This is a genomic window from Pseudomonas sp. MWU347 (genome assembly GCF_017947305.1).
Classification (GTDB): Bacteria; Pseudomonadota; Gammaproteobacteria; order Pseudomonadales; family Pseudomonadaceae; genus Aquipseudomonas; species Aquipseudomonas putida_A.
The window spans coordinates 230,687-343,464 of the sequence record NZ_JAFGZB010000001.1; the positions used below are offsets into that span (position 1 = coordinate 230,687).

Genomic DNA, 112,778 nt, shown 5'->3' on the forward strand with positions numbered 1-112,778 from the left:
CTTCGATGGTGTTCAGCGGAATCGCGTATTGATCCTCGCCGCACTGCACCATCAGCGCGCGGTTGACCGACACGGTGAACGGCAGACGAATGCGAAAATGCACGCCCTGCCCCGGCACCGAGTCGATGCTCATGGTGCCGCCGAGCTGACGGACTTCTTCGTGAACCACGTCCATGCCGACGCCGCGTCCGGAAATCTGGGTGATCTTTTCCGCCGTGGAGAACCCCGGCTGCAGGATGAATTGCAGCACGTCGCGGTCGCTGATCTCGGCGTCCGGTGCCAGCAGGCCGCGCTTGATTGCCTTGCGCCGCACCGCGTCCAGCGGCACCCCAGCGCCATCGTCGCGAATATCGAAAACGATGTCGCCACCCTCGCGGGTCAGGTCGAGGGTGATCGTGCCCTGCGCCGGTTTGCCCGCCGCCAGCCGCACTTCGGCCGACTCCAGGCCATGGTCGACGGCGTTGCGCAGCATGTGCTCCAGCGGCGCGGCCATGCGCTCCAGCACGTTGCGATCCATTTCGCCTTCGGCGTTGCCGATGATGAACGCGACGTCCTTGTTCAGCTCTTCGGCGACCTGCCGCACGATGCGTTTCAGGCGCGGCAGCATGCGTTCGAATGGCACCATGCGCGTGCGCATCAGGCCTTCCTGCAATTCGGTATTGATCCGCCCCTGTTGCTGCAACAGGTTCTCGGCGTCGTGGTTACGGCGGTCGAGGGTTTCCTTGAGATCGAGCAGGTCGGAGGCGGATTCGAACAGCGCCCGCGACAGTTGCTGCAACTGCGAATGACGGTCCATTTCCAGCGGGTCGAATTCTTCGTAACCGAGGCGTTCGGCATCGACTTGCTGACGGCTGAGAATCCGCCCCTGGGTTTCGGTGTCGAGTCGGCGCAACTGATCGCGCATGCGTTCGATGGTGGTTTCCATCTCGTTCAGCGCGGTTTGCGCATCGCTGACTTGCTGCTCGATACGGCCACGGAAAATCGAGGTTTCGCCGGCCAGATTGACCAAGTCATCGAGCAGTTCGGCGGAGACCTTGACCATGTCCGCACCGGCATCAACGGCGGGCGCCGCAGGCTCGGTCTTGGCCGGAATCGGCAACGGCGGCGGTGTGTCCGGAGTCGCCGGGTGGCTGAAATTCTGGATCGCATTGATCAGCCGATCCGCCGGCGGGCATGGCTGCCCGGCGCGCACGCCATCAAGCATCTGCGCCAACCGGTCATGCCCGCGCTGCACCAGCGCGAACAGTTCGGCGGACGGTTGCAGCACGCCGGTGGCGAGGCTTTCGTAAAGGTATTCGAGCTCATGGGCGAGGTCGCCGATCGGGCCGATCTCGACCATCCGCGCGCCGCCCTTGAGGGTGTGCAGATCGCGCAGCAGGGTTTCCACTTCCTGCCGATTGCCCGGCTCGGCCTGCCAGCGCAGCAACGCCGCGCCGGAGCTTTCGATGATGTCGAAACCTTCTTCGAGGAAGATTTCCAACAGTTCCGGATCATGCGCCGCGCTGTCGGGTACAGCCGTCGGCTGTGCCGCTTCGGCACTGCCGGACTGGCCCTGACGGAAATGGCGGATCGCTTCGATCAGGTCTTGCGCCGGGGTCAGTGGCTGATGGTTGTGCAACTGTTCAAGCAACTGGGCCAAGCGGTCGTGGCTCTTGTGCAGCAAGCGTCCGAGCAGCTCACTGTAGCTGTGGCGACGATCCACCAGACCTTCGTAGAGACTTTCCAGCTCATGGGCCAGATCGCCGATGGCATCGACCTCGGCCATCCGCGCGCCACCCTTGAGGGTGTGCAGATCGCGCTGCAACGACGACAGCGGCGCAGCGTTGTCCGGGTCGCTCACCCAACGCTGCAAGGCCTGACCGGCACTGTCGAGAATATCCACCGCTTCTTCGAGGAAGATTTCAACGATCTCGTCGTCGGGTGCGGTCTCGGCATTGGCGTGAGCGAGTTCGGCGGTCGCGGCGCCCAGTTCGCTGATGCTCAAGGTCCTGCTGCCGTCGCTGCGAATCAGCCCCATCGCTGCCGGGTCGAGGCTTTCATCGAGCAGTTCGTGCAGGGCGCGAATGCGCTGCGGCTGTGGGGTGATTTCCTGGCCGGCGGCCAGTTCGTCGAGCATGTTGATCAGCGCTTCGTGAGCGTTCTGCGCTTCGTGGAAAAACCTGTCGCTGACCGCCAGGCTGCTTTCTTCGACGGCGCCATAGAGGTCGAGCAAGGCTTCGCAGAGCACGTCCACCGGCAGCAGATCGGCGAGGTGTGCGCCTTCGCCCAGAGTAGTGAGTTCGTCCAGCAGCGCGCTGAGTTCCTGGCGCTCGCCGGGGTGTTGCTGCCAGCGTTGCAACAGGCTTTCGGCGTCGAGCAGGATGTCCATGCCTTGAGCGAGGAAGTTGTTGATCAGTTGCGGATCGCGCTTGATCCGCAGGCCGGTGTTCGGCGCGTTGAGGATCGCCTCCAGGCGTTCGGCCAGCAGCGTTTCGGTGCGTTTGATCAGCGACTGCGCACCGACAATCGGTGCCAGCGGATCGTGCTTGAGCTGGCGCAGACCGACGCGGAACAGGCCTTCGGCTTCAAGGAGCAATTCCACTTCATCGAGATCCAGCGGCAACTGATGCGCCTTGAACTCGCGCGCCAGTTTATCCAGCGGCGCGGCCAGTTCGGCAATCGGCAACACGCCGGCCATCGAGGCACTGCCCTTGAGCGTGTGCAAGGCGCGCTGCAATTCGTCGCTGGCCGGCAGCGGCACATGCTCGGCAGCCTGATCGAGGAAGCGGTTGAGGCTGGCGAGGTGGGTCTCGGCTTCGTTGCGAAAGATCTCCAGCAACAGCGGATCGAGGGCCGCCACGTCGTCGACGTCTTCGGCTGCCAGCGGCTCGACACCTTTGGCCAGCGCATGCGCACGGGCCGCCAGTTGATCGACATCGCTGCGCTGACGCTGGCGGTGCGTGGCAAATTCGCTGATCAGTTCCGGCAGCAGCAACACCGTGTCGGTGAGCAACTGCTGCACCTGCGCGCCGGGTTCTACGCTGTGTTCCAGCACGCGGTTGAGCAGGTTTTCCACCGCCCAGGCCAGCTCGCCAAGGATCAGCGCACGAACCATGCGCCCGCTGCCCTTCAAGGTGTGAAAGGCCCGACGCAGTTCGGTCAGTGCGGCGCGATCATGGGTGTCGGCCGTCCAGCGCGGCAGGTATTCGTGCAGAACCTCGAGCACCTCGTCGGTCTCTTCGAGGAACACTTCGCGCAGTTCATCGTCCACCGGTTCTTCATCGACCGGCGGCGGCATCAGGCTGCCGGGGGTGATCAAGGCCGGCGGATTGACCGCCGACACCGGGCTGGCCAGCACATCGGCCAGCGACTGCACGGTCTCGGGGTCATCCAGCGCTTGCAGATCCTGCATCACCAGCGCTTCGCTGGGGCTGAGCACATCATCAAGCAGCGGCACGTGCGGCTCATGTGGAAAGAAACCCAGGCTGGCCAGGCTCTTTTGTGCGACGTCCAGCAGTTGTTCATTCGGCGCTTGTGGGTCGTTGCTCAAGCGTTCGAGGCAATACTCGAGGCTGGTGATGACGTCGGCGAGATGATCCAGTTGCTGCCAGCCCGGCTCGTGCGGATCGAGCAGCAAATGCTCGCGAATGAAGCTGTTGCAGGCTTCGACCAGACTCGCCGCCCGGCTCAACGGAATCATCGCCAGCGCACCGCGCACCTGGGTCAGCAGTTCCGGCAACGGTTGCAGTTGCTGGCGATCCCAGTCGGCGTCGATGTAATCGACGATCATGTCCTTGGCCTGTTGCAGGCAGATGCGTGCTTCCTTGATCACGATCTGATGAATCTGCGTCAGGTCAGTGGTCGGCAGGCGCGCGTCTTCGGGGCTTTCCGGCTCTACGGTGCCGACCATCCCGGCGAGGTTGGCTTCGACGTAGAGCAGCGCACCGGCAACGTCCATCAGCGTCGCGTCATTCGGTTCGCGCTGGCCCTGGGCGAGGCTGAGCACCACCGCCAGTTGATCGATGATGACTTTGCGCGGCTGGCCGAAACCGAGCACCGCGAGGGTGTCGGCGATCTGCCGCAACGGCGCCAGCAGGCTCTCCAGATCGGAGGTGTGCTGACGGTCGCTGCGCACGAACAGGTCGAGGCGTTCCTTGACCCGCACCAACTCTTCGCACAGCGCCGCCAGCACCGAGCGCATCGCATCGCGGTCGGGACCGGCCAGGCGCGCGCGTTCTTCGTCGACCATCGCGCTGTCGGGCAACGCGTCGTCCAGGGAGTAGCGTTCTTTCATGGTCAGCATCTGCCCGGTGGGATGTTCGGCTTTGGCAATATAGAACAGCAGGCTTTTCAGCAGCTCCGGCGGGGGCGGCTGATTGAGGCCGCGCGGGCCTTGTTCGAGCAGGCGCTTGAGTTCCTTGTCGGCGTCCTTGAACAGGCTGCGCAGCGCCGGGCTGTTGGCGATGGCGCCTTCGCGCATGCCTTCGACCAGCGCGGAAGCGACCTGCCACAGCGGGCTCAGGGGCGCATCGGCGCTGAGCGTTTCGAGGCGCTGGAAAACTTTCGCCAGGTATTCGAGGTGGGTCTGGTCATCCTGCTCGCGCAGCAACCCGACCAGCGCCATTTGCAGCATCTGACGCAACTTGCGCAGCACGTTGGGCCAGTCGGCCGGCTCCAGCGCGGCCAAGGCTTCTGCGCTCAACGGCGACACGTCCGGCAAGGGCGGGCTGAACAGGCTGGTTTCCGAGAGCAGGCTATCGCCGCGCGCACTGCGCAGGTCGTTGATCAGCGGCAGCACCACCAGCGGCAAGTCGCGGCGGGCGCTCTGCACCCGATCGAGGTAGATCGGCAATTGCCCAAGGGCTTGCAGCAGCAGGTGCAGGGCTTCGTCGCGATGGGCGACGCGCCCGTGCTGCAAGGCTTCGACCAGATGCTCCATCTCTTCGGCCAGCAACGCGGCGCCGTAGAACTCGACCATCTGCAAACTGCCGTGCACCTGATGAATATAGGCCAGGCACTCATCCAGCCCCGGCGTGGCCTGCGGGTCATCGAGCACGGTTTCAATCGCCTGATGCGCCTGTTTCAGCGTTTCGGCAATTTCACCCTTGACCCATTCGAGGGCCACGTAGTCGTGCCGGTCACCCATAACCACTCCACTCACGCCTTATCCGTCGCGGACGCCGACGGCAAGGTGAAACCGGATACCGAACGGCGCAGCTGACTGGCCATTTTCGCCAGGTTGCCGATGCTCTCGGCGGTGGCGGTGGAGCCGGACGAGGTCTGCGTGGTGATCTGCTGGATCACGTTCATCGTCAGCGAGATTTGCCCGGCCGACGAGGTCTGCTGCTGCGCCGCGTTGGAGATACTCTGGATCAGCGCGGCGAGGGTTTTCGATACGCCTTCGATTTCTTCCAGGGCCACACCGGCATCCTGCGCCAGTCGCGCGCCGCGCACCACTTCGGTGGTGGTCTGTTCCATGGAAATCACCGCTTCGTTGGTGTCGGTCTGAATCGCCCGCACCAGGGTTTCGATCTGCCGGGTGGCGGCGGACGAACGTTCGGCCAGTCGCTGTACTTCGTCGGCAACCACGGCAAAGCCGCGCCCGGCGTCCCCGGCCATCGAGGCCTGAATCGCCGCGTTGAGCGCGAGGATGTTGGTCTGGTCGGCAATGTCGTCGATCAGGCTGACGATGTCGCCGATTTCCTGCGACGACTCGCCCAGACGCTTGATGCGTTTGGCGGTGTCCTGAATCTGTTCGCGGATGTTGTCCATGCCGTGGATGGTGTTGTGCACCACCTCGTTGCCCTTGTTGGCGATTTCCACCGAACGCTCGGCCACCGCCGAGGATTCAGCGGCGTTGGCCGAGACCTGATCGATCGACTGGGCCATATCGCTGATCGCGGTCGAGGCTTCGGAAATCTGCTGCGCCTGATGTTCCGAGGCTTGCGCCAGGTGCATGGCGGTGGCCTGGGTTTCCTGCACGGCGGCGGCGACTTGGCCGGCGGTGAGGTTGATCGTCGCGACCAGATCGCGCAGTTGATCGACCGAGTAGTTGATCGAATCGGCGATGGTTCCGGTGAAGTCTTCGGTCACCGAGGCGGTCACCGTCAGGTCACCGTCGGCGAGGTCTTCGATCTCGTCGAGCAGGCGCATGATCGCGTTCTGGTTGCGCTCGTTCTTCTCGGCGGTCTCGCGCAACTGGCGGTTGGTTTCACGAACCATGACCATGCCGATCAGGATGATCGAGGCCAGCGCCAGCAAGCCCAGCACATAACCGCCGATGGTGTCGGTGTTACGCCCGCCGGCAAGATTTTCGAAACCGCTGGCGAGGTGCGAGGCCTCGTCGAGCAGGGTCTGCGACAGGCTGAAAATGTTGCTCGCCGATTCACGGACCTTGAACAGTTCTGGCGAGGTTTCGAGGATTTCATCCACCGAGCCGGAGACGAACTGGAACAGCTCGGAAATTTCACTCAGGCGCGCACGGGCATCGCGGTCTTCGACCTGGCTGATTTTCAGGGTCGGGTTGCCCTGCAGCATGCCGTTGAGCACCTGACCGAAACGGGTGGCATCGCGGCCAAACGCATCGGCGGCCTGCTGCGAATTTTCGTCGCCGGCCAGCACGGTGTTGACCGCACCGAGGATGCGCTCGGCCAGCAGCGATTGGCGTTGGGCCATCGCCACCTGCGCTGCCGGCGCGCCGCGCTGCAGGAGGATCTCGACGACTTTTTCGTATTCGATCTGCAACTGCGGCACGGTTTCAGCCAGGGTCGCGGCGACCTGATGCAGCGAGAGCACGGTCTGCTCGCTGGAGAGAATCGCGTCGGTGTTTTTCAGCAGGCGTTCCCAATCCAGCTGCACCGCGCGCATTTCCGGGCGCACGGTGGCCGGCGCGGGCGGCAGGCCGGTGGCCGGGTCGCCCTTCTTCAGGTAACCCCAGCGCTGGGCAAAATCGTTGCGCGCATCGCTCAGCAGCTTGAACGCTGCCGACTTCCCGGCAGCCGCCTCGGTGGCGTTCTTGGCGATGCGTTGCGACAGCACGCGCAGCTCACCGGCGTGGCCGATGTACTGCTTGTCGTAGTTGGCCTGGGTGTTGAGGTAGGCGAAGTTGGCGAACAGCAGCATGATGAACACGATCAGTGCGATGAACAGCACGATGATCTGCGAGCGACTGCGCGACCCTTCCGCCGATTTGCCTGTTTTTGCCTTTGTCATCGGTCCTCGCCTATGAAACCTGCCACGGTCCACTGTGGGATTTGTGGTGAGGGGATTTATCCCCGATGGGTCGCGCAGCGGCCCCAACACTGAGTTGTATCTGGCACATCGCGAATGCAGGTTTTGGGTTGGCTTAGCCAACCATCGGGGATAAATCCCCTCGCCACAAACCCCCACCCCATAGATATCTGGTGCTTCGGCTATATCGCGACGCTCATGAACACCGGCGATTTGGCCAGCGCAAACAGGCTGAACACCCGCCAGTTCTGCTCACGCCGGAAATAGCCTTTGACGAACTCGGCCTTGGAACCCTGGCGTTTGCTGATCGAGATCGGTTCGAAGCTGTCCTGCTCGAAGTGCTGCAGACCGAACACCTCATCCACCAGCAACCCGGCGAACACATCGTTGTGCTCCACCACCAACACACGCCGCTGCTTGCGCAGCGGCGACAGCTCGTGACCGAAGAATCCGCACAGGTCCATGATCGGCAGCAAGCGCCCACGCAGGTTAGCCACCCCTTTGACCCACGGCTTGACCCCGGGCAACTGAGTGCAGCGCGGTTCGTGCAGCACTTCGCTGACTTCGCCCATCGGCGTCACGTACCAATGCTCGCCGAGGCGAAAACCGATGCCGCTCCAGCGATCCTGACGGCCGGGCTGCGACGGCAGGTCCGCCGCCAGCAGACGGCAGCGCTGGTCGATCTGCCACAGCAGCTCGAACGCGGTCAGCGACTGGTTCATGGCCGCGCGATCAACCGGCCAGCACGTTGTTCAGGGTCTTGATCAGCATGTCTTCTTCGACCGGTTTGGTCAGGTAATCCTTCGCGCCCTGGCGCGTGCCCCAGACCTTGTCGGTTTCCTGATCCTTGGTGGTGATGATGATCACCGGGATGTGGCTGGTCTCGGCATCCTTGGTCAGTTGCCGGGTGGCCTGGAAGCCGTTGAGGCCGGGCATGACGATGTCCATCAGCACGGCGTCAGGCTTTTCCTGACGGGCCAGGGCCACGCCGTCGGCGCCGTTTTCGGCCTTGAGCACTTCATGGCCGTGCTTTTCCAGCATGCCGGTGAGTTTGTACATTTCAGTCGGCGAATCATCGACGATCAGGATACGTGCCATGGTCTTCCCCATTTTTCTTGTCGACACCCGGCCCGCTGGCCGAGCGTCACTGTACGTGTCTTACTGCGGCAAAACGGCGGCGAAGCCCGGAACATGGGCCTGAATCGCGTCGAGCAGTTCTTCCTTGCTGAAAGGCTTGGTCAAAAATTGATCAGAACCGACAATCCGCCCCTTGGCCTTGTCGAACAGCCCGTCACGCGACGACAGCATGATCACCGGCGTGGCCTTGAACGCACTGTTGTTCTTGATTAAAGCGCAGGTCTGATAACCATCCAGACGCGGCATCATGATGTCGACAAAAATGATCCCGGGGTGGTGGTCGGCGATCTTCGCCAAAGCGTCGAAGCCATCGATCGCCGTGATGACTTCGCAGCCCACATTTTTCAACAGCGTTTCGGCGGTGCGACGAATCGTTTTCGAGTCATCGATCACCATGACCTTCAAGGCGCTGGACTGCTGTTCCATAAGAGGGCTCTACCGTCGCCTTTGCGAATCAAATTGTCCGTTTTGCGATGAGTAATGGCTGGAAACCCTTGATGCTCAAGGGCCAGCACGCTATGCCAGCCTTTTTAGCACAGTCTCCAGATGCAATCTATCGACGGGTTTTTCCTTGACCGAAAACCCTGCCAGCGCCACTCTGGCGGCACTTTTTCAATACCGATCCGGTAGCCAATTTTCGAGGAAAACCCAATGAGCGTTCGCGTCGGGATTGTCATGGACCCTATCGCCAGCATTTCCTATAAAAAGGATAGCTCGCTGGCCATGCTGCTGGCCGCGCAGAAACGTGGCTGGGAACTGTTCTACATGGAGCAGCGCGACCTGTATCAGGCCGAAGGTCAGGCCCGGGCGCGCATGAAGCCGCTGAAAGTCTTCGCCAACCCGGAAAAATGGTTCGAACTGGACGCCGAGCAGGACAACCTGCTGAGCGACCTCGACGTGATCCTGATGCGCAAGGATCCGCCGTTCGACATGGAGTTCGTCTACTCCACCTATTTGCTGGAACAGGCCGAAACCGCTGGCGTGCTGGTGGTCAACAAGCCGCAGAGCCTGCGCGACTGCAACGAAAAACTGTTCGCCACGCTGTTCCCGCAGTGCACCCCGCCGACCATCGTCAGCCGCCGCGCCGATGTGCTGCGTGAATTCGCCGCCAAGCATGGCGACGTAATCCTCAAGCCGCTGGACGGCATGGGTGGCACTTCGATTTTCCGTCACCGCGCCGGCGACCCGAACCTGTCGGTGATTCTGGAAACCCTGACCGCCCTCGGCAATCAGCAGATCATGGGCCAGGCCTACCTGCCGGCAATCAAGGACGGCGACAAACGCATCCTGATGATCGACGGCGAGCCGGTGGATTACTGCCTGGCGCGAATTCCGGCTCAAGGCGAAACCCGTGGCAACCTCGCGGCCGGTGGTCGTGGCGAAGCGCGGCCGCTGACCGACAAGGATCGCTGGATTGCCGCCCAGGTCGGCCCGACCCTGCGCGAGAAAGGTCTGCTGTTCGTCGGTCTGGACGTGATCGGCGAAAACCTCACCGAAATCAACGTCACCAGCCCGACCTGCATCCGCGAGATCGACAATGCTTTCGGTACCGACATCGGCGGCATGCTGATGGATGCCATCGACAAGAAGCTGCAAGCCGCCGGCAAAAAGCCGCAAGCTTGACGTGTGTCACATGCAGCTTGTCGCTTGAAGCGTGAAGCCCAAGGCGCGAAACCAACATTGCGTTATCATGCGCAGCCTCTGAAAAACGCGATGTTGGTTTTCTTGTCATGACCCTCCCGTCCGATCTGCCCGCAGAACTCGCCCACCGTGGCGTGCGCCCGGCCGATCGCCTCGGATTTACCCTGTTTCTCGCGGCGCTGATTCATTTGGCGCTGCTGCTCGGTGTCGGCTTTACCATGGTCGAGCCCAAGCAGATCAGTAAAACCCTGGAAATCACCCTTGCCACCTTCAAGAGCGAAACCAAGCCGAAAAAGGCTGATTTCCTCGCTCAGGAAAACCAGGAAGGCAGCGGCACCCTCGACAAGAAGGCGATCCCCAAGACCACCGAGGTCGCGCCGTTCCAGGACAATCAGGTCAAGAAGGTCACCCCGCCCCCGGCCGCCAAACCGGAAGTGCGCGAAGCCGCGCCCAAGGCTGCGGTGACCACGGTGGCGCCGAAACAGCAAAAGGCGCCGACCAAGAAAGAAGAAACCAGGACCGAGACCAAACCTGCGGTCAACGCGCCGACGTTCGACAGCTCGCAGCTGTCCAGCGACATCGCCAGCCTCGAAGCGGAACTGGCCAACGAACAACAGTTGTACGCCAAGCGCCCGCGGATTCACCGCTTGAGCGCCGCCTCGACCATGCGCGACAAGGGCGCCTGGTACAAGGATGACTGGCGCAAGAAGGTCGAGCGCATCGGCAACCTCAATTACCCGGAAGAAGCGCGGCGCAAGCAGATTTACGGCAACCTGCGCCTGATGGTCTCGATCAACCGCGACGGCTCGCTGTATGAAGTGCTGGTGCTCGAGTCCTCCGGCCAGCCGTTACTGGATCAGGCGGCGCAGCGCATCGTCCGGCTGGCGGCACCGTTTGCACCGTTTACCGGCGACCTGTCGGATATCGACCGACTGGAAATCATCCGCACCTGGAAGTTTGCCCGGGGCGACAAGCTTTCCAGCAACTGACCGCCGGCATACAGGTTTTTTGTGGTGAGGGGATTTATCCCCGATCGGCTGCGAAGCAGTCGCAAAACCAGCATGCGCGGTATGTCAGGCATATCACGTCAATGGATTCAGGGCCGCTTCGCGCCCCATCGGGGATAAATCCCCTCACCACAAAGGTTCAGCTTCAACAATGGATCTGCGTTGTTCTCTGATCGTCAGCTTGTCAGTTTGCCCCTACGACGCCACACTATCGCTCATGAAAAACGTCAGCCCCAGCTACCTCAAGCATCACTTCCTGATCGCCATGCCACACATGGCCGACCCGAACTTTGCCCATACCTTGACCTACATCGTCGAGCACACGGCCAATGGCGCCATGGGGCTGGTGGTCAATCGACCGCAAGAGCTGAATCTGGCTGACATCCTCGAGCAATTGCGCCCGGACATCGATCCGCCAGCGCTGTGCCAGCATGTGCCGATCTTCATTGGTGGCCCGGTGCAGACCGATCGCGGTTTCGTCCTGCACCCGGCGGGCAAGACCTTTCAGGCCACCGTCGAGCTGGACGGTGATCTGGCGCTGTCCACCTCCCAGGACGTGCTGTTCGCCATCGCCGACGGCGTAGGCCCGGCGAAAAGCGTGATTGCCCTCGGTTATGCCGGTTGGGAAGCCGGGCAACTGGAGGCCGAGCTGGCCGACAACGCCTGGCTGACCTGCCCGTACGACGCCGACATCCTGTTCAACACCAGCAGCGAACTGCGTCTGGAAGCGGCGGCACGGCATCTGGGGGTCAACCTCAGCCTGCTGACCAGCCAGGCGGGGCACGCCTGATGGCCCTGCGCCTGATTCTCGGCTTCGACTACGGCACCAAACAGATCGGCGTTGCGGTCGGCCAGGTGATCACCGGCCAGGCCCGCGAGCTGTGCACCCTGAAAGCGCAGAACGGCGTGCCCGACTGGAATCAGGTCGAAGCGCTGTTCAAGGAATGGAAACCCGACGCCGTGGTGGTCGGCCTGCCGCTGAACATGGACGGCACGCCCAGCGAGATGTGCCTGCGCGCGGAGAAATTCGCCCGCCGTCTCAATGGCCGTTTCAATGTGCCCTTCTATACCCACGACGAACGCCTGACCACCTTTGAAGCCAAGGGTGAACGACTGGTGCGCGGCGGGCAGAAAGGCAGTTACCGCGACAACCCGGTGGATGCCATCGCCGCCGCTCTGCTGCTACAGGGCTGGCTCGATGAAAACACTGCATTGTTTGAATCCTGACAAGCGCTTCGGCGCTTTTCTTTTGGTTATAAACCCAGCCACGTCCGGCAGGACGCGGCTCGGAATCACGAAGGAGCAACCATGAGCCTGCCCAATCCCGCCGATCTGATCAGCCAGATGGCGACCCGCCTCAAGGCGCACCTTGCACAGCGTGATATCAGCGAACCGCGTTACATCGGCATCCGCACTGGCGGCATCTGGGTCGCGCAGGCCTTGCTCAAGGAATTGGCCAGCGACGCGCCATTGGGCACGCTGGATGTTTCCTTCTACCGCGACGACTTCAGCCAGAACGGCCTGCACCCGCAAGTGCGCCCCTCGGCCCTGCCCTTCGAGATCGAAGGCCAGCATCTGGTGCTGATCGATGACGTATTGATGAGCGGCCGGACCATCCGCGCCGCCATGAACGAACTGTTCGACTACGGCCGCCCGGCCAGCGTGACCCTGGTCTGCCTGCTCGACCTGGACGCCGGCGAGCTGCCGATCCGCCCGAACGTGGTCGGCGCGACGCTGTCGCTGGCCGCCAATGAGCGGGTCAAGCTGTCCGGCCCGGAGCCGCTGACGCTCGAACTGCAAGACCTGAATTCCTAACCCGCCCTTATTGAGAGTCCCCCTCGCGATGACGCCTCTAGATACCAAGCGCCCGCTGCAGCTCAATGATCAGGGCCAGCTGCGCCACTTCCTCTCGCTCGATGGCCTGCGCCGCGAGTTGCTGACGGAAATCCTCGACACTGCCGACTCGTTCCTCGAAGTCGGTGCCCGGGCGGTGAAGAAGGTCCCGTTGCTGCGCGGCAAGACCGTGTGCAACGTGTTCTTCGAAAACTCCACCCGCACCCGCACCACCTTCGAACTGGCGGCCCAGCGGCTGTCGGCGGACGTGATCACCCTGAACGTGTCGACCTCGTCGGCCAGCAAAGGTGAAACCCTGCTCGACACCCTGCGCAACCTCGAAGCGATGGCCGCCGACATGTTCGTGGTGCGCCACGGTGACTCCGGCGCCGCACACTTCATCGCCGAACACGTCTGCCCGCAGGTGGCAATCATCAACGGCGGCGACGGCCGTCACGCGCACCCGACCCAAGGCATGCTCGACATGCTCACCATCCGTCGGCACAAGGGCGGTTTCGAAAACCTCTCGGTGGCGATCGTCGGCGACATCCTGCACTCGCGGGTGGCGCGTTCGAACATGCTCGCCCTGAAGACCCTCGGTTGCCCGGACATCCGCGTGATCGCGCCGAAGACTCTGCTGCCGATCGGCATCGAGCAGTACGGCGTCAAGGTCTACACCGACATGAACGAAGGCCTGAAGGACGTCGACGTGGTGATCATGCTGCGCCTGCAGCGTGAGCGCATGACCGGCGGCCTGCTGCCGAGCGAAGGCGAGTTCTACCGCCTGTTCGGCCTGACGACTGCGCGTCTGGCCGGGGCCAAGCCCGATTGCATCGTCATGCACCCGGGGCCGATCAACCGTGGGGTAGAGATCGAGTCGGCGGTGGCCGACGGCCCGCATTCGGTGATCCTCAATCAAGTCACCTACGGCATCGCCATCCGCATGGCCGTGCTGTCGATGGCCATGAGCGGGCAAACAGCGCAACGTCAATTCGAGCAGGAGAACGCCCAGTGAAGCTCAGCATTCTCGGCGCCCGCGTCATCGATCCAAGCAGCGGCCTGGATCAAATCACCGACATTCACGTTGAAGCCTGCAAGATCGTCGCCCTCGGCGCCGCACCGGCCGGTTTCACCGCTGTGGAAACCATCGACGCCAGCGGTCTGGTTGCAGCACCGGGCCTGGTCGACCTTAACGTGGCTCTGCGCGAGCCGGGCTACAGCCGCAAAGGCAGCATCGCCAGCGAAACCCGCGCAGCGGCGGCTGGCGGCGTGACCAGCCTGTGCTGCCCACCGAAGACCAAACCGGTGCTCGACACTTCGGCCGTGGCCGAACTGATCCTCGACCGCGCCCGCGAGGCCGGCAACACCAAGGTGTTCCCGATTGGCGCACTGAGCAAAGGCCTGGACGGCGAGCAACTGGCCGAACTGGTGGCGCTGCGCGACGCCGGTTGTGTGGCGTTCGGCAACGGTCTGGAGAGTTTCCGCAACACCCGCACCCTGTGCCGGGCATTGGAATACGCGGCGACCTTCGACCTGACAGTGATTTTCAATTCGCAGGATCACGATCTGGCGGATGGCGGTCTGGCCCATGAAGGCGCGGTCGCCAGTTTCCTCGGTCTGCCGGGGATTCCGGAAACCGCTGAGACCGTGGCTCTGGCTCGCGATTTGCTGCTGGTCGAGCAGACTGGCGTGCGCGCGCACTTCAGCCAACTGACCAGCGCGCGCGGCGTGGCCCTGATCGCCCAGGCGCAGGCCCGTGGCTTGAAGGTGACGGCGGATGTCGCGCTGTATCAGTTGATCCTCACCGATGAAGCGCTGATCGACTTCAGCAGCCTGTATCACGTGCAACCGCCGCTGCGCACCCGCGCCGACCGCGACGGCCTGCGTGAAGCGGTGAAGTCCGGGGTGATTTCGGCGATCTCCAGCCATCACCAGCCGCAAGAACGCGACGCCAAACTGGCACCGTTCGGCGCGACCGAGCCGGGCATCAGCAGTGTGGAGTTGCTGCTGCCGCTGGCGATGACGCTGGTTGAGGATGGTTTGCTGGATCTGCCGACCCTGCTGGCGCGCCTGAGTGCCGGGCCTGCGGATGCACTGCGTCTGCCGGCGGGGAAACTGGCGGTGGGCGGTGCGGCGGATATCGTGCTGTTCGACCCGAAAGCGTCCACCGTGGCCGGTGAAGGCTGGCTGTCGAAGGGCGAGAACTGCCCGTTCCTTGGGCACACCCTGCCGGGTGTGGTGCGCTATACGCTGGTGGACGGGCGGATCAGCCACCAGGCGTAACCGGCTGCTGAGGGACATTGTGGCGAGGGGATTTATCCCCGATGGGCTGCGCAGCAGCCCTCAATCTACAACCGCGGTGATTCAGTTCCTCCGCGGTTGAATGTTTTAGGGCCGCTACGCGCCCCATCGGGGATAAATCCCCTCGCCACAGGTTACTGAAAAGCGCCGCGATTCTGCGCGTTACGCACCGAGACCTGATCATTCAGTGTCCAGAAGTCATACAGCACACCAATAAAGAACAACCCGCCGGTCAGCAGATACAGCAACCCGCTGATCCACTTGCCCTGGTACATCCGGTGCACGCCGAAAACGCCCAGGAACGTCAGCAGAATCCACGCCACGTTATATTCGATCGGCCCTGCGGTGAAACGCAGATCCGCCTCGCGATCCATTGCCGGGATCAGGAACACGTCGATCAGCCAGCCAATGCCCAGCAGACCGAAGGTGAAGAACCAGATCGTCCCGGTCACCGGCTTGCCGTAATAGAAGCGGTGAGCGCCGGTGAAACCAAAAATCCACAGCAGATACCCGATGATTTTGCTGTGCGTATCCTGCGGTGCAGCAACCTGCTGATAGCGGTTCATGAAGACCTCGATTCACTCGATAGATAAATTTTCTTTAATTCTTTGTGACTTTTTTACATGTAGCCGACGTACGGCAAATGTTACCGTGTCGTCCGTCAAAGCCTTATAGCACCGGACTTCTGTCCGACAATTGCGTCCGTTTGCCGCTTGTTTGGTTCCGTTGCCCTCCGATGGAATCGACCAACGGCCTCGGAAGGGACAAAAAAGCTGTTATAAAGTTGCGCGCTAACACATAAGAGCCACGCCTAATGCGACCATTTTTCAAGACATGGCTAACTATTTGCCTATTAATGCCACTGGCCGCCCACGCCACCAATCGTGAGCAACGTCTTCCCAACGTTAACGGTTTCACCCCTAAATCCCATGCTTCGGCTCCTTCGAGCAAGAGCAGCAAACAAACGAAACACACCACGCTCGCCAGCAAGAATCACGGCAAGCTGGTGCCACCGATGGCCAACAAGGAAAGCAGCAACGTCCTGAGCCGTGCGGTGAACGTCCTCGGTACTCCCTACCGTTGGGGCGGCAGCAGCCCAAGTAAAGGCTTCGACTGCAGCGGGCTGGTGAAATATGCGTTCAACGACGCCACGTTCGACCTGCCACGCACCTCCAACGCGATGGCCAGCGGGCATGGCGAAAAAGTCGAACGCAAGGATCTGAAGCCGGGCGACCTGATTTTCTTCAACATCAAGAGCCGTCGGGTCAACCACGTTGCCATCTACCTGGGCAACGACCGCTTCATCCACGCACCACGCCGTGGCAAAGCGGTGAGCATCGATACGCTGAACAAGCCGTACTGGGAACAGCATTACGTGGTTGCCAAGCGTGTGCTGCCGAAAGAACCGGCTGGCAAACAGATGCGCGTGGTTCAGCGCTGAGTCGACTGATCCGGAATCTGCTCAAGCAGTACTGACCCCTTCGCGAGCAAGCCCGCTCCCACATTGGAATGCATTCGAATGTGGGAGCGGGCTTGCTCGCGAAGAGGCCAGTGAAAGCAACACAAGCCTCTCTTAAAAATTATCCGGCGTACGCGCCTTTTCCCGCGCATGCTCGCGGCTGATCAAGCCCTTGGTCACCAGCTCCTTCAGGCACATGTCGAGTGTCTGCATCCCCAACGACCCGCCGGTCTGAATCGCCGAATACATTTGCGCCACCTTGTCCTCGCGGATCAGGTTCCGGATCGCCGATGTTCCCAGCATGATCTCGTGGGCTGCCACCCGCCCGCCGCCGATCTTCTTGATCAGCGTCTGCGACACCACCGCCAGCAATGACTCGGACAGCATCGAACGCACCATGGACTTCTCGTCGCCCGGGAACACATCGACAACACGGTCGATGGTCTTGGCGGCGGACGTCGTGTGCAGCGTGCCGAACACCAGATGCCCGGTCTCAGCGGCAGTCAGTGCGAGGCGAATGGTTTCCAGGTCGCGCATCTCGCCAACCAGAATCACGTCCGGGTCTTCGCGCAGTGCCGAGCGCAGCGCCGTGGCAAAGCTGCGGGTATCGCGATGGACTTCGCGCTGATTGATCAGGCACTTGCGCGATTCGTGGACGAATTCGATCGGGTCTTCGATGGTGAGGATATGGTGATGGCGATGGGTATTGAGGTAATCGATCATCGCCGCCAACGTGGTGGATTTGCCGGAGCCGGTCGGCCCGGTCACCAGCACCAGCCCGCGCGGGGCATCGGTGATCTTGCGAAAGACATCGCCCATGCCGAGGTCTTCCATGCTCAGCACTTTCGAGGGAATGGTGCGAAACACCGCGCCGGCGCCCCGGTTCTGATTGAACGCATTGACCCGAAAGCGCGCCACGCCGGGGACTTCGAACGAGAAATCCGTTTCCAGGTGTTTCTCGAAGTCGACCCGCTGGGTGTCGTTCATGATGTCGTAGATCAATTCGTGCACTTGTTTGTGATCCAGCGCCGGCAGATTGATCCGCCGCACATCGCCATCGACGCGGATCATCGGCGGCAGACCGGCCGACAGGTGCAGGTCGGAAGCGCCCTGTTTGGCGCTGAACGCCAGCAGTTCAGTGATATCCATAGCGTCCCTCAATTCCAGTAGAATGCCGCGAACCTTCAGACCGCCGGCGCCTCTTGATGTCCACGATAGCAGACAACATCCAACTGGTTAGTTCGCGCATCCAGGCTGCCACCGCAGCGGCCGGGCGCAGTGAAAACAGCGTGCAGTTGCTGGCGGTCAGCAAGACCAAACCCGCACAAGACCTGCGTGAAGCCCATGCCGCCGGCCTGCGTGACTTCGGTGAGAATTATCTGCAGGAAGCCTTGGGCAAACAGCTCGAACTGGCCGACCTGCCCTTGATCTGGCACTTCATCGGCCCCATTCAATCGAACAAGACTCGCGCCATCGCCGAGCATTTCGACTGGGTGCACTCCGTGGATCGCCTGAAAATCGCCCAACGCCTGTCCGAGCAGCGCCCGACCGAGCTGCCGCCGCTGAACATATGCATTCAGGTCAACGTCAGTGGTGAAGCCAGCAAGTCCGGCTGCACCCCGGCCGACCTGCCGGCGCTGGCCGAAGCCATCAGCGCCCTGCCCCGGCTGAAACTGCGCGGGCTGATGGCGATTCCCGAGCCGACCGAAGATCGCGCCGAACAAGATGCCGCTTTTGCTGCCGTGCAACGTTTGCAGGCCAGCCTGAATCTGCCGCTCGACACACTTTCCATGGGTATGAGCCACGACCTCGAGTCGGCCATCGCCCAAGGCGCCACCTGGGTGCGGATCGGTACCGCCCTGTTTGGCGCCAGAGATTACGGTCAGCAATGACCGACAGCCATCTGAAAAAGGACCTGACATGAGCAACACACGCATTGCCTTTATCGGTGCCGGCAACATGGCCGCCAGCCTGATCGGCGGCCTGCGGGCCAAGGGTCTGCAAGCCAGCCACATCCGCGCCAGCGATCCGGGCGAAGAGACCCGCCAACGCGTCAGCGCCGAACACGGCATCGAAACCTTCGCCGATAACGCCCAGGCCATCGACGGCGTCGACGTGATCGTACTGGCGGTCAAGCCACAGGCGATGAAAGCCGTGTGCGAAGCCATCCGCCCAAGTCTGAAACCGCAGCAACTGGTGGTGTCGATCGCCGCCGGCATCACTTGCGCGAGCATGACCGCATGGCTCGGCGAGCAGCCGATCGTGCGCTGCATGCCGAACACCCCGGCACTGCTGCGCCAGGGCGTCAGCGGCCTGTACGCCACCAGCGAAGTGACCGCCGAACAGCGTCAGCAGGCTGAAGAGCTGCTGTCCGCCGTGGGTATCGCGCTGTGGCTGGACGAAGAGCAGCAACTCGATGCGGTGACCGCCGTCTCCGGTTCCGGCCCGGCGTACTTCTTCCTGCTGATCGAAGCGATGACCGCCGCTGGCGTCAAACTCGGCCTGCCAAAGGAAATCGCCGAGCAACTGACCCTGCAAACGGCTCTGGGCGCCGCGCACATGGCGGTATCCAGCGATGTCGACGCTGCCGAGCTGCGCCGCCGCGTGACCTCGCCAAATGGCACCACAGAGGCCGCGATCAAATCATTCCAGGCTAACGGCTTCGAAGCCCTGGTAGAAAAAGCACTCGGCACCGCCGCGCACCGCTCGGCCGAAATGGCCGAACAACTGGGCAAATAAGGAGCCTTACATGATTGGATTGAACACCGCAGCGGTTTACGTGCTGCAAACCCTCGGCAGTCTGTACCTGCTGATCGTGCTGTTGCGCTTCGTCCTGCAACTGGTGCGCGCAAACTTCTACAACCCGCTGTGCCAGTTCGTGGTCAAGGCTACCCAGCCACTGCTCAAGCCACTGCGCCGGATCATCCCGAGCATCTTCGGCCTCGACATGTCTTCGCTGGTGCTGGCGATTCTGGTGCAACTGGCCCTGATGGCCCTGACCCTGCTGCTGACCTACGGCACCACCGGCAACCCGCTACAACTGTTCATCTGGTCGATCATCGGCGTCACCGCGCTGTTCCTGAAGATTTTCTTCTTCGCCCTGATCATCAGCGTGATCCTGTCGTGGGTCGCCCCGGGCAGCCACAACCCGGGCGCTGAACTGGTGAACCAGATCTGCGAGCCGGCGCTGGCACCGTTCCGCAAGATTCTGCCGAACCTCGGCGGTCTGGACCTGTCGCCGATTTTCGCCTTCCTGGCGCTGAAGCTGATCGACATGCTGGTGATCAACAATCTGGCGGCAATGACCATGATGCCGGAAATCCTGCGCCTGCTGATGTGAGTTGGTTTCGCTGGGACGGCGACGATCTGATCCTCGAATGTCATCTGCAACCGGCAGCCCGCAGCGATGATTTCGCCGGGCTGCACGGTGACCGCCTGAAGATCCGCCTCACCGCGCCGCCGGTCGAGGGCAAGGCCAATGCGTATCTGATGGGCTTTCTGGCCAAGGCGTTTGGGGTTTCCAAGAGCCAGGTCAACTTGCTCAGCGGCGAGTTGAACCGGCAGAAACGGGTGAAGATCTGTGCGCCGAAGAAGCTGCCGGAGTTGCCTGATCTGACGCGTCCAGCCTGACCCACCGAGTCGCTCCATTCGCGAGCAAGCCCGCTCCCACAGGAGATCGCATTCCCCTGTGGGAGCGGGCTTGCTCGCGAATGGCCGCGCCTCGGTCCAAAGCGAACAAACAGGCCCGATCGTTGCTTGCCGCTAACTCCCATGCTCTTTAGACTTACGCCTCATTTCAACGAGAGCAGGGTCGATGCCAGCTGCCTTTCCCCCCGATTCTGTTGGTCTGGTGACGCCGCAAACGGCGCACTTCAGTGAACCTCTGGCTCTGGCCTGTGGCCGTTCGCTGCCCGCCTACGACCTGATCTACGAAACCTACGGCACGCTGAACGCACAGGCGAGCAACGCCGTGCTGATCTGCCACGCCTTGTCTGGTCATCATCACGCTGCCGGCTATCACAGCCCCGACGACCGCAAGCCCGGTTGGTGGGACAGCTGCATCGGCCCCGGCAAACCGATCGACACCAATAAGTTCTTCGTGGTCAGCCTGAACAATCTGGGCGGCTGCAACGGCTCCACCGGCCCGAGCAGTATCAACCCGGAGACCGGCAAGCCGTTCGGCGCCGATTTCCCGGTGCTCACCGTCGAAGACTGGGTGCACAGTCAGGCGCGTCTGGCTGACTTGCTCGGCATTCGTCAGTTTGCCGCAGTGATCGGCGGCAGCCTGGGCGGCATGCAGGCGCTGCAGTGGACCATCACCTACCCGGATCGCGTGCGCCACTGCCTGGCCATCGCCTCGGCCCCCAAGCTGTCGGCGCAGAACATCGCCTTCAACGAAGTGGCGCGCCAGGCGATCCTTACCGACCCGGAATTCCACGGCGGTTCGTTCCAGGAACAGGGGGTGATTCCCAAGCGCGGGCTGATGCTGGCGCGGATGGTCGGGCACATCACCTACCTGTCCGACGACTCGATGGGCGAGAAATTCGGCCGCGGCCTGAAGAGCGAAAAGCTCAACTACGACTTCCACAGCGTCGAGTTCCAGGTCGAAAGCTACCTGCGCTATCAGGGTGAAGAATTCTCCGGGCGTTTCGATGCCAACACTTACCTGTTGATGACCAAGGCACTGGACTACTTCGATCCGGCGGCGAACTTCGACGATAACCTGGCGAAAACTTTCGAAAACGCCACCGCCAAGTTCTGCGTGATGTCGTTCACCACCGACTGGCGCTTCTCCCCGGCCCGCTCGCGGGAGCTGGTGGACGCGCTGATGGCGGCACGCAAAGACGTCAGCTATCTGGAAATCGACGCGCCACAGGGCCACGACGCCTTCCTGATTCCGATCCCGCGCTATCTGCAGGCGTTCGGCAATTACATGAACCGAATTACGGTGTGAACAAGCCATGAGAGCTGATCTGGAAATCATCCAGGAATGGATCCCCGCCGGCAGCCGCGTGCTCGACCTCGGTTGCGGCGACGGCGAATTGCTGACCTGGCTGCGCGACAACAAGAACGTCACCGGTTATGGCCTGGAAAACGACGCCGATAACATCGCCGAGTGCGTGGCCAAGGGCATCAACGTCATCGAGCAGGACCTGGACAAGGGACTGGGCAACTTCGCCAGCAACAGTTTCGACATCGTCGTCATGACCCAGGCCCTGCAAGCCGTGCACTACCCGGACAAGATCCTCGACGAGATGCTGCGGGTCGGTCGTCAGTGCATCATCACCTTCCCCAACTTCGGGCACTGGCGCTGCCGCTGGTACCTGGCGAGCAAGGGCCGGATGCCGGTGTCGGAATTTCTGCCGTACACCTGGTACAACACGCCGAACATTCACTTCTGCACCTTCGAAGACTTTGAAGAACTTTGTCGCGAACGTGATGCGAAGGTCATTGATCGGCTTGCCGTGGATCAACAGCACCGCCACGGGTGGGCCAGTAAGCTATGGCCTAATCTGTTAGGTGAGATTGGTATCTACCGCGTCAGCAGCCCGGTGCTTGCAGATCATCGGGTCGCGGTCTGAACCACGACATTTCGAGGAGAACGATCATGGGTCGCTTGATTACTGTGCTATTGGCCGCCTGCCTGAGTCTGTCGGCGGTGGCCGCCGATGCCATCAAGGGCGAACGCAAGGAAGTGTTCGGTGACGTTACCGTGCACTACAACACCTTCAACTCGACCTTCCTGACACCCGACATCGCCAAAGCAGCCGAGCTGATCCGCAGCAAGAACCAGGGCGTGATCAATGTCTCGGTGATCAAGGACGGCAAACCGCTGATCGCCAACGTCACCGGCACGGTCAAAGACCTGACCAGCCAGAGCGTGCCGCTGAACTTCCGCCAGGTCACCGAACAGGGCGCGATCTACTACATCGCCCAGTACCCGGTGGAGCAGCAGGAAACCCGCACCTTTGAAATCAAGGTGCAGAACGGTGACAAGATCAACACCATCAACTTCAACCAAGAACTCTTTCCCGGCGAATGATGAACCTCACGCAACTCGTACTGGCCAGCCATAACGCCGGCAAACTCAAGGAACTCCAGGCCATGCTCGGCGACTCGGTGCAACTGCGCTCGATCGGCGAATGGAGCAAGGTCGAACCGGAGGAAACCGGTCTGTCGTTCGTCGAGAACGCGATCCTCAAGGCGCGCAATGCCGCGCGCATCTCCGGCCTGCCGGCGCTGGCCGACGACTCGGGTCTGGCGGTGGATTTCCTCGGCGGTGCACCGGGCATCTACTCGGCGCGCTATGCCGACGGCAAGGGCGATGCGGCGAACAACGCCAAACTGCTCGAGGCCCTCAAAGACGTGCCGCAAGCCGAGCGCGGCGCGCAGTTCGTCTGCGTGCTGGCACTGGTGCGGCATGCCGATGATCCGCTGCCGATTCTCTGCGAAGGCCTGTGGCACGGGCGCATCCTGACCGCCGCCAGCGGCGAGCACGGTTTCGGCTACGACCCGCTGTTCTGGGTGCCGGAGCGAGACGTGTCCAGCGCCGAACTGAGCCCGGCCGACAAGAACCAGATCAGCCACCGCGCCCGTGCAATGGATCTGCTGCGCCAGCGTCTGGGCCTGAAATGACCCACAGCCACCCCGCGTCGTCGCTGATCATCGGCGGCGCCGCCTCTTCGCCTCGGGCGCCGCTGCCTGCACTGCCGCCTCTGGCGTTGTACATCCACATTCCGTGGTGTGTGCGCAAATGCCCGTATTGCGATTTCAACTCGCACACCGCCAGCCCGGTGCTGCCAGAAGAGGAATACGTCGACGCGTTGCTGGCCGATCTCGATCAGGACCTGCACGCGGTGTATGGCCGTGAAATCAGTTCGATCTTCTTCGGTGGCGGTACGCCGAGCCTGTTCAGCGCGCAAGCCCTCGGGCGCTTGCTCAAAGGCGTCGAGCAGCGCATCCCGTTCGCCCACGACATCGAGATCACCCTGGAAGCCAATCCCGGCACCTTCGAGCAAGAGAAGTTCGTTGCGTACCGCAAGCTGGGGATCAATCGCCTGTCGATCGGCATTCAGAGCTTCCAGCAGCAGAAACTCGAAGCCCTCGGGCGCATCCATAACGGCGACGAAGCGGTGCGCGCGGCAGGTATGGCGCGTCAGGCCGGGTTCGATAACTTCAACCTCGACTTGATGCACGGCCTGCCCGATCAGTCGCTGGACGATGCCTTGAGCGACCTGCGTCAGGCCATCGAACTGAAACCGACGCACATCTCCTGGTATCAGCTGACACTGGAGCCGAACACGGTGTTCTGGAACCAGCCGCCGGTGCTGCCGGAAGACGATACGCTGTGGGACATTCAGGAAGCCGGACAAGCGCTGCTGGCCGCGCACGGTTACGCGCAATACGAAGTCTCGGCCTATGCCCAGCCCGGGCGGCCGGCGCGGCACAACCTCAATTACTGGAGTTTCGGCGACTTCATCGGCATCGGTGCTGGCGCCCACGGCAAGCTCAGTCATCCGGACGGGCGCATCGTCCGCACCTGGAAGACACGCCTGCCGAAGGACTATCTCAACCCGGCCAAGAGTTTCCAGGCCGGCGAGAAAGCCCTGAGCAATGACGAGATGCCGTTCGAGTTCCTGATGAACGCCCTGCGCCTGACTGCCGGGGTGGAATCACGCCTGTATCCCGAACGCACCGGCCTGCCGCTGGAAAGTCTCGCCGAGCACCGCCGCGAGGCCGAACAAAGTGGCCTGATGCAGGTCGAACCGTCACGTCTGGCGGCCACCGAGCGCGGACAACTGTTTCTCAACGACTTGCTGCAGAAATTTCTGAGCTGAACCCCACGGCCGCCCTAAGGAAAACCGCATGGATTTGATACTCGATCTGCTCGCCACCGTGTCCCGCTGGAGCCGCAGCAACCTCTCGGAAATCGCCCTGGCCCTGGTGGGCTGCCTGCTGGTGCTGTTCGGCGCCGACTTCAAGGGCTGGGTCGAACAACGCCTTGGCAGCATCGCCGGCGCCTTGCGCGTACCGCTGATGGCCCTGCTGTGCGTAATCGGCAGCGGCGCCGCGCTGATCTACGCCACGCCGTGGGTGGTCAAGGGCCTGAGCCAGTTCAACAACTACAGCCTGGCGCCGGTGCTGCTGGTGGTGCTGGTGCTTATCGGCGTCGTCGCTGACCGCCGCTGATTTTCAGCCATCACCAAAAACAACTGTGGGAGCGGGCTTGCTCGCGAAGGCGTCGTATCAGTCAACATCAACGTTGAATGATTCACCGCTTTCGCGAGCAAGCCCGCTCCCACAGTTGATCGCAATGACAGGGAAGTTCATGAGCAAAAAAAATTTGGACGAGACAAGCAAATTTCTCAGCTTCGTATTGCGCCACGAACCTCAGGCGATCGGTCTGACGCTGGACTCTGAAGGCTGGGCAAATATCGAAGAACTGATCAACGGTGCTGCGCGTGACGGTCGCAAACTGGATCGCGAACTGATTGAAGCGGTCGTGACAAGTAGCGACAAGAAGCGCTTCTCGATTTCCGAGGACGGCCAACTGATTCGTGCGGTTCAGGGCCACTCAACGAAAAGCGTGGATTTGCAGTTCGAGCAGAAACAGCCACCGCAAACGCTGTATCACGGCACAGCGACGCGCTTTCTTGAGTCAATCAAAGAACAAGGCCTGATCCCGGGATCACGCCATCACGTGCACCTTTCCCAAGACATCGACACCGCTTCGGCCGTCGGGCAGCGCTATGGCACCGTGGTGATTCTGAAAGTCGCCGCACGGCAGATGGAAGAACAGGGTTTGAAGTTCTATCAGGCCGAAAACGGCGTTTGGCTGACAGAACAGGTGCCGGCGCGCTTTCTCTCCACCGTGTAATTGCTGAGCACACAAAACAACTGTGGGAGCGGGCTTGCTCGCGAAGGCGTCGTATCAGTCAACATCAACGTTGAATGAATCACCGCTTTCGCGAGCAAGCCCGCTCCCACATTGGGTTTTGCGTGATGCTCAGGAGATTTTCTCGAACTTCAGATCCCACACGCCATGCCCAAGACGTTCGCCGCGGCGTTCGAACTTGGTGATCGGCCGTTCGGCCGGGCGTGGTACGCATTTGCCGTCTTCGGCGAGGTTGCGGTAGCCCGGGGCGACGTTCATCACTTCCAGCATGTACTCGGCGTACGGCTCCCAGTCGGTGGCCATGTGCAGGATGCCGCCAACCTTCAGCTTGCTGCGCACCAGTTCGGCGAAGGACGCCTGAACGATACGACGCTTGTGGTGACGGCTCTTGTGCCATGGATCCGGGAAGAACAGCATCAGGCGATCGAGGCTGTTGTCTGCGATGCAGCGGTTGAGCACTTCAATCGCGTCGCAATCGTAGACCCGCAGGTTGGTCAGGCCCTGAGTCAGCACGCCATTGAGCAGCGCGCCGACACCCGGACGGTGCACTTCCACACCGATGAAGTCCTGATCCGGTGCCGCCGCGGCCATTTCCAGCAGCGAGTGGCCCATGCCGAAACCGATCTCCAGCGAGCGCGGTGCCGAACGGCCGAACACCTGATCGTAATCCACCGGCGCGTCGGCCAGCGGCAGCACGTACAGCGGCGCGCCCTGATCCAGACCACGTTGCTGGCCTTCGGTCATGCGCCCGGCGCGCATCACGAAGCTCTTGATGCGGCGGTGTTGGCGCTCGTCGCCCTCTTCCGTCTGGATAGGCGTGTCGTTCGATTCAGTCATCAATGGCTCTTACTTGATCAGACCATCCAGCGGCGAAGAGGCGCTGGCATAGAGTTTTTTCGGCATGCGGCCGGCGAGGTAGGCCAAGCGGCCTGCGACGATCGCGTGTTGCATGGCTTGGGCCATCATCAGCGGTTGCTGAGCATGAGCGATGGCCGAGTTCATCAGCACCGCGTCACAGCCCAGTTCCATGGCGATGGTGGCGTCGGAAGCAGTACCGACACCGGCATCCACCAGCACCGGAATTTTCGCTTCTTCGAGGATGATCTGCAGGTTGTACGGGTTGCAGATCCCCAATCCGGAACCGATCAGACCGGCCAGCGGCATGACCGCGATGCAGCCGATTTCCGCCAGTTGGCGAGCGATGATCGGGTCATCACTGGTGTAAACCATCACGTCAAAGCCTTCCTTGACCAGCGTTTCGGCGGCCTTGAGGGTTTCGATCACGTTGGGGAACAGGGTTTTCTGGTCGGCCAGCACTTCCAGCTTCACCAGGTTGTGACCATCGAGCAACTCACGGGCCAGGCGGCAAGTGCGCACGGCCTCGATAGCGTCGTAGCAACCGGCGGTGTTCGGCAGGAAGGTGTAGCGATCCGGCGACAGCACTTCGAGCAGGTTCGGCTCGCCTTCGATCTGGCCGAGGTTGGTACGGCGCACGGCGAAGGTGACGATCTCGGCACCCGAGGCTTCGATGGCCTGACGGGTTTCTTCCATGTCACGGTACTTGCCGGTACCGACCAGCAAACGCGACTGGTAAGTACGACCGGCCAGAACAAAAGGCTTGTCGCTGCGAACGATGCTCATGGGGAATCCTCTTTAGGGGTGAGGGTCTTGCAGAATTCTGTGCCCTTGCGGGCCGGCGATCAGCCGCCGCCGATGGCGTGCACCACTTCGACGTTGTCGCCGTCGTTCAGGATGGTGTCGGCATGCTGGCTGCGCGGGACGATATCCAGATTGAGTTCGACTGCCACCCGGCGACCGGTCAGGTCCATACGGGCAATCAGGGCCGCAACGGTTTCACCGTCGGGCAGTTCAAGGGATTCGCCGTTCAACTGAATGCGCATGCGCCTGGCCGCCATCATTTTTAGGGGGTGGCATTCTAGCCCGATCATGACCTAAAGGTCAGCACCAAGCGTCAAGCGGTTTACTGCAGGCGCCAGGCGGCAAGTCCAAGACACAGCCAGCCAACCAGAAACGCCAGACCGCCGAACGGGGTGATGATGCCGAGCTTGCTGATGCCGGTGGTGGTCAGCACATACAGACTGCCCGAGAACAACAGGATGCCGACGGCGAACGAGATACCAGCCCAGGCCACCAATCGTCCCTGAATCTGCGTGGCCAGCAGCGCAACGCCGAACAGCGCCAGCGTGTGCACCAGTTGATAGGTCACGCCGGTGTGGAAAATCGCCAGATACTCGGGGGTCAGGCGGCTCTTCAGGCCATGAGCGGCGAAGGCGCCAAGGCCCACACCGGTAAAACCAAAGAAAGCGGCCAGCATCAGAAAGCCACGCAGCATGTGGAACTCCAGTCAGACTCGTTCGGCAGGGTCTGTATAATGGCCCGCTCTATCGGTTCGGCCAAGCCATCTCTATGCTGCGTTCACTTTTGCGTCGTCTCACGAAGGCCCTGCTCTGGTTCGCGGGCGGCAGTGTATTGCTGGTGTTGCTGTTTCGCTTCGTGCCACCGCCGGGCACGGCGCTGATGGTCGAGCGCAAGATCGAATCCTGGGTCGACGGCGAGCCGATTGACCTGCAGCGCACCTGGAAACCGTGGGACGAGATTTCCGACGACCTCAAGGTCGCGGTCATGGCCGGCGAAGATCAGAAGTTTCCCGAGCACTGGGGTTTTGACTTCGGCGCGATTCAGGCTGCGCTGGCCCACAACGAACTCGGCGGTTCGATTCGCGGTGCCAGCACCTTGAGCCAACAAGTGTCGAAGAACCTGTTTCTGTGGTCCGGTCGCAGCTATCTGCGCAAAGGCCTGGAAGCATGGTTTACCGCACTGATCGAGGTGTTGTGGCCCAAGCAGCGGATTCTTGAGGTTTACCTGAACAGCGTCGAGTGGGATGACGGGGTGTTTGGTGCCGAAGCCGCAGCACGTCATCACTTTGGTGTGAGCGCCAAGTCACTGTCGCGGCAGCAGGCGAGTTATCTGGCGGCGGTGCTGCCTAACCCGCGAGTGTGGAGCGCCAGCCATCCGACAGCGTATGTGTCGCGCCGGGCCGGGTGGATTCGGCAGCAGATGAGCCAGCTGGGTGGGACCAGTTACCTGCTGGGGCTTGATGATTCGCGCCGGGCGCCTTGGGCCGAATAACCACATTCAATCATTCAGACACCATCAATCACTGTGGGAGCGGGCTTGCTCGCGAAGGCGGTGGGTCAGCCAGCATTGTCGGTGACTGACACGACGCCTTCGCGAGCAAGCCCGCTCCCACAGGGATTTGTGTTGAAACAGAAATGAAAACGCCCCGATCATCGCTGATCGGGGCGTTTTTGTTTGCCTGAGCGCCGGTTATGCGGCGATCGACAATTTGAGCTTGTTCATCGCGCTCTTCTCGAGCTGACGGATCCGCTCGGCCGATACGTTGTACTTCTGCGCCAGGTCGTGCAGCGTGGCTTTCTCTTCTGCCAGCCAGCGCTGGTAGAGGATGTCGCGGCTACGTTCGTCCAGCACTTCCAGCGCTTCGTGCAGGTTGTGGTTGGAGTTGTCGCTCCAGTCGGCATCTTCCAGTTGACGCGCCGGGTCGTACCGGTGGTCTTCCAGGTAGTTGGCCGGCGACTGAAAAGCGCTGTCGTCGTCAGCTTCTGCAGCCGGGTCGAAGGCCATGTCATGGCCAGTCAGGCGACTTTCCATCTCGCGCACTTCACGTGGTTCGACGCCAAGGCTTTCCGCCACACGGTGGACTTCCTCGTTGTTCAGCCACGCCAGACGTTTCTTCTGGCTGCGCAGGTTGAAGAACAGCTTGCGCTGCGCCTTGGTGGTCGCGACCTTCACAATGCGCCAGTTGCGCAGGATGAACTCGTGAATTTCCGCCTTGATCCAGTGCACGGCGAACGACACCAGACGCACACCCATTTCCGGGTTGAAGCGTTTTACCGCCTTCATCAAGCCGACGTTACCTTCCTGGATCAGGTCAGCCTGAGCCAGACCGTAGCCGGAATAGCTACGGGCAATGTGTACGACAAATCGCAGGTGGGCGAGCACCATCTGCCGAGCCGCCCCCAAATCCTGCTCATAGTAGAGACTCTCGGCCAGTTCACGCTCCTGCTCCGGCGTCAGCAATGGAATGCTGTTGACGGTGTGCACATAGGCTTCCAGGTTCGCACCCGGAACCAACGCGTACGCAGGTTGCAAAGAATTGGTCATGCGAAAAAACCTCCCACTTACATACTCGTGCCTCTCGGCACTGCGAAAAATTGACCGGGAATTCAAGTACAAGTTCCCAAAAAAACCGCAAGGTCAATCACGCGCAAAAAAGATTCTACTTCGGCGCCAGCTCCCTGAGATGACGTGCGACTGCAATCCATGCACCGATATAACCCAACAGCACCGCGCCAAGCAAGAGCGACAGACCGTCGGCAACTGGCACTCCGGCCAGCGCGAAATCACTGCCGTACAAGCCGGCCAGTCCAACCACCGCGTCGTTCAGCCAGTTGAGGCCGAACGCCAGCACTCCCCAGGACAGAACCCCCGCACCGAAGCCATACAACGCGCCCATATAAAGGAAGGGGCGACGCACATAACTGTCAGTGCCGCCGACGAGTTTAATCACTTCTATCTCTGTGCGGCGGTTTTCAATATGAAGACGAATGGTATTGCCTATCACCAAAAGTAATGCAGAAACCAAAAGCACCGTCAGACCGAAGACAAAACGGTCACCGAGCTTGAGGATGGCGGCCAGACGCTCGACCCAGACTAGATCAAGTTGCGCCTGTTGTACCTTCGGCAGCTCGGAAAGTTTTTGTCTTAATGCTTCCAGAGTCGGCTTGTCGACCTCGTTCGGGGTCACCAGCACCACGCCCGGCAGCGGGTTCTCCGGCAGCTCGCGCAGGGCTTCGCCCAGACCGGACTGCTGCTGGAACTCTTCCAGCGCCTGATCACGGCCGACATATTCGGCATCAGCGACGCCGGGCATGCCTTTGATCTGCTCGCGCAGCGATTCACCCTGCGCGGGCGTGGCGTCCAGTTGCAGGTACAGCGAAATCTGCGCCGCACGCTGCCACGAACCACCGAGACGCTCGACGTTGTTGATCAGCAGCGACAGGCCCATCGGCAAGCTCAACGCCACGGCCATCACCATGCAGGTAAAGAAGCTGCCGATCGGCTGCTTGCCGAGGCGCCGCAGGCTGTCGAGCAGGCTGGCGCGGTGACTTTCGATCCACGAGCGCAACAGCGTGGAAAAGTCCGGACCGTCGTCATCGTCGTGTTTTTTCTTCTTTGGCGGTTGCGGGTCGGCGGCCTTCGGGGCCACGCGCTCGGAAACCTTCGGACTGCGTGTCGCACTCATACGCCGGCCTCCCCGTCGCCGATCAGTCGGCCGCGTTGCAGGGTCAGCATACGGTGCCGCATGCGCGCAATCAGCGCCAGGTCGTGACTGGCGATCAGCACGCTGGTGCCCAGCCGGTTGATGTCTTCGAACACGCCCATGATCTCGGCCGCCAGGCGCGGGTCGAGGTTACCGGTCGGTTCGTCCGCCAGCAGCAGGGCCGGACGGTGGACGATGGCGCGGGCGATGCCGACGCGCTGTTGCTGACCGGTGGACAGATCGCCCGGGTACAAATCGGTTTTATCCGACAACGCCACGCGCTCCAGCGCCGAATCGACGCGCTTGGCGATTTCGGCCTTGGACAAGCCGAGAATTTGCAGCGGCAGCGCGACGTTGTTGAACACCGTGCGATCGAACAGCAACTGGTGATTCTGGAACACCACGCCGATCTGCCGACGCAGGAACGGGATCTGTGCGTTGCTGATGGTGCTCAGATCCTGCCCGGCCAGCAGCAGTTTGCCGCTGGTCGGACGCTCCATCGCCAGCAACAGGCGCAACAGCGTGGATTTACCGGCACCGGAGTGGCCGGTGACAAACAGAAACTCGCCACGACGCACTCGAAAGCTCAGCTCATGCAAGCCGACGTGACCGTTCGGGTAGCGTTTACCGACCTGTTCGAAACGAATCATGAACGCTCCCGCTCGGCAAACAGTGCCTGGACAAAGGGTTCGGCTTCAAAGGTACGCAGATCGTCGATGCCTTCACCGACGCCGATGTAGCGGATCGGCAGGCCAAACTGCTTGGCCAGGGCAAAAATCACCCCGCCCTTGGCGGTACCGTCCAGCTTGGTCAGCGCCAGGCCAGTCAGTTCGACGGTCTGGTTGAATTGCTTGGCCTGGTTGATCGCGTTCTGACCGGTGCCGGCATCAAGTACCAGCAGCACTTCGTGCGGTGCGTCGGCGTCGAGCTTGCCGATCACCCGGCGAACTTTCTTCAGCTCTTCCATCAGGTTGTCTTTGGTGTGCAGACGACCGGCGGTGTCGGCGATCAACACGTCGATGCCACGGGCCTTGGCGGCCTGCACGGCGTCGAAGATCACCGAAGCAGAGTCGGCACCGGTGTGCTGGGCAATCACCGGGATCTTGTTGCGCTCGCCCCAGACCTGCAGCTGCTCAACGGCAGCGGCGCGGAAGGTGTCACCGGCGGCGAGCATGACTTTCTTGCCTTCCAGTTGCAGCTTCTTCGCCAGCTTGCCAATGGTGGTGGTCTTGCCGGCGCCATTGACGCCGACCACCAGAATCACGAACGGCTTGTTCTGCGAGGCAATTTTCAGCGGCTGCTCGACCGGCTTGAGCATCGCCGCCAGCTCGGCCTGCAACGACTTGTACAGCGCGTCGGCGTCAGCCAACTCTTTGCGTGCAACCTTCTGAGTCAGGCGCTGGATGATCTGCGTGGTGGCTTCGACACCGACGTCGGCGGTCAGCAGACGGGTTTCCAGCTCATCGAGCAAATCGTCATCAATGGTTTTACGGCCGAGAAACAGGCTGGCCATGCCCTCGCCGATGCTGGCGCTGGTTTTCGACAGGCCTTGCTTGAGGCGGGCGAAGAAGCCGACTTTGGTTTCTTCGCTGCGCGGGGCTTCCACTGGCGTTTCAGCAACCACTTCTACCGGCACCACCGGAGCAGCGACGACAGGTGCAGGTGCAGGTGCAGGTGCAGGTGCAGGTGCAGGTGCAGGTGCAGGTGCAGGTGCAGGTGCAGGTGCAGGTGCAGGTGCAGGTGCAGGCTCGGGCTGCTGAGCGACCGGCGCAACAGGGGCGACGACCACCGGGGTCACTGGCTCGGGAACAGCCGGCGCAGGCTCGACAACCGGCTCAACCACTGGCGCCGGAGCGACTTCAGGGACGAACGCGGCAGGTGCAGGAATCGGCGGCGTCACATGCGGCGCGGCCTCTTCGACCAAGGCCACCGGTTCTTCCGCCACCGGCAAGGTCAGCCACGGCTCGGCCGCCGGAGTCAGTGGCAGCTCGGCCGCCACCGGGGTTTCAGATTCTGGCTCGGGTTCGACCGGTTGCAGCACCGGCTCGGCAATCGGCAGCACGATCGGCGCCGGCTCTTCTTCTATAGCAGGCGCTGGCGTCGGAGCCGGTTCAGGAATCGCGGGCGGCTGTTCGACGACGGGTTCCTGCGGTTTCTTACGCAGCCATCCGAACAGGCTTTTCTTCTCGCCAGCCGCAGCTGGGGTCTTCTTGTCGTCGTTGGAACCAAACATGGAGGACGGCTATCTCACGGTAGCGACGCGCCATAAGGGCGCCCCGGCAAATAAATATTCGATGCAGAACAGACTGTGTTTCATCCAGCTTGTTCACGCGCAACATTTTGTCGAGGCGCCAGCGGCACCCCAAAGATTCGTATTAACGAAGGACTAAACCGGCAAAATCGGCGAAAAAGCGAAGTCTAGTCGATAAACCGCAGCTTTCTGCCGCCAACCTATACAACCGCATCAGGCCTGAAAACCTGATAGGCGTGGTCGCCGGTAAAACGGATCAGTATCCTAGCACCCTCTCGCCCGCCGACGCTAAGACCAAGCGGGCAGCCCAACAGGTTAAAAAACGAATGAATGCTCTAGCCCGCCGCGCTGCAGGCCTGCTGCTCAGCACAGTCTGCCTGCCCCTTTCGGCCCTGGCGGCCGACCCGCAACCGACCCACGAATTCACCCTCGACAACGGTCTGAAGGTCGTCGTGCGCGAAGACCATCGCGCGCCGGTGGTGGTGTCGCAGGTCTGGTACAAGGTCGGTTCCAGCTACGAAACCCCGGGCCAGACCGGCCTGTCCCACGCGCTTGAGCACATGATGTTCAAGGGCAGCGAGAAAGTCGGCCCCGGCGAAGCCTCGTTGATCCTGCGCGATCTGGGCGCCGAAGAAAACGCGTTCACCAGCGACGATTTTACCGCGTATTACCAGGTGCTGGCCCGCGACCGTTTGGGCGTGGCCTTCGAACTGGAAGCCGACCGCATGGCCAATCTGCGCCTGCCGGCTGACGAGTTCGCCAAGGAAATCGAAGTCATCAAGGAAGAGCGTCGCCTGCGCACTGACGATAAGCCGATGTCCAAGGCTTACGAGCGTTACAAGGCTATGGCTTACCCGGCCAGCGGCTACCACACACCGACCATCGGCTGGATGGCGGACCTGGACCGGATGAAGGTCGAAGAGCTGCGCCACTGGTATCAGTCCTGGTATGTGCCAAACAACGCCACGCTGGTAGTGGTCGGCGACGTCACCCCCGATGAAGTGAAGACCCTCGCCCAACGCTACTTCGGGCCGATTGCCAAGCGCGACGTGCCACCGGCGAAGAAACCACTGGAACTGGCCGAACCCGGTGAGCGCCAGATCACCCTGCATGTGCAGACCCAACTTCCCAGCCTGATGCTCGGCTTTAACGTGCCAAGCATTGCCACTGCTGAAGACAAGCGCTCGGTCAACGCCCTGCGCCTGATCTCGGCGCTGCTCGACGGCGGTTACAGCGGGCGCATCCCGACGCAACTGGAGCGCGGTGAAGAGTTGGTCTCGGGCGGTTCGTCGAGCTACGACGCCTACACCCGTGGCGACAGCCTGTTCACCCTGTCGGCGACGCCGAACACGCAGAAGAAAAAGACCATGGCGCAAGCTGAAGCCGGTCTGTGGAAACTGCTGGAACAGCTGAAAACCACCGCACCGTCCGCCGAAGAACTGGAGCGCGTGCGGGCGCAAGTGATCGCCGGCCTGGTGTTCGAACGTGATTCGATCACCAGTCAGGCCACCGCCATCGGCCAACTGGAAACGGTCGGGCTGTCGTGGAAGTTGATGGACACCGAACTCGCCGATCTGGAAAGCGTGACCCCGCAAGACATCCAGAACGCCGCCAAGCTGTATTTCACCCGCGAACGTCTCAGCGTCGCCCATGTCCTGCCACTGGAGACGACTCATGAGTGAGCGCAAATCCCCACGCCTGTTGCTTGGTCTGATCGCCATTGCAGTGATCGGCTCCGCCGCGTTCTATCTGATGCCCGGTGTCAAAACCGACGCCAGCGAAGCACTGGACAACGCCAAGACCAGCCAGAAGCTGCAATCGCTGGCCGAACTCGACGGCAAGGCCCCGGCCAGCCGCAAGCTCGACGTGCAGGCCTGGAACACCGCCGAAGGCGCCAAGGTGCTGTTCGTCGAAGCCCATGAGCTGCCGATGTTCGACATGCGCCTGATCTTCGCCGCCGGCAGCAGTCAGGACGGCAATGCACCGGGCCTGGCAGTCCTGACCAACGCCATGCTCAACGAAGGCGTGGCCGGCAAAGACGTCGGCGCCATCGCCCAAGGCTTCGAAGGCCTCGGTGCGGATTTCGGCAACGGCGCCTACAAGGACATGGCGCTGGCTTCGCTGCGCAGTCTGAGCGCCGCCGACCAGCGCGAGCCGGCGCTGAAGCTGTTCTCCGAAGTGGTGGGCAAACCGACCTTTCCGGCCGATTCCTTTGCGCGCATCAAGAACCAGATGCTCGCCGGATTCGAGTACCAGAAACAGAATCCCGGCAAACTCGCCAGCCTTGAGCTGATGAAGCTTTTGTACGGCGATCACCCATACGCGCACTCCAGTGACGGCAACCCGCAGAGCGTGCCGAAGATCACTCTGGCGCAACTGCGTGAATTCCACGCCAAGGCCTACGCGGCCGGCAACGTGGTGATCGCACTGGTCGGTGACCTGTCGCGCGCCGAGGCCGAGGCGATTGCCAATCAGGTCTCCGGCGCCCTGCCCAAAGGCCCGGCGCTGGCGAAAATCGCCCAGCCGCAGGAACCGAAAGCCAGCGTCAATCACATCGAGTTCCCGTCCAAGCAGACCAACCTGCTGCTCGCACAGCTGGGCATCGACCGTGACGATCCGGATTACGCGGCGCTGTCGATGGGCAATCAGATCCTCGGTGGCGGCGGTTTCGGCACCCGCCTGATGAGCGAAGTGCGCGAGAAGCGTGGCCTGACCTACGGCGTGTACTCGGGTTTCAGCCCGATGCAGGCTCGCGGCCCGTTCATGATCAACCTGCAAACCCGCGCGGAAATGAGCGAAGGCACGCTGAAACTGGTGCAGGACGTGCTCGCCGATTATCTGAAGACCGGCCCGACCCAGAAAGAACTCGACGACGCCAAGCGCGAGCTGGCCGGCAGCTTCCCGCTGTCCACCGCAAGCAACGCCGATATCGTCGGCCAACTGGGCGCCATGGGCTTCTATAATCTGCCGTTGAGCTATCTGGATGACTTCATGCGTCAGTCCCAGAGCCTGACTGTCGAGCAGGTCAAAGACGCGATGAACAAACACCTGAGCACGGACAAACTGGTCATCGTCAGCGCTGGCCCGACCGTGCCGCAAAAGCCGTTACCGGCCCCATCTGATAAACCCGCCGAGCAACCGCTCGGGGTTCCGGAGCATTAATGGCTACTCGTCCTAAAAAACCTGCGCAGAACGTCCACAACGGTGTGAACCAGCTGCGCATCATCGGCGGCGAATGGCGCAGCCGCAAACTGAGCTTCCCCGATGCACCGGGCCTGCGCCCGACACCGGACCGCGTGCGCGAAACCCTGTTCAACTGGCTCGCGCCGTATGTGGCCGGGGCCAAGGTGCTGGACCCGTTCGCCGGCAGCGGCGCGCTGTTTCTTGAAGCACTGTCGCGTGGCGCAGCCATGGGTCAGGCGCTGGATGCCAGCCACGTAGCGGTATCGAGCCTGAAGGAACACCTCGGCACCCTGCGCTGCACCAACGGCCAGGTGCAGACCGCCGACGCGCTGCGTTATCTGGAAACCCAGGTCGCCACGCCGTTCGACCTCGTGTTCCTCGATCCGCCGTTCAACCAGAACCTGCTGCCGGCCGTTTGCGCCCTGCTGGAAGAGCGCCAATGGCTGGCGCCGGATTCGTGGATCTACACTGAAAGCGAGACCGCGCCTTCGACGCTGGGCCTGCCGGGCAACTGGCGCCTGCACCGCGAGCAGAAATCCGGGCGGGTGTACTACGCGTTGTGGCAACGTATGGCCGTTAACTGAACGTATTGAACAACCCTGTGGCGAGGGAGCTTGCTCCCGCTGGACTGCGCAGCAGTCCCCAAAAAGGGCCGCTTCGCGCCCCAGCGGGAGCAAGCTCCCTCGCCACAAAAGGTGTGTGCCCTCTGGAAACTGAACGTTTCACCCCCGCCTTCGGCCTCGGCAATCCGCACCTGCAAACCTTGTGGGGGCCGCTGTGGCGCAAAACCGTCCACCTTGATCGCGAGCGTGAACGCCTGTGGCTGGACGACGGGGATTTCCTCGATCTCGACTGGCATGGCCCGCACAGCGCCGAGGCGCCGCTAGTGCTGGTATTGCACGGGCTGACCGGTTCTTCCAATTCGCCCTACGTCGCCGGAATTCAGGCCGCCCTCGCCGCGCAAGGCTGGGCCAGCGTCGCGCTGAACTGGCGCGGTTGCTCCGGCGAACCCAACCTGCTGCCGCGCAGTTACCACTCCGGCGCCAGCGAAGACCTCGCCGAAGCCATCAGACACCTGCGCGCCAAGCGCCCGCTGGCGCCGCTGTATGCGGTCGGTTATTCCCTCGGCGGCAATGTGTTGCTCAAGCATCTGGGCGAGACCGGCAGCGACAGCGGCGTGCTCGGTGCAGTGGCGGTGTCGGTGCCGTTTCGTCTTGATCAGTGTGCAGACCGCATTGGCAAGGGATTTTCCAAGGTTTATCAGGCGCACTTCATGCGCGAGATGGTCGCCTACATCAAGAACAAGCAACGCCAGTTCCAGCATGACGGACGCGAGGATGGCCTGGCGGCTCTGGCGGCGCTCGGCTCGCTGGAGAACATGCGCACCTTCTGGGACTTCGATGGCCGGGTCACCGCGCCGCTGCACGGCTTTACCGATGCCGAGGATTACTATCGCCGGGCGTCGAGTCGCTACTTTCTCGGCGAAATCCGCACCCCGACCCTGATCATTCAGGCCGCTGACGATCCGTTCGTGTTCCCCCACAGCTTGCCGACGGCCGAAGAGCTGTCCGCCAGCACCCGGTTCGAGCTGCAGGCCAAGGGTGGGCATGTCGGGTTTGTCGATGGCACGTTGCGCCAGCCCGGTTACTACCTGGAACGGCGCATCCCGCAATGGTTGGCCCGTGTGACGTCATGAGCGACCAGGGCGAGTCGATCCGGTTCTGGCAAACCGCACCGCTGGCCGGGGTCGAGTTGTTGTCGGCGCGCTACATCGAGCATCGCTTCGCCCCGCACGTCCACGACGGCTATGTGATCGGCATGATCATGGCCGGTGCCCAGCGTTATCGCTATCGCGGTGCCGAACACCTGGCCGGCAGCGGCACGCTGGTGCTGATCAACCCGGACGAATTGCACACCGGGCACAAGGGCACCGAGGACGGCTGGCTGTACCGGGCGTTTTATCCCGATACCGGACAGATCGTTTCACTGCTCGAAGAACTGGAACTGCCCACCGCGCCGATGCCGGCCTTCGGCGCGACGCTGTATCGCGACCCGGATCTGGTCAACGGTTTCTGTCAGTTGCATCGCTTGCTGGAAAGCCCCGCCACCGCGCTGCAACAGCAAACGGTATGGCGCGAGATGATGATGCTGCTGTTGCAGCGGCATGCGGCGGTGCAGATCAACGGCAAACCGGGAAAAGAACACCGCGCGGTGGTGATGGCCAAGGAGCTGCTACATGCGCAACTCGCTGCGCCGCCATCGTTGGAAGAACTGGCGGCTGCGGTCAACCTGTCGCCCTTCCACTTCGCCCGGGTATTCCGCCGCGCCACCGGCATGCCACCGCACACCTGGCTGATGCAGCAGCGCATCGCCACGGCCCGGGGTTTATTGCAGCACGGTTGCCTGCCGGTGGAAGTCGCCATGCAACTGGGCTTTGCCGATCAGAGTCATCTGAGCCGGCAGTTCAAGCAGGTGTATGGCGTGGGGCCGGCAGCGTATCGCAGTGCCCGACAATCTATCGGTGACGATTAACCCCTGTGGGAGCGGGCTTGCTCGCGAAAGCGGTGTTTCAGCACACATCATGGTTGACTGACACACCGCTTTCGCGAGCAAGCCCGCTCCCACATTGGGGGTATGGTGACTTTATTCGCCCGTGGCGATGCCTCGGGAAGGCTCGTTGATCCACTCACTCCACGACCCGGCATACAGCGAACCCAGCGGATACCCCGCCAGGCACAACGCAAACAGGTTGTGACACGCCGTCACCCCGGAGCCGCAATAGGCGACCAGCTCCGAAGGCGAACGCTCGCCGAGTTTCGCGGCAAAGCGCTGCTTGAGCTGCTCCGCCGGCAGGAATCGCCCGTCGCTGCCGAGGTTTTCGGTAAACGCTGCGCACTGCGCGCCGGGAATGTGCCCGGCAATCGGATCGATCGGCTCCACTTCACCCTTGAAGCGCGGCAAGGCCCGGGCGTCGATCAGGGTCAGGGACGGCTGACCGAGGCGCTTGTGCAATTGCTCGGCGCTCAGCAGCAGTTTCATGTCCGGCTGACCGCTGAAGTTGCCCCGGCTGACCGACGGCGCGTCCAGACTCAGCGGCAGACCCGCCGCGTGCCAGGCCTTCAGCCCGCCGTCGAGAATGAACACGCCATCGCGCTTGCCCAGCCACGCCAGCAACCACCAGGCGCGGGCCGCATAGGCACCGGGGCCGTCGTCGTACAAAACCACATCGCTGTCGGCATGGATGCCCCACGCCTGCAGACGCTCGATCAGCGCCGCAGGCTCAGGCAGCGGGTGACGCCCGGTCACGCCTTTGACCACCTTGCCACTGAGGTCACGCTCAAGGTCGGCGAAGCGGGCGCCGGCAATGTGCCCTTCGGCATAGCTGCGCTGCCCGTAGTCCGGGTCTTCGAGGGCAAAACGGCAATCGAGAATCACCAGCCCCGGCTGCTCCTTGCGGGCATCCAGTGCATTCGGGCTGAGCAGTTGCGCAATCGGCATAACGGACTCCTGTGAGCGACTTCGAAATGGGTTACCGCCCTTCCTCGAGGGCCTGGGCCAGCGGCACGTAGAACTCGTCGAACAAGGCATTCACCTCTTCACGGGCCTGATCGGTGACGAATCCGGCTTCCAGCACCAGCACCTGATACACGCCACGCTTGATGGCCTGTTCGCTGAGGTGGTTGGAGTTTTCCCGGGTGGTGCACAGAAAGCGCACCCACGAGGTGAGGATGATCCAGGCATTGATCGTCAGGGATTCGATCTGCACCCGATCCATCTTGAGAATGCCGGCGGCGACGAAGCCTTCGTAGATCGCCATGCCCTGAATCACGCAGCGCTGAGAGAAACGCCGGTAGCGCGCGGCCAGGTCCGGGTCGCTGTCGAGCAGGTGCTCAAGATCCCGATGCAGAAAGCGGTAGCCCCACATCGCCGACAGCAGCTCCTTGAGGTAATAGCGCTTGTCTTCGACGGTGGCGGCACGCCCCTGCGGCGGGCGCAGAAAGCTGTCCACAAGCGTCTCGTACTCACTGAACAGCACGGCGATGATCGCCTGCTTGTTCGGGAAGTGGTAGTACAGATTGCCCGGAGAAATCTCCATGTGGGCGGCGATGTGATTGGTGCTAATGCTGCGCTCGCCCTGCTGATTGAACAGTTCGAGGCTGTTCTGCACGATGCGCTCGCTGGTTTTTATTCGTGGGGCCATGGCTTGAGCTTTAATTCAGAGTGCGGTGAGGGGCATCTTACGACCTAACCGGAACTGGATAAAACAAAGCTGTGTCGGGAAGTCATTTGACTTTCTAGAGCATAGACTCTAGAAAGTCATCACTACAATAAATCCGGAGCCGACGATGACTGCCGACATTGCTTATCTGCAAACGCTGCAACAGCCCCTGGAAGAGCTGGATCGGCTGTTCGCGGCACAGCGCGCCGCCTATGCCGCCAACCCGATGCCACCGGCAGATCAGCGCCAGCAATGGCTCAAGGCGTTGCGCGACTTGCTCAGTAATGAGCGGCAGGCGCTGGTCAATGCCATCAGCGCAGATTTCAGTCATCGCAGCGCCGATGAAACCCTGCTCGCCGAACTGATGCCCAGCCTGCACGGCATCCATTACGCCAGCCGCCACCTCAAGGGCTGGATGAAGTCGTCGCGACGCAAAGTCGGCATGGCCTTTCAGCCAGCGTCGGCGAAAGTCGTGTACCAGCCGCTTGGCGTGGTCGGCATCATCGTCCCGTGGAACTACCCGTTGTATCTTGCCATCGGCCCACTGGTCGGCGCGCTGGCGGCGGGCAACCGGGTGATGCTCAAGCTCAGCGAATCGACCCCGGCCACCGGCCAGTTGCTCAAGACCCTGCTGGGACGGATTTTCCCCGAAGATCTGGTCTGCGTGGTGCTGGGCGAGGCCGACATCGGCGTGGCGTTCTCCCGCCTGCATTTTGATCACCTGCTGTTCACCGGCGCCACCAGCATCGGCAAACACGTGATGCGCGCTGCGGCGGAAAACCTGACCCCGGTGACACTCGAACTGGGCGGCAAGTCCCCGGCCATCGTCTCTCGCGACGTGCCGCTCAAGGACGCCGCCGAACGCATCGCCTTCGGCAAGACCCTGAACGCCGGCCAGACCTGCGTCGCCCCCGATTACGTGCTGGTGCCGCAAGACCGCGTCGGCGCGTTCGTCGAAGCCTATCGTCAGGTGGTCAACAATTTCTATCCGACCCTCGCCGACAACCCGGACTACACCGCGATCATCAACGAACGCCAACTGGCCCGGCTCAACGGTTATGTCAGCGACGCCACGAGCAAGGGCGCGCTGCTGATCCCGCTGTTCGAACAAGGCCAGGGCCGGCGCATGCCGCACAGCCTGCTGCTCAATGTCACTGACGAGATGACCGTGATGCAGGACGAAATCTTCGGCCCGTTGCTGCCGATCGTGCCATATCAGGATCTGGATCAGGCGTTTGCCTACATCAATCAGCGCCCGCGTCCTCTGGCGCTTTACTACTTCGGCTACGACAAACGCGAACAGAACCGCGTGCTGCACGAAACCCACTCCGGCGGCGTGTGCCTGAACGACACCCTGCTGCACGTGGCGCAGGACGACATGCCGTTCGGCGGCATCGGCCCATCGGGCATGGGCCATTACCACGGCCACGAAGGCTTCCTGACCTTCAGCAAGGCCAAGGGTGTGCTGATCAAACAGCGCTTCAATGCAGCGAAGCTGATTTATCCGCCCTACGGCAAATCGATTCAGAAACTGATCCAGAAGCTGTTCATCCGCTAATCGTCGTCACCGCCGGGTAATAACAACAATGCACCCAAGCCTGACCGAAACACCTGCCCTGTCACGCCGTGGCCTGCTGAAATTCAGCCTCGGCGCTACCGCATTCCTCGCCACCGCCGGCCTTGGCGCGAGCCTCAGTGGCTGTTCATCGAGCGTCGCGGCGAACGGTTTCGTCACTTTGCGCGACGGCGACCTGTTATTCCTGCGCGCCTTGATTCCGGTGATGCTCGACGGCGCCGTGGCGGTCGAAAAAATGCCCGGCGCCGTCGATGGCACCCTCAAGTCGCTGGACTACAGCCTCGATCACCTGTCGCCGGAGATGCTCAAACTCACCCGGCAACTGTTCGACGTGCTCGGCATGACCGTCACCCGCGGTCCGCTCACCGGGATCTGGGGCAGTTGGGAAAACGCCAGCCCCGAGGCCATGCGCCACTTCCTCGACCGCTGGCAGAACAGCTCATTGAGCCTGCTGCGCATGGGCCACAGCTCATTGCAGCAGATGGTGATGATGGCCTGGTACACCCGCGCCGAGTCCTGGGACCATTGCGGCTACCCCGGCCCGCCTGCCGTCTGAAATCGAGTCGCGCCGTTCGCGAGCAAGCTCGCTCCCACAAGGGAATGCATTTCAATGTGGGAGCGAGCTTGCTCGCGAAGGCGCCAGCCACCACACCACCGCTCCCAGAATAATAAAGAGAACCTGATCAATGCCCGTACCCGACCCGTTCCGCGAAGGCCTCGCCCGTGGCTGGAAAACCTACAACGGCGCCCAACTGACCGGCGACCTGACGCTGCAAGCCGATGTGGCGATCATCGGCAGCGGTGCCGGTGGCGGCACCACGGCAGAAATCCTCAGCGTCGCCGGTTACAAAGTGCTGCTGATCGAAGAAGGCCCGCTCAAGACCAGTTCCGACTTCAAGATGCTCGAAGACCAGGCCTACAGCAGCCTCTATCAGGAAGGCATCGGCCGCATGAGCAAGGACGGCGCGATTACCATCCTCCAGGGCCGTGCGGTCGGCGGCACCACGCTGATCAACTGGACCTCGAGTTTCCGCACGCCCGAGCCGACCCTCGAGCACTGGGCCAAGGAACACAACGTCAAAGGCCACAGCCCGGCCGAGATGGCGCCGTGGTTCGAAAAAATGGAGCAGCGTCTCGGCGTCGCGCCATGGATGGTGCCGCCCAACGCCAACAACGACGTGATCCGCAAGGGCTGCGAGCAACTCGGCTACAGCTGGCACGTGATCCCGCGCAACGTGCGTGGCTGCTGGAACCTTGGCTATTGCGGCATGGGCTGCCCGACCAACGCCAAGCAGTCGATGCTGGTCACCACCATTCCGGCGACCCTGGAAAAGGGCGGCGAGTTGCTGTACCTGGCCCGCGCGGAAAAGCTGTTGATCAGCGGCGACAAGATCACCGGCCTGCAATGCGTGGCGATGGACGAGCGCTGCGTCGAGCCGACCGGACGCAAAATCACAGTCAAGGCCCGGCATTACGTGCTGGCCGGCGGCGGCATCAACAGCCCGGCCCTGCTGCTGCGTTCGGATGCACCGGATCCGCATCAGCGCCTCGGCAAACGCACGTTCCTGCATCTGGTGAACATGTCCGCCGGGCGTTTCGACGAGGTGATCAACCCGTTCTACGGCGCGCCACAGTCGATCTACTCGGATCATTTCCAGTGGAAGGACGGCACCAGCGGGCCGATGGGCTACAAACTCGAAGTGCCACCGCTGCAGCCGGCGCTCGCGGCGACGTTGCTCGGCGGCTTCGGCACCCAGAACGCCGAACACATGGCGGACCTGCCGCACACCCATGCGATGTTGGCGTTGCTGCGCGACGGGTTTCACCCGGACAGCCCCGGCGGCAGTGTCGAACTGCGCGGTGATGGCTCGCCGGTGCTCGACTATCAAGTCTCGCCTTATGCCTGGGAGGGCCTGCGCCGCGCCTTTCACAGCATGGCCGAGATCCAGTTTGCCGGCGGCGCCAAAGCCGTGATGCCGATGCACGCCGATGCGCGCTACGTGAAAACCCTGGCCGAAGCCCGCACGCTGATCAACGGTCTGAGCCTTGAGCTGTATCGCACGCGCCTGGGCAGTGCCCACGTGATGGGCGGTTGTGCGATGGGCGAAGAGCCGAAAAACGCAGTTACCGACAGTCTTGGCCGGCATCATCAACTGAGCAATCTGTCGATTCACGATGGCTCGCTGTTCCCCACCAGCATTGGCGCCAACCCGCAATTGTCGGTGTATGGCCTGACCGCGCAGCTGGCGACAGCCCTCGCCGACCGGCTGAGAAATCCGTGAAAAAACCGGTTTATCGCGTCGTCTATAGTGCTTTCTTACCCAACAGGCGACTTGGCCGACCGGGACGGCTGCGATACCATCCGACTCCCCAACGGACTCCCGCCAGGACGACGCGATGAACCGAGTGTTGTACCCAGGTACCTTCGACCCTATTACCAAAGGGCATGGCGATCTGGTCGAACGCGCCTCGCGCCTGTTCGATCACGTGATCATTGCGGTCGCCGCCAGCCCCAAGAAAAACCCGCTGTTCCCGCTGGAACAACGGGTTGAGCTGGCTCGCGAGGTCACCAAACACCTGCCCAACGTCGAAGTGGTCGGCTTCTCGACGCTGCTGGCGCATTTCGCCAAGGAGCAGAACGCCAATGTGTTCCTGCGTGGCCTGCGTGCGGTGTCGGACTTCGAATACGAATTCCAGCTGGCCAACATGAACCGCCAACTGGCCCCGGACGTCGAGAGCCTGTTTCTCACCCCGTCCGAGCGTTATTCGTTCATTTCCTCGACGCTGGTGCGGGAAATCGCCGCGCTGGGCGGCGATATCAGCAAGTTCGTGCACCCGGCCGTGGCCGATGCCCTGACGCTACGCTTTAAAAAGTAGGAGCTGCCGCAGGCTGCGATCTTGGCTTTTGATTTCAGCCCTTGATCGCAGCCGCGTGCACTGCGCTCGCCAATGCGGCACAATTGCGCGCATTGATTTATAGCGCCCGGGCCTGCCGCCCCGGCTGGAGTTAGCATGTCCCTGATCATCACCGACGATTGCATCAACTGCGACGTCTGCGAACCCGAGTGCCCGAACGCCGCCATTTCTCAAGGCGAAGAGATCTATGTGATCGACCCGAACCTGTGCACCCAGTGCGTCGGCCATTACGACGAACCGCAGTGCCAGCAGGTCTGCCCGGTGGATTGCATTCCACTGGACGAGGCGCATCCTGAGACTGAAGAACAGTTGATGGAAAAGTACCGCAAGATTACCGGCAAGGCCTGATCCGGCAATTTTGTAGCGCTCTTTCGGGCCTCTTCGCGAGCAAGCCCGCTCCCACAGTTGGAATGCATTTCAATGGTGGGAGCGGGCTTGCTCGCGAAAGGGCCATCAGCAACACCACACCATCCTGATCAGCTCACTCGCGCTGCTCAAACCCCTCCCCTGTACACCCCAAACAGCGCACAAACGCCGCTTTCGCCGGATCCACCACCAGCGCCTGCCCCGCATCACCTACCCCGCCACCCAGCGCGGTAAACGGCAATGACACTACAAACACCCCCGCACCCAGCACCGTTGCCACCACCAATAAAGGTCGGGCAATCAGCAAATCGCCGATCATGGCGTAGGCGGGAGGGTTCTGGATGGCGTAGCGCGGATCACCGCTGCCGTTTTCCGCGGCCTGAACGGCCAGGCTGGAACACAGCAATAGTGTGGCAAACAGGACTTGCAAGGACTTCATGGCACGATCCTTCGGGCTGAACAGTGAGACCACTCACTATAGACCGTAGGACTTTTTCAGATTTTTGCCTCAGGTCTGGCAGCGCGGACAGAACACACTGGCCCGTTGCCCCAGCTTCACTTCCCGCAGGCCAGTACCGCAGACCTTGCAGTGCTCGCCGCCACGGCCATAAACGAACAGCTCCTGCTGGAAGTACCCCGGTTGCCCGTCACCGCCGATGAAATCCCGCAACGTGGTGCCGCCGCGCTCGATGGCTGCGGCGAGAATCCGTTTGATCTCGATCGCCAGCTTCAGATAACGCGCCCGGGAGATGCTTTTGGCTTCGCGGCGCGGATCGATCCCGGCAGCGAACAGCGCTTCGGTCGCGTAAATGTTGCCGACACCCACCACCACCGCGTTGTCCATGATGAACGGCTTGACCGCCATCGAACGCCCGCGCGACAACTGGAACAGGCGCTCGCCGTCGAACAGATCGGTCAACGGCTCTGGCCCGAGACGAATCAGCAGTTCGTGATTGAGCGGGTCGGTACTCCACAGCATCGCGCCGAAACGGCGTGGATCGGTGTAACGCAGCGCCAGACCGGATTCCAGCTCGATATCGACGTGCTCGTGCTTGAGCGCCGGCAACCCGACTTCCACCAGCCGCAAGTTGCCCGACATGCCCAAGTGACTGATCAACGTGCCGACTTCGGCATTGATCAACAGATACTTGGCCCGCCGCTCAACCAGCACGATGCGCTGCCCGGACAGGCGCACATCGAGATCTTCGGGGATCGGCCAGCGCAGCCGACGATCCCGCACGATCACCCGGCTGACGCGCTGGCCTTCCAGGTGCGGAGCAATGCCCCGGCGGGTGGTTTCGACTTCCGGCAGTTCAGGCATGGTGTCCTCGAATCAATGCGCGCCGAGGTCGCGGATCGTCTGTTTGAGGGTTTCGAAATCGTAGTCCGACAGACCGACGTAATCGAGAATCAGCGGGCCAATGCTGTTCCACTCGTGGTCTTCAGTCTGGTTGCCCAGCACCCGATAAGACGCACAGATGTGCTCGGCCATCTTCAAGATCGCCAGCAGATTCTTCATCTGGCTGTTGCGCGAGGATTCGTCGCTGAAGATCGCCAGCGCATTGTGGTGATTGGCGATCGCCGTGCTGACGTGTTCCGGCAGGCGCCACGACTTGGCGGTGTAGTAGCCGACCACGGCGTGGTTGGTATTGAACTCGGCGTTCTCGGTGTCCACCACCCGGCATTCGGCGCTGGCATTGGCGTAAGCCTTTTCCAGTACCGACATGTAGTTGGGGAAGCGCTGCAGCATCAACGGCACGCCGCAGTCGTGGAACAGCCCCAAGGCATAGGCTTCATCACCGGCTTGGGTGCCGATGCGCTTGGCCAGGGTCAGGCAGGTCATCGCCACGTCCTGGGCGGTGTCCCAGAAACGGTTGAGGGTGACGATGGTGTCATCGTTCATCTCGCCCTTGATCGACTGCGCGTTGATCAGGTTGATGATCGAACGGCTGCCCAACAGATTCACCGCACGCTGGATCGAAGTGATCTTGTTGCTCAGGCCGTAATACGGCGAGTTGACGATTTTCAGCAGAGAACCGGACAGGCCGGGATCCTGGGCGATCAGCTTGGCGATCACCTCCAGGTCCGGGTCGGGCATGTACTGCTCCATCTGCAGATCCACCATGATCTGCGGCTGCGCGGGCACGCTGATGCCTTGCAGGGATTGTTGAATCTGTTCAGTGGTCAGCTCTTGGGACATAAGTACACACTCTGGGACAGGCGGCGATTCTAACCTCTAAAAACCGCAGGACGACACACCAGTGGGCAATTGTCAGGAACTTTCATTCACGTTCAGGCTTCGGACTTTGTAAGGCCGACCGGACAATCAAGCACCGGCTCGGCGGTAATTTCCCGCAGACTCAGGAGCTTATCGATGGCTACTTCCCTCACTGGCAAACGCGTCGCCATTTTAGTAACAGACGGTTTCGAACAGGTCGAATTGACCGGCCCCAAGCAAGCACTGGAGCAAGCCGGCGCTCAGGTCGACATCCTCTCGGCCGAGGCCGGCAAGGTCAAAGGCTGGAACCACGACAAACCGGCGGATGACTTCAAGGTCGATCAGACCTTTCAAGGCGCCAGCAGCGAGCAGTACGACGCGATCGTCCTGCCGGGCGGCGTGCAGAACTCCGACACCATCCGCATCGACCAGGATGCCCAGCACCTGGTCAAGACCGGCGCCTCCGCCGGCAAACCGATCGCGGTGATCTGCCACGGCAGCTGGCTGCTGATTTCCGCCGGGCTGGTCAACGGCAAGACCCTGACCAGCTACAAGACGCTCAAGGATGACCTGGTCAATGCCGGGGCCAACTGGGTGGATAAAGAAGTGGTCAAGGACGGCCACCTGATCAGCAGCCGTCAGCCGGACGATATTCCAGCGTTCAACCGTGAGTTGATCGACGCGCTCTCTGCCTGATCTGTGGGCTTGTGAGTTTATGTGGTGAGGAGATTTATCCCCGATGGACAGCGCAGCTGTCCCAGATCGACTCACGCGGTCAGTCAGAAAACTGCGTTGGGGGTTTGCGGTTGCTGCGCAGCCGATCGGGGATAAATCCCCTCGCCACAGGTAATGTCTTCCACCGGCAATGACTTGCCACATGTCCACTCACCAGCCAATCAGGCCGAGCAACACGGTATACTCCCGCTCTTTTTTCCGGAGCGACGTCATGTCCCTGCCTAGCCTGCGCCTCAAAGCCAACGCCGACCGTCGCCTGCGCAACGGCCACTTGTGGGTCTACAGCAACGAAATCGATGTGGCCGCCACGCCACTGCACGGCTTCAAGGCCGGCGATCAGGCGATCCTCGAAGCCGCGGGCGGCAAGCCGCTGGGCATCGTCGCGATGAGCCCGAACAACCTGATCTGCGCGCGCCTGCTGTCGCGTGACATCAAGCTGTCTCTGGACAAGTCGCTGCTGGTGCATCGCCTGAACGTGGCCCTGTCGTTGCGCGAGCGCCTGTTCGACAAGCCGTTCTACCGCCTGGTGTACGGCGATTCCGACCTGCTGCCGGGTCTGGTGGTCGACCGTTTCGGCGACATCCTCGTGGTGCAGATTGCCTCGGCAACCATGGAAGCGCACAAAGATGACGTGATCGCTGCACTGACCCAAGTGCTCAAGCCAAGCGGCATCCTGTTCAAGAACGACTCCGCCGCGCGTGACGCCGAAGGCCTCAACCGCTACGTCGAAACCGTGTTCGGTCTGGTGCCGGAGTGGGTCGCGCTGGAAGAGAACGGCGTGAAATTCGAAGCGCCGGTCATTGGTGGCCAGAAAACCGGCTGGTTCTACGACCACCGCATGAACCGCGCCCGCCTGGCTCCGTACGCCAAGGGCAAACGCGTGCTCGACCTCTATAGCTACATCGGTGGCTGGGGCGTGCAGGCTGCGGCGTTCGGTGCCAGCGAAGTGTTCTGCGTCGACGCGTCGGGCTTCGCCCTCGACGGCGTCGAGCGTAACGCCGCGCTGAACGGCTTCGCCGACAAGATGACCTGCATCGAAGGCGACGTCTTCGAAGCATTGAAGGAACTCAAGGCCAGCGAAGAACGTTTCGACGTGATCGTTGCCGACCCGCCAGCGTTCATCAAGCGCAAGAAAGACATGAAGAACGGTGAAGGCGCCTACCGTCGTCTGAACGAGCAAGCCATGCGCCTGCTGACCAAGGACGGCATTCTGGTCAGCGCTTCGTGCTCGATGCACCTGCCGGAAGACGATCTGCAGAACATCCTGCTGACCAGCGCCCGTCACCTGGACCGCAACATCCAGATGCTCGAGCGCGGTGGTCAGGGCCCGGACCACCCGGTACACCCGGCCATCGCCGAGACTCGCTACATCAAGAGCATCACCTGCCGCCTGCTGCCTAACAGCTGATCGGCCCATGAAACGGGGAGCCTGCGGGCTTCCCGTTGGCTTTACGGCGATGCAATGTCGTCGAATTTCTTCCTCTTTCCTACAACTAACTTCCTACATGCATGCAGGACATTTCCCTGCGCATTACATTTCAACATCTAATACTTACAAGTTTGCCCTTGCAGCACGCCCACTCCGACAAAATTAATAGAAATTTCCTACCCAAGTATCGCTTGCCAATAATTCATTACAACCTATTATTAAGTTGTCACCACGACGGTGACATTCACTCTCAATGAACAAGGAGTTCATACTTATGAAAGCAATTACTCTGGAAACCAACCAAATCGCAAACCTGGCCTTCCTGGTTGCGCCTAAAGCCCGCTAAGTGAGCCAGAACGCTGGGGAGTGCCGGCACCCCAGCGTTCTTCCGACCCGTTCCAGAGCGATGAACACAACATGCATATCAATCCCTATTTATTCATATTGCCGCGCACGCCCGGACAAATAGTCTGGAACTATAAAGACCACACCCAACATGAACTTGACCTGACTTACTCTTGTCGACTTGCACAACTTATCAATAACCCGGAACAGTTCGACAGACGCAACATAATAGACTCACAACTTCTGAACGCCGGAATATTAACCGTTGCAAAAATAGACAGCCCGCCATGGGGCTGGGATGAATTGTCGAAGATTTATCATATTGGCACCCAGAACATTCCCTGCGAACAGATACCCCAGAATATTCAAGAGTGGTCCAGGCAATACCTGAACCATTGCAACGCGGTGCTGACTACACCGGCACCCGCGCAAGATCGGTCGACACCTCAAGACGAACCTCGAATCGCCCTGCCCGCCTCCGCGGCCCTGACCGTTGCCAGCTTGGGCAATGTCCTGCGCCTGAGAAAAACCTGCCGCTCTTTCACTGGCGCAGCGATCACGCTCAATGACGTCGGCACGTTGATGTATCTCTCGCTGGGTTTTCTCCGTCATCGCGACGATAACCGCGACGAGAGCATCGCCGAAGGACTCGGCGCCCGTCGCAGCAGTCCTTCAGGTGGCGGGTTGAATGCCTGTGAAGGATTTCTTCTGGCACGCAATATCGAGGGCCTCGAACCGGGTGTCTACGCCTACCACTCGGCAGAACACGCACTCAGCCGGGTCAATCCTTTGCCCGACCCCGCGCTGGGTCATTTGCTGGCGGGTCAGCACTTCATCAATAACCTGCCACTGGGTCTGTTTATCACCGCTCGTTTCGACAAGCTCTGGTGGAAGTATGAACACTCACGCGCCTATCGCATGGCGTTTGTCGAGGCGGGTCATCTGTCGCAAACCTTTCAACTGGTGGCCACAGCGCTGGGCCTGGGAACGTGGCTGACCGGGGCATTCACCGACCGCCAGGTCGAAGCCCTGCTCAAACTCGAAGGCAGCGCTGAACAACCGTTGTTCTTTGTCGGCTGCGGCGCTAGCGACGGTCAGGCGATGTGTCAGGAAATGCGCGACCTGTTGCAGGAGACGCGCAAATGAGCGCATCAACCGTAGATCAGCCCGAAGCGCCAGAGTCCTGGGCGCTTCGATTCACCCTCGGCGACTGGAACAACCACGCTTCGGTACGCACCAGCCGGCACGACTACCAGTTGCCGGCAGACCTGCCGTTGCAACTGCAAACCCGCTTCTGGTTTCCGCCGGCATTCCTGCCGTATCTGTCCCACCCGGCGATCGAAGCCGCAGGCAGCAAGGTCATGCATCGGCTGGCTGCCAACCACCTGGTGCACTTTCTCGACTACACCACGCTGCTGGAACACCGCATCGTCAACCGCGCCGTGGAAACCATCGTCCACGGTGAGTTGCCCGCGCACATTCCGTCAAGGATGAAAACCGCCGCGCTGCAGCTCTATACCGACGAGGGTTATCACGCACTGTTCTCCCATCATCTGGCCGAACAGATCGCCGAACTGCATGGTTTCACCGGTCGTCAGCAGGTGCCGTTGCGCATCACCCGCCTGACCGGTCAGATTGCCCGAACACCGGAGAGCAAACGCCCGCTGGCATGGTTTCTGCTCGGCTTCGTCTCCGAAACCATCATTGCCCGGGAGTTGCTGGATGTGTGTCGGGAAACGCTGGTCAGCAGCGTGAACGACATGCTGCGCGACCACCTCGCTGATGAAGCGCGCCACAGCCGTTTTTTTTCCGAGGTCTTTCACTACCTCTGGTTGACCCTGAACAGCCGCCAGCGCGCCTTTGCGGCCAGAACCTTGCTGGAGACCCTGGCGACCTTCTTCGAAGTCGACGAGCAATGGCTGCACCAAAGCCTGCGCCGCGCCGGCATTGGCGAAGGTGCGATCAAGGAAATCCTCGACAGCCTGACCAACGAACAGGCCAGCCGCCAGCGTGCCCGATCCGGAGCGACGGCTACGCTTGCTGCACTCGAAAAAGCCGGATTCTTCGCGCTACCCAACAACCGCAAACTTTTCGCCAAGGCAGGACTGATCGATGCTTGAAGGAAGAACGGTGGTAACGACCCGACAACGACGCGGGGCGATCAGCCTGCTTTTGGCCATGGTGCTGCTGGGGGTGTTTCCGCTGGACGTCCTGCTGCCGTCGTTCCCGGCGCTGGCTGAACACTTCGCCAGCACTCCGACCGACATCGCCCTGTCGATCAGCCTGTTCGCGGTGGGCATTGCCTTTGCCCAACTGTTGATCGGGCCGTTGTCCGACGTCATCGGGCGCAAGGGGTTACTGCTCGCCGGCATGGCTGTCTCGATCCTCGGCGCCATCGGCTGCGTAATGACCAGCGACTACACATTGTTCATGACTTTTCGCATCGTGCAGGCCATCGGTTGTGGCTGTTTCGTCCTGTCACAGGCGCTGGTGCAGGATCTGTTCGAGGGCGCAGAGCGCGATCGCCTGCGAATCCTGATGGTGACCGCCACCGGGATCTTCATCTCCATATCACCGCTGGCCGGAACCTTTCTGCAGGCGACCCTGGGCTGGCGTGGCAGCTTCTGGCTGTTCATCGCACTGGCGGCGGTGGTGTTGCTCAAGGCCTGGCTGTTTCTGGACGGCGGTCGGCCAGTCGCCAAGGGCACACCGCTCAACTTTCTCAGCGCCTACCGGCGAGTGCTGGGGGATTTCGAGTTCGTCGGCTACTGGCTGATTTCGGCTTTCGCGTTCGCCTGCCACTTCTCGTTCATCGTCATTTCGCCGTTGATCTTCATGGATCAGTTGCAGCTCTCAGCCTATGACTTCTCACTGATCCTGCTGATCTACGGTGCGGCCTATGTGACCGGCGGGATTGCCGCCACGCTGTTGAGCCGGCGCATCAGCTCTGCGCAACAGATCGTGGCCGGGTTGAGCCTGATTCTGCTGGCAGGGCTGGTGATGCTATTCCTGTCGCAGTACTTCGCGCTCTCGCCCGTCACGGTATTGATCCCGATGCTGATCTGCACCGCCGGCACCACCATTGCACGCCCGGCCGCCACCTCACGCGCCATGGGCCTGTTCCCGGAGAACGCCGGTACTTCGGCCTCGGCCGGTAGCACGATCATCTTCATCTGCGGCGGGTTGATCAGTGCGCTGATCAGCCTGAGTCCAGGCAACCTGCAGGCCACCCTCGGCTACTGTTTTGTCCTGCTGAGTTGCATCGCGCTGGCGCTGAACAAGCGGATCAGCCATCGCGCCAGCATTATCGAGAACGGCGCGGTCACGCCCTTCGGCAGCGATTGAGCCTGCCGGTCGTCATGCCATACGCACCGTCGGCACTGGAACAACACTTTGCGCCATTCCCTCCAGACGCCAGCGGTGTAGAATCGGCTGATTCATCGCCATTCATCCCCCGGCGGGTTTATGAGCTCAGGCTGAGGCAAGCGGCGATCCCGCAAAGTCATCGGCAACATCCAGGACACACGGCCATTTCTGAGTGTTCCAGACGTCAATAGAAGCTCACTCCCTTTTGATACCTGATTAGCCGCCCGGAGTGCTCCATGCCAGATTACCGCTCGAAAACATCCACCCACGGCCGCAACATGGCCGGCGCCCGCGCACTGTGGCGCGCCACCGGGATGAAAGATGACGACTTCAAGAAGCCGATCATCGCCATTGCCAACTCCTTCACCCAGTTCGTGCCGGGCCACGTGCACCTCAAAGACCTCGGTCAACTGGTTGCCCGGGAAATCGAACGCGCCGGTGGCGTAGCGAAAGAATTCAACACCATCGCCGTGGATGACGGCATCGCCATGGGTCACGACGGCATGCTCTATTCGCTGCCGAGCCGCGAGATCATCGCCGACTCTGTCGAATACATGGTCAACGCCCACTGCGCCGACGCCATCGTCTGCATCTCCAACTGCGACAAGATCACCCCGGGCATGTTGATGGCCGCTTTGCGCCTGAACATTCCGGTGATCTTCGTTTCCGGCGGCCCGATGGAAGCTGGCAAGACCAAACTCGCTTCCCACGGCCTCGACCTCGTCGACGCCATGGTGATCGCCGCCGACTCCAGCGCTTCTGACGAGAAGGTTGCCGAGTACGAGCGCAGCGCCTGCCCGACCTGCGGTTCATGCTCCGGCATGTTCACCGCCAACTCGATGAACTGCCTGACCGAAGCGCTGGGCCTGGCATTGCCGGGCAACGGTTCGACCCTCGCGACCCACAGCGACCGCGAGCAGTTGTTCCTGCAGGCCGGTCGCACCATCGTCGAACTGTGCAAGCGTTACTACGGCGAGAACGACGAGTCGGTGCTGCCGCGCAACATCGCCAACTTCAAGGCGTTCGAGAACGCGATGATGCTCGACATCGCCATGGGCGGTTCGACCAACACCATCCTGCACTTGCTGGCTGCGGCTCAGGAAGCCGAGATCGATTTCGACCTGCGCGACATCGACCGTCTCTCGCGCAGCGTGCCGCAACTGTGCAAAGTGGCGCCGAACATCCAGAAGTACCACATGGAAGACGTGCACCGCGCTGGCGGCATCTTCAGCATTCTCGGTTCGCTGGCCCGTGGCGGCCTGCTGCACACCGACCTGCCGACCGTGCACAGCCGCAGCATGGAAGAAGCCATCGCCAAGTGGGACATCACCCAGACCGACGATGAAGCCGTGCACCACTTCTTCAAGGCCGGCCCGGCGGGCATCCCGACCCAGACCGCGTTCAGCCAGTCGACTCGTTGGGAAACCCTCGATGACGACCGTGAAAACGGCTGCATCCGCAGCTTCGAACACGCCTACTCGAAAGAAGGCGGCCTGGCCGTGCTGTACGGCAACATCGCCCTCGACGGCTGCGTGGTGAAAACCGCCGGCGTCGACGAGTCGATCCACGTCTTCGAAGGCAACGCGAAGATCTTTGAAAGCCAAGACAGCGCGGTGCGCGGCATCCTCGCCGACGAAGTGAAGGAAGGCGACATCGTCATCATTCGCTACGAAGGCCCGAAAGGCGGCCCGGGCATGCAGGAAATGCTCTACCCGACCTCGTACCTGAAGTCCAAAGGTCTGGGCAAAGCCTGTGCGTTGCTCACCGACGGTCGTTTCTCTGGCGGTACTTCCGGCCTGTCGATCGGCCACGCTTCGCCAGAGGCTGCGGCCGGTGGCGCGATCGGTCTGGTGCAGGACGGCGACAAAGTGCTGATCGACATCCCGAACCGCTCGATCAACCTGTTGGTCAGCGATGAAGAACTGGCTGCGCGCCGGGTCGAACAGGACAAGAAAGGCTGGAAACCGGTCGAGCAGCGTCCACGCAAAGTGACCACCGCCCTGAAGGCCTACGCCCTGCTGGCGACCAGCGCCGACAAGGGTGCGGTGCGTAACAAGGCGATGCTCGACGGGCTGTAAGCGTCAATCGCAAAAACAAAAATGCCCCGCCAAAGTGCGGGGCATTTTTTTGCCTGATCCAAAAACAATGAAGATCAAAACTGTGGGAGCGGGCTTGCTCGCGAAAGCGGTCTACCGGTCAAAAAATCTCCCGCCTGACACTCCCTCTTCGCGAGCAAGCCCGCTCCCACAAGGGACTGTCAGTGATTCTGGAATCTGAGTTCCAACAGGGATTGGGGGCTTACTGGATTTCTTCAGGCTTGACGATCACCCAGTTTTTGTCCGCCGTCACCGGCAATCCTTCCTTGGCCTGCGCCGCTGCGTGTTTGGCCATCATGCCGTTGAGCTGGGTCATGTATTTGTCCTTGCGGTTGACCCACAAGTGAATGCCGCCCTTGGCTACATCCACATCGTGGAACAGCATGTAGCCATCGCTGCTCGGGGTATCGCCGCCCACCAGCACCGGTTTTTTCCACTCGTCGATATAGGTCAGAATCGCCGCGTGTTTGCCGGCCATCCAGGTTGCCGGGGTCCACAGGTACGGGGTCAGTTCGAGGCCGAGGTTGGCCTTCTCGTCATACTTGCCGGCGGTGATCTGCTTGCGTGCAGTCGTCAGCTCGCCGGTTTCGCGGTTCTTCAGCAACGTGGTCACGCCGATCACATTCTGCGGTTTGACGTTGTAGCCATACTTCGGATCGGCCGCGACCATGCGCACCAGTTCTTCGGAGGCGGCGGTCATCACGTAAACCTCGATGCCGTTCTCCATCAGCTTGTTGTACAGCTCGGCCTGGCCGGTGAAGACTTTCGGCGGCTGCACATCGATGTTCTTCACTACATCGCCTTCGTAGTAAGTGGCCGGCACCGGTTTGCCCGACGCCATCAGCTCATCGACGTAGCCCTTGAGTTCCTTGAGAGTGAAGCCGGAGAACACCTGCGCTACCCACGGGTAGCAGACCATGTCGTCGACTTCGCACAGGCGATAGTAGTAACTGAACAGGCTTTCCTTGTGGTCGGCGGTGTCCTTGAACGGCATCAGTTTCAGCGAGGGATCAAGCGTCTCGCGGGTGATCAGCCCCTTGTTTTCCATGAACGGCAGCAACGACTCTTCAAGGTCGTATCGGTAGCTGGTGTTGTCCATGTCGAACACCGCGTAGTTACCCTTGTTGGCATTGGCGGCGATCATCGCGTCGAGTGCCTTGGCCTGATCCGCCGGCCAGTGCTTCAGGTCGGTGGCGAATGCGTGAGCGGCCAAGCCCAATCCAAGAACCACAGCGAGCATTTTCGGTGCGAACTTCATCGGCGTTTTCTCCCTGACTGAAAGACATCGACGCTAACAAATAAGTGTGACAGTCCTCGTCTGTCAGCGACCGCTTACGTCTCCTCAACGCCAGTTGCATTGCCGAGAGCGACAAGTGCTTATTCCAAAAACGACGGACAACCTGCGATTTCGGTATTAATTCATTGGAAATCAAACTGTTAGGCTTGCCGGTTCGCAGTTGCCCAAGAAGGCGACTGGCACAAGTCTTATCGGAGTCTTCATGAATCTGCCGCTGATCCTCAATCTGCTGGTGTTCCTCGCCCTGCTCTTCGGTCTGGCGCAAACCCGCCACACGACGTGGAGCCTGGCGAAAAAAGTCCTGCTCGCGCTGGTACTCGGCGTAGCGTTCGGTGTTGCCCTGCACACCGTTTACGGTGCCGGCAACCCGGTACTGAAAGCTTCGATCGGCTGGTTCGATCTGGTCGGCAACGGTTACGTGCAGTTGCTGCAAATGATCGTGATCCCGCTGGTGTTCGCCTCGATCCTCAGTGCGGTCGCGCGTCTGCACAACGCCTCGTCGCTGGGCAAGATCAGCTTCCTGACCATCGGCACCCTGCTGTTCACCACCGCGATCGCGGCGCTGATCGGTATCGGCCTGACCAACCTGTTCGGCCTCACCGCCGAAGGCCTGGTCGCCGGCACGCAGGAAATGGCCCGCCTGCAAACCATCCAGACCGACTACGCCGGCAAGGTTGCCGACCTGAATGTGCCGCAGCTGCTGCTGTCGTTCATTCCGCAGAACCCGTTCGCCGATCTGGCGCGGGCCAAGCCGACCTCGATCATCAGCGTGGTGATCTTCGCCGCGTTCCTCGGGGTCGCGGCGCTGCAACTGCTCAAGGATGATGCCGAGAAAGGTCAGAAAGTGATCAACGCCATCGACACCCTGCAAGCCTGGGTGATGCGTCTGGTGCGTCTGGTGATGAAGCTGACCCCGTACGGCGTGCTGGCGCTGATGACCAAAGTGGTTGCCGGTTCCAACCTGCAGGACATCATCAAGCTCGGCAGTTTCGTCGTGGTCTCGTACCTCGGTCTGGGCCTGATGTTCGTGGTGCACGGCCTGCTGGTGTCGGCGGCCGGGATCAATCCGCTGCGATTCTTCCGCAAGATCTGGCCGGTGCTGACGTTCGCGTTCACCAGCCGTTCCAGCGCGGCGAGCATTCCGCTGAGCATCGAAGCGCAGACCCGTCGTCTGGGCATTCCGCAGTCGATCGCCAGTTTCGCCGCCTCGTTCGGTGCGACCATCGGCCAGAACGGTTGCGCCGGTCTGTACCCGGCGATGTTGGCGGTGATGGTTGCGCCAACAGTCGGCATCAACCCGCTGGACCCGCTGTGGATCGCGACGCTGGTGGCGATTGTGACCCTGAGTTCCGCCGGTGTGGCCGGTGTTGGTGGCGGCGCGACGTTTGCTGCGCTGATCGTGCTGCCGGCGATGGGCTTGCCGGTGTCACTGGTGGCGCTGCTGATTTCGGTGGAGCCGCTGATCGACATGGGGCGCACGGCGTTGAACGTGAGTGGTTCGATCACGGCCGGTGCGATTACCAGCCAAGTGATGCAGCAGACCGATAAAGCACTGCTGGATGCGGATGAGCATGCGGAGCTGGCTCAGGCTTAAATTCTTCTTTGCCTGACCTGCCCTCTTCGCGAGCAAGCCCGCTCCCACATTGGATCTGTGATCGACACAAATCCAATGTGGGAGCGGGCTTGCTCGCGAAGCTCTTAAGCCTTTTCCCAGACCTCGAAGTTGTAAGCGGGCTTGTCGCCCTCAGCCGGATTCGGCACATTCGACACCAGTTTCCACTGGTTCAGGTCAAACTCCGGAAACCACGCATCGCCTTCCGGGCTCAGCGCCACTCGGGTCAGATACAAACGATCCGCCTGCGCCAGCCCTTGCGCATACAACTGCGCGCCGCCAATCAGCATCAACTCATCGACGCCCTGCGCTTTCGCCCATTCCTCGGCGCGCACCACTGCAGCTTCCAGCGACGGATACACCTCCGCCCCTTCCAGCAGCAGATCCGGCTGACGGCTGACCACGATGTTCAAGCGGCCCGGCAGCGGACGGCCGAGGGAGTCCCAGGTCTTACGGCCCATGATGATCGGCTTGCCGAGGGTCGTGGCCTTGAAGTATTTGAAGTCCCCCGGCAGGTGCCAGGGCATGCTGTTGTCGACGCCGATCACGCGGTTTTCACCGAGGGCTGCGATCAGGCTGAGGGGGAGTGATTTAGTCATGCCGGCGAGGATACCAGAGCCTCGCTTGACCCGATAAGCGCCACAGCGGTTATGCTCACTGCTCAATCGAGCAACGGAATGGCGCGTGACTGAACTGACTCCACTGCAAAACCTCTGGCTGACGGAAACCATCCGCCTGCGCGAAGAACACGCAGGTCCCCTGGAGGATCTGGAAGCCAATCGACTGGCCCGCGCGGCCGGCGGCGATCTGCCGGGCCGTATTCAGCGCCGCGCCGTGTGGCTGGCCGAGCGCGACGGGCTGAGCGCAGCACTCCAGCACTGGCTGCAAGGCGCGCGTCTGGCGCTGGTGCTGCTGGTCATTTTCGCGCTGCTGAGCGGCGCCGGGCTGGCCTTCGCCGCACTGAGCCAGACGCCGGTCAATGTGTTCTGGGCCCTGGGCAGCCTGCTCGGGCTGAACCTGATTCTGCTGCTGAGCTGGGCGCTGGGGCTGATCTTTGTCGGTGAACACGGCGCCACCCTCGGGCGCTTGTGGCTGTGGCTCAGCGAAAAACTCGCTCGCGATGCCAAAGCCGCGCAACTCGCGCCGGCCCTGCTGCTGATGCTGCAACGCAAAAAACTCAATCGCTGGGCGCTCGGCACATTGGTCAACGGTCTGTGGTTGCTGGCGATGCTCAGCGCGCTGCTGTTGCTGCTGACGCTGATGGCGACCCGGCGCTATGGTTTCGTCTGGGAAACCACCATTCTCGGCGCCGACACCTTCATCAACCTGACCCAAGCCCTCGGCGCGCTGCCGGCGCTGCTCGGCTTCAACGTGCCGACCGTAGAGATGATCCGCGCCAGCGGCGGCGCAGCGCTGGATATCGAAAGCGCGCGACAGGCCTGGGCAACCTGGCTGGTCGGCGTGCTGGTGGTCTACGGCGTGCTGCCGCGCCTGCTGCTGGCGCTGTTGTGTTTCTGGCGCTGGAGTCGCGGCAAAGCCGCGCTGACCCTGGACTTGAACCTGCCCGGTTACGCCCAGTTGCGTGAACGGTTGATGCCGACCAGCGAACGCCTCGGCATCAACGACGCCGCGCCGGAGCAGTTGCATCGGGTCGAAAGCAGCGTCAGCGAACACGCCAGCGACGGCGCTTTGCTGGTGGCCATCGAACTCGACGATCAGCGCCCGTGGCCACCGGCCCTGCCGAAAACCGTGAGCAACGCCGGCATCCTCGACAGCCGCGAATCACGGCACAAACTGCTCGAACAGCTCAGCCGTTTCCCTCCGGCACGCCTGCTGATCGCCTGCGACCCGCGACGCTCGCCGGATCGCGGCAGCCTCGCGCTGATCGCCGAACTGGCGCGCAACGCCAACGCCACCCGGGTCTGGCTGCTGCAAGCACCGCCCGGCGAAGCGCTGGACAGTGCCCGTCTCGGCGACTGGCACGTTGCGCTGCAACAACTGGAGTTGCCGTTCGCCGATTGCGCGCCGATGAACTGGCTGGAGAGCGGTCATGACTGATGCCCGGAAAGCGCCGCTGAAACTCGCGGTGGTCGGCCACACCAACGTCGGCAAGACTTCGCTGCTGCGCACCCTGACCCGCGACGTCGGCTTCGGCGAAGTCTCGCACCGGCCGAGCACCACTCGACATGTCGAGGGTGCGCGGTTGTCGGTGGACGGCGAGCCGTTGCTCGATCTCTACGACACGCCGGGGCTGGAAGACGCCATCGCCCTGCTGGATTTCCTCGAGCGTCTGGAGCGCCCCGGCGAACGTCTCGACGGCCCGGCGCGACTGGCGCGGTTTCTCGACGGCAGCGAAGCACGTCAGCGTTTCGAACAGGAGGCGAAAGTCCTGCGACAGCTACTCGCGTCCGACGCCGGTCTGTATGTGATCGACGCCCGCGAACCGGTGCTGGCTAAGTATCGTGACGAACTCGAAGTGCTGGCCAGTTGCGGCAAGCCGCTGTTGCCGGTGCTGAATTTCGTCAGCAGCGCCAACCATCGCGAGCCGGACTGGCGCGAAGCGTTGGCGCGGCTCGGCCTGCATGCGTTGGTGCGCTTCGACAGCGTTGCGCCGCCGGAAGATGGCGAGCGGCGCCTGTACGAAAGCCTTGCGCTGTTGCTGGAAAACGCCCGTCCGCAACTGGAGCGCTTGATCGCCGATCAACAGACCCAGCGTCTCGCCCGCCAACAAAGTGCGGCGCGTTTGATCGCCGAATTGCTGATCGACTGCGCCGCCTGCCGACGCAGCGTGGTCAGCGAGGCCGAGCAGGAGCAGCAAGCGATCAGCGAACTGCGCAAAGCCGTGCGCCAGCGTGAACAGAAATGCGTCGAAGCGTTGCTCAAGCTCTATGCGTTTCGCCCGCAGGATGCGGCGGCGAGTGATCTGCCGTTGCTCGATGGGCGTTGGGGCGATGATCTGTTCAACCCGGAAACCCTGAAGCAACTCGGCGTGCGGGTGGGCGGCGGGATTGCTGCCGGTGCCGCGGCGGGGGCTGGGGTGGATTTGCTGGTGGGCGGGATTACCCTCGGTGCGGCGGCTTTGGCCGGTGCGATTGCCGGTGGTGCGCTACAAACGGCGCGCAGTTATGGCAGCCGCTTGCTGGGCAAGATCAGGGGCCAGCGGGAGTTGACCGTGGATGACGGGGTGTTGCGGCTGCTGGCGTTGCGGCAGCGCCAACTGTTGCTGGCGCTCGATCAGCGCGGGCATGCGGCGATGGACGCGGTCCAGGTCGCCACCCCGCAGGACAAGACCTGGCGCGAAGGCAAGTTGCCGGATGCGCTGAGCAAGGCGCGGGCGCATCCGCAGTGGTCGTCGCTCAATCCGCATGCGAAGTTGAATCAGGCGGAGCGGCAGGAGCAGATTGAGGCGTTGGTTGATCGGGTGCTTGAGCTTTAGATCGCTACCCCCTCACCCCAGCCCTCTCCCCCAAGGGGTAGAGGGGGAAGGGAGCAGATCTTCTGGCTTTTCAAAACCTGAGTTCGACTGGATATTTCAGATCGATGTAGGGCCCAAGAACAACACGGTCGGCTCCCTCTCCCTCCGGGAGAGGGCTGGGGTGAGGGTTGCAATCACTCAGCCGACAACAAAACCTCAGCCTTGCGCTTCAGCACACCCAAATCCATCACCGGCACCGCCCTCTCTTTGGCCAGCTCGTCCCACTGGCGCATGCGCAAGCTGACGGCACACAACGGATCGCGTTCAAACACATCCGCCTCTTCCTCGCTCATCACCCCGCCCTGATATTCCAGGGTCCGGCGACTCGCCTCACTCAGGCGCTCGAAATACCCAGGCTCACGCAAGGTCAGATAGCGCTTCGCCTCAACGTGATACTCCACCAGCCGCGCCAGACGTTCGCTGAACCCCGCCTCACGCAAATAATCCGCCCCCAGCCGCTCGTGGCTGACCACGCCATAACCGCCCATATTCTCGGCACCCTCGGCACACAAATGGCCGATGTCATGGAAGAACGCTGCCAGCACCACTTCATCGTCAAAGCCTTCAGCCATCGCCAACTGCGCTGCCTGAGACATGTGCTCGATCTGCGATACCGGCTCACCGATGTAATCACTAGCACCAAAGCGTTCATACAGCGCAAACACCCGGTCAACGACTTGCGCATGCCCCGCCATCACATTTCCTCCAGTAATTGCGCCACGTTGCGCTCGGCCAGTGCCGGGCCGACGCTCATGCCGACGCCGGTGTGCATCAACGCCACACTCAGCCCCGGTGCCGGGCGCAGCAACGAAAACGGCCCCGGCCCACGGGCACCGTAGACGCCCTGCCAGCGCTCGACCACTTGCACCTTGCAGCCCAGCGTGTGCTCGGCCAGTTCGAGCATCCAGTTGTCCACTTGCTCGGCGTTGAACGGCGACGGATCGCTGCCGTAATGGTGCGAGTCGCCGATGATCAGCTCGCCATACGGCGTCGGACTGATCAGCAGGTGAATGCCGTTGTCGTGCAGGTGCGGTTGTTCGCGCAGGATCTGCGCCTGCACCGCCGCCGCTTCTGGCAAATCGGCGAAGGCGCCGTAGTGCACGCAGCTCAAACCGGTGAGCAAGGCGTGTTGCAGATTCAGCTCGATCTGCGGTTTGGCGCGGAGCATTTGCAGGCGGCAGATCTGCGGATCGAGCGCGGCAATCGGCTCGGCTAGCAGGGTCTGATAATCGTGGCCGGAGCAGACGATAATCTGCTTCGCCGTGAAGCTGCCGGCGGTGCTGTGCAGGCGCGCCGGTTCGACGTCGCGCACCAGCGTATTGAAGTGAAACTCGACGCCGAGGTCGCGGCGCAGATAGTCGATCAACGCCGAAATCACTTCGCGCGAGTACAGCTGTTGATCGTCCAGGCCGTGCAACGCCGCGCGGTGATGACTGAACTGACCGTGGTACAGATCACGCAGGGCAGCGCCACGCAGCAAGGCGACGTTGTACCCGTGCTCCACGGCGCGGCCGTTGCAGAAAGCTTCGAGCAAGTGTTCTTCGGCTTCGCTGCGGGCGAACAGGTACGAGCCGTTGCGCTTGATCTGCAGACCGGCGAGTTGCGCCCAGCCACCCCAGATCTCGCGGCTGGCCTTGGCCAGTTCAAGCATCGGCCCCGGTGGCTGACCGGTGACCAGCGCCTGACCAAAGTTGCGCACCGAAGCGCCGAGGGGCGTGGCAGTGCGTTCGAAAACGCTGACCTTGAGGCCGCGTTTGGCGGCGGCGTAGGCGTGGGACAGGCCGAGGATGCCGGCGCCGACGATGAGCAGGTCTTTGTGTTGAGTCATGGAGATTTTCCCTGAATGGGAGACCGCCTTCGCGAGCAAGCCCGCTCCCACAGTTTGATCGCATTCCTTCCGGTGGAACTCGGTCGAATGTGGGAGCGGGCTTGCTCGCGAAGAGGCCCTGTCAGTCGATAAAGATCTTACTTGGCGACGACTTTCTCGGACTTGCCGTCATAACGCTTGCGCCATTCGGTCAGGATCTCGTCGCGATTCTTCGAGGCCCAAGCGAAGTCGTTCTTGATCAGGCGCTGTTCGTAGTCGGCCGGCAGTTCGGTCTGCGGCTTGGCGATGCCCGGCTGAGCGAGGACGGCGAAGTTCTCCTTGTACAGATCCATTGCCTCGGCGCTGGCGGAGAAGTCCGCGAGTTTTTTCGCCGCGTCTTCATGCGGGGTGCCTTTGATCACCGCAGTCGCCTCGATCTCCCAGCCCAGGCCTTCTTTCGGCAGGATGATGTCCAGCGGCGCGCCCTGGCGTTTCAGCTGTACCGCCGGGTATTCGAAGGAAATACCGATCGGGAATTCGCCCGCAGCAGCCAGTTTGCAAGGCTTGGAACCGGAGTGAACGTACTGGCCGATGTTCTGGTGCAGACCGTCCATGTAGGCCCAGCCCTGCTTCTCGCCGAAGGTTTGCAGCCAGGCGCTGACGTCGAGGAAACCGGTGCCGGACGACGCCGGGTTAGGCATGACGATCTTGCCCTTGTACTCAGGCTTGGTCAGATCCTGCCAGCTCACCGGCTTGCTCAAGCCCTGCTTCTCGGCTTCCACGGTGTTGAAGCAAATGGTCGCGGCCCACACGTCCATGCCGACCCAGGCTGGCGGGTTGGCGGCGTCGCGGTAGTTCGCGCCGATCTTGCCCAGATCCTTCGGTGCATAGCTTTGCAGCATGCCCTGCTGATCGAGGATCGCCAGGCTCGAAGCGGCCAGGCCCCAGACCGCGTCAGCCTGCGGACGGGCCTTTTCGGCGAGGAGTTTGGCGGTGATGATCCCGGTGGAATCGCGCACCCACTTGATCTCGACGTCCGGGTTGGCCTTCTCGAACGCGGCTTTGTAAGCGGTCAGTTGCTCGGCTTCGAGGGCGGTGTACACCGTCAACTCGGTTTTTGCCGCGAAGGCATTCAGGCTGAAAGTAGCGAGCACAGCAGCGGCCAGGGCCATAGGCTTGAACATGATCGTTTTCCTGTCGGTGAGTTGAGGCTGTAGGGATAAGTCGTCAATCAGTGACCGGGCGCGGTTTGCCGCCAGGCCTGGGAACGGCGCAGCAAGCCGCGCGAAGCCCACGCCAGCAGCAAGGACACGCCTGCCGAGGTGAACAGAATCAGGGTCGACATCGCTGCCGCGCCGCCGACGTTGCCGGCGTCATCCATGTTCAGCACCGCGACCGCCGCGAGGATGGTGTCGGGGCTGTAGAGGAAGATCGCCGCCGACACCGTGGTCATCGCCGAGACGAACAGGTAGCGCACGATGTCCAGCAGCGCCGGCAGGCAGATCGGCACGGTGACGCGCAGGTAGTGGCGGTACAGCGGGGCCTTGAGCGACAGCGCGGCGGCCTCGAACTCGGCGTCGAGCTGGCGCAGCGCGGTGGTCGCGGTCATTTGTGCGGTGGTCAAATAGTGAGCAATGGTGCAGACGATCAGCAGGGTCATCGTGCCGTACAGCACGTGCAGCGGGTTGCCGCTGAGGTTGAAGAAGAAGACGTAACCCAGACCGAGCACCAGCCCCGGCACTGCCATCGGGATGAAACTGAGCATGCGCAGGGTCAGGTTGAGGCCGCGTTGGCTGCGGGTTTTCTCCATCAGATAAGCGCCAGTGAAGATCAGCACGCTGCCAATCAGCGCCGTGCCCAGCGCCATCTTCAAGCTGTTGCCGTAAGCCAGCCAGCCACCGCCGGCGGTCTCATTGAACTGGTAGTGATTGAGCGACAGCGACAGGTTGTACGGCCAGAACTTCACCAGCGACGAAAACACTGCCATGCCGAACACCAGCAGCAGCGCCGCGCTGATCAACAAAACAATCGCCAGATAGCAGCCATCACGCAATTTCGACGGCGCCGGTTTGAACACCTGGGCGCGGCCGCTCATGGAATCACCGTGACGCCGACGCAACCAGGCATCGACGCCGAAGCTGAACAGCGCCGGCAGCAACAGCACCATGCCGATCAACGCCCCGCGTCCGAATTGTTGCTGGCCGACCACGGCTTTGTAGGCTTCCAGCGCCAGCACTTGATAGTCGCCGCCGACCACCACCGGCACACCGAAATCGGTGATGGTCAGGGTGAACACCAAGCAGAACGCGGCGAACACTGCCTGCCGGGTCGCCGGCCAGGTAATGCTGCGAAAGGCTTTCGCCGGACTGGCGCCCATGCTCGACGCCGCATCGAACAGCCGCGCATCGGCCAGCGACAGCGCCGAGAGCAGAATCATCAGCGCATGGGGAAAGGTGTAGATCACCTCACCCAGCACGATGCCCCAGAAACCGTAGATGTTGTCCGAGAGCAGCCCGCGCAACATGCCCTGATTGCCGAACAGATAGACCAATGCGATACCCGGCAGCATCGACGGCGCCATCAATGGCAACAGGGAAATCCCGCGCCAGATGCCCTTGGCCGGAATCAGTGTGCGTTGCAGGGCGTAGGCAAACAGGTAGGCCAGCGGTACGACGATGGCCGCGACGCTGAGGGAAACTTTCAGGCTGTTGCCGAGCAGCCAGTGGAAATTCTCGCTGGTCACCAGCTCCTTGGCGGCGAGCCAGCCACCGCCCTGCCCGGCCTCGCTGCTGAAGCCGCGCCAGAAGATCGCCAGCAATGGCAGCAGCACGGCGACACCGAGCAGCAACAGCAGCAAGAGTTTGCCGCCGAGGACGAAGATCCGGTCACCGACCTCGGCCCCGGACACTCGCCGCGCCTGCTTGTGCGGTAGCGGCAGTGCGATGTTCGCGCTCATCAGGCGAACACCTGCAGGCTGCGCGGCGGCAAGGCGACCATGATCTGCTGGGCGCCAAGGCGCGGCATGGCTTCCGGCGCCAGTTCAGCGAGCAGCGCGTGGCCCGGCAATTGGTCGAGTTCGAAACTCATGCGGCAGCGGTTGCCGAGGAAGGTGATCTCGCGCACCTTGGCCGGAAACAGGTTTTCTTCGTGCACCAGCGGATTGACGTTGATTGCTTCCGGGCGGCAGAACAACCGGCCCGAAGCGCCGCTCACGCTGCCATCAGCCAGGCGCACATCCATCCCGCCCACCCGCGCGTGACTGGCGCTGCTGCGCTGGAACGGCAGCCAGTTGCCCTGCCCGACGAACTCGGCCACGAACGGCGTGGCCGGGCGGTTGTAGATTTCCTGCGGGGTGGCGTACTGCTCGACCCGGCCGTTGTTCATCACGGCGATGCGGTCGGCCATCAGCATGGCTTCGTCCTGATTGTGCGTGACCATCAGGGTGGTGATACCGAGGTTGCGCTGCAGTTGGCGCAGTTCGGTGCACAGATGCTCACGTACCCGGGCGTCCAGCGCCGACATCGGCTCATCAAGCAATAGCAGCGACGGCGCCGGGGCCAGGGCACGAGCCAGGGCGACACGCTGTTGCTGGCCGCCGGACAACTGGCCCGGGTACTTTTTCTCACTGCCGGTGAGGCCGACCAGTTCCAGCATCTGCCCGACGCGACGGCGTACTTCGTCGCGACCGCTGCCGGCGAGGCCGTAGGCAATGTTCGCTTCGACGGTCAGATTGGGGAACAGCGCGTAGGACTGGAACAGAATGCCGTAATCCCGGGCCTGCGGCGCGAGGTGCGAAACATCGCGGTCGCCGAGGTACAACTCGCCGCTGTCCTGCTTCTCCAGCCCGGCGATGCAGCGCAGCAGCGTGGTCTTGCCACAGCCCGACGGGCCGAGCAGACACACCAGCTCACCGGCCGCGACATCGAGGGAGACGTTATCCAGCGCGGTGAACGCGCCGAAGCGTTTCTGCACGCCGCGCACTTTCATCGGCGCACCGGGGTTGGTCAGGGCAGTTGCGATTGCAGGATTCATGGACAGACCTCATCAAGCTGATGGGGCCAATCCTAGAGTTGTAATGCGTCCGTCATGTGGCAGTGAGGCAAAAACGGCTGATAGTGGTATTCGGGGATTTTGGTTCAGGTTTCAAGTCATGTGTTGCCTGGCCTGACGCCTTCGCGAGCAAGCCCGCTCCCACATTGGATTTGTGTTGTGAACACTATCCCCTGTGGGAGCGGGCTTGCTCGCGAAGAGGCCGGCATGGGCAATGAAGAAATCAGGCCGGAGACATTTCCTGAGCCAACCCGAGAAACGCCGCCGGCAACCGCGCACCCTTGCGCTCCTTGAGGCAATACAGATACTCGGGAATCTGCGGCGCATTCTCGATGGTCAGCACCCGCAACTGCGGATCGTGCGGCACTTCCTGGCGGGCAATGATGCTGATGCCGATATTGCGCAGCACCGCCTCGCGGATCGACTCGCGGCTGCCGATCTCCAGCAACGGGCCGAAACTGACCCCGGCGCTTTGCAGCAACTCCTCGGTCAGGCGACGGGTGGTCGAACCGGACTCGCGCATCAGCAAGGTATGCCCGGCCAGCGCACTCAACGCCACATGCTCCTGCGCCGCCAGCGGATGATTGCGATGCACCGCCAGCACCAGTGGATCGCTGCCCAATACCCGGCGAATCAACCGCGCATCCTCAAGCAACTGCGACGACGCGGCGACATCGACCCGGTAATCCTCCAGCGCTTCGAGCACCTGCTGCGAGTTACCGATCTCCACCGATACTTCCACCTGCGGCAGGCGCTCGCGGAAGGTTTTCACCAGATCTAGGATGTAATACGGCGCGGTGGCAGCGATGCGCAGCGTGCCCTGCACCTGACCGCTGTTGCGCAGGAAGAACTCGATGTCGGCCTCCTGCTGCAACAGCGCCTTGACCATCGGCAGCAGCCGCGCGCCTTCGTCGCTGACACTCAGGCGCCGACCGCCACGGTAGAACAGCTCCACCGAGTACTGACTTTCCAGATTACGAATCTGCGTGGTCACGGTGGGTTGGCTCAGGCCGAGCTTTTTCGCCGCCAGCGTAATGCTGCCCAGGCGGGCGACCATATAAAACGCTTTCAGCTCGGCACTCAGCACAACCATCCCTCTTCGTTTATTTGCGCAGCAGGCGCAAACCGTTGAACACCACCAGCAGGCTCACGCCCATGTCGGCAAACACCGCCATCCACATGGTGGCGAGTCCGGCGAAGGTTACCCCAAGAAAGATAGCCTTGATCACCAGTGCCAAGGCGATGTTCTGTTTCAAGATGCTCGCGGTGTCGCGCGACAGGCTGATGAACGCGGGAATCTTGCGCAGATCGTCGTCCATCAGGGCGACATCGGCGGTTTCAATCGCGGTGTCGGTGCCGGCGGCCGCCATGGCGAAACCGATCTCGGCGCGGGCCAGTGCCGGGGCGTCGTTGATGCCGTCGCCAACCATGCCCACCCGATGACCCTGTGCATAAAGCGCTTCGATGGCTTGCAGCTTGTCGGTTGGCAGCAAGTCGCCCTTGGCCTGATCGATGCCGACCTGCGCGGCAATCGCCTGCGCGGTGTGCACGTTGTCACCGGTGAGCATCATGGTTTTCACGCCCAGCGCGTGCAACTGGCGGATCGCTTCGCGGCTGGACTCCTTGACCGTGTCGGCTACGGCGAACAGCGCCAGCGGACCAGAACTGTCGAGCAGCAACACCACGGATTTGCCCTGTTTCTCCAGCGCAAACAGCTTCTCTTCCAGTTGCGGCGAGCACAGGCCCAGCTCCTCGACCAGACGATGGTTGCCCAAGTGATAGGTCTGGCCGTTGACCTGTCCCTTCACGCCACGACCGGCCAGCGCTTCGAAGTTATCCACAGTCAGCACGGCGAGGTTTTTATCCACAGCCGCATTGGCGATGGCCAGCGACACCGGGTGATCGGAACGCCCGGCCAGCGCGGCGGCAATCGCCGGGGCTGTGGCGTCAGCGGTCGGGTCCAGCAACAGGTAATCGGTCTGCACCGGTTTGCCGTGGGTGATCGTGCCGGTCTTATCCAGCGCCAGATAATCGAGCTTGAAACCGCCCTCCAGGTACACGCCACCCTTGACCAGAATGCCTTTGCGCGCCGCTGCCGCGAGGCCGCTGACGATGGTCACCGGGGTGGAAATCACCAGTGCACAGGGACACGCCACCACCAGCAGCACCAGCGCACGGTAGATCCAGTCGAACCACAACGCGCCCATAAACAGCGGCGGAATGATCGCCACCGCCAGCGCCAGCACGAACACCACCGGGGTGTAGATTTTCGAGAATTGATCGACGAAGCGCTGAGTCGGTGCCCGTGCGCCCTGAGCCTGCTCGACGGCGTGGATGATCCGCGCCAGGGTCGAGTTGTTCGCCGCCGCAGTCACCGAGTATTCCAGCGAACCGGCCTGGTTGATGGTGCCGGCGAAGACTTTGTCGCCCACGGTTTTCTCCACCGGCAGGCTTTCACCGGTGATCGGCGCCTGATCGATGGTCGAACTGCCGCTGACGACCTCGCCGTCCAGCGCAATGCGCTCGCCGGGTTTTACCCGCACGCGGGCGCCGAGTTCGACGCTTTTGACCTCTTGTTCGATCCAGTTGCCGTCGGCTTGCTGCACCGTGGCCTGTTCCGGGGTCATCTGCATCAGGCCGCTGATGGCATTGCGCGCACGATCCAGCGAGCGTGCCTCGATCAGCTCGGCCACGGTGAACAGGAACATCACCATCGCCGCTTCCGGCCACTGCCCGATCAGCACCGCACCGGTCACCGCGATGCTCATCAGCGCGTTGATGTTGAGGTTGCGGTTCTTCAGGGCGATCCAGCCCTTTTTATAGGTGGTCAGGCCGCCGCTGAGGATCGACACCAGCGCAATGATCGCCACCACCCAGGTTGGCGCAGCGTTGGTGAAATGGATCACTTCGGCCGCCAGCGCGCCGACACCGGACAGCGCCAGGGGCCACCAGTGTTTTTTCACCGGCGCCGGGGTCGGGGCTTCGACGCCCGCCTCCAGTGGCTCGGCGTGCATGCCCAAGGACGTGATCGCCTCGGTGATCGGCGCGGTGTCCGGCAGATTGTGGGTCACGCCGAGCACGCGGTTGATCAGGTTGAACTCCAGCTGCTGCACACCGGCCAGCTTGCCGAGTTTGTTCTGGATCAGCGTCTGCTCGGTCGGGCAGTCCATCGCTTCGATGCGGAAACTGCTCAGGCGGGCGTCAGCGCTGGTCTTTTCGCTCAGTTGCACCAACGCAGGCGCGGCGACTGTCGACGAGCAGCAAGAATCTTCGTGCGAATGAACCGGTGCCGGTGCTGCGGCTTTCGACCCGCAGCAGGAATCGCCGCCATGTTCGTGCTTATGCACAGGCTGCAATTTATGGCTGTGGCTATGATCGTGCCCGTCGCCGGGCTTGTGGGTGTGCTGGGAATCGCTCATTGGTCGCGTCCATGAAGGTGCCTGTTGCCAAGTAAAGACCCTGTAGCCACTATAGGGTCAAGCACGCTTTTGGAGATTGCAGTCATGAAGATCGGAGAACTGGCCAAACTCACCGACTGCGCCGTGGAAACCATCCGCTATTACGAGCGCGAAAACCTGCTGCCGGAGCCGGCGCGCAGCGACGGTAACTACCGCGTTTACACCCAGGCCCACGCCGAACGCCTGACCTTCATCCGCAACTGCCGCACCCTCGACATGACCCTCGAAGAAATCCGCAGCCTGCTGGCCATGCGCGACAGCCCGCAGGATCAGTGTGCAAGCGTCAATACGCTGATCGACGAGCACATCCAGCATGTGAAAGCGCGGATTGACGGGTTGCTGGCGTTGCAGACACAACTGCTCGACCTGCGCCAACGCTGTGGCGAAGGGCCGGGGGCGGATCAGTGCGGGATTTTGCAGCGGCTGGAGGTGAGTGGCGGGGTTGTGGCGACGGAAGTCGAACACTCCCATGTAGGCCGTAGCCACGGCCACTGAGACTTACACAGAACCGAATGTGGGAGCGGGCTTGCTCGCGAAGACGGAGTGTCAGTCGACATCATCGTTAACTGATACACCGCATTCGCGAGCAAGCCCGCTCCCACCAGGTATTGCGTGAAGTTTTTAGACCGCCATTGGCGCGGTCATTGGCGCATGGTGCTCATAGCCTTCCAGCGAGAAATCGCTCGGCTCGACCAGCTCCAGCCACTCCGGCTGGTACACACCGGTCTTGGCAAACTCCGGCACGCGGTCGGAGATTTTCAGTTTCGGCATGGCGAACGGCTCGCGCTTGAGCTGTTCGTTGAGCATGTCCAGGTGGTTCTCGTAGACATGCGCATCACCGATGAAATAGGTGAACCAGCGCGGCGTGTAACCGGTCAGGCGCCCGATCAGGCTTAGCAGGGCGGCGCCCTCGGTGAGGTTGAACGGCGTGCCCAGGCCCAGGTCGTTGGAGCGGATGTACAGGGTCAGGGAGATCTCTTTGGTCTCGACGTTCGGGTGGAACTGGTACAGCAGATGACATGGCGGCAGGGCCATTTCATCGAGCTGGGCGACGTTCCAGCCGTGGAACAGAATACGGCGGCTGCCCGGATCCTTGATGATCGTGTCGACGCACTGGCGCACCTGGTCGATGGCTTTGTACAGCACCACATAAGCCTGGCCGTCTTCTTCGCCCTGGGCGATCTGCTTGTAGCCGTTGCTCAGGGTTTGTTCGATGGCGGCGGTGTTGCTCAGCGGGATCTGCTTGTACGCCGGCCATTTGCGCCATTGCACGCCGTAGATTTCGCCGAGGTCGTCTTCGCCCTGACGGAACGGGTTGGCCAGCCATTGCGCATTTTCGTTGGCGTTCTGATCCCAGACCTTGCAGCCCAGCGCACGGAATTCCGCGGCGTTGTTCACGCCGCGCAGAAAACCGCACATCTCGCCGATGGCCGATTTGAAGGCCATCTTGCGGGTGGTGATCGCCGGAAAGCCTTCCTGCAGATCGAAACGCAGCATCGCACCCGGGAAGCTGATGGTGTTGATACCGGTGCGGTTGGCCTGTTTGGTGCCGTTCTGAATGACGTGCGAGACCAGTTCGAGATATTGCTTCATGAGTTACCTGTGTCCTTTGAGCCCCGGCGTCGCGCGCCGGGGTTCGTAGTTTAAGCGGTCGGCGCGAGCGGCGCTGCCGGCGCACGACGATAGGCCAGCCAGATCAGGAACAGACCGCCGACGATCATCGGTACGCACAGCACCTGACCCATGGTCAGCCAGTTCCAGGCCAGGTAGCCCAGTTGCGCGTCCGGAACGCGGACGAACTCGACAATAAAACGGAAAATTCCGTAAAAAAGCGCGAACATGCCGGATACGGCCATGGTCGGACGCGGTTTACGCGAGAACAACCACAGGATCAGGAACAGCGCCACGCCTTCGAGCGCGAACTGATACAGCTGCGACGGGTGACGCGGCAGCTGCGCCGGATCGCTGAACGGCGGGAAGATCATCGCCCACGGCACGTCGGTCGGCTTGCCCCACAGCTCGGCGTTGATGAAGTTGCCGATACGCCCGGCACCCAGACCGATCGGCACCATCGGCGCAACAAAGTCCATCAGTTGGAAGAAGGTCTTGCCGTTACGCTTGCCGAACCACAGCGCGGCGAGCATCACCCCGATGAATCCGCCATGGAACGACATGCCGCCCTTCCACACTTCGAAAATCAGCGTCGGGTTGGCGATGTAGGCGCTCAGATCATAGAACAGCACGTAACCCAGACGTCCACCGACAATCACCCCCATCGACAGCCAGAACACCAGATCGGAGAGCTTCTCCTTGGTCCAGGTCGGGTCGAAACGGTTGAGCCGGCTCGACGCCAGCAGCCATGCGCCGCCGATGCCGACGAGGTACATCAGGCCGTACCAGTGGATTTTCAGCGGACCGATGGCCAGGGCCACCGGGTCGATCTGCGGGTAAGGCAGCATTGCGACTCCTCGTTAGAGTTGAAACCAAAATTCCCGGGCGACGCTGCCACCTCAGGATTAAGCCAGGATTGCGGCCCGTTCTGACCCAGCGGATCAGAGCAGGAAATTCAGGCCCACGCAGAACAGCAAAGCGGCGAACAGCCGTTTCAGCAAGCGCGGCGACAATCTGTGGGCCAGGCGCGCGCCGAGACGGGCGAACACCATGCTGGTCAGGGCAATGCCCAGCAGCGCCGGCAAATAGACAAAACCGAGACTATGCGGCGGCAACAGCGGATCATGCCAGCCCAGAATCATGAAACTTAACGCACTCGCCACAGCAATCGGCAAGCCACAGGCCGACGACGTTGCCACCGCCTGCTGCATCGGCACGCTGCGCCAGGTCAGGAACGGCACGGTCAGCGAACCGCCGCCGATTCCGAAAATCGCCGAGGCCCAGCCGATCACACTGCCGGCCACGGTCAGACCGAGTTTGCCCGGCACCGTTCGACTGGCCTTGGGTTTGACCTCCAGCGCCAGTTGCACGGCAATCACCAAGGCGAACACGCCGATGATCTTCTGCAGGTTCGGCCCGGAAATCGCCTCGGCCGTCAGCGCCCCAAAACCGGCGCCGAGCAGAATACCCACGGTCATCCACATGAAGATCGGCCAGCGCACCGCACCACGTCGATGGTGTTCACGCACGGCGTTGACCGAAGTGAAGATGATGGTCGCCAGCGATGTCCCTACCGCCAGGTGCGTGAGGATCGACTGATCGAATCCCTGCAAGGTAAAACTGAACACCAGCACCGGGACAATAATGATCCCGCCGCCCACCCCGAACAGCCCGGCCAGCACGCCCGCACAGGCGCCCAACGCCAGATAGAGCAGAAATTCCATGACCGTCTCCCAGACGCATCCCCAAAACCGGAGCGGCATGGTAACGGATGCATGCCCTTTGGCTCCACTGACGATGGATGCACGGACGCCGACTGCGTAGAGTGAGCAGAAAACACACAAGGACCACCTTATGTGCCTGATCGTTTTCGCCTGGCGCCCGGGCCATGCCCAGCCGCTGATCGTCGCGGCCAACCGTGACGAGTTCTACGCCCGCCCGAGCCTGCCGCTGGCGCCATGGGCCGACGCGCCGCATGTGCATGCCGGCCGCGATCTTGAGGCTGGCGGCACGTGGCTGGGGATTGGTGCCAACGGACGTTTCGCCGCACTGACCAATATCCGCGACCCGCACCAGCCGCCGGCGCGCAAGTCACGAGGGGAACTGGTGGCGCGGTTTCTCACGGGCGATGCGTCGATTGATGATTACTTAAGCGATGTGGTCGCGCGCTCGCCGGAGTACGCCGGGTTCAACCTGCTGCTGGGTAATGCCCATGAGCTGTGGCACTTCAATGCGCGGACGTCGGAACCGGTGATGCTCGAACCGGGCGTCTACGGGCTATCGAATGCCGGGCTGGATACGCCGTGGCCGAAGTTGCTCAAGGCCAAGGTGGCCCTGAGCGCGGTCTTGGATGATCCGCAGCCTGCGCGACTGCTGGGGTTACTGAGCGATGCGCAGACCGCGCCGTTTAACGAATTGCCGGACACCGGGGTCGGGCTGGCCACTGAATCACTGCTGTCGAGTGTGTTTATTGCCAGTCAAAGTTACGGGACACGGGCGAGTACGGCGTTGATCGTGCAGGCGGACGGCACGCGGCGGATGGTCGAGCGCAGCTTTGGGCCGTATGGCGGGCATTTGGGCGAGGTGGAGATTGCTGTTTAGCAGCGTTTGAACTGACGCCTTCGCGAGCAAGCCCGCTCCCACATTCGACCACATTCCAAAGGTAGAACTCGGTCAAATGTGGGAGCGGGCTTGCTCGCGAAGAGGCCCACAAGGTTTTAGAGGGCCTTGTTGACCGCCGGCGGATTCATCTTCGACAACCCGAGATTCTTCAGCGCCAGTTGCAGCGAGCTGTGGATCACTTGCGGGTTGTCGATGGTCATCAGCTCGGCCAGCAGATCCTTGGCCTTGCTCAGGTTGATCTGGCGCAGCATCCACTTCACTTTCGGCAAGTTGGTGGCGTTCATCGACAGGCTGTCGAAGCCCATCGCCATCAACAGCACCGCCGCTGCCGGATCACCGGCCATTTCACCGCAGATGCTCACCGGTTTGCCTTCGGCATGCGCGTCGCGCACCACGGTTTGCAGGGCTTGCAGCACCGCCGGGTGCAGGTAGTCGTAGAGGTCGGCCACTCGCGGGTTGTTGCGGTCGACCGCCAGCAGGTACTGGGTCAGGTCGTTGGAGCCGACCGACAGGAAGTCCACCTGCCGCGCCAGCTCCTTGGTCTGGTACACCGCAGCCGGAATTTCAATCATCACCCCGATCGGCGGCATCGGCACGTCGGTGCCTTCGTCGCGCACTTCGCCCCAGGCCCGGTGGATCAGGTGCAAGGCTTCTTCGAGTTCGTGGGTGCCGGAGATCATCGGCAGCAGGATCCGCAGGTTGTTCAGACCTTCGCTGGCCTTGAGCATCGCGCGGGTCTGCACCAGGAAGATTTCCGGGTGATCGAGGGTCACGCGAATCCCGCGCCAGCCGAGGAACGGGTTGTCTTCCTTGATCGGGAAGTACGACAGCGACTTGTCACCGCCGATGTCGAGGCTGCGCATGGTCACCGGTTGCGGATGGAACGCGGCGAGCTGCTCGCGGTAGATCGCCAGCTGTTCCTTTTCACTCGGAAAGCGCTGATTGATCATGAACGGCACTTCGGTGCGGTACAGGCCGACACCTTCGGCGCCGCGCTTCTGCGCCCGCGCCACATCGGCCAGCAGCCCGGTGTTGACCCACAACGGCATGCGATGGCCATCGAGGGTCACGCATGGCAGATCACGCAGGGTGTCGAGGCCCAGCGCCAGTTGTTTCTCTTCTTCGACCACCTCGGCGAACTGCTTGCGCAGCACATCGCTGGGGTTGGTGTAGACCTCGCCGCGGGTGCCATCGACGATCACTTCGATGCCGTCAACCTTGGCGTACGGCAGGTCAACCAGACCCATCACCGTCGGAATGCCCATGGCCCGGGCCAGGATCGCGACGTGGGAGTTACCCGAACCGAGGACCGACACCAGACCGACCAGCGTGCCTTCCGGCACCTCGCCGAGCATCGCCGGCGTCAGCTCTTCGCTGACCAGAATGGTTTTTTCCGGGTAGACCAGGTTCTGCTGACGCTCTTCCTGCAAGTAGGCCAGCAGGCGGCGGCCGAGGTCTTTGACGTCCGACGCACGCTCGCGCAGGTAGGCGTCGTCCATCAGTTCGAAACGGTTGACGTGCTCAGTGACCACCTGACGCAGTGCGCCCTGGGCCCACTGGCCGGTCTTGATCACGGTGGTGATTTCGCTGCCCAGCGAAGCATCGTCAAGCATCATCAGGTAGACGTCGAACAGCGCACGCTCTTCCGGGCGCAGCTGGGTCGCGAGCTTGGCGGACAACGCGCGCATGTCGGCGCGCACGCCTTCGATGGCGGTCTTGAATAGCGCCAGCTCGGCGTCGATGTCGGTGATGGTTTTATCTGGCACAACGTCCAGGTCCGCCGGCGGCAGCATGACCACCGCAGTACCGACCGCCGCACCCGGCGAACCCGGTACGCCGACGAACTTGGCTTCCTGAATGCCCTTGCCCTGACGGCCCAGGCCACGGATCGACCCGGTGGCCTCGGCGTGGGCGATTACGCCGGCGAGCTGCGCGCTCATGGTCACGAGGAAGGCTTCTTCACCTTCATCGAACTGGCGACGTTCTTTCTGCTGGATGACCAACACGCCGACGACGCGGCGGTGGTGAATGATCGGCGCCCCGAGGAACGAGGCGTAGCGCTCCTCGCCGGTCTCGGCGAAGTAGCGGTAGCGCGGGTGATCCGCGGCGTTTTCGAGGTTCAGGGGTTCTTCACGCGTGCCGACCAGACCCACCAGACCTTCGTTGGGTGCCATGCTGACCTTGCCGATCGAGCGCTTGTTCAAGCCCTCGGTGGCCATCAGGACGAAGCGGTTGGTCTCGGGATCAAGCAGGTAGACCGAGCAGACCTGGCTGCCCATGGCCTCTTTGACGCGCAACACAATAATCCCCAACGCCGCCTTGAGATCCTTGGCGGAGTTAACTTCCTGGACGATCTTGCGCAGCGTATTGAGCATGGCTCGGGGTCGAACTCCGTCGTCAGTCGCGCGCTAAAAGGCGCGGGGCAAGCTCTTTGAGGGCGCGTCGATACACCTCGCGCTTGAATGTCACCACCTGGCCCAACGGATACCAATAACTGACCCAGCGCCAGCCATCGAACTCCGGTTTACCGGTCAAATCCATCCGCACCCGCTGCTCGTTGGAGATCAGGCGCAGGAGAAACCATTTCTGCTTCTGGCCGATGCACAGCGGTTGGCTGTGGGTACGCACCAGACGTTGCGGCAAACGATAGCGCAACCAGCCACGAGTACAGGCCAGTATTTCAACATCTTCACGTTCCAGGCCAACTTCTTCGTTCAGCTCGCGGTACAAGGCGTCTTCCGGCGTCTCCTCGGGGTTGATTCCCCCTTGTGGAAACTGCCAGGCATCTTGATTGATACGGCGAGCCCATAGCACCTGGCCGGCGTCATTCGTCAGAATGATCCCGACATTGGGGCGGAAACCATCGGGGTCGATCACGGCAACAACCTCGCAAACGCATGTCGCCGCATTGTTCCACAAAGCTTGATAAGGCGGCAACGAAGGTTCCTACCTTATGTGCACTCTTGTGAAAAGACCGTATTCTTGTCGCCTTTTTACTGACTTTTCAGCGGGTAACTGCAATGCGCCTGGCTCTATTCGATTTGGACAACACCCTTCTGGGCGGCGACAGCGATCACGCTTGGGGCGACTATCTGTGCGAACGCGGCTTCCTCGACCCGGTTGCATACAAGCAGCGTAACGACGAGTTCTATCAGGATTACCTGGCCGGCCAACTGGATAACGCCGCGTACCTGAACTTCTGCCTGGAAATCCTCGGCCGCACCGAAATGGCTGTGCTTGAGCAGTGGCATAACGATTACATGCGCGACTGCATCGAGCCGATCGTGCTGCCCAAGGCGCTGGAACTGCTCAAACAGCACCGCGACGCCGGCGACAAACTGGTGATCATCACCGCCACCAACCGCTTCGTCACCGCTCCGATTGCCGTGCGCCTGGGCGTTGAAACCCTGATCGCCACCGAGTGCGAGATAGTCGATGGCCGCTACACCGGGCGCAGCACCGACATTCCGTGCTTCCGTGAGGGCAAGGTGACGCGTCTGAATCGTTGGCTCGAAGAAACCGGGTATTCGCTGGATGACAGCTATTTCTATAGCGATTCGATGAATGACCTGCCGCTGCTGGAGCAGGTGGCGAACCCGGTGGCGGTGGATCCGGATCCGAATCTGCGGGCCGAGGCCGAGAAGCGCGGGTGGCCAGTGATTTCGTTGCGCGACTGATTACGCCTTCGCGAGCAAGCCCGCTCCCACAGGAGATGGTGTTCACAACACCAATCCAATGTGGGAGGGGGCTTGCTCCCGAATGGGCTTGACTCGGTGTGAAGCCTTAAACAGGCTTGGCGCCCATCAACCCGGCAATGGCGATAAAGCAGACAAAGCTGAATAACGCCAAGGCAAAAGTGAACCTGCCAACCCAGCCCGGCGCCTTGCGCAAGCGATTCAACCGCACCAGCAACCAGAACCACGCCAGCGCCGCCACGGTGTACAGCACGCTGGAAGCCAGCAGCCAGGTCTGCCCCAGCGGCCAGCCGACCAGATGCACCATGCCCCAGCCGGTAAACGGCATGCTCAACAGCGCCAGGCCCATCAACAGCCAGATGAACACCCGTGGCCGTTGCAAGGTGCGGCTGCCAGCCGCTGCATCACCTTTGCGGCGCGCCAGAAAAACCCAGACTCCCAAACCCAGCGCACTGGCCAGCAACACCACGGTGGCGACCATGTGCGCGGTTTTCAGGGCAGTTAACGTTTCCATTGTTCGATTTCCTCAGGGCCTGCCCATCAGCGTAGCCGCTCAGCCAAGAAACAACTGATAGGCCGGGTTTTCGCTTTCATCCCAATATGGGTAACCGATTTCTTCCAGCGCCGCCGGCACCAGATGACGCTCGTCATGCGGGACTTGCAGGCCCGCGACCACCCGGCCGTCTGCCGCGCCATGGTTGCGATAGTGGAACATCGAGATGTTCCAGCGCCCGCCGAGCTTGTTGAGAAAGTTGAACAGCGCGCCCGGACGCTCCGGGAATTCGAAGCGAAACACCACTTCGTCGATCACGTGCGCCGCGTGGCCGCCGACCATGTGGCGGATGTGCAACTTGGCCAGTTCGTTGTCGGTCAGGTCGAGTACCGGGAAGCCCTGCTCGGTCAGGCTCGCCAGCAGTGCGCTGCGTGGGTCGTTTTCCGGGTGAGTCTGCACGCCGACGAAGATGTGCGCTTCGCTGCCGGTGTTGTAGCGGTAGTTGAATTCGGTGATCTGGCGCTTGCCGATCGCTTCGCAAAACGCCTTGAAGCTGCCGGCCTGCTCCGGGATGGTCACGGCGATGATCGCTTCACGGCCCTCGCCCAGCTCGGCGCGCTCGGCGACGTGGCGCAGGCGATCGAAGTTGACGTTGGCCCCGGAGTCGATGGCGACGAAGGTCTGGCCGCTGACGCCGCGCAGCTCGACGTACTTCTTGATCCCGGCCACGCCCAAGGCGCCGGCAGGTTCGGTGATCGAGCGGGTATCGTCGTAGATATCCTTGATTGCCGCGCAGATCTCGTCGGTGCTGACGGTGATGACTTCGTCGACATAGTCTTTGCAGATATCAAATGTGTGCTGGCCGATCTGCGCCACGGCCACGCCGTCGGCGAAGATGCCCACGGTCGGCAGCACCACGCGCTCGCCGGCGGCCATGGCCGCTTGCAGGCAGTTGGAGTCGTCCGGCTCGACGCCGATGACCTTGATGTCCGGACGCAGGTATTTCACGTACGCCGCAATACCGGCAATCAGACCGCCGCCGCCGACCGGCACGAAAATCGCGTCCAGCGGTTGCGGGTGCTGACGCAGAATTTCCATCGCCACGGTGCCCTGCCCGGCAATGGTGTGTGGATCGTCGTACGGGTGGATGTAGACGTAGCCCTTTTCATCGACCAGTTTCAGCGAGTAGGCCAGGGCTTCCGGGAACGAATCACCGTGCAGCACCACTTTGCCGCCGCGCGAACGCACGCCTTCGACCTTGATCTCCGGGGTGGTCTTGGGCATCACGATGGTCGCTTTCACGCCCAGCACTTTCGCCGCCAACGCCAGACCCTGCGCATGGTTGCCCGCAGACGCGGTGACCACGCCACGGGCGCGTTCTTCGTCAGTCAGCTGGGTCAACTTGTTGTACGCGCCGCGAATCTTGAACGAGAACACCGGCTGCAAGTCTTCACGCTTGAGCCAGATGTCATTGCCCAGCCGCTCGGAGAGCTGGCGAGCGTTCTGCAGCGGGGTTTCTACGGCAACGTCATAAACGCGCGAGGTGAGGATCTTTTTGACGTACTGTTCGAGCATCGGAAAGCATCACTGGCGATTGGGCGGGGCCGACGAGTCTAACCCGGCTTTTGGGCGCACGACCACACTGAACAGGGGGTTTTAGCTGGGGCGAACAGTTTGTGATGTAAACCTCATTGTGGTGAGGGGATTTATCCCCGATCGGCGGCGCAGCCGTCGTCAACCTGAGAGCGCAATATTTGGGAGGAGTGCTGGGGAGCGCTTCGCCCTCCATCGGGGATAAATCCCCTCACCACAGGAGTGTTTCCCCCTGCCTTGTCGCGGGGCCTATAATGCCGGCCTTTCCGTTCTCACCTTGCCCGCTTCCGGAGCCCGCATGACCCAGGATCAACTCAAACAGGCAGTGGCTCAGGCCGCCGTCGACTTCATCCTTCCGAAACTCGACGACAAGAGCATCGTCGGGGTCGGCACCGGCTCCACCGCCAACTGCTTCATCGATGCACTGGCCCAGCACAAGGGCGCGTTCGATGGCGCGGTTGCCAGCTCCGAAGCCACTGCCGCACGCCTCAAGGGCCACGGGATTCCGGTGTATGAGCTGAACACGGTCAGCGACCTGGAGTTCTACGTCGACGGCGCCGACGAGAGCGACGCGCACCTGAACCTGATCAAGGGTGGCGGCGCCGCCCTGACTCGCGAAAAGATCGTCGCGGCCGTGGCCAAAACCTTCATCTGCATCGCCGACGCCAGCAAACTGGTGCCGGTGCTGGGCGAATTCCCGCTGCCGGTCGAAGTGATCCCGATGGCTCGCAGCCACGTGGCCCGTCAACTGGTGAAACTGGGCGGCGACCCGGTGTACCGCGAAGGCGTGCTGACCGACAACGGCAACATCATCCTCGACGTGTTCAACCTGCAGATCACCAACCCGGTGGAGCTGGAAGCGCAGATCAACGCGATCGTCGGCGTGGTCACCAATGGCCTGTTCGCGGCGCGTCCGGCGGATCTGTTGCTGCTGGGCACCAGCGAAGGTGTGAAAACCCTGAAGGCTGAGTAAGCCCGGCCGCCCCATTCTTGAGGGTAATTGCGTTACCCCCTGTGGGAGCGGGCTTGCTCGCGAATGCGGTGTGTCAGATACATTAATTTGTCTGATACACCGCATTCGCGAGCAAGCCCGCTCCCACATTTGGTTTTTTGGGGTGTCAGTCAGTTTTGCGCAGGTTTCTTGAAGACGTAAAACAAGTTCGGTTCACTCACCAGATACAACGTCCCGTCGTCATCCATCGCAATGCCTTCGGCTTGCGGCACCCTCTTCTGCAAACCCTGCCGCCCCTTGTTCAGTGACAGTGTGCTCAACGGCCGCCCGTCCACATCCAGCTCCAGAATCAGCCCCGACTCGTCGGACAGCGCCAGCAAATGGCCGCTGCGCTCGTCGTATTGCAGGCTCGACAGATCGCGCACGAACATCCCGGCATCGCGCTTGGGGTTGTTGATCACGTGTACCGCGTAGGACTTTTCCGGATTGAAGTGCGGAAAACCGTGCACCTCATAAATCAGCATGGGGTCACGTTCCTTGGCGACGAACAGGCGCTTGCCCACCGAGTCATACGCCAAGCCTTCGAAGCCCTTGTTGCCGCTCATGTGCACGCCCAGAGTCATCTGTTCAGCGTCCGCCGCATCAAGGAACGTGGTGTCCCGCTCCAGATGCACCTTGATCAGGCGTTGCTGGCGCTCGTCGGTGATCACATAGGTGTCGGCGCTGATGAACTCCACCGCTTCAGGATCGCCGAAGCCGATCAGCGCGATGCGCCGCAGGATTTTGCCGTCGAGGGACAACTCGACCAACTCGGCATTCTTGTTGGTCACGGTGAACAGGCTTTTGCGCACCGGATCGTAGGTCAGCGCCGAGACATCGTCGTTCAGGCCGTCGATGATCCTGGCCTCGACCTCGACCCGGTATTGATCCAGACCAATGGCCTCGCTGCTCAACGGCTGCCACAAGGTATGCAGATTGAACCAGGCGCGCTCGAACAGGCGCAGGTATTGGCCGATCGCGATCAACACGATCAGGACAACAACCGACAGGATGATAAACAGGGGCTTGGGGCGGGCAAGTCGACGCATTCAGGCAGGCTCGGGATCAAAACAGGCGGATGAAATATCACGCCTGTCTGAACTGAAGCTTAATGGCCACTTGCCTCAGGCCACAAGACAACCCTGCGGCAGCTCCTACATGAGGATTAGTGAAAGGTGGTTATTTCTGCTTTTCGAAGCGATAGAACAGGTTCGGCTCGCTGACCATGTACAGCGTACCGGCGTCGTCCATGGTCACGCCTTCGGCACGGGGAATGGTGTCCTTCAAACCATTGAAGCCGCCAAGCAGGGTCATGAAGCTGACCTGCTCGCCCTTCTCGTCCAGTTCCAGCAACAGGTGCGAGTCGGCCGACAGCACCAGGGTGTGGCCGGTACGCGGGTCGATGGCCAGTGCCGAGAGGTTGCGAATGTCCAGTTCATCATTGGCCAGCTTCTGCTTGTCGCCCTTGAGGATCTGGCTGCCGTCGCTTTTCCAGGTGAACAGCGCTGGCGGCCGCTCTTCGCCCAGCAGCAACTGCTGGTTGCGCGGATCCCAGGTGATCGCCTCAAAGGCCTTGTTCTGGTTCTTCGACGGGCCGAGGTCGTATTTCGGGAAGTCGGCGATATTCAGCTCGCGGGTGTTGGCATCGACCTTGACGATGGTCAGCAGGTGTTCGCGCTCATCGACGATCGCCATCAGGCCGTTTTCCATCACGGTCACGCCCTCCGGATTGCTCCAGCCCACCAGCGGCATCTTGCGCAGCACATCACCCTGCAGGGTCAGTTCGACCAGAAACGGATTCTTGCCCATCACCGAAAACAGGGTTTTGGTCTGCGGGTTGTAGGACAGGTCCGAGGCCTCGTCCTTTTCCATGCCCGGCAGCAGTTTGCCGTCGATCACCGCCCGATAATCCGGCAACCAGATGCTTGCCTTCTGCTCAGCCTGAGTCTCGAGTCGCTCGCGCAGCCACAGCAGGCCACGGTCGTCCCAATGCATGATGTGCGCCACGCCATAAACGACAGCGAGCACCAGCAACAGCCAGACATACCAGCGCAGGGCAAAACGTGAACGACGGGAAGTTTTGAGCTGAGTTTGAGCGGACATCAGGGACGCGTTCCGAATATTCAGGCTATGGGTAATAGCACAAAGAGGCCGGCTCAGACGCCAGAATGAGAGGAATTATCCGGACAGAATGTGAAAAAAACGGCAAATGACGGGATTGTCGTGTGCTGCCAACCTTCTTCAGGACACCACAAAGCGATGTGGGAGCGAGCACTGTGGTGAGGGGATTTATCCCCGATGGGCTGCGAAGCGGCCCCAAAAACTGGGACTGCTGCGCAGGCCATCGGGGATAAATCCCCTCACCACAACAGGCTCGCTCCCACAGGGTGTTACGGTTTCGCGATTAACGTACGCTGCTGCTGAAGCTGCTCGCGCCAACCAGTTCCAGCACGATGTCGTCGCCGACATTCAGCGGGCCGACGCCCACTGGCGTGCCGGTGAGGATCACGTCGCCGGCCTGCAGCGAGAAGCAGCCGGCCATGTGCTGGATCATCGGCACGATCGGGTTGAGCATCGCGCTGCTGTTGCCGTCCTGGCGTACTTCGCCGTTGATGGTCAGGCGAATGCCGATGTCGGTCAGGTCAGGGAAAGTGCTGCCGACCACGAACGGGGCAATCACCGCCGCGCCGTCGAACGACTTGGCGATTTCCCATGGCAGGCCCTTGGACTTGAGCTCGGCCTGCTTGTCACGCAGGGTCAGGTCCAGCGCCGGGGCGAACCCGGAGATCGCGTCGAGCACTTCTTCACGGCTCGGCTTAGTCGACAGCGGCTTGCCGATCAACACGGCGATTTCCGCTTCGTAGTGCACCGAACCGCGCTCGGTCGGAATGCTGAAACCGCCTTCCAGTGGCACCACGCAACTGCCTGGCTTGATGAACAGCAACGGCTCGGTAGGCACCGGGTTGTCCAGTTCCTTGGCGTGTTCGGCGTAATTACGGCCAATGCACACCACTTTCCCGATCGGGAAGTGAATGCGCGTGCCGTCGACGTACTGGTGCTGATAGCTCATTTACCGACTCCTGCCTTCATTGATTCATCAGGGATTGCCAATCAAACCGCGAAGATCTTGCCCGGGTTCATGATGCCGTTCGGGTCGAACACCGCTTTGACCGCTTTCATGTACTCGATTTCGACCGGAGAACGGCTGTAGGTCAAGTAGTCGCGCTTGGTCATGCCCACGCCGTGCTCGGCGGAGATCGAACCGTTATATTTCTCGACGGTTTCGAACACCCACTTGTTGACGGTCGCGCACTTGGCGAAGAACTCGTCCTTGCTCAGGTTATCCGGCTTGAGGATATTCAAGTGCAGGTTGCCGTCGCCGATGTGGCCGAACCAGACAATTTCGAAGTCCGGGTAGTATTCGCCGACGATCGCGTCGATTTCCTGCAGGAATGCCGGGACTTTCGACACGGTGACCGAGATGTCGTTCTTGTACGGCGTCCAGTGCGAGATGGTCTCGGAGATGTACTCGCGCAGCTTCCACAGGTTCTGCAGCTGGGTTTCGCTCTGGCTCATCACACCGTCCAGCACCCAGCCTTGCTCGACGCAGTGTTCGAAGGTTTCCAGCGCCGTGTTGGCCACTTCTTCGCTGGTCGCTTCGAATTCCAGCAATGCGTAGAACGGGCACTCGGTTTCGAACGGCGCCGGTACGTCGCCACGCCCCAGCACTTTGGCCAGGGCCTTGTCGGAGAAGAATTCGAACGCGGTCAGATCAAGCTTGCCCTGGAAGGCGTGGAGCACCGGCATGATCGAGTCGAAGTCGGCGGTGCCGAGGACCATGGCGGTCAGGTTTTTCGGTGCGCGATCCAGACGCATGGTCGCTTCGACCACAAAGCCGAGGGTGCCTTCGGCGCCGATGAACAGCTGGCGCAGGTCGTAGCCGGTGGCGTTCTTGATCAGGTCCTTGTTCAGCTCCAGCACATCGCCCTTGCCGGTGACCACTTTCAGGCCGGCGACCCAGTTACGGGTCATGCCGTAACGAATCACCTTGATCCCGCCGGCATTGGTGCCGATATTGCCGCCAATCTGGCTGGAACCGGCCGAAGCGAAGTCCACCGGGTAGTACAGGCCGTTTTCTTCGGCGACGTTCTGCAGGTGCTCGGTGACCACGCCCGGCTGACACACGGCGGTGCGGTCAGTGAGGTTCACGTCGAGAATCTGGTTCATGTAGTCGAACGACACTACCACTTCGCCATTAGCGGCAACGGCAGCGGCAGAAAGACCGGTTCGCCCGCCGGATGGCACCAGCGCCACTTTGTGGGTATTGGCCCAACGGACAATGGCCTGCACCTGTTCGATGGTCTTGGGAAACACTATGGCGCACGGCGCGGGCGCGAAGTGCTTGGTCCAATCCTTGCCGTACGCGTTCAGGGAGTCGGCGTCGGTCAGGACCTTGCCAGGCTCGACCAGGGTCTTCAGTTCATCAATCAGGGCAGGATTGGTCATCGACAGAACTCTCGAACAATTCATGGTCATCCTGAAGACGCTTCACGTCGCAGGAATGAGTGTTTAGCGGGGTGGCTATGCTAGCATACCGACCCCGCAGGCCAGTGCCCAAGGCCAGTTCTGCGGTGACGGCTTTCTTGTCGTCCAGGTCAATGTCTGTTGACCATTTCCTGCCATTTTTCTCCGGGATACAGGTTTACGCAGATGAGCAAGACTTCTCTCGATAAGAGCAAGATCAAGTTCCTTCTTCTCGAAGGCGTCCACCAATCGGCTGTCGACGTCCTCAAGGCGGCGGGCTACACCAGCATCGAATACCTGACAGGCTCCTTGCCGGAAGCCGAGCTCAAGGAAAAGATCGCTGATGCTCACTTCATCGGCATTCGTTCGCGCACCCAACTGACCGAAGAGATCTTCGATCACGCGAAGAAGCTGGTCGCGGTCGGCTGTTTCTGCATCGGCACCAACCAGGTTGACCTGAGTGCTGCCCGCGAGCGCGGCATCGCCGTGTTCAACGCGCCGTACTCCAACACCCGCTCCGTCGCGGAACTGGTGTTGGCCGAAGCGATCCTGCTGCTGCGCGGCATCCCTGAGAAAAACGCTTCCTGCCACCGTGGCGGCTGGATCAAATCCGCAGCCAACTCCTTCGAGATCCGTGGCAAGAAACTCGGCATCGTCGGCTACGGCTCGATCGGTACGCAGCTGTCGGTTCTGGCGGAAGGCTTAGGGATGCAGGTGTTCTTCTACGACACCGTGACCAAGCTGCCGCTGGGCAACGCCACTCAGGTCGGCAACCTGCACGAGCTGCTGGGCATGTCCGACATCGTCACCCTGCACGTTCCGGAAACCGCGGCGACCCAGTGGATGATCGGCGAGAAGGAAATCCGCGCCATCAAGAAGGGCGGCATCCTGATCAACGCCGCGCGCGGCACCGTGGTCGAGCTGGACGCCCTGGCGGACGCGATCAAGGACAAGCACCTGATCGGCGCGGCCATCGACGTGTTCCCGGTGGAGCCACGCTCCAACGACGAAGAGTTCGAAAGCCCGCTGCGTGGCCTGGACAACGTGATCCTGACCCCGCACATCGGTGGTTCGACTGCCGAAGCGCAAGCCAACATCGGTCTGGAAGTGGCGGAAAAACTGGTCAAGTACAGCGACAACGGTACTTCGGTGTCGTCGGTGAACTTCCCGGAAGTGGCCCTGCCGGCCCACCCTGGCAAGCACCGCCTGCTGCACATCCACGAGAACATCCCGGGTGTGATGAGCGAGATCAACAAGGTCTTCGCCGAAAACGGTATCAACATCTCCGGTCAGTTCCTGCAGACCAACGAGAAAGTCGGTTACGTGGTGATCGACGTCGACGCCGAGTACTCGGAGCTGGCGCAAGAGAAGCTGCAACACGTCAACGGTACTATCCGTAGCCGCGTGTTGTTCTGATCCGACGCTGAGCGACAAAAAAAGGGAGCCTTCGGGCTCCCTTTTTCATGCGTGCGAAAACGTCATTCGACGTTGACGGTGATCTTTTTCGACACGATCGGCGGATCGAACGCCATGTGGCCGCTGTCGCCCAGCTCCAGTTGCAAGGTGTGCTTGCCCGGGGCCAGTTTGATCGTGGCCTCGGTCTGTGCCTTGCCGAAGTGCATGTGGTTGGCGTCGGTCGGCACGACGGAACCGGCCGGAACGATTTCCTTGGCATCAATCAGCAGGTGATGGTGTCCGGTGTTTTTGGTGACGTCACCGGCGGGTGCCAGCGCAACGTCCTTGACCCCGAACTTGACCTTGAACTCCTGAGAAACCGTGGCCCCGTCTTCGGGAGAAACGATGAACACTTCGGCGCCTTTGGGTGCCGGGGTCGCTGCACTGGCCAGCATTGAAACACCCATCAACAGGCCAGCCAAGGCTGCTCGTGACATAAACGTTTTCATTCTCTTCTCCAGTTTTTCCGTAAAATCCGCGCGGTCATGACAACTTCATGACCATTCGTTGTCGAAGGCACTCGACAACCATAGCAAAGCGAGCCTGACTCAGAGCATCGCAATAATGACTTCAAAGGAGTGACCATGCGCTTTCTGCCTGGCCTGATCTGCCTGCTACCCCTTCTGAGCCCTCTGGCTCACGCCGAACTGATTGATGACGTCAACGACCGTGGCGAGTTGCGCATTGCCCTTGAGGCTAATACACCGCCCTTCAATTTCAAGGATGGCGACACACTCACGGGGTTCGAGGTCGAGCTTGGGCAACTGCTGGCCAACGAGCTGGATGTGCGCGCCGACTTCATCGTCACCGACGAAGCCGACCTGCTCCAGGGCGTTGAAAGCGGCAAGTACGACGTTGCGCTCAACCACATAGCACTGACACCTGAACTCAAGGATCGTTTCGACGTCAGCGAGCCTTACGGCAAGGTCGATTCGCAGCTGCTGGCGAAGAAGGATGAGCAGCCTCGACCGATGGTGCTGGTACAGGCGCTGACCGAGGAGAAGCCGAAGGCGGCGGTGCCGGTGGAGTTGGCGATTCCGTTTCAGAAGGGTAATCCGGCGTTTCAGGCCAGTCTTGCGAGCGCGATGGAGCGGATCAAGGCAGATGGGCGATTGGCGGCGTTGTCCGAGAAGTGGTTTAAACCTTAAAAGCCCCTCACCCTAGCCCTCTCCCGGAGGGAGAGGGGACTGAATGGGGAATGTTGCAGAAATACGCCGACCTGAAATGGATGTATCGATCCGAAATCGACTGGCCATTGCTTTGCCGAATCCACAATCGCCAAGGTCTTTCAGGTCGATGGACAGCGCCAGACACCTCGGTCGGCCCCCTCTCCCCTTGGGAGAGGGCTGGGGTGAGGGCAACAATTGCGGATCAGTCCAAAGCAGCCAGGGCCAGTGCGGCTTGTGGCAGTTCGAGTTCACTGAAGACTTCAACCCCATGGCGTTTAAGCAGCGCCGCCGTAACGCCTTCTCCCGAGACCTTCACCCCACTGAACGTCCCGTCATAGGTCAGCAAGTTTCCGCAGGAAGGACTGTTGGCCTTGAGCACCGCAACGCGGATGTCATGCTTTTGCACCAGCGCCAGCGCTTGCCGCGCACCATCGAGAAACTGCGCGCTGACGTCCTCGCCTTCGGTGGTGATCACCGCCGCCGTGCCATCGAGCACTTCGGCGCCCTGCCCGCCGGGGATTTCCGCCGCAGCACGCGGGGTTGGCAAACCGCCAGCCACTTCGGGACACAGCGGCACCACACGGCCCTCGACGATCCACTGTTCGAGCAGATCGAACGGCCCGCTGGCCCCGCCGTCGTAACGCACGCGGTGGCCCAACAGGCAGCGGCTGACCAGAATCTTCTGCATATCAGAACGGCTCGTTGCCACGGCGACGGAACCAGCCGGTCAGCGACAGGCGTTCGCGGTGCGCCGGCAGCACTTCATGCGGCACCTCGCCGGAGAGGAACACCACCAGACAGCCGCCGGTGGGTTGCACGTCGTGGACGCGCTCATCGTCCAGGTACATGCGCAGCTGACCGCCGTCTTCCGGCAACCACGCGTCATTGAGGTAGACCACCACCGAAACCATGCGCCGGTCATCGTCGCGAAAACGGTCAACGTGCTTACGGTAAAACGCGCCCGGCGGATACAGGGCGAAGTGGCACTCGAAATCCTCGAGCCCGAGGAACAGCCCGCGATTGAGCGCCTCGCGCAGGCTTTCCATCAGGTTCAGATAACGGTCGCTGGCCTCGGCCTGGCCCGGGTCGATCCACTGGATGTGGTCGCCACGAATACCCTCGCGAATCTCTGAAAACGGCCCACGGCCTACCGCTGCCGGCGCCAGTTCACCCTCGGCCTCACGTTTGCGGCACTCGGCCGCCAGCTCGCGGGTCAAACCTGCGGGCAGGAAAATGTTCTGCTGCGACCAGCCGTGTTCGGCCAGGTCGTCGACGATGCGTAACAGCAGCGGGTGTTCAGAGGATATTTGCATGGCGCGCATAGTATGCCGGCGGCAGGAAATCCGACAGAGCCACGCAGCGGCTTGCTACGAATTCTCGACAAGTACCGGCACCGCACGGAGAATAGTCCGCTGCTGACAGGAGTCCCTATGCGCCGTTTGCTTTTTTCACTGTTGATGTTCTGCGTTTTGCCCGCCTGGGCGGACGGCCACGATCAGCTGTACAAGATCGCCGGCTGGCCAGATCAACGTGCGCATTTCAATGATGCCCTGAGTGCCGCGCAGCAGCGCTACCAGAACAACCTGCCGCCGGCGGTGTTTCAAGCCCTGGTCAACAACAGCAACCAGCGCTTCGCCCCCCAAGCCATGGATCAGCGTGCCGAAGCGCAATTGCGCCAGCACCTGGCCGATCCACAACCGGCGCTGACGTTCTTTCAATCGCCGCTGGGCAAGAAAATCGTCGCCGCTGAATTGCTCGCCACCCGTCGCGATCAACTGGCGAAGAACGCCAAGGGCCTGCCGAAGATGCAGGCCAGCGACAGCCGCCTGCTGATCATCGGCCATCTGGCGCAAGCGCTGCCGGCGCGCGAGGCCGGCGCCGAAGTCAGTCTGGCAATTGCGGGGGTGGCGGCGGACAGTTTGAGTTCGATGATTCCCGGTCTGCTCGGCGGCGGTCAGGCGCAAGGCATGTTGAACGGTCAGCGCCAGCGCTTGATGGAGCAGATCGGTGCCGATTTGAACAACACGCTGCTCTACGTTTATCGCGATCTGTCGGATGACGAACTGGAGCAGTTCGCGACCTTCGCCGAGTCCAGCGAGGGCAAGGCGTATTACCAGGCGGCGCTGGCGGCGATTCGGGCGGGGTTGGCGGTGGGGCAAAGCTCCTCGAACCTTGGTCAGTGATCTTTATTGCCTGACCGGCCGCCTTCGCGAGCAAGCCCGCTCCCACAGGTGATCGCGGTTTCATGTGGGAGCGGGCTTGCTCGCGAAGAGGCCCTTACAAACACTATAAATTTCTGCCCCTGATCCGCTTGTTCAGAAACTCGAAATACTCCTCGCGCATTTCCAGCGTCTCGTTCGCCAGATGATGCCGCGCCTCCGGCAGCAGCAGAATCTGCGGCCGGTCGAACTTCCACTTCAGTACCTGCAAGTTGTGCTGCCAGTCCACGGTCATGTCCGCCTGCCCCTGAATGATCAGCGGCCGTCGCGGACTTTTTTTCGCGTGTTCCACACGGATGATCCAGCGCGACAGCGCACCGACCCACGCCGTCGGCAAGCGTTTGGGCTGCAACGGATCGGCCTGCAGAAACGGCAGGAAATCCGGGTCGTTGGAGTTCTCGCTGAAGCGCCGGGTGACGCCCCGCACGAAAGGCCTCAGCAGGTAATAACTGAGCTGCGACCAGCCCCAGGCGCGCGGACGCACCAGCGGCGCCAGCAGAATCAACTGGCCCTGCGCCGGACTGTTCTCGCCATGGTTGAGCACATGATCGACGACGATCGCGCCGCCAGTGCTTTGTCCGCACAGATGCCAGGGTTGCGGCAGGGCAATCGAACTGGCTTCAGCGAACAACGCCTGCAACGTGTCCTGATATTCGGAGAAGTCGCGGATGCTCGCCCGCGGTCCACTCGACAAACCATGGCCCGGCAAGTCGCAGGCGATGACGGCAAAATCCTGATCCAGCGCCCACTCGATCACATGCCGATACAGCCCGGTGTGATCGTAAAAACCGTGCAGCAGAAACAGCGTGCCCTTGACCTTCTCCGGCCACCAGCAATGGCTGACCAGCTCATAACCGTCCACCTCGAACCGGCCCATGCCGCGCCAGACATCGCGCTCGGGAAAGTCGGTCTGATAGAACCGCTGATACGCCTTAGCTTCGTCCGACAACGGCTGCCACTGGGCCAAAGGCTTGAGGCTGGCGCGTAAATGATCGGCATCGAAAGTGTCAGGCATGCGGGTATTCCAAAGCGGTAAACAGACTTTATCGGCCTGCGATATTCATCTGTTGCGGCAAGCATGGCAAGCTAGCCCCCCTTCGAGGATCGAAAAACCATGCGCTCGCCCTACCGCACCGCACTGTTTGCCAGCCTGCTCGCGCTTGTGTGTGCCGGGGTGCTGTGGGCGGCGTACGACTGGTTTCAGGGACGCTATCTGCGCGCGTTCAGTCAGCACACCGCGGTGTTTTCCGGGGATCCGTTGCGCCTGCCGGATGAACTGGCCGGCCCCGGCAAAATCCGTCTCGTGCACTTCTGGGACCCGGCCTGCCCGTGCAACGTCGGCAATCAACAGCACCTGATCGAGATGGTCGAGCAGTACGGCGCGCGCGGTGTGGAATTCTTCGCCGTGCAGCGCGCCGGCTCCCACGGCCAGTTACCCGCCCCCCTGAGCAATCTGAAAACCATCGCGGTATTGCCCGGTTCCGAGCAGATCCCGGCCAGCCCCGCCGTGGCGATCTGGGACCGCAGCGGCAAACTGGCGTACTTCGGCCCCTACAGCGAAGGGCTGACCTGCAATTCCAGCAACAGTTTTATCGAACCGATCCTCAATGCCCTGACCGAAGATCGCCCGGTCAACGCCACGCACACCCTGGCGGTCGGGTGTTATTGCCCGTGGCCGGTGCTGGCGCAGTAAGGCATTCCGGACTTTTCGAGGACAGCGATGCACGGCACGGAAGGTCTGTGCTAATTGTTTGCAGCCCGACGGGCGGCAATCCCGCATGCACAAGGAGTCACCATGAAACGCGTCTTCACCGTTCTTGCCTTGCTCATCGTTGTCCTGCTCGCCGGTGTCGGCGGGTACGTCTATAGCAAGCAACCGACGCGTCAGGGCCAGGTGGAGCTGCGCAATCTGCAAGGCTCGGTGACCGTGCGCTATGACGTTCGCGGGGTGCCGCACATTCGTGCCGAGAACGAAACCGACCTATATCGCGCCCTCGGTTACGTGCATGCCCAGGACCGACTGTTCCAGATGGAAGCCATGCGCCGCCTGGCCCGCGGCGAGCTGGCCGAAGTGCTCGGGCCGAAGCTGCTCGACACCGACAAACTGTTCCGCAGCCTGCGCATTCGCGAACGCGCCGCCCGTTATGTCGCCAGTCTCGATAAGCAGTCACCGGCGTGGAAGGCCCTGCAAGCCTATCTGGACGGCATCAACCAATATCAGGACAGCCACGCCGCGCCGATCGAGTTCGACGTGCTGGGCATCCCCAAGCGGCCGTTCACCGCCGAAGACAGCATCAGCGTCGCCGGTTACATGGCCTACAGCTTTGCCGCCGCGTTTCGCACCGAGCCACTGCTGACCTACGTGCGCGATCAACTCGGCGCTGATTACCTCAACGTCTTCGACCTCGACTGGCAGCCCAAAGGCGTGCTCGTCAAAGGTCAGGCCAAGAAGTCGCCGACCCTCGCCGCCGGTGACTGGCAAGACCTCAACGCCCTCGCCCGCCTCAGCGAGCAGGCGCTGATTGAAAACGGCCTGCCGCAATTCGAAGGCAGCAACGCCTGGGTGATCGCCGGCAGCCGTAGCCAGAGCGGCAAACCGCTGCTGGCCGGTGACCCGCACATTCGCTTCTCGGTGCCGTCGGTGTGGTACGAGGCGCAACTGTCGGCGCCGGGCTTTGAGCTCTACGGCCATCATCAGGCACTGGTGCCGTTCGCGTTCCTGGGGCACAACCTCGATTTCGGCTGGAGCCTGACCATGTTCCAGAACGACGATCTGGATCTGATCGCCGAGAAGGTCAACCCGGACAACCCGAATCAGGTCTGGTACCACGGCCAGTGGACCGATCTGGTCAGCTCCGAGCAGCAGATCGCGGTGAAGGGCCAGACGCCGGTGACGCTGACCTTGCGCCAGTCGCCCCACGGCCCGATCGTCAACGACGCCCTCGGCACTGCCGCCGGTAAAACGCCGATCGCCATGTGGTGGGCGTTTCTCGAAACGCCGAACCCGATCCTCGAAGGTTTCTACCAGCTCAACCGCGCCGACACCCTGGCCAAGGCCCGTGCGGCGGCAGCCAAGGTGCAGGCGCCGGGGCTGAACATCGTCTACGCCAACGCCAAGGGTGACATTGCATGGTGGGCCTCGGCGCTGTTGCCGAAACGCCCGGCCGGGGTAAAGCCGGAGTTCATTCTCGACGGCAGCAGCAATCAGGCGGACAAGGACGGCTACTACCCGTTCAGCGCCAACCCGCAGGAAGAAAACCCGGCGCGCGGCTACATCGTCTCGGCCAACTTCCAGCCGCTGTCGCCGACCGGAATGGAAATCCCCGGTTACTACAACCTCGCCGATCGCGGCCAGCAGCTCAACCGCCAGCTCAGCGACAAGAGCGTGAAATGGAGCAACGAGGCCAACCAGAAGCTGCAACTGGGCACCACCACCGCCTACGGCCCGCGTACCCTGGCGCCATTGCTGCCGGTGTTGCGGGAAGTGGTGAGCGATCCGGCGCAACTGAAACTGGTCGAGCAACTGGCGCAGTGGCAAGGCGACTATCCGCTGGATTCGGTCAACGCCACAGTGTTCAACCAGTTCCTCTACGATCTCGCCGATGCGGCGATGCGTGATGAGCTGGGCAACGATTTCTTCGAGACCCTGCTGTCGACCCGAGTGATCGATGCCGCCCTGCCGCGCCTGGCGGCGAATGCGGACTCGCCGTGGTGGGACAACCGCAACACACCGAACAAGGAGACTCGCGCCGACGTCGTCAAAGCGGCGTGGCAGGCGAGCATGGTGCACCTGAAACAGACCCTCGGCGACAACCCGCCCGACTGGCAATGGGGCACGGCGCACACCCTGACCCACGGTCATCCGTTGGGTCAGCAGAAGCCGCTGGACCGGATCGTCAATGTCGGGCCGTTCGCTGCGCCCGGCAGTCATGAAGTGCCGAACAATCTCTCGGCCAAGCTCGGCCCGGCGCCATGGCCGGTGACCTATGGACCTTCGACGCGGCGCCTGGTGGACTTCGCCGACCCGGCGCACAGCCTGACCATCAACCCGGTCGGCCAGAGCGGTGTGCCGTTCGACAGCCATTACGACGATCAGGCCGAGGAGTACGTCGAGGGGATGTATGTGCAGGCGCATTTCAGCGAGGAAGAGGTGACGGCCAATACCCGTAGTACCTTGAAGCTGTTGCCGGCGCGGGCTGCCCAATAGTTCTCGGTTAGCCGGACGGGCCCTATCGCGAGCAGGCTCACTCCTACAGGGGAACGCATTCCAATTGTAGGAGTGAGCCTGCTCGCGATGGGGCCCGCCAACTCAACACATCTCTCAGAGCATCAACGCAAAATTCAACCGAAACTGCTGCGGCGTCACGCCCAATCGACGGTTGAACACACTGCGCATGTGCTGCGCATCGCGAAACCCGCACTGATAGGCCACGGTCTTCAGCGGTGCCGTGGTGCTTTCCAGCAGCACCCGCGCCGCATCCACTCGCGCACTTTCGACGAACTCTGCCGGGGTGACCCTGGCCTCGCGGGCGAACACCCGGGAGAAATTGCGCGCACTCATGTTCGCCGCATTCGCCAGATCGGCAATCGTCAAATCCCCGGTGAGGTTGGCCAGCACATACAACTGCACCATCGCCACCGCTGACGTCGACTCCGCATGCGGTGTGAGGAACGGGCTGAACTGCGATTGCCCGCCGGAGCGCTGGGTGAACACCACCAGTCGCTTGGCCACACTCAGCGCCACTTCAGCGCCGTGATCGCGGGCCAGCAGGTACAACGACAGATCGATCCCGGCGGTGACCCCGGCTGAGGTGTAGAGCGCACCGTCCTCGACGTACAGGCGATCGGCCTCGACTTGAGTCGATGGACACAACTGTGCCAAGGCTTCGGCATCGTTCCAGTGGGTGGTCACGGTGCGCCCTTCCAGCAGTCCCGCCCGCGCCAGCATGAACGCGCCGTTGCAGATCGAGCCAAAGCGCCGCGCACGGGTGCAGGCCTCGCGCAGCCAGGTGTCGAAGCTTTTACCGAAATCCATGAACGGCAACTGCGGGCCGCCGGCGACGAGCAGCAGGTCCCAAGCGTCGAGCGCTTCGCTGAAGTGCCGGTGAGCACTGAGGTTCAACCCGTTGGAGCAGGCCATCGGCCCGCGTTCGAGGCCGATCACCTCCAGTTGATAGTGATCCTCGGGCGGCAGAAACCGGTTGGCCTCGGCGAACACATCCATCGGCCCGCTGACATCCAGCGCCTGCACGCCGGGAAATACCACGATGGCGATGGTTTTGTTCATAAGCCTCCAATGTCCTCAATGCCTGTGGCAAACACAAATCCCTGTGGGAGCGGGCTTGCTCGCGAAAGGGCCCTTACATTCAACTTATCTGTTGAATGACACACCGCTTTCGCGAGCAAGCCCGCTCCCACATGGGCCGTGCCTGCCTTGTTGATTGAGCCAACCCTAGCCAATCCAGGTTCAACAAGCGAGGTTGGCACGATTTGCAGGTCGATTGGCAAGGATCGCAGCCATGCGTTGATTGTCCGTTTAGTGCCTCGGGGAACAGACTCCATCCATCAGCGCCACGACGGCGTTTTCGACGAGGAAACACCTTATGAGCACGACCATTGCCGGCATCAAAATCCCCGACAGCGCCCTCGCCCGGGCCACCACCGAGTACATTCGCGACATCGAATCCGACCTGCTCTACCACCACTCGCGCCGGGTGTTTCTGTTCGGCGCATTGAGCGGCGAGCGCCAACAACTGGCCTACAACCCGGAGCTGCTGTACGTCGGCGCGATGTTCCACGACCTCGGTCTGGTCGAGGGCTATCGCAGTGCTGACGAGCGTTTCGAAGTGGATGGCGCCAACGCGGCCGCGGCGTTTCTCAAACCGTACGGGCTGAGCGATGACGACATCGAGCAAGTCTGGCTGTCGATTGCCCTGCACACCACGCCAGGCGTGCCAAAGCACTTGCGGCCGACCGTCGCGCTGGTCACCGCCGGGGTCGAGATGGACGTGCTGGGCATGGATTACGCGGCGTTCAGCAGCACCCAGCGCGAGGCGGTGGTGCATGCGCATCCACGCGGGGAAGGTTTCAAGGAGTGCATCATCTGCGCGTTTGCCGACGGCTTGCGCCATCGTCCGCAGACCACGTTTGGCAACGTGAAGACCGATGTGCTGGTGGATCAGGAGCCGGGGTTCAAGCCGATGAATTTTGTTGAGGTCATCCGCCAATCTCCCTGGACTGCCTAATACCCAATGTGGGGGTGTGCCCTGTGGTGAGGGGATTTATCCCCGATGGACTGCGTAGCAGTCCCTTTCTTTTTGAATCAAGAGAGGGGGCCGCTTCGCAACCCATCGGGGATAAATCCCCTCACCACAAAAGCCCGCTCCCACAGTTGGATTTGGGTTGGCCTTGATAAAGGGGCCAACCCGAGTTTGCTTTAAGCCGCTTCCGGCGCAGGCGCGCGGCGCACGTCCGGTTGCTTCCACGAATCGGCGGCGCCTTCTTCGATGGCTTGCTGGATGGCTTTCTTGCGCGCTTCTTCGGCGCGGCGGCTGAAGAACCACACCATGAACGTCACGATCGACACCGCCAGCAGAATCAGGCTGGCCACGGCGTTGATCTCAGGCTTCACGCCCAGACGCACCGCGGAAAACACTTCCATCGGCAGAGTGGTCGAACCCGGGCCGGAAACGAAGCTCGCCAGCACCAGGTCGTCCAGCGACAGGGCGAACGACATCATGCCGCCCGCTGCCAGCGATGGCGCGATCATCGGGATGGTGATCAGGAAGAACACCTTCCACGGCCGCGCACCCAGATCCATCGCCGCTTCTTCGATCGACAGGTCCAGCTCACGCAGACGCGCCGACACCACCACCGCCACATACGCCGCACAGAACGTCGTGTGGGCGATCCAGATGGTGACGATGCCACGTTCCTGCGGCCAGCCGATCATCTGCGCCATGGCTACGAACAGCAGCAACAGCGACAGACCGGTGATCACTTCCGGCATCACCAGCGGCGCGGTGACCAGGCCACCGAACAGCGTACGGCCCTTGAAGTGGGTGATGCGGGTCAGCACGAAGGCGGCCAGCGTACCCAGCGCCACCGCGGCAACGGCGGTATAGCAGGCGATTTCCAGGGAGCGCACCACCGAGCCCATCAGTTGGGTGTTGTCGAGCAGGCCGACGTACCACTTGATCGACCAGCCGCCCCACACCGTCACCAGTTTCGAGGCGTTGAACGAGTAGATCACCAGGATCAGCATCGGCAGGTAGATGAACAACAGACCCAGTACCAGCATCAGGCTGGAGAAACGGATGCGTTTCATTCTTTGCCCTCCATTTCCTTGGCCTGACTGCGGTTGAACAGGATGATCGGCACAATCAGGATCGCCAGCATCACCACCGCCAGGGCGGACGCCACCGGCCAGTCACGGTTGTTGAAGAACTCTTGCCAGAGCACTTTACCGATCATCAGGGTTTCCGGGCCGCCAAGCAGTTCCGGGATCACGAACTCGCCGACCACCGGGATGAACACCAGCATGCAGCCGGCAATGATCCCGTTCTTGGACAGCGGAATAGTGATTTTCCAGAAGCTGTTGAAGGTGCTCGAACCGAGGTCGGACGCTGCTTCCAGCAGGCTCTGATCGTGCTTCACCAGGTTGGCGTACAGCGGCAGGATCATGAACGGCAGGTACGAATAAACCACGCCGATATAGACCGCCAGGTTGGTGTTGAGGATCTGCAGCGGCTCGTCGATAAAGCCCATGCTCATCAGGAAACCGTTGAGCAGACCGTTGTTGCTGAGAATGCCCATCCACGCATACACACGGATCAGGATCGCAGTCCAGGTCGGCATCATGATCAGCAGCACCAGCACCGTCTGCAGCTCTTTGCGCGCACTGGCGATGGCGTAGGCCATCGGGTAGCCGATCAGCAGGCACAGCAGCGTGCTGAAGAACGCCATCTTCAGCGAGCCGAGGTAGGCGGCGATGTACAACTCGTCGTCGCCCAGCATCGCGTAGTTGCCCAGGTTCAGCAGCAGTTGCAGCTTCTGCTCGGCGAAGGTGTAGATCTCGGTGTACGGCGGGATGGCCACGTCGGCTTCAGCGAAGCTGATCTTCAGGACGATGAAGAACGGCAGCATGAAGAACAGGAACAGCCAGATGAACGGAACCCCGATGACCAGTTGCCGGCCATTGGGAATTATTCGGTTGAGCCGTCGTTTGAACTTGCGCATGTTCATGAGCGAAGTACCACGCCGCTGTCGTCTTCCCACCACACGTAAACCTGATCGCCCCAGGTCGGACGCTGGCCGCGACGTTCGGCGTTGGCGACAAACGACTGCACCAGCTTGCCGCTCGGCAATTCGACGTAGAACACCGAGTGGCCGCCGAGGTAGGCGATGTCATGCACCTTGCCGCTCGACCAGTTGTATTCGCAGGTCGGCATTTCGGCGGTGACCAGCAGCTTCTCCGGACGAATCGCGTAGGTCACGGATTTGTCCTGTACCGAAGTGCTGATGCCGTGGCCGACGTAGATCTGCCGGTCGAGGTCTTTGCAGGTGATCGTCGCGTGGCCTTCGGCGTCGTCGATCACTTCGCCTTCGAAGATGTTCACGTTGCCGATGAATTCGCAGACCAGACGGCTGGTCGGGGTTTCGTAAATGTCGATCGGGCTGCCGATCTGGGCGATCCAGCCGAGGTGCATGATCGCGATGCGCTCGGCCATGGTCATGGCTTCTTCCTGGTCGTGGGTCACCATCACGCAGGTCACACCCACGCGCTCGATGATTTCCACCAGCTCCAGCTGCATCTGCGAACGCAGTTTCTTGTCCAGTGCGCCCATCGGCTCGTCGAGCAGCAGCAGTTTCGGCCGCTTGGCCAGCGAACGCGCCAGAGCCACACGCTGGCGCTGACCGCCGGACAGTTGATGCGGCTTGCGCTTGGCGTACTGGCTCATCTGCACCAGCTTGAGCATCTCGGCCACGCGCGCGTCGATCTCGGCGTTGGGAATCTTGTCCTGCTTGAGGCCGAAGGCGATGTTCTGCGCCACAGTCATGTGCGGGAACAACGCGTACGACTGGAACATCATGTTGATCGGTCGCTCGTACGGCGGCATGTCGGTGATGTCGACGCCGTCGAGGAAAATGCGCCCCTCCGTGGGCCGTTCGAAACCTGCCAGCATCCGCAGCAGCGTGGATTTGCCCGATCCCGAGCCGCCGAGCAGGGCGAAGATCTCGCCTTTCTTGATTTCCAGGGACACATCGTCCACGGCAATCGTCTCGTCGAACTTCTTCGTGACCCGGTCGATTTTGACCAACACCTGCTTAGGTGTCTGGTCGCCCTCGAGGGCTTTCTTATAGGCGCCGGAGGCAACTGCCATTTACGAAACTCCCAGAAAAAAACAGTGCAGTTCGCCCAACGCGGACGAACCCAGGATAGTTTGTGCCTTACTTGCCCGACTTGACCTTGGTCCAGCTACGGGTCATCAAACGCTGAATATTGGGTGGCAACTCGACCGACACGTAAGTCTTGTCGAGGACTGCTTGCGGTGGATAAACCGCTTCATCGGTGCGGATGGACTGTTCCATCAGCTTGTCCGACCCTGGGTTCGGGTTGGCGTAACCGACGTAATCACTGACCTGAGCGATCACCTCAGGTTTCAGCAAATAGTTGATGAAGGCGTGGGCCTCTTTGACGTTGGACGAGTCCTTCGGAATCGCCAGCATGTCGAACCACAGCGCGCCGCCCTCTTTCGGAATCGAGTAGGCGATGTTCACGCCCTTCTTGGCTTCTTCGGCACGGTGTTTGGCCTGGAAGATATCGCCGGAGAAGCCGATGGCCACACAGATGTCGCCGTTGGCCAGATCACCGATGTATTTCGACGAGTGGAAGTAGGTCACGTAGGGACGCACGGCCAGCAGTTTGTCGGTGGCCTTGGCGTAGTCCTTCGGATTGGTGCTGTTGGCGTTCAGGCCCATGTAGTTGAGCACGGTCGGCATCATTTCATCGGCCGAGTCGAGGAACGCGACGCCACAGCTGTGCAGCTTCTTGATGTTCTCAGGCTCGAACAGCACGCTCCAGGAGTCGATCTTGTCGATGCCGAGCACCGCTTTGACTTTCTCGACGTTGTAGCCGATGCCGTTGGTGCCCCACAGGTACGGCACGGCGTACTGGTTGCCCGGGTCGTTCTGTTCCAGGCGCTTGAGCAGCACCGGATCGAGATTCGAATAATTCGGCAACTGCGACCTGTCGAGCTTCTGGAACGCGCCCGCCTTGATCTGTTTGCCGAGGAAGTGGTTCGACGGCACGACCACGTCGTAACCGGTACGCCCGGCCAGCAGCTTGCCTTCCAGGGTCTCGTTGGAATCGAACACGTCGTACACCGGTTTGATCCCGGTGGCTTTCTCGAAGTCGGCCAGAGTGGTCTCGCCGATGTAATCCGACCAGTTATAAATATGCACCGTACCGGCGGCCTGGGCTCCGACAGCGATCGTCAGGCCGGCAGTGGCCAGCAGGGCTTTGCGCAAAGAAGAAAAAATAGGCAAGTGGAGGTCCTCTAAATTAGTTGGGCCCAAGTTGCCCCGCGTTACATGACAGCCATGGCTGCCCGGCAACCAAACCGGCGCGCAACTTACCCTCGAAAAACCGTTCCTGCAAAACTTCCTGTCATTTAATTGATCCGCTGGCCGCCGTCGCGGCGACGACGGCCAGTGGTTGTTGCTTCAAACCGGCTTATTTACCGGATTTGATCTTGGTCCAACTGCGGGTCAGTTCACGCTGGGTAGCGGCCGGCAAATCGGCGATCGCATACAGCTTGGCCTGCACGTCGGCTGGCGGGTAGATGCCTGGATCGGAGGTGATGTCCTTGTTCACGTACTGGGTCGCTTCGGCGTTACCGTTAGGGAAGCGCACCGCGTTGGTGATCTCGGCCATCACTTTCGGTTGCAGCAGGTAGTTCATGAACTTGTAGGCGCCGTCGATGTTTTCCGCATCTTTCGGAATCGCGACCATGTCATAGAAGCTGCCGGCACCTTCCTTCGGAATGGCGTAGCTGACTTTGACCTTGTCACCGGCCTCGGCGGCACGGGACTTGGCCTGCTGCACGTCACCCGAGTAGCCGACCGCTACGCAGATGTTGCCGTTGGCCAGGTCCGAGATGTACTTGGAGGAGTGGAAGTAGGTGATCGAAGGACGAATCTTGAGGAACAGTTCCTCGGCTTTCTTGATGTCTTCTTTCTTCTGGCTGTCGGTTGGCAGGCCCAGGTAGTGCAGCGCGACCGGGAGCATTTCGGTCGGCGAGTCGAGGAAGCTCACACCGCAGCCCTTGAGCTTGGCGATGTTCTCCGGCTTGAGCAGAGTGTCCCAGGAATCGATGGTGTCGACGCCCAGTGCAGCCTTGACCTTCTCCGGGTTGTAGCCGATGCCGATCGAGCCCCACATGTACGGGAAGGCGTGCTTGTTGTCCGGGTCGCTGACCGAAACCGCCTTGAGCAGCGATTTGTTCAGGTTGCCGTAGTTGGACAGCTTGGACTTGTCCAGCTCCTGATAAACGCCCGCCTTGATCTGCTTGGCCAGGAAGTTGTTCGACGGCACAACCACGTCGTAACCGGATTTGCCCGCCAGCAGTTTGGCTTCCAGGGTTTCGTTGCTGTCGAATACGTCGTAGACGACTTTGATCCCGGACTCTTTCTCGAAGTTGGCGATGGTGTCAGGAGCGATGTAGTCGGACCAGTTGTAGACGTGCAACACCTTGTCGTCCGCGTGAACCGCACCCGCCATCATGCCCGCAACGGACAAAGCGAGAAGAGTCTTGCCAGCAAGCTTTTTACCTAATGCCTTCATGCGTCATGCTCCAAATTTTTCTTTTTTGAACCACTTTGTTCAGCGGCCGAACCCGGACAACTGGAACCGCGGCTAGTCTGGCAAGATCGGAGGCGGTCTTTCAAGAAAAGGCCAACCTTTCTGACACCTTCGAGCGAGAGCGCCGCAGCTCCCCCGCTCGAAGCCTAGCACTTAGGCCTGCAACGCACTGAGGGTCAGGTCCAGGCATTTACGTGCCTTGGTCACCAGCTCATCGATCTCCGCCTTGCTGATCACCAGCGGCGGCGCAATGATCATGGTGTCGCCCACGGCGCGCATGATCAGGCCGTTATCGAAGCAGAACTGCCGGCAGATCATGCCCACGCCCCGACCTTCGTAACGCTTGCGAGTGGCCTTGTCCTGCACCAGCTCGATCGCCCCCAGCAGACCAACGCCGCGCACTTCGCCCACCAACGGGTGGTCGTTGAGTTCACGCAGACGTTTCTGCAAATACGGTGCCGTTTCGTTATGCGCGTTCTCGATAATTTTCTCGTCGCGCAGAATCCGGATGTTTTCCAGCCCCACCGCCGCCGCCACCGGGTGCCCGGAGTAGGTGAAGCCGTGGTTGAAATCGCCGCCTTCGTTGAGCACTTTCACCACTTCGTCACGCACGATCAGGCCACCCATCGGGATGTAGCCGGACGTCAGGCCTTTGGCGATGGTCATCATGTCCGGCTTCAGGTCGTAGAAATCCGAACCGAACCACTCGCCGGTACGGCCGAAACCGCAGATCACCTCGTCAGCGACGAACAGGATGTCGTACTTGGCAAGGATTTCCTTGATGCGCGGCCAGTAAGTCTCTGGCGGAATGATCACGCCGCCGGCGCCCTGAATCGGCTCGGCAATGAACGCACCGACGTTGTCCACGCCGACTTCGAGAATCTTCTCTTCCAGCTGATTGGCCGCCCAGATGCCGAACTCTTCCGGCGACATGTCGCCGCCCTCGGCGAACCAGTACGGCTGCGCGATATGGACGATGCCCGGAATCGGCAAGTCGCCCTGCTCGTGCATATAGGTCATGCCACCCAGGCTCGCGCCGGCCACGGTGGAACCGTGATAACCGTTCTTGCGGCTGATGATGACTTTCTTGTTCGGCTGGCCCTTGATCGCCCAGTAATGGCGAACCATGCGCAGCATGGTGTCGTTGCCTTCGGAGCCGGAACCGGTGAAGAACACGTGGTTCATGCCTTGCGGCGCCACGTCGGCGATGGCCTTGGCCAGTTCCAGCGCCGGTGGGTGCGCGGTCTGGAAGAACAGGTTGTAGTAAGGCAGTTCGCGCATCTGCCTGGCAGCTGCGTCGGCCAGCTCATCGCGGCCATAACCGATCGCCACGCACCACAGACCCGCCATGCCATCGAGGATCTTGTTGCCCTCGCTGTCCCACAGGTACACGCCCTTGGCGTTGGTGATGATCCGTGGACCCTTCTCTTTCAGCTGCTTGAAATCGCTGAACGGGGCCAGGTGGTGATCGCTGCTCAGGGCTTGCCACTCACGGGTTTGCGGGTTGTTGCTGGTCATGCCAATTCTCCTTGTTATCGGTGAAGGCGCGGCTGCTGCCAGCCGCGCCCGGCGTATCAGACGGCGAAGAGCAGGTACTCACGCTCCCAGGAACTGATCACGCGCTTGAAGTTTTCATGCTCGGCCCGCTTGACCGCGACGTAGCCGGTGATGAAGGTCTTGCCCAGGTATTTCTCGATGGTTGCGCTGTTTTCCATACGCTCCAGCGCGTCCTCGATGGTCAGCGGCAGGCGCAGGTTGCGGCGCTCGTAACCACGGCCCACGACCGGCGCGCTCGGGTTGAGGCCCTCGACCATGCCGATGTAGCCGCAGAGCAGACTCGCGGCAATCGCCAGGTAAGGGTTGGCGTCAGCGCCCGGCAGGCGGTTTTCCACACGACGGTTCTGCGGGCCGGCATCCGGTACGCGCAGGCCCACGGTGCGGTTCTCTTCGCCCCACTCCACGTTCACCGGCGCCGAAGTGTCCGGCAGGAAGCGGCGGAACGAGTTGACGTTCGGCGCGAACAGCGGGAGCAATTCCGGGATCAGTTTCTGCAGGCCACCGATGTGGTGCAGGAACAGCTGGCTCATGGTCCCGTCTTCATTGGAGAACACGTTCTTGCCGGTCTCGATGTCGATGATGCTCTGGTGCAGGTGCATGGCACTGCCCGGCTCACCGGTCATCGGCTTGGCCATGAAGGTTGCGGCCACGTCATGCTTGAGCGCGGCTTCGCGCATGGTGCGCTTGAACACCAGAATCTGATCGGCCAGCGACAGTGCATCGCCGTGACGGAAGTTGATTTCCATCTGCGCCGTGCCGTCTTCGTGGATCAGCGTGTCGAGGTCCAGCTCCTGCAGTTCGCACCAGTCGTAGACGTCTTCGAACAGCGGGTCGAATTCGTTCGCCGCTTCAATCGAGAACGACTGACGACCGATTTCCGGACGGCCCGAGCGGCCGATTGGCGGCTGCAGCGGATAGTCGGGGTCGTCACTGCGCTTGGTCAGGTAGAACTCCATCTCCGGCGCCACGATTGGCTGCCAGCCCTTGTCGGCATAGAGCTTCAGGACTTTCTTGAGGACGTTGCGCGGCGACAGCTCGATCGGGTTGCCTTGCTTGTCGTAGGTGTCGTGGATCACCTGAGCGGTCGGCTCGATGGCCCATGGCACCAGGTACACGGCGTTCTGGTCGGGACGGCAGATCATGTCGATGTCGGCCGGGTCGAGCAGTTCGTAATAGATGTCGTCTTCGACGTAGTCGCCGGTCACGGTCTGCAACAGAACGCTTTCCGGCAGGCGCATGCCCTTTTCGGCGATGAACTTGTTGGTCGGCGAGATCTTGCCCCGGGTGATACCGGTCAAGTCGCCGATCATGCATTCGACTTCTGTGATCTTGTGGTCTTTCAACCAATCGGTGAGCTGGTCGAGGTTGTTACTCATAAATGCCTCTGGGCTGAGTCTCCTGACATCGTGTCAGGCAAAGTTTGACGCCGTGGCGTCGCGTTAAAGGGGGCTTGCTTGCGCGCAGTACCGGCTTACGCCTGGCACCGCGCATAGACAATGAAAGAGGAGCTTACCTGCCCTTTACGCTGGCGTTGCATTTCCTGTGCACATTCAAGGCGTGCAGAATCATGAGCACGGCTTTGGAAGCGGCACAGGCTTTGGGACTCAAAGGGATCTATATTGGAAGGAGACGCCATAAACAGGATGCTGTCCCGTGCGTCCAGAATATCGGACGTTGCCGTTGGGCCTGATGCGCACGAGAACCTCGTCGACCCGCCACGACCCATGCTGGCCGCGTCACGGACGGATTTGTCGCCACTGATGTGATGAGCATGCAGACCGGACTGTTGCGAGCAGTCGGTGATGCCGATTAACGGCAGGCGAGACATGAAGCACCCCGGTATTATTGCTGTTATGGGTTTGGTCGGAGCTTAGCCTTGTTCATTTTTTTACACAACACCCCCGTAAAAAATACAACACGGCCTGCTCAAGCCCGCGGGTGCCAAGCGTCCCAAGGACAGAAAACTGCCCCAAAGTGCCCCATAAATGCCCTTGCAGCGCTTTTTTAGGGCAAAAAAGGCCTCGCTTGACTTCGGCAGGCCGTTCGGGTTGACTGAAACCAGAAAAGATCAATGATTGATATTTTTAACAACAAAGGTGTTGCATCATGTCGGTACCCCCGCGTGCCGTTCAGCTTAACGAAGCGAACGCGTTCCTTAAGGAACATCCTGAGGTTCTGTACGTTGACCTTCTGATTGCGGATATGAATGGTGTGGTGCGCGGCAAGCGCATCGAACGCACCAGCCTCCACAAGGTTTACGAGAAAGGCATCAACCTGCCGGCCTCCCTATTTGCTCTGGATATCAATGGCTCTACGGTGGAAAGCACCGGCCTGGGTCTGGACATCGGCGACGCCGACCGGATCTGCTATCCAATCCCCGATACCCTGTGCAACGAGCCATGGCAGAAGCGCCCTACCGCGCAACTGTTGATGACCATGCACGAACTTGAAGGCGATCCGTTCTTCGCCGATCCGCGCGAAGTGCTCCGTCAAGTTGTTGCAAAGTTTGACGAGCTGGGCTTGACCATCTGCGCAGCCTTCGAGCTGGAGTTCTACCTGATCGACCAGGAAAACGTGAACGGCCGCCCTCAGCCGCCACGCTCGCCGATCTCCGGCAAACGCCCGCACTCGACTCAGGTCTACCTGATCGACGACCTCGACGAATACGTCGACTGCCTCCAGGACATTCTGGAAGGTGCCAAAGAGCAAGGCATCCCCGCCGACGCCATCGTCAAGGAAAGTGCCCCGGCGCAGTTCGAAGTGAACCTGCACCACGTCGCCGACCCGATCAAGGCGTGCGACTACGCGGTCCTGCTCAAGCGTCTGATCAAGAACATCGCCTACGACCATGAAATGGACACCACCTTCATGGCCAAGCCGTATCCGGGCCAGGCGGGTAACGGTCTGCATGTCCACATCTCGGTGCTCGACAAAGATGGCAAGAACATCTTTGCAAGCGAGGATCCCGAGCAGAACGCCGCGCTGCGTCACGCGATCGGCGGTGTGCTCGAGACCCTGCCGGCGCAGATGGCTTTCCTCTGCCCGAACGTCAACTCGTACCGTCGCTTCGGCGCGCAGTTCTACGTGCCGAACTCGCCGTGCTGGGGCCTGGACAACCGCACTGTGGCGATCCGCGTACCGACCGGTTCTGCCGATGCCGTGCGTATCGAACACCGCGTGGCCGGCGCCGACGCCAACCCGTACCTGCTGATGGCTTCGGTCCTGGCCGGTGTGCATCACGGTCTAGTGAACAAGATCGAACCGGGCGCTCCGGTCGAAGGCAATAGCTACGAGCAGAACGAACAAAGCCTGCCGAACAACTTGCGCGATGCCCTGCGCGAGCTGGACGACAGCGAGGTGATGGCCAAGTACATCGATCCGAAATACATCGATATCTTCGTCGCCTGTAAGGAAAGCGAGCTGGAGGAGTTCGAACACTCCATCTCCGACCTCGAGTACAACTGGTATCTGCATACCGTGTAAACGGATCGCTATCAGATAAAACGCCGTCGGCTGTCGTAGCCCACGGCGTTTTTTATGGCCCGATTTTGATCTGAATGGCCGCCTGCGGCGGTTCGGGAGCAAGCCCCCTCCCACAGGGGGCCTCAGCGAATGGGGATCGTTTGTACGCAGAAGATCAACTGTGGGAGGGGGCCTGCTCCCGAAGGCGTCCTGGCAGACAACACACGGCGCGGCTCGTACAATGCCCGCTGCCCCGCAGGAGACTTCCATGACGCGTCCCGCCCCCGTCCGCAAACCCCGTGCCCGCAGCCAGGCGCGCATCGATTCGATACTCGACGCCGCGCGTACGCTGCTGGCCGCCGAGGGTGTGGCCAGTCTGTCGATCTACAGCGTCGCCGAACGCGCGCAGATTCCGCCGTCATCCGTGTATCACTTCTTCGCCAGCGTCCCGGCACTGCTCGAAGCGCTGACCGCCGACGTGCATGCGGCGTTTCGCGCCTGCCTGCAAGCGCCGATCGATCACGAGGCGCTGCGCGACTGGCGCGACCTGTCGCGGCTGGTCGAAGAGCGGATGCTGGAGATCTACGACGAAGACGCGGCGGCCCGCCAGTTGATCCTCGCCCAGCACGGCCTGACCGAAGTGACCCAGGCGGACCGCCAGCACGACATCGAACTCGGCGACCTGATGCACAAGCTGTTCGACCATCACTTCGAATTGCCGCGCCTGCCAAGCGATGTCGACGTGTTCGCGCTGGCGATGGAGTTGGGCGACCGCGTGTATGCGCGCTCGGTGCAGCAGCACGGGCAGATCACACCGCGCATGGCCGAGGAAGGGATGCGGGTGTTTGATGCCTATATCGGGCTGTATCTGCCGCCTTACCTGCCCAAAAGAGTTCTCTAGCGCATTCACCGGCCCCTTCGCGAGCAAGCCCGCTCCCACAGGGGAACGCATTCCAAATGTAGGAGTGAGCCTGCTCGCGATGGCAGCGCCGCCGATTCAAATCCGTGCACAAAAAGAAAAACCCCGAAGGGCTCACGCCTTTCGGGGTTGTTTTTTACTCACTGGCTTACAACTTGGCGATCGACACCTCGGTGGATTTCACGAAGGCGATCACTTCGCTGCCCACCGCCAGTTCCAGCTCCTTGACCGAGCGTGTGGTGATCACTGAAGTGACGATGCCGGAAGCGGTTTGCACGTCGATTTCCGACAGCACGTCGCCGAGAACGATCTCCTTGATCGAGCCTTTGAACTGGTTGCGCACGTTGATGGCTTTGATAGTCATGGCTTTGATTCCTGTCGTTGGATGTAACTTGAGTTATTGCGCCCAACGCAATTGCGTAGGCAGGGGTGAAACAGGCTCCGGCTCCGGCGGCTCGCCGGGCAGGGACAGAACACGGTTGAGCACTTCGGTTTCCAGCGCCGCCAGTCGATGCGATCCGCGCACTCGCGGACGAGGCAACTCCACTTGCAGGTCGAGGCCGACTTCGCCGTCCTCGATCAGAATCACCCGGTCGGCAATCGCCACCGCTTCGCTGACGTCATGGGTCACCAGCAGCACGGTGAACCCATGCTGCTGCCAGAGTCGTTCGATCAGTTGCTGCATCTCGATGCGGGTCAGCGCATCCAGCGCACCCAGCGGCTCGTCGAGCAACAGCAGGCGCGGCTGGTGAATCAGCGCCCGGGCCAGCGCCACACGCTGCTTCTGCCCGCCGGACAAAGCGGCCGGCCACTCGTTGGCGCGATCGGCCAGACCCACCGCTTCCAGCGCCTCCAGAGCTTGCGAGCGCCAGTTGCCTTTAAGGCCGAGGCCGACGTTGTCGATGATCTTTTTCCATGGCAGCAGCCGTGCTTCCTGGAACATCAGCCGGGTGTCTTCCCGCGCATCGCTCAGCGGCGCGGCGCCGGCCAGCAGGTCGCCGCCAGTCGGGTGGTCGAGGCCGGCGAGCAAGCGCAGGAAGGTGCTCTTGCCGCACCCGCTGCGTCCGACCACGGCGACGAATTGCCCCGCCGGAATGTGCAGGTCGATGTCGCGCAGCACTTGCCGCGCACCAAAGGTTTTCTGCAGGTTGCGCACCACCAGCGGAATCCCGCGCAGCAGGCGTGGAGGTTGTTGAGCGGTCATGCCGCACCTCCCTTGGCAACCTGATAAGCCGGATGCCAGCGCAGCCACACACGCTCAAGTCCACGGGCGGCGAGATCAGCAAGCTTGCCGAGTACCGCGTAAAGCAGGATCGCCAGCACCACCACATCGGTCTGCAAAAACTCGCGGGCATTCATCGCCAGATAACCGATGCCGGAGCTGGCGGAAATGGTTTCGGCAACGATCAGCGTCAGCCACATGAAGCCCAGCGCGAAGCGCACACCGACCAGAATCGAAGGCAGCGCGCCCGGCAGAATCACCTGCCAGAACAGGCTGAAACCGCTCAAGCCATAACTGCGCGCCATCTCCACCAACGCCGGATCGACGTTACGGATGCCGTGATAGGTGTTGAGGTTGATCGGGAACAACGTGCCCAACGCGACCAGGAAAATCTTTGCCGACTCGTCGATGCCGAACCACAGGATCACCAGCGGAATCAGCGCCAGGTGCGGCACGTTGCGGATCATCTGCACCGAGCTGTCGAGCAGGCGTTCGCCCCACTTCGACAGGCCGGTGATGAAGCCCAGCACCAGGCCGATGCTGCCGCCGATGGTGAAACCGAGTGCCGCGCGCCAGCCGCTGATTGCCAGGTGCGTCCAGATCTCGCCGCTGCGCACCAGGCTGACACCGGCCTCGATCACTGCCACCGGTGCCGGCAGGATCCGCGTCGACAACCAACCGGCCGACACCGACAACTGCCACACCGCCAGCAGGAGCACCGGCAACGCCCAGGGCGCGAGGCTGTGGATAAATTTGTTCATGGCGCGCCTCAGCTCTGCGACGCGGCTTTGGGAAGAATATCGTTGGCCACCATCTCGCCGAACGGGCTGACGTAACCGGCACTTTTCGGCAGCTCTGGGCGCTCGATCTCGAGGTGCGGGAACAGCAGTTCGGCGACGCGGTACGACTCTTCGAGGTGTGGATAACCGGAGAAGATGAAGGTATCGATACCCAGATCCGCGTACTCCTTCACGCGGGCGGCCACGGTCGGACCATCGCCGACCAGCGCGGTACCCGCACCGCCCCGCACCAGACCGACACCCGCCCACAGGTTGGGGCTGACTTCGAGGTTGTCGCGGCTACCGCCATGCAGCGCGGCCATGCGTTGTTGACCGACCGAGTCGAAGCGCGCCAGCGATGCTTGCGCACGTTTGATGGTGTCATCGTCCAGATGCGAGATCAGCCGGTCTGCCGCTTGCCAGGCCTCGGCGTTGGTTTCGCGCACGATCACATGCAGACGAATGCCGAAGCGCACGGTACGCCCGAGCTTGGCGGCTTTGGCGCGCACTTGTTCGATCTTCTCGGCCACCGCGGCTGGCGGCTCGCCCCAGGTCAGTACCATTTCGACCTGTTCGGCAGCCAGATCCTGCGCTGCTTCCGACGAGCCGCCGAAGTACAGCGGCGGACGCGGTTGCTGGATCGGCGGATAGAGCAGTTTGGCGCCCTTCACGCTGATGTGTTCGCCGTCGTAATCGACGGTTTCGCCTTCCAGCACCCGACGCCAGATCCGGGTGAACTCCACCGAGGCCTGATAACGCTCTTCATGGTTGAGAAACAGACCATCACCGGCCAACTCTTCCGGATCGCCACCGGTCACCAGGTTGAACAGCGCACGGCCGCCGGACAGACGATCCAGCGTCGCTGCCTGCCGCGCCGCGACCGTCGGGGAAATGATCCCGGGGCGCAGGGCGACAAGGAATTTCAGACGCTGAGTTACCGGGATCAGCGACGCGGCGACCAGCCACGAGTCCTCGCAGGAACGGCCGGTGGGAATCAGCACGCCGCCAAAGCCCAGACGATCCGCCGCTTGCGCGACCTGTTGCAGATAACCGTGGTCAACGGCGCGGGCGCCTTCGGCGGTGCCAAGGTAATGGCCGTCGCCGTGGGTAGGCAGGAACCAGAAGATGTTGAGGCTCATGGAGTGGTCTCCTTGGGGATTCGATTTACTGGGCTTGGGTAACCGAGCTTTGGGCCACAGCGGCCGGTGGTGTCCAGATCACATCCTTGATGCTCAACGGCTTGGGAATCAGCTTGAGCTGGTAGAAGGTGTCGGCGATTTTCTGTTGCGCGGCGACCACGTCCGGGGTCAGGAACAACGCACCGTAGCCCTGGCGTTTCACCGAGGTCAGGGTGATGTCC

General features: G+C 61.6%; 108 protein-coding genes and 1 pseudogene (2 of these 109 running past the window's edge). 52 read left to right on the forward strand and 57 right to left on the reverse strand.

The genetic code is table 11. The features are described from left to right. From KCG87_RS01000 to pilG, 5 genes are all read right to left on the reverse strand, one after another. Positions 1-5,125, reverse strand: the 5' portion of a protein-coding gene (locus tag KCG87_RS01000; protein WP_210556596.1) for an Hpt domain-containing protein. It extends 776 nt beyond the left edge of the window; the window shows 5,125 of its 5,901 coding nt (coding positions 1-5,125); it begins with the start codon at positions 5,123-5,125; its stop codon lies off the left edge, out of view. 11 nt (positions 5,126-5,136) lie between these two features. After that, positions 5,137-7,191, reverse strand: coding sequence for a methyl-accepting chemotaxis protein (locus tag KCG87_RS01005; protein ID WP_027610585.1), 2,055 nt, complete (start codon positions 7,189-7,191; stop codon positions 5,137-5,139). 200 nt (positions 7,192-7,391) lie between these two features. Next, entirely contained in the window at positions 7,392-7,931 is a 540-nt protein-coding gene (locus KCG87_RS01010; protein ID WP_007964098.1) for a chemotaxis protein CheW, read from the reverse strand. Positions 7,932-7,941: 10 nt separating this feature from the next. Beyond that, the gene (gene pilH, locus KCG87_RS01015) at positions 7,942-8,307 is read right to left on the reverse strand and encodes a twitching motility response regulator PilH (RefSeq protein WP_025109154.1); all 366 of its coding nucleotides are present in this window, start codon (positions 8,305-8,307) and stop codon (positions 7,942-7,944) included. A 60-nt stretch (positions 8,308-8,367) separates the two neighbouring features. Then, positions 8,368-8,772, reverse strand: a complete 405-nt coding sequence (pilG, locus tag KCG87_RS01020; RefSeq protein WP_003229093.1) for a twitching motility response regulator PilG — start codon at positions 8,770-8,772, stop codon at positions 8,368-8,370. A 225-nt stretch (positions 8,773-8,997) separates the two neighbouring features. Between pilG and gshB the strand changes: the two genes are divergently transcribed. From gshB to KCG87_RS01055, 7 genes are all read left to right on the forward strand, one after another. Further along, positions 8,998-9,969, forward strand: coding sequence for a glutathione synthase (gshB, locus tag KCG87_RS01025; protein WP_095137531.1), 972 nt, complete (start codon positions 8,998-9,000; stop codon positions 9,967-9,969). 107 nt (positions 9,970-10,076) lie between these two features. Further along, positions 10,077-10,976 carry an energy transducer TonB gene (locus KCG87_RS01030; protein ID WP_003229097.1) on the forward strand — a complete coding sequence of 300 codons (900 nt, stop codon included), beginning with the start codon at positions 10,077-10,079 and terminating at the stop codon, positions 10,974-10,976. 235 nt (positions 10,977-11,211) lie between these two features. After that, the gene (locus KCG87_RS01035) at positions 11,212-11,784 is read left to right on the forward strand and encodes a YqgE/AlgH family protein (RefSeq protein ID WP_210556433.1); all 573 of its coding nucleotides are present in this window, start codon (positions 11,212-11,214) and stop codon (positions 11,782-11,784) included. Next, complete coding sequence (gene ruvX / locus KCG87_RS01040) at positions 11,784-12,221, forward strand: Holliday junction resolvase RuvX (RefSeq protein ID WP_003229101.1); 438 nt, start codon at positions 11,784-11,786, stop codon at positions 12,219-12,221. The genes KCG87_RS01035 and ruvX overlap by 1 nt, the downstream gene beginning before the upstream one ends. 81 nt (positions 12,222-12,302) lie before the next feature. Continuing rightward, complete coding sequence (gene pyrR / locus KCG87_RS01045; protein ID WP_027610583.1) at positions 12,303-12,809, forward strand: bifunctional pyr operon transcriptional regulator/uracil phosphoribosyltransferase PyrR; 507 nt, start codon at positions 12,303-12,305, stop codon at positions 12,807-12,809. Between the two features lie 28 nt (positions 12,810-12,837). Then, positions 12,838-13,842, forward strand: coding sequence for an aspartate carbamoyltransferase catalytic subunit (locus KCG87_RS01050; RefSeq protein WP_003229107.1), 1,005 nt, complete (start codon positions 12,838-12,840; stop codon positions 13,840-13,842). Beyond that, the gene (locus KCG87_RS01055) at positions 13,839-15,110 is read left to right on the forward strand and encodes a dihydroorotase (RefSeq protein ID WP_210556432.1); all 1,272 of its coding nucleotides are present in this window, start codon (positions 13,839-13,841) and stop codon (positions 15,108-15,110) included. Before KCG87_RS01050 ends, KCG87_RS01055 begins: the two co-directional genes overlap by 4 nt. A gap of 152 nt (positions 15,111-15,262) precedes the next feature. Here the strand turns inward: KCG87_RS01055 and KCG87_RS01060 are convergent, their stop codons facing one another. Next, complete coding sequence (locus tag KCG87_RS01060) at positions 15,263-15,694, reverse strand: TM2 domain-containing protein (RefSeq protein ID WP_007964113.1); 432 nt, start codon at positions 15,692-15,694, stop codon at positions 15,263-15,265. A 248-nt stretch (positions 15,695-15,942) separates the two neighbouring features. On the opposite strand from KCG87_RS01060, the gene KCG87_RS01065 reads away from it, so the two are divergent. Next, entirely contained in the window at positions 15,943-16,569 is a 627-nt protein-coding gene (locus KCG87_RS01065) for a C40 family peptidase (RefSeq protein ID WP_003229112.1), read from the forward strand. Between the two features lie 132 nt (positions 16,570-16,701). On the opposite strand, the gene KCG87_RS01070 is transcribed toward KCG87_RS01065, so the two are convergent. After that, the gene (locus KCG87_RS01070) at positions 16,702-17,736 is read right to left on the reverse strand and encodes a PilT/PilU family type 4a pilus ATPase (protein WP_003229114.1); all 1,035 of its coding nucleotides are present in this window, start codon (positions 17,734-17,736) and stop codon (positions 16,702-16,704) included. Between the two features lie 56 nt (positions 17,737-17,792). On the opposite strand from KCG87_RS01070, the gene KCG87_RS01075 reads away from it, so the two are divergent. From KCG87_RS01075 to KCG87_RS01125, 12 genes and pseudogenes are all read left to right on the forward strand, one after another. Next, positions 17,793-18,479, forward strand: coding sequence for a YggS family pyridoxal phosphate-dependent enzyme (locus KCG87_RS01075; RefSeq protein ID WP_134784871.1), 687 nt, complete (start codon positions 17,793-17,795; stop codon positions 18,477-18,479). A gap of 28 nt (positions 18,480-18,507) precedes the next feature. Continuing rightward, positions 18,508-19,326 (forward strand): pyrroline-5-carboxylate reductase, encoded by an 819-nt coding sequence (proC, locus tag KCG87_RS01080; protein WP_098966067.1) that lies wholly within the window; start codon positions 18,508-18,510, stop codon positions 19,324-19,326. 10 nt (positions 19,327-19,336) lie between these two features. Then, positions 19,337-19,927, forward strand: a complete 591-nt coding sequence (locus KCG87_RS01085) for a YggT family protein (protein ID WP_027610578.1) — start codon at positions 19,337-19,339, stop codon at positions 19,925-19,927. Beyond that, positions 19,924-20,217, forward strand: coding sequence for a DUF167 domain-containing protein (locus tag KCG87_RS01090; protein ID WP_098966069.1), 294 nt, complete (start codon positions 19,924-19,926; stop codon positions 20,215-20,217). The genes KCG87_RS01085 and KCG87_RS01090 overlap by 4 nt, the downstream gene beginning before the upstream one ends. A gap of 184 nt (positions 20,218-20,401) precedes the next feature. Continuing rightward, complete coding sequence (locus KCG87_RS01095) at positions 20,402-21,541, forward strand: homoserine O-acetyltransferase (protein ID WP_083367664.1); 1,140 nt, start codon at positions 20,402-20,404, stop codon at positions 21,539-21,541. 7 nt (positions 21,542-21,548) lie between these two features. Next, on the forward strand, positions 21,549-22,169 hold the full coding sequence (gene metW, locus KCG87_RS01100; RefSeq protein ID WP_003229126.1) for a methionine biosynthesis protein MetW: 621 nt from the start codon (positions 21,549-21,551) through the stop codon (positions 22,167-22,169). Positions 22,170-22,195: 26 nt separating this feature from the next. Beyond that, the gene (locus tag KCG87_RS01105) at positions 22,196-22,630 is read left to right on the forward strand and encodes a DUF4426 domain-containing protein (RefSeq protein WP_027610575.1); all 435 of its coding nucleotides are present in this window, start codon (positions 22,196-22,198) and stop codon (positions 22,628-22,630) included. Then, positions 22,627-23,223, forward strand: a complete 597-nt coding sequence (rdgB, locus tag KCG87_RS01110) for an RdgB/HAM1 family non-canonical purine NTP pyrophosphatase (RefSeq protein ID WP_134784874.1) — start codon at positions 22,627-22,629, stop codon at positions 23,221-23,223. The genes KCG87_RS01105 and rdgB overlap by 4 nt, the downstream gene beginning before the upstream one ends. Beyond that, the gene (hemW, locus tag KCG87_RS01115) at positions 23,220-24,425 is read left to right on the forward strand and encodes a radical SAM family heme chaperone HemW (RefSeq protein WP_246881620.1); all 1,206 of its coding nucleotides are present in this window, start codon (positions 23,220-23,222) and stop codon (positions 24,423-24,425) included. The genes rdgB and hemW overlap by 4 nt, the downstream gene beginning before the upstream one ends. Before the next feature lie 28 nt (positions 24,426-24,453). Beyond that, positions 24,454-24,777, forward strand: a complete 324-nt coding sequence (locus tag KCG87_RS01120; protein ID WP_003229134.1) for a DUF3392 domain-containing protein — start codon at positions 24,454-24,456, stop codon at positions 24,775-24,777. Continuing rightward, positions 24,764-24,895 (forward strand): annotated as a pseudogene (locus tag KCG87_RS27405) (metal ABC transporter ATP-binding protein); the annotation flags it as partial. The gene KCG87_RS01120 and the pseudogene KCG87_RS27405, both read left to right, overlap by 14 nt. A 21-nt stretch (positions 24,896-24,916) precedes the next feature. Further along, complete coding sequence (locus KCG87_RS01125; RefSeq protein WP_210556431.1) at positions 24,917-25,465, forward strand: RNA 2'-phosphotransferase; 549 nt, start codon at positions 24,917-24,919, stop codon at positions 25,463-25,465. Positions 25,466-25,594: 129 nt separating this feature from the next. Here KCG87_RS01125 and trmB read toward each other — a convergent pair whose 3' ends face one another. The 4 genes from trmB to KCG87_RS01145 all read right to left on the reverse strand — a co-directional run bounded on the left by trmB (position 25,595) and on the right by KCG87_RS01145 (position 27,836). Then, entirely contained in the window at positions 25,595-26,320 is a 726-nt protein-coding gene (trmB, locus tag KCG87_RS01130) for a tRNA (guanosine(46)-N7)-methyltransferase TrmB (protein WP_047297147.1), read from the reverse strand. A 9-nt stretch (positions 26,321-26,329) separates the two neighbouring features. After that, positions 26,330-27,124 carry a thiazole synthase gene (locus KCG87_RS01135; protein WP_098966077.1) on the reverse strand — a complete coding sequence of 265 codons (795 nt, stop codon included), beginning with the start codon at positions 27,122-27,124 and terminating at the stop codon, positions 26,330-26,332. 59 nt (positions 27,125-27,183) lie between these two features. Continuing rightward, positions 27,184-27,384 (reverse strand): sulfur carrier protein ThiS, encoded by a 201-nt coding sequence (gene thiS / locus KCG87_RS01140; RefSeq protein ID WP_167734067.1) that lies wholly within the window; start codon positions 27,382-27,384, stop codon positions 27,184-27,186. Positions 27,385-27,464: 80 nt separating this feature from the next. Next, entirely contained in the window at positions 27,465-27,836 is a 372-nt protein-coding gene (locus KCG87_RS01145) for a DUF423 domain-containing protein (protein ID WP_134784877.1), read from the reverse strand. Between the two features lie 74 nt (positions 27,837-27,910). Here KCG87_RS01145 and mtgA point away from each other — a divergent pair, with 74 nt between their 5' ends. Continuing rightward, positions 27,911-28,633, forward strand: a complete 723-nt coding sequence (gene mtgA / locus KCG87_RS01150; RefSeq protein ID WP_134784878.1) for a monofunctional biosynthetic peptidoglycan transglycosylase — start codon at positions 27,911-27,913, stop codon at positions 28,631-28,633. A gap of 198 nt (positions 28,634-28,831) precedes the next feature. Here the strand turns inward: mtgA and rpoH are convergent, their stop codons facing one another. The 4 genes from rpoH to ftsY all read right to left on the reverse strand — a co-directional run bounded on the left by rpoH (position 28,832) and on the right by ftsY (position 33,078). Continuing rightward, positions 28,832-29,686, reverse strand: a complete 855-nt coding sequence (gene rpoH, locus KCG87_RS01155; RefSeq protein WP_003229146.1) for an RNA polymerase sigma factor RpoH — start codon at positions 29,684-29,686, stop codon at positions 28,832-28,834. A 115-nt stretch (positions 29,687-29,801) separates the two neighbouring features. Continuing rightward, positions 29,802-30,827, reverse strand: coding sequence for a permease-like cell division protein FtsX (gene ftsX / locus KCG87_RS01160; RefSeq protein WP_007964135.1), 1,026 nt, complete (start codon positions 30,825-30,827; stop codon positions 29,802-29,804). Continuing rightward, a complete protein-coding gene (gene ftsE, locus KCG87_RS01165; RefSeq protein ID WP_003229148.1) occupies positions 30,824-31,495 on the reverse strand; it encodes a cell division ATP-binding protein FtsE in 672 nt (223 codons plus the stop codon). Before ftsE ends, ftsX begins: the two co-directional genes overlap by 4 nt. Next, on the reverse strand, positions 31,492-33,078 hold the full coding sequence (gene ftsY / locus KCG87_RS01170; protein WP_210685713.1) for a signal recognition particle-docking protein FtsY: 1,587 nt from the start codon (positions 33,076-33,078) through the stop codon (positions 31,492-31,494). The genes ftsE and ftsY overlap by 4 nt, the downstream gene beginning before the upstream one ends. A 344-nt stretch (positions 33,079-33,422) precedes the next feature. Between ftsY and KCG87_RS01175 the strand changes: the two genes are divergently transcribed. The 5 genes from KCG87_RS01175 (at position 33,423) to KCG87_RS01195 (ending at position 38,811) form a co-directional block, all read left to right on the forward strand. Beyond that, on the forward strand, positions 33,423-34,778 hold the full coding sequence (locus tag KCG87_RS01175; protein WP_025112091.1) for a pitrilysin family protein: 1,356 nt from the start codon (positions 33,423-33,425) through the stop codon (positions 34,776-34,778). Beyond that, entirely contained in the window at positions 34,771-36,258 is a 1,488-nt protein-coding gene (locus tag KCG87_RS01180; RefSeq protein WP_135296765.1) for a pitrilysin family protein, read from the forward strand. Before KCG87_RS01175 ends, KCG87_RS01180 begins: the two co-directional genes overlap by 8 nt. Beyond that, on the forward strand, positions 36,258-36,863 hold the full coding sequence (rsmD, locus tag KCG87_RS01185) for a 16S rRNA (guanine(966)-N(2))-methyltransferase RsmD (protein WP_134784882.1): 606 nt from the start codon (positions 36,258-36,260) through the stop codon (positions 36,861-36,863). The genes KCG87_RS01180 and rsmD overlap by 1 nt, the downstream gene beginning before the upstream one ends. A gap of 113 nt (positions 36,864-36,976) precedes the next feature. Next, positions 36,977-37,975 (forward strand): hydrolase, encoded by a 999-nt coding sequence (locus KCG87_RS01190; protein WP_210556429.1) that lies wholly within the window; start codon positions 36,977-36,979, stop codon positions 37,973-37,975. Next, a complete protein-coding gene (locus tag KCG87_RS01195; protein ID WP_210556589.1) occupies positions 37,972-38,811 on the forward strand; it encodes an AraC family transcriptional regulator in 840 nt (279 codons plus the stop codon). Before KCG87_RS01190 ends, KCG87_RS01195 begins: the two co-directional genes overlap by 4 nt. Before the next feature lie 111 nt (positions 38,812-38,922). On the opposite strand, the gene KCG87_RS01200 is transcribed toward KCG87_RS01195, so the two are convergent. Both KCG87_RS01200 and KCG87_RS01205 read right to left on the reverse strand, forming a co-directional pair. Beyond that, a complete protein-coding gene (locus KCG87_RS01200; RefSeq protein ID WP_210556428.1) occupies positions 38,923-39,777 on the reverse strand; it encodes a sulfurtransferase in 855 nt (284 codons plus the stop codon). A 31-nt stretch (positions 39,778-39,808) separates the two neighbouring features. Next, complete coding sequence (locus KCG87_RS01205) at positions 39,809-40,480, reverse strand: TetR/AcrR family transcriptional regulator (RefSeq protein WP_027610562.1); 672 nt, start codon at positions 40,478-40,480, stop codon at positions 39,809-39,811. 145 nt (positions 40,481-40,625) lie between these two features. Between KCG87_RS01205 and KCG87_RS01210 the strand changes: the two genes are divergently transcribed. From KCG87_RS01210 to KCG87_RS01230, 5 genes are all read left to right on the forward strand, one after another. Further along, entirely contained in the window at positions 40,626-42,056 is a 1,431-nt protein-coding gene (locus tag KCG87_RS01210) for a coniferyl aldehyde dehydrogenase (protein WP_134784885.1), read from the forward strand. Positions 42,057-42,084: 28 nt separating this feature from the next. Beyond that, on the forward strand, positions 42,085-42,630 hold the full coding sequence (locus KCG87_RS01215) for a twin-arginine translocation pathway signal protein (protein WP_210556427.1): 546 nt from the start codon (positions 42,085-42,087) through the stop codon (positions 42,628-42,630). A 130-nt stretch (positions 42,631-42,760) separates the two neighbouring features. Then, positions 42,761-44,356 (forward strand): GMC family oxidoreductase, encoded by a 1,596-nt coding sequence (locus tag KCG87_RS01220; protein ID WP_210556426.1) that lies wholly within the window; start codon positions 42,761-42,763, stop codon positions 44,354-44,356. Positions 44,357-44,471: 115 nt separating this feature from the next. After that, the gene (coaD, locus tag KCG87_RS01225; RefSeq protein ID WP_003229157.1) at positions 44,472-44,951 is read left to right on the forward strand and encodes a pantetheine-phosphate adenylyltransferase; all 480 of its coding nucleotides are present in this window, start codon (positions 44,472-44,474) and stop codon (positions 44,949-44,951) included. Positions 44,952-45,086: 135 nt separating this feature from the next. Continuing rightward, positions 45,087-45,338: a YfhL family 4Fe-4S dicluster ferredoxin gene (locus KCG87_RS01230; protein WP_003195146.1), complete on the forward strand. Its 252-nt coding sequence runs from the start codon at positions 45,087-45,089 to the stop codon at positions 45,336-45,338. Between the two features lie 133 nt (positions 45,339-45,471). On the opposite strand, the gene KCG87_RS01235 is transcribed toward KCG87_RS01230, so the two are convergent. From KCG87_RS01235 to KCG87_RS01245, 3 genes are all read right to left on the reverse strand, one after another. Next, the gene (locus KCG87_RS01235; RefSeq protein ID WP_210556420.1) at positions 45,472-45,795 is read right to left on the reverse strand and encodes a multidrug transporter; all 324 of its coding nucleotides are present in this window, start codon (positions 45,793-45,795) and stop codon (positions 45,472-45,474) included. A 69-nt stretch (positions 45,796-45,864) separates the two neighbouring features. Beyond that, on the reverse strand, positions 45,865-46,677 hold the full coding sequence (mutM, locus tag KCG87_RS01240) for a bifunctional DNA-formamidopyrimidine glycosylase/DNA-(apurinic or apyrimidinic site) lyase (RefSeq protein ID WP_003229159.1): 813 nt from the start codon (positions 46,675-46,677) through the stop codon (positions 45,865-45,867). 12 nt (positions 46,678-46,689) lie between these two features. Then, positions 46,690-47,502 (reverse strand): HDOD domain-containing protein, encoded by an 813-nt coding sequence (locus KCG87_RS01245; RefSeq protein ID WP_171061892.1) that lies wholly within the window; start codon positions 47,500-47,502, stop codon positions 46,690-46,692. Between the two features lie 228 nt (positions 47,503-47,730). Here KCG87_RS01245 and KCG87_RS01250 point away from each other — a divergent pair, with 228 nt between their 5' ends. The 6 genes from KCG87_RS01250 to ilvD all read left to right on the forward strand — a co-directional run bounded on the left by KCG87_RS01250 (position 47,731) and on the right by ilvD (position 55,527). Beyond that, complete coding sequence (locus KCG87_RS01250; protein ID WP_103368025.1) at positions 47,731-48,270, forward strand: type 1 glutamine amidotransferase domain-containing protein; 540 nt, start codon at positions 47,731-47,733, stop codon at positions 48,268-48,270. 250 nt (positions 48,271-48,520) lie between these two features. After that, positions 48,521-49,717 carry a class I SAM-dependent rRNA methyltransferase gene (locus KCG87_RS01255; protein ID WP_134784889.1) on the forward strand — a complete coding sequence of 399 codons (1,197 nt, stop codon included), beginning with the start codon at positions 48,521-48,523 and terminating at the stop codon, positions 49,715-49,717. Positions 49,718-50,155: 438 nt separating this feature from the next. Beyond that, positions 50,156-51,229 (forward strand): SagB family peptide dehydrogenase, encoded by a 1,074-nt coding sequence (locus KCG87_RS01260; RefSeq protein ID WP_210556419.1) that lies wholly within the window; start codon positions 50,156-50,158, stop codon positions 51,227-51,229. Further along, on the forward strand, positions 51,226-52,203 hold the full coding sequence (locus KCG87_RS01265) for a diiron oxygenase (RefSeq protein ID WP_210556418.1): 978 nt from the start codon (positions 51,226-51,228) through the stop codon (positions 52,201-52,203). Before KCG87_RS01260 ends, KCG87_RS01265 begins: the two co-directional genes overlap by 4 nt. Then, positions 52,196-53,428 carry an MFS transporter gene (locus KCG87_RS01270; protein WP_210556417.1) on the forward strand — a complete coding sequence of 411 codons (1,233 nt, stop codon included), beginning with the start codon at positions 52,196-52,198 and terminating at the stop codon, positions 53,426-53,428. The genes KCG87_RS01265 and KCG87_RS01270 overlap by 8 nt, the downstream gene beginning before the upstream one ends. 257 nt (positions 53,429-53,685) lie before the next feature. Further along, positions 53,686-55,527: a dihydroxy-acid dehydratase gene (gene ilvD, locus KCG87_RS01275; protein WP_086792292.1), complete on the forward strand. Its 1,842-nt coding sequence runs from the start codon at positions 53,686-53,688 to the stop codon at positions 55,525-55,527. A 220-nt stretch (positions 55,528-55,747) separates the two neighbouring features. On the opposite strand, the gene KCG87_RS01280 is transcribed toward ilvD, so the two are convergent. Beyond that, on the reverse strand, positions 55,748-56,803 hold the full coding sequence (locus KCG87_RS01280; RefSeq protein WP_139055181.1) for a haloacid dehalogenase-like hydrolase: 1,056 nt from the start codon (positions 56,801-56,803) through the stop codon (positions 55,748-55,750). Between the two features lie 241 nt (positions 56,804-57,044). On the opposite strand from KCG87_RS01280, the gene KCG87_RS01285 reads away from it, so the two are divergent. Further along, positions 57,045-58,436 carry an L-cystine transporter gene (locus KCG87_RS01285; RefSeq protein ID WP_097088937.1) on the forward strand — a complete coding sequence of 464 codons (1,392 nt, stop codon included), beginning with the start codon at positions 57,045-57,047 and terminating at the stop codon, positions 58,434-58,436. A 104-nt stretch (positions 58,437-58,540) separates the two neighbouring features. Here the strand turns inward: KCG87_RS01285 and KCG87_RS01290 are convergent, their stop codons facing one another. Then, positions 58,541-59,053 (reverse strand): dihydrofolate reductase, encoded by a 513-nt coding sequence (locus KCG87_RS01290; RefSeq protein WP_098966109.1) that lies wholly within the window; start codon positions 59,051-59,053, stop codon positions 58,541-58,543. 85 nt (positions 59,054-59,138) lie between these two features. On the opposite strand from KCG87_RS01290, the gene KCG87_RS01295 reads away from it, so the two are divergent. Further along, positions 59,139-60,512 carry a DUF2868 domain-containing protein gene (locus KCG87_RS01295; RefSeq protein ID WP_210556416.1) on the forward strand — a complete coding sequence of 458 codons (1,374 nt, stop codon included), beginning with the start codon at positions 59,139-59,141 and terminating at the stop codon, positions 60,510-60,512. After that, positions 60,505-61,890, forward strand: coding sequence for a GTPase/DUF3482 domain-containing protein (locus tag KCG87_RS01300; protein ID WP_210556415.1), 1,386 nt, complete (start codon positions 60,505-60,507; stop codon positions 61,888-61,890). Before KCG87_RS01295 ends, KCG87_RS01300 begins: the two co-directional genes overlap by 8 nt. A gap of 173 nt (positions 61,891-62,063) precedes the next feature. On the opposite strand, the gene KCG87_RS01305 is transcribed toward KCG87_RS01300, so the two are convergent. The 7 genes from KCG87_RS01305 to KCG87_RS01335 form a co-directional block, all read right to left on the reverse strand. Next, on the reverse strand, positions 62,064-62,624 hold the full coding sequence (locus tag KCG87_RS01305) for a phosphonate degradation HD-domain oxygenase (protein WP_210556414.1): 561 nt from the start codon (positions 62,622-62,624) through the stop codon (positions 62,064-62,066). Then, positions 62,624-63,757: a TIGR03364 family FAD-dependent oxidoreductase gene (locus tag KCG87_RS01310; protein ID WP_210556412.1), complete on the reverse strand. Its 1,134-nt coding sequence runs from the start codon at positions 63,755-63,757 to the stop codon at positions 62,624-62,626. The genes KCG87_RS01305 and KCG87_RS01310 overlap by 1 nt, the downstream gene beginning before the upstream one ends. A gap of 137 nt (positions 63,758-63,894) precedes the next feature. Further along, complete coding sequence (locus tag KCG87_RS01315; protein WP_003229178.1) at positions 63,895-64,920, reverse strand: putative 2-aminoethylphosphonate ABC transporter substrate-binding protein; 1,026 nt, start codon at positions 64,918-64,920, stop codon at positions 63,895-63,897. A 47-nt stretch (positions 64,921-64,967) separates the two neighbouring features. Then, on the reverse strand, positions 64,968-66,692 hold the full coding sequence (locus tag KCG87_RS01320) for a putative 2-aminoethylphosphonate ABC transporter permease subunit (protein WP_210556410.1): 1,725 nt from the start codon (positions 66,690-66,692) through the stop codon (positions 64,968-64,970). Then, positions 66,692-67,768, reverse strand: a complete 1,077-nt coding sequence (locus KCG87_RS01325) for a putative 2-aminoethylphosphonate ABC transporter ATP-binding protein (RefSeq protein ID WP_047596627.1) — start codon at positions 67,766-67,768, stop codon at positions 66,692-66,694. Before KCG87_RS01325 ends, KCG87_RS01320 begins: the two co-directional genes overlap by 1 nt. A gap of 241 nt (positions 67,769-68,009) precedes the next feature. Then, the gene (locus KCG87_RS01330) at positions 68,010-68,873 is read right to left on the reverse strand and encodes a LysR family transcriptional regulator (RefSeq protein WP_027610541.1); all 864 of its coding nucleotides are present in this window, start codon (positions 68,871-68,873) and stop codon (positions 68,010-68,012) included. A 16-nt stretch (positions 68,874-68,889) separates the two neighbouring features. Further along, the gene (locus KCG87_RS01335) at positions 68,890-71,205 is read right to left on the reverse strand and encodes a heavy metal translocating P-type ATPase (RefSeq protein ID WP_210556408.1); all 2,316 of its coding nucleotides are present in this window, start codon (positions 71,203-71,205) and stop codon (positions 68,890-68,892) included. A gap of 84 nt (positions 71,206-71,289) precedes the next feature. On the opposite strand from KCG87_RS01335, the gene cadR reads away from it, so the two are divergent. Then, positions 71,290-71,739, forward strand: a complete 450-nt coding sequence (gene cadR, locus KCG87_RS01340) for a Cd(II)/Pb(II)-responsive transcriptional regulator (protein WP_007964189.1) — start codon at positions 71,290-71,292, stop codon at positions 71,737-71,739. Between the two features lie 126 nt (positions 71,740-71,865). Here the strand turns inward: cadR and KCG87_RS01345 are convergent, their stop codons facing one another. The 3 genes from KCG87_RS01345 to KCG87_RS01355 all read right to left on the reverse strand — a co-directional run bounded on the left by KCG87_RS01345 (position 71,866) and on the right by KCG87_RS01355 (position 74,579). Next, positions 71,866-72,837: a thymidylate synthase gene (locus KCG87_RS01345; RefSeq protein WP_047596629.1), complete on the reverse strand. Its 972-nt coding sequence runs from the start codon at positions 72,835-72,837 to the stop codon at positions 71,866-71,868. A 50-nt stretch (positions 72,838-72,887) separates the two neighbouring features. Then, on the reverse strand, positions 72,888-73,703 hold the full coding sequence (lgt, locus tag KCG87_RS01350; RefSeq protein WP_007965581.1) for a prolipoprotein diacylglyceryl transferase: 816 nt from the start codon (positions 73,701-73,703) through the stop codon (positions 72,888-72,890). A gap of 93 nt (positions 73,704-73,796) precedes the next feature. Then, entirely contained in the window at positions 73,797-74,579 is a 783-nt protein-coding gene (locus KCG87_RS01355; RefSeq protein ID WP_027610537.1) for a sulfite exporter TauE/SafE family protein, read from the reverse strand. Between the two features lie 130 nt (positions 74,580-74,709). Here KCG87_RS01355 and KCG87_RS01360 point away from each other — a divergent pair, with 130 nt between their 5' ends. After that, a complete protein-coding gene (locus KCG87_RS01360; RefSeq protein ID WP_210556406.1) occupies positions 74,710-75,456 on the forward strand; it encodes an NRDE family protein in 747 nt (248 codons plus the stop codon). 116 nt (positions 75,457-75,572) lie between these two features. On the opposite strand, the gene ptsP is transcribed toward KCG87_RS01360, so the two are convergent. Beyond that, a complete protein-coding gene (gene ptsP, locus KCG87_RS01365; protein WP_064589690.1) occupies positions 75,573-77,852 on the reverse strand; it encodes a phosphoenolpyruvate--protein phosphotransferase in 2,280 nt (759 codons plus the stop codon). 22 nt (positions 77,853-77,874) lie between these two features. Continuing rightward, positions 77,875-78,354: an RNA pyrophosphohydrolase gene (locus KCG87_RS01370; RefSeq protein ID WP_003229203.1), complete on the reverse strand. Its 480-nt coding sequence runs from the start codon at positions 78,352-78,354 to the stop codon at positions 77,875-77,877. Between the two features lie 143 nt (positions 78,355-78,497). On the opposite strand from KCG87_RS01370, the gene KCG87_RS01375 reads away from it, so the two are divergent. After that, a complete protein-coding gene (locus KCG87_RS01375) occupies positions 78,498-79,154 on the forward strand; it encodes an HAD family hydrolase (protein ID WP_210556404.1) in 657 nt (218 codons plus the stop codon). 106 nt (positions 79,155-79,260) lie between these two features. Here the strand turns inward: KCG87_RS01375 and KCG87_RS01380 are convergent, their stop codons facing one another. Together KCG87_RS01380 and ilvA are read right to left on the reverse strand one after the other, a co-directional pair. Next, positions 79,261-79,686, reverse strand: a complete 426-nt coding sequence (locus tag KCG87_RS01380; protein WP_210556402.1) for a DUF2269 domain-containing protein — start codon at positions 79,684-79,686, stop codon at positions 79,261-79,263. 39 nt (positions 79,687-79,725) lie between these two features. Continuing rightward, positions 79,726-81,240, reverse strand: coding sequence for a threonine ammonia-lyase, biosynthetic (gene ilvA / locus KCG87_RS01385; RefSeq protein WP_027610533.1), 1,515 nt, complete (start codon positions 81,238-81,240; stop codon positions 79,726-79,728). A 316-nt stretch (positions 81,241-81,556) separates the two neighbouring features. Between ilvA and rpiA the strand changes: the two genes are divergently transcribed. Then, positions 81,557-82,231: a ribose-5-phosphate isomerase RpiA gene (gene rpiA / locus KCG87_RS01390; RefSeq protein ID WP_007913886.1), complete on the forward strand. Its 675-nt coding sequence runs from the start codon at positions 81,557-81,559 to the stop codon at positions 82,229-82,231. Between the two features lie 149 nt (positions 82,232-82,380). Here the strand turns inward: rpiA and KCG87_RS01395 are convergent, their stop codons facing one another. From KCG87_RS01395 to KCG87_RS01410, 4 genes are all read right to left on the reverse strand, one after another. Further along, positions 82,381-83,298 (reverse strand): SdiA-regulated domain-containing protein, encoded by a 918-nt coding sequence (locus KCG87_RS01395; protein WP_210556400.1) that lies wholly within the window; start codon positions 83,296-83,298, stop codon positions 82,381-82,383. Between the two features lie 130 nt (positions 83,299-83,428). Then, positions 83,429-84,352, reverse strand: a complete 924-nt coding sequence (locus tag KCG87_RS01400) for an SdiA-regulated domain-containing protein (RefSeq protein WP_210556398.1) — start codon at positions 84,350-84,352, stop codon at positions 83,429-83,431. Positions 84,353-84,653: 301 nt separating this feature from the next. Continuing rightward, positions 84,654-85,319 carry a fumarylacetoacetate hydrolase family protein gene (locus tag KCG87_RS01405; protein WP_027610530.1) on the reverse strand — a complete coding sequence of 222 codons (666 nt, stop codon included), beginning with the start codon at positions 85,317-85,319 and terminating at the stop codon, positions 84,654-84,656. Between the two features lie 41 nt (positions 85,320-85,360). Continuing rightward, positions 85,361-86,755, reverse strand: a complete 1,395-nt coding sequence (locus tag KCG87_RS01410; protein WP_210556396.1) for an FAD-binding oxidoreductase — start codon at positions 86,753-86,755, stop codon at positions 85,361-85,363. 204 nt (positions 86,756-86,959) lie between these two features. On the opposite strand from KCG87_RS01410, the gene serA reads away from it, so the two are divergent. Beyond that, complete coding sequence (gene serA, locus KCG87_RS01415; protein WP_003229219.1) at positions 86,960-88,189, forward strand: phosphoglycerate dehydrogenase; 1,230 nt, start codon at positions 86,960-86,962, stop codon at positions 88,187-88,189. A 62-nt stretch (positions 88,190-88,251) separates the two neighbouring features. On the opposite strand, the gene KCG87_RS01420 is transcribed toward serA, so the two are convergent. Then, a complete protein-coding gene (locus KCG87_RS01420) occupies positions 88,252-88,677 on the reverse strand; it encodes a DUF4399 domain-containing protein (protein ID WP_134784903.1) in 426 nt (141 codons plus the stop codon). Between the two features lie 135 nt (positions 88,678-88,812). Here KCG87_RS01420 and KCG87_RS01425 point away from each other — a divergent pair, with 135 nt between their 5' ends. Continuing rightward, on the forward strand, positions 88,813-89,376 hold the full coding sequence (locus KCG87_RS01425; protein ID WP_098966133.1) for a transporter substrate-binding domain-containing protein: 564 nt from the start codon (positions 88,813-88,815) through the stop codon (positions 89,374-89,376). A 223-nt stretch (positions 89,377-89,599) separates the two neighbouring features. Here the strand turns inward: KCG87_RS01425 and KCG87_RS01430 are convergent, their stop codons facing one another. Both KCG87_RS01430 and KCG87_RS01435 read right to left on the reverse strand, forming a co-directional pair. Then, positions 89,600-90,085 (reverse strand): DUF523 domain-containing protein, encoded by a 486-nt coding sequence (locus tag KCG87_RS01430; RefSeq protein ID WP_210556394.1) that lies wholly within the window; start codon positions 90,083-90,085, stop codon positions 89,600-89,602. A gap of 1 nt (position 90,086) precedes the next feature. Further along, a complete protein-coding gene (locus KCG87_RS01435; protein ID WP_210556392.1) occupies positions 90,087-90,719 on the reverse strand; it encodes a 2OG-Fe(II) oxygenase in 633 nt (210 codons plus the stop codon). Positions 90,720-90,827: 108 nt separating this feature from the next. Here KCG87_RS01435 and KCG87_RS01440 point away from each other — a divergent pair, with 108 nt between their 5' ends. Beyond that, positions 90,828-91,580, forward strand: coding sequence for a DUF2059 domain-containing protein (locus tag KCG87_RS01440; RefSeq protein WP_097088904.1), 753 nt, complete (start codon positions 90,828-90,830; stop codon positions 91,578-91,580). A gap of 103 nt (positions 91,581-91,683) precedes the next feature. On the opposite strand, the gene KCG87_RS01445 is transcribed toward KCG87_RS01440, so the two are convergent. Continuing rightward, positions 91,684-92,631, reverse strand: coding sequence for an alpha/beta hydrolase (locus KCG87_RS01445; RefSeq protein WP_210556390.1), 948 nt, complete (start codon positions 92,629-92,631; stop codon positions 91,684-91,686). Positions 92,632-92,730: 99 nt separating this feature from the next. On the opposite strand from KCG87_RS01445, the gene KCG87_RS01450 reads away from it, so the two are divergent. Together KCG87_RS01450 and KCG87_RS01455 are read left to right on the forward strand one after the other, a co-directional pair. Then, a complete protein-coding gene (locus KCG87_RS01450) occupies positions 92,731-93,309 on the forward strand; it encodes a DUF6436 domain-containing protein (RefSeq protein ID WP_210556388.1) in 579 nt (192 codons plus the stop codon). 102 nt (positions 93,310-93,411) lie between these two features. After that, positions 93,412-95,823: a penicillin acylase family protein gene (locus KCG87_RS01455; RefSeq protein WP_210556386.1), complete on the forward strand. Its 2,412-nt coding sequence runs from the start codon at positions 93,412-93,414 to the stop codon at positions 95,821-95,823. 114 nt (positions 95,824-95,937) lie between these two features. On the opposite strand, the gene KCG87_RS01460 is transcribed toward KCG87_RS01455, so the two are convergent. Then, positions 95,938-96,903: a GlxA family transcriptional regulator gene (locus KCG87_RS01460; protein ID WP_210556384.1), complete on the reverse strand. Its 966-nt coding sequence runs from the start codon at positions 96,901-96,903 to the stop codon at positions 95,938-95,940. A 316-nt stretch (positions 96,904-97,219) separates the two neighbouring features. Between KCG87_RS01460 and KCG87_RS01465 the strand changes: the two genes are divergently transcribed. Then, the gene (locus KCG87_RS01465) at positions 97,220-97,861 is read left to right on the forward strand and encodes an HD domain-containing protein (RefSeq protein WP_027610519.1); all 642 of its coding nucleotides are present in this window, start codon (positions 97,220-97,222) and stop codon (positions 97,859-97,861) included. Positions 97,862-98,052: 191 nt separating this feature from the next. Here the strand turns inward: KCG87_RS01465 and KCG87_RS01470 are convergent, their stop codons facing one another. From KCG87_RS01470 to KCG87_RS01500, 7 genes are all read right to left on the reverse strand, one after another. After that, positions 98,053-98,943, reverse strand: coding sequence for an ABC transporter permease subunit (locus tag KCG87_RS01470; RefSeq protein ID WP_027610518.1), 891 nt, complete (start codon positions 98,941-98,943; stop codon positions 98,053-98,055). Next, positions 98,940-99,821 (reverse strand): ABC transporter permease subunit, encoded by an 882-nt coding sequence (locus tag KCG87_RS01475; RefSeq protein ID WP_171061891.1) that lies wholly within the window; start codon positions 99,819-99,821, stop codon positions 98,940-98,942. The genes KCG87_RS01470 and KCG87_RS01475 overlap by 4 nt, the downstream gene beginning before the upstream one ends. A 35-nt stretch (positions 99,822-99,856) precedes the next feature. Next, positions 99,857-100,999 (reverse strand): polyamine ABC transporter ATP-binding protein, encoded by a 1,143-nt coding sequence (potA, locus tag KCG87_RS01480; protein WP_003229245.1) that lies wholly within the window; start codon positions 100,997-100,999, stop codon positions 99,857-99,859. 67 nt (positions 101,000-101,066) lie between these two features. Then, positions 101,067-102,164, reverse strand: coding sequence for a polyamine ABC transporter substrate-binding protein (locus KCG87_RS01485; RefSeq protein ID WP_047596655.1), 1,098 nt, complete (start codon positions 102,162-102,164; stop codon positions 101,067-101,069). Positions 102,165-102,351: 187 nt separating this feature from the next. After that, entirely contained in the window at positions 102,352-103,461 is a 1,110-nt protein-coding gene (locus tag KCG87_RS01490) for a polyamine ABC transporter substrate-binding protein (protein WP_098966147.1), read from the reverse strand. Positions 103,462-103,632: 171 nt separating this feature from the next. Then, positions 103,633-104,997 (reverse strand): aspartate aminotransferase family protein, encoded by a 1,365-nt coding sequence (locus tag KCG87_RS01495; protein ID WP_098966149.1) that lies wholly within the window; start codon positions 104,995-104,997, stop codon positions 103,633-103,635. A 56-nt stretch (positions 104,998-105,053) separates the two neighbouring features. Then, positions 105,054-106,412, reverse strand: a complete 1,359-nt coding sequence (locus KCG87_RS01500; protein ID WP_007967993.1) for a glutamine synthetase family protein — start codon at positions 106,410-106,412, stop codon at positions 105,054-105,056. A 730-nt stretch (positions 106,413-107,142) separates the two neighbouring features. Here KCG87_RS01500 and KCG87_RS01505 point away from each other — a divergent pair. Together KCG87_RS01505 and KCG87_RS01510 are read left to right on the forward strand one after the other, a co-directional pair. Further along, positions 107,143-108,519 carry a glutamine synthetase family protein gene (locus KCG87_RS01505; RefSeq protein WP_003229254.1) on the forward strand — a complete coding sequence of 459 codons (1,377 nt, stop codon included), beginning with the start codon at positions 107,143-107,145 and terminating at the stop codon, positions 108,517-108,519. 247 nt (positions 108,520-108,766) lie between these two features. Continuing rightward, entirely contained in the window at positions 108,767-109,399 is a 633-nt protein-coding gene (locus KCG87_RS01510) for a TetR/AcrR family transcriptional regulator (RefSeq protein WP_098966151.1), read from the forward strand. A 166-nt stretch (positions 109,400-109,565) separates the two neighbouring features. Here KCG87_RS01510 and KCG87_RS01515 read toward each other — a convergent pair whose 3' ends face one another. The 5 genes in view from KCG87_RS01515 to KCG87_RS01535 are tightly spaced (at most 33 nt apart) and all read right to left on the reverse strand, a layout consistent with a single transcriptional unit that may run on beyond the window. Beyond that, positions 109,566-109,781, reverse strand: coding sequence for a TOBE domain-containing protein (locus tag KCG87_RS01515; RefSeq protein WP_007967989.1), 216 nt, complete (start codon positions 109,779-109,781; stop codon positions 109,566-109,568). A gap of 33 nt (positions 109,782-109,814) precedes the next feature. Beyond that, complete coding sequence (gene ssuB / locus KCG87_RS01520) at positions 109,815-110,621, reverse strand: aliphatic sulfonates ABC transporter ATP-binding protein (RefSeq protein WP_134784911.1); 807 nt, start codon at positions 110,619-110,621, stop codon at positions 109,815-109,817. Further along, positions 110,618-111,400 (reverse strand): aliphatic sulfonate ABC transporter permease SsuC, encoded by a 783-nt coding sequence (gene ssuC, locus KCG87_RS01525; RefSeq protein ID WP_210556382.1) that lies wholly within the window; start codon positions 111,398-111,400, stop codon positions 110,618-110,620. The genes ssuB and ssuC overlap by 4 nt, the downstream gene beginning before the upstream one ends. A gap of 8 nt (positions 111,401-111,408) precedes the next feature. Further along, positions 111,409-112,557, reverse strand: coding sequence for an FMNH2-dependent alkanesulfonate monooxygenase (gene ssuD / locus KCG87_RS01530; protein ID WP_210556381.1), 1,149 nt, complete (start codon positions 112,555-112,557; stop codon positions 111,409-111,411). Positions 112,558-112,582: 25 nt separating this feature from the next. Next, positions 112,583-112,778, reverse strand: partial view of a sulfonate ABC transporter substrate-binding protein gene (locus tag KCG87_RS01535; RefSeq protein WP_098966156.1) — the final stretch only. It continues 785 nt past the right edge of the window; only the last 196 of its 981 coding nucleotides appear in the window; the start codon falls outside the window, past its right edge — the gene reads right to left on this strand; the stop codon is at positions 112,583-112,585.

Excerpts from the sequence above, each read along its gene's own strand:
- KCG87_RS01005 (WP_027610585.1), bottom strand. The coding sequence starts at position 7,191 with ATGACAAAGGCAAAAACAGGCAAATCGGCGGAAGGGTCGCGCAGTCGC.
- KCG87_RS01010 (WP_007964098.1), bottom strand. The coding sequence starts at position 7,931 with ATGAACCAGTCGCTGACCGCGTTCGAGCTGCTGTGGCAGATCGACCAG.
- pilH (WP_025109154.1), bottom strand. The coding sequence starts at position 8,307 with ATGGCACGTATCCTGATCGTCGATGATTCGCCGACTGAAATGTACAAA.
- pilG (WP_003229093.1), bottom strand. The coding sequence starts at position 8,772 with ATGGAACAGCAGTCCAGCGCCTTGAAGGTCATGGTGATCGATGACTCG.
- gshB (WP_095137531.1), top strand. The coding sequence starts at position 8,998 with ATGAGCGTTCGCGTCGGGATTGTCATGGACCCTATCGCCAGCATTTCC.
- KCG87_RS01030 (WP_003229097.1), top strand. The coding sequence starts at position 10,077 with ATGACCCTCCCGTCCGATCTGCCCGCAGAACTCGCCCACCGTGGCGTG.
- KCG87_RS01035 (WP_210556433.1), top strand. The coding sequence starts at position 11,212 with ATGAAAAACGTCAGCCCCAGCTACCTCAAGCATCACTTCCTGATCGCC.
- ruvX (WP_003229101.1), top strand. The coding sequence starts at position 11,784 with ATGGCCCTGCGCCTGATTCTCGGCTTCGACTACGGCACCAAACAGATC.
- pyrR (WP_027610583.1), top strand. The coding sequence starts at position 12,303 with ATGAGCCTGCCCAATCCCGCCGATCTGATCAGCCAGATGGCGACCCGC.
- KCG87_RS01050 (WP_003229107.1), top strand. The coding sequence starts at position 12,838 with ATGACGCCTCTAGATACCAAGCGCCCGCTGCAGCTCAATGATCAGGGC.
- KCG87_RS01060 (WP_007964113.1), bottom strand. The coding sequence starts at position 15,694 with ATGAACCGCTATCAGCAGGTTGCTGCACCGCAGGATACGCACAGCAAA.
- KCG87_RS01065 (WP_003229112.1), top strand. The coding sequence starts at position 15,943 with ATGCGACCATTTTTCAAGACATGGCTAACTATTTGCCTATTAATGCCA.
- KCG87_RS01070 (WP_003229114.1), bottom strand. The coding sequence starts at position 17,736 with ATGGATATCACTGAACTGCTGGCGTTCAGCGCCAAACAGGGCGCTTCC.
- KCG87_RS01075 (WP_134784871.1), top strand. The coding sequence starts at position 17,793 with ATGTCCACGATAGCAGACAACATCCAACTGGTTAGTTCGCGCATCCAG.
- proC (WP_098966067.1), top strand. The coding sequence starts at position 18,508 with ATGAGCAACACACGCATTGCCTTTATCGGTGCCGGCAACATGGCCGCC.
- KCG87_RS01085 (WP_027610578.1), top strand. The coding sequence starts at position 19,337 with ATGATTGGATTGAACACCGCAGCGGTTTACGTGCTGCAAACCCTCGGC.
- KCG87_RS01095 (WP_083367664.1), top strand. The coding sequence starts at position 20,402 with ATGCCAGCTGCCTTTCCCCCCGATTCTGTTGGTCTGGTGACGCCGCAA.
- metW (WP_003229126.1), top strand. The coding sequence starts at position 21,549 with ATGAGAGCTGATCTGGAAATCATCCAGGAATGGATCCCCGCCGGCAGC.
- KCG87_RS01105 (WP_027610575.1), top strand. The coding sequence starts at position 22,196 with ATGGGTCGCTTGATTACTGTGCTATTGGCCGCCTGCCTGAGTCTGTCG.
- rdgB (WP_134784874.1), top strand. The coding sequence starts at position 22,627 with ATGATGAACCTCACGCAACTCGTACTGGCCAGCCATAACGCCGGCAAA.
- hemW (WP_246881620.1), top strand. The coding sequence starts at position 23,220 with ATGACCCACAGCCACCCCGCGTCGTCGCTGATCATCGGCGGCGCCGCC.
- KCG87_RS01120 (WP_003229134.1), top strand. The coding sequence starts at position 24,454 with ATGGATTTGATACTCGATCTGCTCGCCACCGTGTCCCGCTGGAGCCGC.
- KCG87_RS01125 (WP_210556431.1), top strand. The coding sequence starts at position 24,917 with ATGAGCAAAAAAAATTTGGACGAGACAAGCAAATTTCTCAGCTTCGTA.
- trmB (WP_047297147.1), bottom strand. The coding sequence starts at position 26,320 with ATGACTGAATCGAACGACACGCCTATCCAGACGGAAGAGGGCGACGAG.
- KCG87_RS01135 (WP_098966077.1), bottom strand. The coding sequence starts at position 27,124 with ATGAGCATCGTTCGCAGCGACAAGCCTTTTGTTCTGGCCGGTCGTACT.
- thiS (WP_167734067.1), bottom strand. The coding sequence starts at position 27,384 with ATGCGCATTCAGTTGAACGGCGAATCCCTTGAACTGCCCGACGGTGAA.
- KCG87_RS01145 (WP_134784877.1), bottom strand. The coding sequence starts at position 27,836 with ATGCTGCGTGGCTTTCTGATGCTGGCCGCTTTCTTTGGTTTTACCGGT.
- mtgA (WP_134784878.1), top strand. The coding sequence starts at position 27,911 with ATGCTGCGTTCACTTTTGCGTCGTCTCACGAAGGCCCTGCTCTGGTTC.
- rpoH (WP_003229146.1), bottom strand. The coding sequence starts at position 29,686 with ATGACCAATTCTTTGCAACCTGCGTACGCGTTGGTTCCGGGTGCGAAC.
- ftsX (WP_007964135.1), bottom strand. The coding sequence starts at position 30,827 with ATGAGTGCGACACGCAGTCCGAAGGTTTCCGAGCGCGTGGCCCCGAAG.
- ftsE (WP_003229148.1), bottom strand. The coding sequence starts at position 31,495 with ATGATTCGTTTCGAACAGGTCGGTAAACGCTACCCGAACGGTCACGTC.
- ftsY (WP_210685713.1), bottom strand. The coding sequence starts at position 33,078 with ATGTTTGGTTCCAACGACGACAAGAAGACCCCAGCTGCGGCTGGCGAG.
- KCG87_RS01175 (WP_025112091.1), top strand. The coding sequence starts at position 33,423 with ATGAATGCTCTAGCCCGCCGCGCTGCAGGCCTGCTGCTCAGCACAGTC.
- KCG87_RS01180 (WP_135296765.1), top strand. The coding sequence starts at position 34,771 with ATGAGTGAGCGCAAATCCCCACGCCTGTTGCTTGGTCTGATCGCCATT.
- rsmD (WP_134784882.1), top strand. The coding sequence starts at position 36,258 with ATGGCTACTCGTCCTAAAAAACCTGCGCAGAACGTCCACAACGGTGTG.
- KCG87_RS01195 (WP_210556589.1), top strand. The coding sequence starts at position 37,972 with ATGAGCGACCAGGGCGAGTCGATCCGGTTCTGGCAAACCGCACCGCTG.
- KCG87_RS01200 (WP_210556428.1), bottom strand. The coding sequence starts at position 39,777 with ATGCCGATTGCGCAACTGCTCAGCCCGAATGCACTGGATGCCCGCAAG.
- KCG87_RS01205 (WP_027610562.1), bottom strand. The coding sequence starts at position 40,480 with ATGGCCCCACGAATAAAAACCAGCGAGCGCATCGTGCAGAACAGCCTC.
- KCG87_RS01210 (WP_134784885.1), top strand. The coding sequence starts at position 40,626 with ATGACTGCCGACATTGCTTATCTGCAAACGCTGCAACAGCCCCTGGAA.
- KCG87_RS01215 (WP_210556427.1), top strand. The coding sequence starts at position 42,085 with ATGCACCCAAGCCTGACCGAAACACCTGCCCTGTCACGCCGTGGCCTG.
- KCG87_RS01220 (WP_210556426.1), top strand. The coding sequence starts at position 42,761 with ATGCCCGTACCCGACCCGTTCCGCGAAGGCCTCGCCCGTGGCTGGAAA.
- coaD (WP_003229157.1), top strand. The coding sequence starts at position 44,472 with ATGAACCGAGTGTTGTACCCAGGTACCTTCGACCCTATTACCAAAGGG.
- KCG87_RS01230 (WP_003195146.1), top strand. The coding sequence starts at position 45,087 with ATGTCCCTGATCATCACCGACGATTGCATCAACTGCGACGTCTGCGAA.
- KCG87_RS01235 (WP_210556420.1), bottom strand. The coding sequence starts at position 45,795 with ATGAAGTCCTTGCAAGTCCTGTTTGCCACACTATTGCTGTGTTCCAGC.
- mutM (WP_003229159.1), bottom strand. The coding sequence starts at position 46,677 with ATGCCTGAACTGCCGGAAGTCGAAACCACCCGCCGGGGCATTGCTCCG.
- KCG87_RS01250 (WP_103368025.1), top strand. The coding sequence starts at position 47,731 with ATGGCTACTTCCCTCACTGGCAAACGCGTCGCCATTTTAGTAACAGAC.
- KCG87_RS01255 (WP_134784889.1), top strand. The coding sequence starts at position 48,521 with ATGTCCCTGCCTAGCCTGCGCCTCAAAGCCAACGCCGACCGTCGCCTG.
- KCG87_RS01260 (WP_210556419.1), top strand. The coding sequence starts at position 50,156 with ATGCATATCAATCCCTATTTATTCATATTGCCGCGCACGCCCGGACAA.
- KCG87_RS01265 (WP_210556418.1), top strand. The coding sequence starts at position 51,226 with ATGAGCGCATCAACCGTAGATCAGCCCGAAGCGCCAGAGTCCTGGGCG.
- KCG87_RS01270 (WP_210556417.1), top strand. The coding sequence starts at position 52,196 with ATGCTTGAAGGAAGAACGGTGGTAACGACCCGACAACGACGCGGGGCG.
- ilvD (WP_086792292.1), top strand. The coding sequence starts at position 53,686 with ATGCCAGATTACCGCTCGAAAACATCCACCCACGGCCGCAACATGGCC.
- KCG87_RS01280 (WP_139055181.1), bottom strand. The coding sequence starts at position 56,803 with ATGAAGTTCGCACCGAAAATGCTCGCTGTGGTTCTTGGATTGGGCTTG.
- KCG87_RS01285 (WP_097088937.1), top strand. The coding sequence starts at position 57,045 with ATGAATCTGCCGCTGATCCTCAATCTGCTGGTGTTCCTCGCCCTGCTC.
- KCG87_RS01290 (WP_098966109.1), bottom strand. The coding sequence starts at position 59,053 with ATGACTAAATCACTCCCCCTCAGCCTGATCGCAGCCCTCGGTGAAAAC.
- KCG87_RS01300 (WP_210556415.1), top strand. The coding sequence starts at position 60,505 with ATGACTGATGCCCGGAAAGCGCCGCTGAAACTCGCGGTGGTCGGCCAC.
- KCG87_RS01305 (WP_210556414.1), bottom strand. The coding sequence starts at position 62,624 with ATGGCGGGGCATGCGCAAGTCGTTGACCGGGTGTTTGCGCTGTATGAA.
- KCG87_RS01310 (WP_210556412.1), bottom strand. The coding sequence starts at position 63,757 with ATGACTCAACACAAAGACCTGCTCATCGTCGGCGCCGGCATCCTCGGC.
- KCG87_RS01315 (WP_003229178.1), bottom strand. The coding sequence starts at position 64,920 with ATGTTCAAGCCTATGGCCCTGGCCGCTGCTGTGCTCGCTACTTTCAGC.
- KCG87_RS01320 (WP_210556410.1), bottom strand. The coding sequence starts at position 66,692 with ATGAGCGCGAACATCGCACTGCCGCTACCGCACAAGCAGGCGCGGCGA.
- KCG87_RS01325 (WP_047596627.1), bottom strand. The coding sequence starts at position 67,768 with ATGAATCCTGCAATCGCAACTGCCCTGACCAACCCCGGTGCGCCGATG.
- KCG87_RS01335 (WP_210556408.1), bottom strand. The coding sequence starts at position 71,205 with ATGAGCGATTCCCAGCACACCCACAAGCCCGGCGACGGGCACGATCAT.
- cadR (WP_007964189.1), top strand. The coding sequence starts at position 71,290 with ATGAAGATCGGAGAACTGGCCAAACTCACCGACTGCGCCGTGGAAACC.
- KCG87_RS01345 (WP_047596629.1), bottom strand. The coding sequence starts at position 72,837 with ATGAAGCAATATCTCGAACTGGTCTCGCACGTCATTCAGAACGGCACC.
- lgt (WP_007965581.1), bottom strand. The coding sequence starts at position 73,703 with ATGCTGCCTTACCCGCAGATCGACCCGGTGGCCCTGGCCATCGGTCCG.
- KCG87_RS01355 (WP_027610537.1), bottom strand. The coding sequence starts at position 74,579 with ATGGAATTTCTGCTCTATCTGGCGTTGGGCGCCTGTGCGGGCGTGCTG.
- KCG87_RS01360 (WP_210556406.1), top strand. The coding sequence starts at position 74,710 with ATGTGCCTGATCGTTTTCGCCTGGCGCCCGGGCCATGCCCAGCCGCTG.
- ptsP (WP_064589690.1), bottom strand. The coding sequence starts at position 77,852 with ATGCTCAATACGCTGCGCAAGATCGTCCAGGAAGTTAACTCCGCCAAG.
- KCG87_RS01375 (WP_210556404.1), top strand. The coding sequence starts at position 78,498 with ATGCGCCTGGCTCTATTCGATTTGGACAACACCCTTCTGGGCGGCGAC.
- KCG87_RS01380 (WP_210556402.1), bottom strand. The coding sequence starts at position 79,686 with ATGGAAACGTTAACTGCCCTGAAAACCGCGCACATGGTCGCCACCGTG.
- ilvA (WP_027610533.1), bottom strand. The coding sequence starts at position 81,240 with ATGCTCGAACAGTACGTCAAAAAGATCCTCACCTCGCGCGTTTATGAC.
- rpiA (WP_007913886.1), top strand. The coding sequence starts at position 81,557 with ATGACCCAGGATCAACTCAAACAGGCAGTGGCTCAGGCCGCCGTCGAC.
- KCG87_RS01395 (WP_210556400.1), bottom strand. The coding sequence starts at position 83,298 with ATGCGTCGACTTGCCCGCCCCAAGCCCCTGTTTATCATCCTGTCGGTT.
- KCG87_RS01400 (WP_210556398.1), bottom strand. The coding sequence starts at position 84,352 with ATGTCCGCTCAAACTCAGCTCAAAACTTCCCGTCGTTCACGTTTTGCC.
- KCG87_RS01405 (WP_027610530.1), bottom strand. The coding sequence starts at position 85,319 with ATGAGCTATCAGCACCAGTACGTCGACGGCACGCGCATTCACTTCCCG.
- KCG87_RS01410 (WP_210556396.1), bottom strand. The coding sequence starts at position 86,755 with ATGACCAATCCTGCCCTGATTGATGAACTGAAGACCCTGGTCGAGCCT.
- serA (WP_003229219.1), top strand. The coding sequence starts at position 86,960 with ATGAGCAAGACTTCTCTCGATAAGAGCAAGATCAAGTTCCTTCTTCTC.
- KCG87_RS01420 (WP_134784903.1), bottom strand. The coding sequence starts at position 88,677 with ATGAAAACGTTTATGTCACGAGCAGCCTTGGCTGGCCTGTTGATGGGT.
- KCG87_RS01425 (WP_098966133.1), top strand. The coding sequence starts at position 88,813 with ATGCGCTTTCTGCCTGGCCTGATCTGCCTGCTACCCCTTCTGAGCCCT.
- KCG87_RS01430 (WP_210556394.1), bottom strand. The coding sequence starts at position 90,085 with ATGCAGAAGATTCTGGTCAGCCGCTGCCTGTTGGGCCACCGCGTGCGT.
- KCG87_RS01435 (WP_210556392.1), bottom strand. The coding sequence starts at position 90,719 with ATGCGCGCCATGCAAATATCCTCTGAACACCCGCTGCTGTTACGCATC.
- KCG87_RS01440 (WP_097088904.1), top strand. The coding sequence starts at position 90,828 with ATGCGCCGTTTGCTTTTTTCACTGTTGATGTTCTGCGTTTTGCCCGCC.
- KCG87_RS01445 (WP_210556390.1), bottom strand. The coding sequence starts at position 92,631 with ATGCCTGACACTTTCGATGCCGATCATTTACGCGCCAGCCTCAAGCCT.
- KCG87_RS01450 (WP_210556388.1), top strand. The coding sequence starts at position 92,731 with ATGCGCTCGCCCTACCGCACCGCACTGTTTGCCAGCCTGCTCGCGCTT.
- KCG87_RS01455 (WP_210556386.1), top strand. The coding sequence starts at position 93,412 with ATGAAACGCGTCTTCACCGTTCTTGCCTTGCTCATCGTTGTCCTGCTC.
- KCG87_RS01460 (WP_210556384.1), bottom strand. The coding sequence starts at position 96,903 with ATGAACAAAACCATCGCCATCGTGGTATTTCCCGGCGTGCAGGCGCTG.
- KCG87_RS01465 (WP_027610519.1), top strand. The coding sequence starts at position 97,220 with ATGAGCACGACCATTGCCGGCATCAAAATCCCCGACAGCGCCCTCGCC.
- KCG87_RS01470 (WP_027610518.1), bottom strand. The coding sequence starts at position 98,943 with ATGAAACGCATCCGTTTCTCCAGCCTGATGCTGGTACTGGGTCTGTTG.
- potA (WP_003229245.1), bottom strand. The coding sequence starts at position 100,999 with ATGGCAGTTGCCTCCGGCGCCTATAAGAAAGCCCTCGAGGGCGACCAG.
- KCG87_RS01490 (WP_098966147.1), bottom strand. The coding sequence starts at position 103,461 with ATGAAGGCATTAGGTAAAAAGCTTGCTGGCAAGACTCTTCTCGCTTTG.
- KCG87_RS01495 (WP_098966149.1), bottom strand. The coding sequence starts at position 104,997 with ATGACCAGCAACAACCCGCAAACCCGTGAGTGGCAAGCCCTGAGCAGC.
- KCG87_RS01500 (WP_007967993.1), bottom strand. The coding sequence starts at position 106,412 with ATGAGTAACAACCTCGACCAGCTCACCGATTGGTTGAAAGACCACAAG.
- KCG87_RS01505 (WP_003229254.1), top strand. The coding sequence starts at position 107,143 with ATGTCGGTACCCCCGCGTGCCGTTCAGCTTAACGAAGCGAACGCGTTC.
- KCG87_RS01510 (WP_098966151.1), top strand. The coding sequence starts at position 108,767 with ATGACGCGTCCCGCCCCCGTCCGCAAACCCCGTGCCCGCAGCCAGGCG.
- KCG87_RS01515 (WP_007967989.1), bottom strand. The coding sequence starts at position 109,781 with ATGACTATCAAAGCCATCAACGTGCGCAACCAGTTCAAAGGCTCGATC.
- ssuB (WP_134784911.1), bottom strand. The coding sequence starts at position 110,621 with ATGACCGCTCAACAACCTCCACGCCTGCTGCGCGGGATTCCGCTGGTG.
- ssuC (WP_210556382.1), bottom strand. The coding sequence starts at position 111,400 with ATGAACAAATTTATCCACAGCCTCGCGCCCTGGGCGTTGCCGGTGCTC.
- ssuD (WP_210556381.1), bottom strand. The coding sequence starts at position 112,557 with ATGAGCCTCAACATCTTCTGGTTCCTGCCTACCCACGGCGACGGCCAT.